The following is a 115,343-nucleotide window of genomic DNA, read 5'->3' as shown; positions in this document are numbered from 1 at the left end:
GACTGGTAAGTTGGGCATTATTTGATCGGTGACATTGCGTTTGAACCAGTCTTTGGCGGCTTTTTCCGCTTCGCTCATCAAGGCATCAATAAGATTGTCAGGAAGGCTTCTTATTGAGTTTCTTATGTTGTCAGGATTGATTTTTTTTAGGGTTTCACCGAGCTCTTCTAAGTGGTTGATTGTATAGTCAGTGTAGAGGCGTACCTGTTCTTTTAAGCCGCTCTTGATTCCATTGTTATTGTCTATCACGTTTAAAAAATAACTGGCTGCGAAAACAAATGCCACGCCGATAGCGACAGGTATTATTGCTGATCCTATGAAAACACCGGCGATACCTGCGGCTGCATAGCCGACAGCCGTTGCGATACCCGCTTTGACCAACTCAACGCCGACGCCGACGAAAAGGTCAGACATGACACTTTCGTCAGAGAGAAAGTGCTCAAATAATTCTATTCCTACCGCGACATAGGCGGAAAGTTTAAAACCCTTTATGGCCTCGCCATTGAGGCTGTATTTACCTATACCTACCTCAATAAGCTTCGCATTTTGAGCTAAATATCGTGTTCCCTTGAGCACCGATCTTAGTCCTGGCCTGCCCGTGATGATAACGTACTCCTTACCATTGACTATTGTATATTTAAGTCGGGTCTTATAGCCTCCGATGCGCTTCCACAGTTGCCCTAACTTAAATGTATCACGGGCTGCCATTCCGGTAGGCACTACCCAGTTGGTATTAACCCACTGATGCGCAGTGCTCTGGTAAAGCGACTTGGTACAGCCCCACCCCCCATCCAGTAGTTCTTTATCAGTCCGTGGGCACAGCCAATGCGTTTGTGTGGATCCTTCGTGCGGGGAACTGATGCCTGCCGCCAGGCGATTGGCGTCCTGAAGGGTCAGCACAATCATTTCAGTATGATTTGTGTCTAGGTCATGCTCGAGCTTTTGAGCCTGTTCGTTGGTCAGTCCCATCGTGTCCTCCCTGAATTTCGCAAATGTAAACTCGGACAGCATCCTGGTCAAACTGTGCCTTTGTTAAAAATGTTACAAAAATAATTTCCTGCCGTCATCTGGCTCAAGTCACATCCTCTCTCTGCGCAGCTTGACAGATAAGAGCTCAGGCGGTCTCATTATTCACTTCCAGACTTTATTGCAGGATGCACAGATGATTTTTAATGCACTGGAACAGTTGACTCAGCAGAACAGTCGACTAATCACCTTTGACTCGCCACTGCCTCCCGAGCAAGAGCTGCGTCTGGAAAATTTTTCAGGACGTGAAGCGATTTCTGAACTTTTTGCGTTTGAGGCCACGCTGATATCAAGTGACGCTCGAATTGAGTTGAAAAAGCTTGTGGGCAAGAAGGTTTCCCTCGGTCTCACCCTTGCTGATGGAAATGTACGTCATCTTAGTGCTCACGTATCGGACTTCGTGCATTTGGGGGCCGATGGAGGCGTCGCCAGCTATCATGCGCGGCTGGTGCCGTGGGTCTGGCTGCTTAGCAGGCGCAGTGATTCGCGCGTTTTTCAGGACAAAACAGTAGAAGAGGTTGTAAGGGAAATTTTTTCCTATTATCAGAGCCTCGCAGTATTTGAGTTTCGTCTGACTCGTCCTCTAAAGAAAATGAGTTACTGTACTCAGTATATGGAGTCAGACTTAAATTTTATTCTTCGTCTCCTCGAAGCTGAAGGTTTATTTTTTACGTTTCAACATTCCCAAGATGAACACTGCATGATGATCATGGATGACAGTCGCGATCTTCCTGCGCTGCCTGCTCAACCCGTCATTCGGTATCATCGCGCATCTGTCACCGAAGAGGCTGACTCGATCACCACGTGGTCATCCTCTCGTAACCTACAGCCTACTCAGTTGGCCATGAAGTCTTTCGACTATAAACAGCCCAGAGATCCGCAACTGGTACAGATGAAATCAATCGCCAAACAGGGCGAGGTGGGAGAGTTTGAAACCTTCGATTATGAGGGGGTATACGGTTACACTGATCTTGAAGATGGCCAACAAAAAGCCCGAAACCGGCTAGAGGCGATGGAGGTATTAGGCAAGCAGTTTTCGGGTTCCAGTAACTGCCGTGTCATGGAGCCTGGATATTTCTTTGAGCTGACGCAGCACTACGATCATGACCAAGATAGCCAGGAGGACAGGCAGTTTTTATTGCTGAGCGTAAATCACTCAGGCCAGAACAACTATCTCAGTCACGGTGAGCCCGGTTACCAGAATTCATTTGAGTGCATCCGTCGTAAGATCCCTTACAGGCATAGACTGTCTACACCGCGGGCTGCAATCCGCGGCCCGCAAACCGCCATCATCGTCGGCCCCCCCGGCGAAGAAATCTACACTGATGAAATGGGCCGTGTAAAAGTGCAGTTCCACTGGGACCGCTATGGCCAGTTCGACGACAAAAGCTCCTGCTGGGTCCGCGTTGCCCAATCCGGTGCCAGCGGCGGTTTCGGCAGCATTCAGATCCCTCGTGTCGGCGACGAAGTCGTAGTGGTATTCCTCGACGGTAACCCTGACCGCCCGCTGATCATGGGCAGTCTCTACAACAGCCAGAACACGCCGCCATGGTCTCTCCCGGCCAACAAGACTCAAAGTGGCTTCCTGACCCGGTCGATGAAAGGCCATGGCGGCACAGCGAACTTCTTTCGCTTTGAAGACAAGGCCGGTGCTGAGCAAGTCATCATGCACGCCGAGCGCAACATGGACACCGAGATTGAATTCGACGAGACGCACAAAGTCGGTAACAACCGCTTGATGACAATTGATGGCATGCAAACCGAGATCATCAAGAAAGACGCTGTGATGAATGTTCAGGAAGGCTCACTGACGATTCAGGTTGATAACCAGTTCATCCAGGTCAATGCCAAGCAGCACATCATTCTTCAGGTAGGCGAAAGCAGCATCACCCTTACGCCGGACGGAATCGAGATCAAAGGCAACGCCATTACCACAGTGAGCAAGGGCACAACTCAAATCACCGGCGCGCCGGTCAGAGTCAATGACTGAGGTAGCGAGCCGATGACCAGCACCAGTATTTATGATCGTATTTAAGAAAGGCTTTTGGCTCAGGGGGCACTAGGCTCTGTACGTAAAGTGGCTGCGCTCGGTGATGTTGCGAAAAACAGGCTCGAGCGCGAGTCCGATCGGAATGCTCATTTACAACACGTAGAGTCGAGCGCGACCCCGGCCGTTCCTCGCCTGTTTTTGCCTTGCCTGACCTTCGCTCGCCGACTTTTCGTACAGAACCTAGGCTGCATGGTTCTGGCTACTCATGCCCGCCTTGTTACCACCAACTCCACCGCTGCAATACGGTCCACGTCTTCGTAACCCTCTTCAAGCAGCTCTTCGCCAAACACATCCGGGTCCAGTTCGCGGTAGGTCCATGCCAGGGCCGCATGATCGATATCGTCGCGCACGGCCTCGAAGAACGGGTCGTGCTCGCCCACCATGGCCACACCGGTATAGAGCACCAACGAGCCGCCCGGGGTAAGGCGATCCAGCGATTCGCGCAGGATGCGCACTGACAGGTCCGCGCCTAATGCGTCACCACCGTGGCGGTAGGCGCGGCGCTTGGCGTCTTTCATGTACGGCGGGTTGGCAACGATGAGGTCGAAGTTGCCTGTCAGGCCCGAGAGGATATCGCTGTGGCAGCATTGCATGTTTTCCAGCCCGGCCACCCTGGCGTTGGTCTGAGCGAAATGCAGGGCCTTGGGGTTAATGTCGACGGCGCAGACCTGCGCCTGCGGGCGCGCAACCGCGATCAGCAGGGCACCAGCGCCGGTGCCACAGCCGATGTCGACGGCGCGGTTGATGGAGTGCGAAGTGCCTTGCAGATGGCGATTGATGGAGTGCGCAAAGCGATAGGTATCCGGACCGAAAAACACCGAGTCTTCATCGCCGGTAGGAAATGCGGAATGCACCAGTAACAAGTCATCCAGGCTTGAAAATCTCACCCGGCTCTTCACGCCGTCTTCGCTGCGTTGAAGAATACCGGCTTCCAACAGCCCCTGAGCCTCTGCAACCGGAAGCATGGATTCCGGTATCGTACGGCTCCATCCGAAGACATCCCGCAGCGATACCGCAGTGCGGTTCTCCGGGCGTTGATTGACGTGTTGATGAGTCAACGGCGTGGGCGTGATGAAACGATAGCCACTGGTTTTGAGGCGCTGGGCGAGCGCAATCAGCGCGGCGCTGTCGGGCAATGAATGACTCATGGGCGGGCTCCTGTCACTCGCTCGGCCATGCTGCTGACAAACAGGCGAGTGGCATGTAGCCCGGCGGCCGACGCGTGCCTTGCCGGGGACATGCTCTCGATCAACGTGGACATCTTCTCGGACGCCGCTGCCGACTCGAGTTTCATGTGCAGCTCGCGCACATCCGGGTCAGCATCCGCCGACGCAGGCCCCGCAAGAACCGGCGACGGCTGAGCGCCGCCTTGCAGATTGCGGAAACGGGAACGAAATGCTTCCGGCAGACGCTTGCCGACAGGCGGCTGAGCGCTCCCATCCGACAGCCAGTCGCCAGCGATCCAGTCGTGCACCAATTGCTTCTCGTAGCCATTGAACACGCCGAACATCGGTGCACCGACCCCTTCGAACAGTTTCCAGAAGCGGCTATTAAGAGGGTCTTCGTGACGCTTGATCCAGCCCCTGTTTTGCAGCACGGCAAGAAATTCCGGGATCTGGTCAGGCTCGGCAAGCCACTCGTTGACCGTCTTGCCGTCCAGACGGCAATAGTCGGAATGCATGTGCTGACCAAAGGTCCGCTTGCGCTCCAGCATGGCGATCACTTCCTGCTCCAGATCGAACGACTGGATGACCTGGGTAGAGCCCATGCCCAACTCGTTCAGTCGGTAGCCATTGGCGACACGGCGATAAAACTCGTCACGCTCCTGGCCCACAGGCAACAGCTCAAGAACGCTCTGCGCAGCCTTGCGTGCGTGGCCGGTGCTGGCGTTATCGATCGTCACATGCAACGTGAAGTAATAAGGGTCGATGCCCAGTTCATTCAGTTCGAACGATGTGATGAGCAAATGCAGCGGCAGCTGTTCATAGCCCAGGTTGTAACCAATCACCTCGGGAAGGTACTGCTCGCTCAATTGCCCGAGCGACAGCTGAATGGCACCTTGCAGGTAGGCGTCATCTGCCAGTGGGGCGCTGGTATCGCAGTCCAGATCGGCCAGCAATTTGCGGTACAGGGAGACATGATTCTGCGCCTGTTCGCCGTCACCCAGTTCTTCCAGGTAAGTACGAATCAGCCCGTGAAAACGGTAGTCTGCCCAATGCGGCAGCAAGCCATACAGCCATGCGCCGTCAACCAGCTTGGTCGGCGCGACCTGCTGAATGAAATACATCGCTTGAGCCTTGGTCTTGAAAAATCGCCTGGGTTGTCCGGCGCGACGTTGTTCAAGATAGAGCGCATAGTGATCGGCTACGACCCCTACGTTCTGCTCCATCCAGTGTTCCAGCGTTTCAGGCTGAGCCGGAAGGTCGCAGTTTTCCCGCTCGGCCAGGGCCAGGCAGTGATTCAGAAACATGACCGCATCGTGTTGATATTCTGGAGCACGTTCACTCATCCATGATTGATAGACGGTTTTTGAACAGGCTTCTTCAACGACGGTTTTGACGACGGCATTGCCGTTCATCACTTGAAGAGACGTCATGAAAATCGTACCTCGGCAGTTGAAAATCACGATTGACGCGGTCACGCGGGACTTTCTGTTTTTCTATGCAGCGTAGATAAGTGAGTACCGTGATACGGGGAAATTCAGCGTATTTTGCCGAGGGCCGATAGGTGGCGAATGTGGTTATTCCATGAGCACGAATGCCTCACGGAAAAAATGTATTCTGGTTCTGTGTGCACATCAGGAACAGGCGATCATGGACAACTCACATGGCGTACAGAACCTTGTCTGGCAAACCAGCCAAGTGTCCTCGACAGACCGTGAGCAGCATTTGAAGCAAACCCCGAAAACAGTCTGGCTGACCGGATTCAGCGGCTCCGGAAAATCCACCATAGCGTTTGCGCTGGAGCGAGCGTTGATGGACCGTGGCAGGCTTGCGTACACTCTGGATGGCGACAACATACGTCAGGGTTTGTGCCGGGATCTGGGTTTTGCTGCGGCAGACCGTTCGGAGAACATCAGGCGCATCGCTGAAGTCGCCCGATTGATGAATGACGCAGGCCTGATCGTTGTCTCGTCGTTCATTTCGCCCTATGAGACCGACCGGGAAACCGCTCGCTCGATCATTGGCCACGAGCGCTTCATCGAAGTGTTTGTCAGCACACCGCTTGAAACCTGCATTCAGCGTGACCCCAAAGGGCTCTATCGCCGGGCGTTGGCAGGCGAGTTGAAAGACTTTACCGGCATCAGCGCCCCCTACGAACCGCCTGCTGGCGCCGCCCTGTGTCTTGATACCAGTCGATTAGCAATTGACGACTGTCTTAAGCAAGTTTTACGGCTGCTCAGCCTGAATACATAAGCTGGCTGCCTCACCTGCAGGGTTCAGTATCATCGATACATCGGCGTTTTGCTGCAAGCGGTCGGAAAGGCTGAACACAGGTTTTGGGCGTGGGTCAAAACGTTTATATCGTCGATAACGATGATGTATTCAGCCCACACAAGGATGATCGAAAATGAACAATTATTTTCGCATGAGCGCCATTGCCATCGTGCTTTCGCTAGGCTCTCAAGTGGTTACTGCTGCGCAGGACGCTGACGACTTTGTAAAAGATGCTTCTGCAGCAGGGATCGCAGAAGTTCTGGTCGGCAAGCTTGTACAGGATGAGCAGGGTGTGTCTGCCGACGTGAAGAAGTTTGCTCAGCAAATGGTCACAGACCACACGGCTGCTAACAATCAGCTGGCAACGATTGCCAAAAGCAAGAACCTTGAACTGTCCGAAGACCCCATACTCAGGGATAAAGCCGAGGCCGCCATTCTGGAAATGCACAAGACGTCGTTTGATCAAGCGTATGCCAATAATCAGGTCATTGCGCATGAGCAGGCGACCAAGCTGTACAAGGAAGAGGCCGATAACGGTGATGACCCCGAGCTCAAGGCGTTTGCCAAAGCCACGTTGCCAACACTTGAGCAGCATCTTGAACAGGCGAAAAAACTTGCAGCTGCGCATGGCGACGACGCTGCCAAAAAGTGATGTAACTGTAAAAACGTGATGGGATATTGCGCATGATGACATCTTCCTGGCGAGAGGTAACGTCATGCGGCTATTGATACGTTACTGAATGATATGACTTTCGGCGCTGTAAATATCTGAGCGTTCGTGAATGAATAGATCTTCTATAGTCATACGAGTCATGGTTATACCCTTTTCAGTAACCGAGTGACTTATCCACAGGCAAGGCTGGTGTCCAGCCTGCCCGGGGACTCGTCTTATAGACGGTGTGCCATTGATGTGATCAGCGTTCTGGCAGGCTGTTATCAAGCAAGGTTCCAACCCCGAAGACCTTTATAGCCATCACCACCTGAAGACCCCGACGTGCAAGCAGCGCCTGAGCCTCGAAAGCACGAAGCCCTTTTACAAACACCGCGTCGGTCAACGCAGTATCCAACTCGCCCTGAGACGGGAGAGGTTTACGGGAGCGAAGTTTTTTCATGATTCCGTTCTCCTGAACAAGACAGGCTTAAACCCGTTTCAAACATTTTTGCCCTGTACAAAACCAGAACCCAGATCCGCACCGGTAATAGGGTTGGCAGTCGGATCGGACTGGGTCCGCTCCTTCATCATTTCCAGCACGTCTGCATCCTTGGCATCCAGCTTGACGGAAGCCGTGCCATCGCCGCCATCGACAGCCGGTTGTGGCGATTCCACATACTCCCAGTTACCGCCCTGGTTCCACGGGCCGCGTACGTTGGGTTCACCGGACATGTTGAAGTACTTGTTGGTAAATTCCGGCATGCCCGGCAGTTTGCCCTGCGGAAAGTTGGGCTGGATGGCGTGCAGGGCTTTTTCGAAAGACAACTGATGCGCGATTTCACGTGTCATCAGAAAGCCCAGCGCCTCTTTCACCCCCGGGTCATCTGTCACGTTCATCAAACGCTCGTAAACAATCTTCGCTCTGGATTCCGCAGCGATGTTGGAGCGGAAGTCAGCTGTTGGCTCGCCAATGGTATCGATGTAAGCCGCCGTAAAAGGCACACCGGCAGAGTTGGTCAACGGCGCACCGGCCCCGTACAGCAGGCTGGTGATATGGGAGTCGTTGCCATTGCCGTTGATGGAGCGGTAAAGCTCGCCTTCTTCTTCGATGCCTTCAGCCAATTGACCTTTGGCGCCTTTATTGAGCATGACAATAATGGAGCCGACTATTTCCAGGTGGCTCAACTCTTCGGTGGCGATGTCCATCAGCAGGTCTTTACGGCCTGGGTCTTCCTCGCTCAACCCTTGAGTGAAATAACGTCCGGCTGCTGCCAGCTCGCCTTGGGCACCGCCGAACTGTTCCAGCAGAAGATTGGCCAGTCCAGGGTTTGGTCTAGCTACCCGCACGGTATATTGAAGCCGCTTGTTATGAATAAACATGTCGTATCCTCAGGCGTGATCCTTTGGGAAGCGTCAACCCACCTGGATGGGTTTGATTCAACGCAGTCACTGGATATGAGAAGGCGGGCATGTATACGTTGCGTATAACTTTAGCGAACGGGATGAACGGCCTGAAAATCCGGGTTCAATAGAATTTTCTTATTCGCTGAATGTTTGAAAAACAACACACTCTTAGTTCAGAGGCCCCGCAGGCAATGCTCAGAGCGTAAGCCATCTGTGCTGGCGAAAAATTCAAAAAATAGGGGTTATAAACAAAGTCTATTAGTTGTCATAGCCTTGCGGCCATCCCTATCGGCACAAGCGAGGGTGGCTATATGATATCGCTTACATTATGGCATTAATATTTTGAATTTTTCGAAAACCCTGCGATCTGTTTTGCGAGTCGACAAAGCAGGAGCAACACAATGGCTGATGAAAAACACTACCGTATCGATTACCTGCTGCATGGCAGTTACAAGACGTTCTATATAAGAGCGGTTGTCATGGACAATAAAGAAGCCTGGCACTGGGCGTCGGTTGATGCAGGATTCGGTGCGATCCCCAAGTACCGTTCCGACCCGGTACCAAAGCTGAGCAAGCCTCAGGCTGAAAAGCTGGGGTTGTCGAACGTGGAGTGGACGAGGGCTTGAAAGGTCCTCGTTCAAAACGCTATGAAGCTCACCGTCGTGCGTCACGATGCCGCACGACGGTGTACGCGCTGAAAAATCTGTGGTCGGCAGATCTGCCGGATGGACACCCGTTTCCCGCCATACTGAGCTGAATTCACCTCGTTTGGATCAGCGTTTATCGCAAGCTCCGCACCTCACACCCCGCTTCCGCTCCCCGCCGCAAATCCCCGCAACCTCACGTTCTACGTGGCCCTGCCGATAGCCCGATATCAGATTATGGCCCTCATTGAACTTCCCCGATAGGGCACAGCTCTGAGGTGATGTCACTATGCCTCTATCTGAATGGATGATTCCCTTCAAAGCGGCACCACTGACCTTGCACCTGCCGTGATGCAAAGAAATAAAGGAGCTTTTTCAGCCGGATCGGGCACCCTAATTAAAATAGAGACCACTATGAACATCCTTTCGCCTGGTATTTACCTTACCAATCGCCTGCGGTTCCCTGCCAAGTTTGCCGTTTTAGCCATCATTATCGTCATCCCGCTGATCGTTCTCGGTCTTCGGGTTTTCAACAGTCTGAATGCGAGCATCGACACCGTTGCCCAGGAACGCATCGGTCGTGAATATTTGCATGTCGTGACGCCCGTTCTCCGACTCTCCATGCTGCAGCGTGCAGCAACCAACCGTTTGCTCGCCGGTGATGCCTCCGCTGCTCAGGATCTGGCCAGCAACCGCACTCAGCTTGAAACAGCATTTAATAACCTCGCCGACATGGATGCCCGCCAGGGAAGTCTGCTGGAGACCGAGAGTCGTGTGCAGCGTCTTCGTGAAAGTGCGCGTTCCCTGATGGAAAGTATCAAGCCCGGTCTTTCGCAGGACGAGGTGTTTGCACAGTGGAATGAGCAGCTGGCCCAGACACTCAACTTTATCTATTACGTCTCGGCTACCTCGGGCATGGTACTGGACGAAGATTATGCCTCGCTGTTTCTGATCGACCTGAGCACCATTCGCATGCCCAGAGAAATCAACGTGGCCGGTCAGATCCGGGGTATCACCGCCGGTTTGAGTACTGGTCAGGGGCTAAGCGTACCGATGCGCGGCTCGCTTGAGAGCCTGTTGAAGATCGAGCTGCAATTTCGCGCGGAGCTGGAGCAAAGCATTCGACTGCTCAAGCGTCGTGCGCCAGAGCTTGCTGCCCGCATTGGCGACCCTATCGCTTCGGCTACCTCGACGATGGACGGCTTTCGCAATGACCTGCAAGCGTACGTCAAAGGTACGGAATTCTCGGTGCCGCAGGGGCAGGCGCTGAGCGCGCGCGGTAACGCTGTGGTCGCCGGGCTTTATAAGGCCCAGGACGAAATTCAGAGTGCGCTTCAAGGTGAACTGGATACGCGTTACAGCGCGCTGCTGCTGCAACGCGAAGTCGTGATTGCCATGTGCGTAATCATGGGCTTGCTGCTGCTCTATGCGTTCTTCAGCATCTACCGTGCCCTGCGTCTGACCATCGACGGCCTGCTGGGCGTCACCCGTCGTCTGGCCAACGGTGATCTGAGTGCCCGTGTACAGGTGAGCAGCAAGGACGAAGTGGCTGACATCGCCAACGGTCTGAACCTGATGGCCGAAGCATTCGCCAGCTCCATTTCGCACATGGACCGCACGTCATACGAACTGTCTGATGTGGCTGCCCGACTGGGCACCTCCATCGGTCTGGCCAAGCAGTCGATGAACGCGCAACAAGCTGAAACCGAGCAAGTGGCGACGGCCATCAACGAAATGACCACAAGCGTGGCCGACGTAGCGCAGAACACCGAAGGTGCTGCGCTGGCTGCCGATGAAGCGAACACCGCCTCGCGTAACGGGCTGCGCATCATGCATCAGGCCCACTCGACCATTCAGGCTCTGGCTGAAGAAGTGGAAGTCAGCGCCCAGAAAGTCCAGGCGCTGGCCCTGCACAGTCAGTCGATTGGTGGGGTTATTCAGGTCATCAGTACGATTGCCGATCAGACCAACTTGCTGGCCCTGAATGCTGCCATCGAAGCGGCTCGGGCTGGCGAGCAGGGCCGCGGGTTTGCTGTGGTGGCTGATGAAGTCCGCACGCTGGCTTCGCGCACTCAGGCGTCGACCGAAGAAATCCGCAACATCATCCAGCAACTGCAAAGTGCCACCGATGCTGCCGTGCAGCAGATGCAGGCCGGCCAGCAAAAGGCCCAAGCGTGCATCAGTGCCGCCAGCGATGCTTCTGGCAGCCTGTCGAGCATCAGCCAGGGCGTCGAGCGTATCGTCGAGATGAACACTCAGATCGCCAGCGCCGCGGTGCAGCAGCATGCGGTTTCCGAAGACATCAACCGTAATGTCATGGAGATTCGCAACAGCTCCGGCACCTTGATGCTGGGTATCGACAACAATGCAGTCACTGCCGAAGAACTGGCGCGAGTTGCTAGCGACATGCGCAATGTCGTGGCGCGTTTCAAGCTGGTTGCCTGACCGGATCGGGGGCTTGCAGCCCCCGATTCTCCTCTCGAATCGGCGTTCGAACGCTGATTGCCTTTTTTCGATCAAGTTTTGCTCTTCTGCGGCCGATAGCTCTGGCGCGCGGGTTTGCTGTCCATAAAAACAAATCTTCAGCTCTTTCGTCGCGCACAAAAAGCATTTTCAGGAGATTTTATGAACAGCAGCTTTGCGAATATCAGCGTCAACATGAAGTTGGCATTGGGCTTTGGGACGGTTCTTTTTTTCACTGCCATTCTCGCCCTGGTCGGCTGGACCAGCCTCGATAAACTCATCAATCGTACCGACAGAATCGGCGATATCACTGAGTTGAGTGACAACCTGACCAATCTGCGCGTCGCGCGCCTGCAATATATGCTGGCTGACGGCGATGAAACCGCCGCACAAAACATGCAGAGCAAGCTGGATGTCTTCAAGGCGCAGCAGCAATCACTGCTCATCAGCTTCAACAACCCGCTCAACCTCAAGCCTCTGCGCGAACTGGCCGATGTAACACGTGACTATGAAGCCTCGTTGAACAGCATGCGCGCTGCGTTTCAGGCTGGCGCCAAAGTGCGTAATGACATGACCGCCAACGCCATGGTTGCCATGCGCGCTGTCGACTCGTTGAACGATGCCGTCATGCAGATCGATCCTGCGGACCCGGCGCGTTTCGATCAGGTCCAACTGGCGACTACCGCCAGGCAAGACCTGATTCTGGTTCGCTATGAAGTACGTGGTTATACCGGCAACCCCAATGACAAGACCGAGAAAGCAGCTTTTCAGCAACTGGATACGGCGATCAGTCATCTGGACAGGCTCAAAACCGCTTTTGGCGCTGCCAACCGCGAACAGATTGCCCAGTTTGAAAGCGCTCTTCGCAGCTATCGCAGCTCGGTCGACGCTTTCAAGGCCACCACTCAGACTGCTGCGAGCGTGCGCAAGGACCTGACTTCCCAAGGAGCTGCCATCGTCAAACTGGGCGAAGAGCTGTATGGCATTCAGATGCAGATGGGCAAGGATGACACCGCTCAGGCGCGTAACCTGCAGATCGGTTGCGTTCTATTGGTCATGTTGCTGGGCATTCTTGCGGCCATCGTCATCACCCGTCAGATCACCCGGCCGCTGCGCGAAACGCTGGCGATTGTCGAGCGCATCGCTGCTGGCGACCTGACTCATACCGAAGCCGTCACCCGACGTGACGAACTGGGCGTATTGCAGCAGGGCATCCAGCGCATGGGCACAACCCTGCGCGAGCTGATTTCCGGTATTCGCGACGGCGTCACGCAGATTGCCAGCGCTGCCGAAGAGCTGTCGGCGGTTACCGAGCAGACCAGCGCCGGGGTCAACAGCCAGAAGGTCGAGACCGATCAGGTGGCGACCGCCATGCATGAAATGTCGGCCACCGTGCACGAAGTGGCACGCAATGCCGAGCAGGCGTCCGTTGCTGCCTCCGATGCCGACAAGCAGGCTCGTGACGGTGACAAGGTCGTCGGCGAAGCCATCCAGCAGATCGAGCGACTGGCCGCCGAGGTGGTGCGCTCATCCGATGCAATGAATGTGCTGGAGCAGGAAAGCGACAAGATCGGCAAGGTTATGGATGTAATCAAGGCGGTTGCCGAGCAGACCAACCTGCTGGCACTCAACGCAGCCATCGAAGCCGCGCGTGCCGGGGAAGCCGGTCGCGGTTTTGCTGTGGTGGCCGACGAAGTTCGCGGCTTGGCGCAACGGACCCAGCAGTCCACCGAGGAGATCGAAGGCCTGGTGGCGGCATTGCAGAATGGCACGCGTCAGGTGTCGGGCATCATGCTCGGCAGCCGCACGCTGACAGACAGCAGTGTCGAGTTGACGCGCAGGGCCGGTACGTCACTGGAAAGCATCACCCGGACCGTGTCGAACATCCAGGCGATGAACCAGCAGATCGCAGCCGCCGCCGAGCAACAAAGCTCGGTGGCCGACGAGATCAGCCGCAGCATCGTCAACGTTCGCGACGTGTCCGAGCAGACCGCTGAAGCCAGCGAAGAAACCGCAGCCTCCAGCGTCGAACTGGCGCGTCTGGGAGGCCAGTTGCAAACGATGGTCAGCCACTTCCGCGTCTGAGCCAGCGGACTTTTATGCCCTTGCGGTGCGGGGCGCGGGAGGTGTTCTTTCGGACACCTGTCGTTCCCTGCGCTCCAGCGCAGAAGTGATAAAGAGGACGCGGAGCGTCCAGAACGGCATGCGACGCAGAGCGTCGCACGATAGCTTAGATTATCGTTCCTCACGCTCCAGCGTAGGAATGCCGTGGGTGACGCTCCGCGTCACAAATCTACGCCGCGCCGCTGAATCGAGACCGGACGCAGTGCGTCGCACGATAGTTGAGCTTATCGTTCCTCACGCTCCAGCGTGGGAATGCCGTGGGTGACGCTCTGCGTCACAAATCTGCGCTGCGCCGCTGAATCGAGATCGGACGCAGAGCGTCGCACGATAGTTGAGCTTATCGTTCCTCACGCTCCAGCGTGGGAATGCCGTGGGTGACGCTCTGCGTCACAAATCTACGTCGCGCCGATTGTTCAAGATCGGGCGCAGAACATTCAAACGGAATACCCGTTAGTCCTATAACTATACGTTGGTATATATCGCTCATACTCACAGATAAACATGACCTACTTTTGCAGGTTTTAACAGTTGTTCAAAACTCGATAAGCTTTACTCACTGTCCGGCAACTATTAATTCACGGCCTTTCTCTGTTATCGCCGACCGCCTGTTTGCTTATAACGCTGGCGGGTACGCGCCTGCACAGCCGATTCGAGGTGAACAATGCATTCGATATTTGAATTCGGTAAAAGCCTGCGCACGCCCCGTTTTGTAAAACCCGGTGCGCGCACTCCTTATTGGGCCGATGGTATTTGCCTGGTCGTTATTGCCGTGTTTATTGCGCTGGTGCTGTATGGCGTGGGCCAGATGATGCAGCCACTTGCCGCGCTGAACTCAAGCCCGATGAGCCTCGACCCTGCGCGCCTGCCCGAATATGCATTGCGCACCACGCTGCGCATGTTCATCGCGCTGGCGGCTTCGCTGGTCTTCACGTTTGTCGTGGCCACGCTGGCGGCCAAAAGCCGTAAGGCCGAGCAAGTGATTATCCCGGCGCTGGATATTCTTCAGTCGGTTCCGGTACTGGGGTTTCTGACGTTCACAGTGACCTTCTTCATGGGCCTGTTCCCCGGTCGGCAAATGGGTGTCGAATGCGCAGCGATTTTTGCCATCTTCACCAGCCAGGCATGGAATCTCGCGTTCAGTTTCTATCAGTCACTGCGTACCGTGCCGAGCGACCTGAATGAAGTCACCCGGCAGTTCGGACTGTCTCCACTGCTGCGTTTCACCCGCCTGGAGTTGCCGTTCGCCGTACCGGGGCTGGTGTGGAACATGATGATGTCGATGTCCGGTGGCTGGTTTTTTGTGGTCGCCTGCGAGGCCATTTCGGTTGGTGACACCACGGTCAATCTGCCCGGCATCGGTTCGTGGCTGGCGCTGGCCATCGAGCAGAAAAACCTCGCTGCGATTGCCTGGGCGGTGGGCGCAATGGCGCTGGTGATCCTGGCCTATGACCAATTGTTGTTCAGGCCGATCGTGGCATGGGCGGACAAGTTTCGCTTCGAACAAACCGCGTCGTCAAAGCGTCCGCGTTCCTGGATGTACAGCCTGCTGGGCCGCTCGCGGGTGGCACCGATGCTGGGCTCGATCCTCGCTGCGCCGTGCAAATGCCTGATGCTGATCGACTGGCGTGTGGTATCTCGGCTGTGGAGCGTAAAGCTCACGCCTGGCGTTGTTCGGCTGCTCGACTATCTGTGGCTGGCCCTGGTGATGGCCGCTTGCCTGACCGGCAGTGTTTACCTGTTCAGGTTCATCGAGACATCGCTGGGCATGAGCGACCTGGTCACCGCGTTGGGATTGGGGCTGGCAACAATGGTGCGGGTGATTGTCCTGATCGTCATCGCCAGCCTGATCTGGGTGCCTGTCGGTGTATGGATCGGCTTGCGCCCCGTGTGGGCTGAACGCTTGCAGCCGATAGCGCAGTTCATGGCGGCCTTTCCAGCCAACGTACTGTTTCCTTTTGCAGTGATTGCGATTGTCGGCCTGCACCTGAACCCGGACATCTGGCTTTCGCCGCTGATGGTGCTCGGCACCCAGTGGTACATCCTGTTCAACGTGATCGCAGGGGCCAGCGCCTTGCCGACTGACCTGCGCGAAGCGGCCACGATATTCAACATGCGCGGCTGGCAGTGGTGGCGGCGTGTGGCCTTGCCGGGGGTGTTCCCCTACTACGTCACCGGGGCGCTGACCGCATCGGGTGGGTCGTGGAACGCCAGTATCGTCGCTGAAGCGGTGTCCTGGGGTGATCAGCATCTGGAAGCGGCAGGGCTGGGTTCTTACATCGCCAACGCGACTCAGGCGGGAGACTTTCCGCGCGTTGCGTTGGGCATTGTTGTCATGTCGATCTTCGTCATCGCGTTCAACCGGTTGCTGTGGCGTCCGCTGTACGGGTTTGCCGAGCGGCGTCTGAGTCTTGTGTGATTTTGATTGAGGAGGGCGCCATCATGATGGCTGTCGAAACGCGTTGCCTGGTAGATGTTCAGAAAGTCCGACATGTGTACGGCAAAGGCAGCAAAGAGCGCCTGGTGCTGGATGACGTGACACTGACGCTCAATGAGAACGAAATAGTCGGCCTGCTGGGTCGCTCCGGCTCGGGCAAGTCCACCCTGCTGCGCTCCATCGCGGGGTTGGTGGTGCCCACCGAAGGCGAAGTGAATTTTCCTCGTCGCGTGCAGGGGCGGGCGATGTCGGTAGGCATGGTTTTTCAGAGCTTTGCCCTGTTCCCGTGGCTGACCGTGCTGGAAAATGTCGAAGTCGGGCTTGAAGCGCAACGTGTGCCACCCGCCGTGCGTCGCAAGCGCGCGTTGGCAGCCATCGACCTGATCGGTCTGGACGGCTTTGAAAGCGCTTATCCCAAAGAGCTCTCCGGCGGCATGCGCCAGCGCGTGGGCATGGCACGTGCGCTGGTGATCGACCCTGATGTGCTGCTGATGGACGAGCCGTTTTCCGCGCTCGATGTGCTGACGGCCGAAACCCTGCGCACCGACTTGCTGGATATGTGGAGCGAAGGGCGCATGCCCATCAAATCGATCCTGATGGTGACGCACAACATTGCCGAAGCCGTGCTGATGTGCGATCGCATTCTACTGTTCTCCTCCAATCCTGGCCGGGTGATCAGCGAGATAAAAGTCGATCTGCCTCAGCCGCGCAACCGCCAGGACCCGATCTTCCGGGCGCTGGTGGAAGAAATCTACGTGCTGATGACCCAGGACAACGATGCAGGCGAAATACGTCAGGGCGTGTTTCCGGGCACCGGGCTGGGCATGGTTTTGCCGCAGGTGTCCACCAATGCGCTGGCAGGGCTGATCGAAGCCATTCATGCGCCGCCCTACAGCCTCAAAGCGGACCTGCCGGAACTGGCCAGCGCGCTGCACTACAACGCCGACGAGCTGTTCCCGATTGCCGAGGTCCTGCAACTGCTGCGTTTTGCAGAGCTCAAGGGCGGTGATATTCGCTTGCTGCCTGCCGCCAATCGCTATGCGCTGGCGGATGTCGACGAGCGCAAGCAACTGTTTGCCCAGCACCTGCTGAGCTTCGTACCGCTGGTCGCGCACATTCGGCGGGTGCTGGATGATCGCCCCACGCACACGGCACCGGCACGGCGTTTTCGCGATCAACTGGAAGACTTCATGTCGGAAAGCGATGCCATGCAGACCCTGAATGTCGTTACGCAATGGGGGCGCTACGCCGAACTGTTCGCTTATGATGAGCTGGCCGATCAGTTCAGTCTGGATAACCCGTCCTGAGGTTTGTACGACATACTCGGCAGGCCTTTTGAAGAGCGAGAGGGTGCAGATGCACGAGCCAGAATCCTGTAGCAGGACCGCGATGGCCGTCAGGTGGGTCGCCTTGCTGGCGCTGGCGCTGGTCATCGCGATTGCCGATACCCTGACCGATCTGGAGATCGCCGTGGGGGTGTTCCAGATCGCGGTGGTGTTGCTGGCGGTCAGGCTTTTACCGGTCAGGGGCGTGATCGTCGTGGCGGCGGTGTGCATGCTGCTGACGGTGGTCAGTTACGAAATGACCACCTCCAGAGGCAGCGAGGCGTCCGGGTTGATCAACTGCGTCATCAGCCTGGCCGCCATCGCCATGACCACCTGGCTGGCGCTGCGTATGGCGCGGGCCATCCGCACGGTTCATGAAGCGCGCTCGCAGCTGGCGCACATCGCACGGGTCAATCAGTTGGGTGAGCTTGCTGCGTCCATTGCCCATGAGGTGAATCAGCCGCTGTCGGCGATTGTCATCAGCGGTAACGCCTGTCAGCGCTGGCTGGCCACCGAGCCGGTCAATCTGGAAAAGGCCCGTCAGGCAGTCGAGCGCATGATCGGTGATGCCAATCGCGCCGGAGATATCATCGTGCGAGTGCGGGCCCTGGCGAAGCGCTCGTCGACGCACAAAGAGTGGATAAGTGTGGCGGACACGGTGGCCGAGATCGTTGCGCTGGCGCACAGCGAGATAGACGGGCAGGGCGTCACACTGTCGGTTGACGTGCCGGAGGGAATGCCACCGCTGCTGGCTGACCGTGTGCAGATCCAGCAAGTGCTGCTGAACCTGATGCTCAACGGCATGGACGCGATGAGGAAAGTCGAACCGGAGCAGGCGCAACTGGACGTGCGGGCCGAGTGGCGCGGAGGCGGGGAAATCGAGTTCACTGTCAGCGACAGCGGTGTAGGTATTCAGCCGGAAGCAGCCGATCGGCTTTTCGACGCTTTCTACACCACCAAAGAGGAAGGCATGGGAATTGGGCTGGCGATCAGTCGGTCTATCATCGAAGCGCATGGCGGACGAATCTGGGTGACGCCCAACCCGTCAGCCGGGGCCACGTTTCATTTCACTCTGCCCACTGGAAAAATGGAAACCTGATGAACACAGCCGCTACTGCACCGCAGGCCGAAGAGCCGGTCATCTTTGTCATCGATGACGACCTCTCGGTGCGTTCTTCGCTGGAAGACCTGCTGGCTTCAGTTGGCTTGCGCAGCATGTTGTTCGGCTCGACCCGCGAGTTTCTGGACACCCCTCGTCCTGATGCGCCGGGCTGTCTGATTCTGGACATTCGCATGCCCGGCATGAGTGGCCTGGATTTTCAGGAGCACATGGCCAGGTCGGGGATTTTTCTGCCGGTCATTTTCATCACCGGGCATGGCGACATTCCCATGTCCGTGCGGGCGATGAAGGCCGGTGCGGTGGAGTTTCTGACCAAACCCTTCCGTGACCAGGACTTGCTGGACGCGCTTCAGCAGGGGCTTGAGCGAGACCGCAGCCGTCGCCGCAACTCAGCCGTCGAAGCCGAACTGCAGCGCCGTCACGCCAGCCTGAATCATGGCGAACAGCAGGTGATGGAACTGGTCGTCAGTGGCTTGCTCAACAAACAGATTGCAGCCCGCCTGAACGTGAGTGAAATCACCGTCAAGGTCCGGCGTGGCTCGGTCATGCGCAAGATGGAAGCCGACTCGCTCGCTGACCTGGTCAAGTTTGCCGAGCGGCTCAAAGAGCTCCGTTGATTAACCCACGCCCGCACACCTGTCGTTCCTTGCGCTTCCGCGTTTGACTGCCTTGCGTGAGGCTCCGCGTCACAACTCTGCGCCGCGCTGCGTGCTCGATTAATTCACCAGTTGTGGCAATACGTAGTTGCGCACCACGTACAACGAACCCTCTGCGCTCAAGTGTCCCGAGTCGATCTGCAGCAATGAGCGGCTGTTTTCCAGGCGTACCCGGCAGGCATCGGCGATGCACAGCTTGTCGATCAGCGACACAAACTGGATGCCTGCCGATACAGCCAGCGCGCGGGTTGCCTGATCCACCCGCATGACGCTTTGATCCAGCGCCGGATCGCGGATATACGACTCGCTCAGCCCCCAATGACGGTTGACGATGACACTGGGCAGCGATGGGCTCCACGACGGCATCGGACCGATCAGCACTATATGTTTCACGCCAAAGCCCTTGAGTCGGGTCGCAATCCGCTTCCAGTCGGTCTTGTTGTGGCCATCCTTCTGCGCGATGACCACGATGTCCGGACGCAGCCTGTCGATGCTCTGCAGGGCAGTCCTGTTGGAGTAGTCGCAGGCCTTGCTGGTCGCTGACGTGCGTCCCTCGTGGTCATTCAGGTCGGGAACGCAACTGGCCGAGGCCACCTGATAGAAGGGGGTCGTGCGTGTCAGCAAGGTACGCAGCCCGAGTGACAACGCCTGGGCGTGAGAGTCGCCCCACAAGAACACTCCGCCCGGCCCCTGTTTGCGCGTGCAGGCCTCGTCGATGCCCGACTGGCCACGCTGGGTCAGGGCGGAAAAGGCGTCACATTTCAGCCAGTAGGGCTCGTACAGGTTGTGCTGTCGATCGACGTATTCCTGGATGAAATGCGCCTTGTCCGAAACACTGATCGGGCGAAGTGGCGATACCACGCCCCGCGTCGCACCCACTAGCGCCCCGGCCGCGAACACCAGAACGACCAGTGCGGCGGGCATGGCAAATTTTCGGCGCTGCCCAGGTTGATGTGTGCTGGCGGGCTGCTCGATCAGTCGCCATGAAATCAGCCCCAGTGTCAGGGCCACGCCGATGCCCAATAGCACCGTGCGGGTCTCGCCCAGCAAACCGGTGTAGTTCATCCACACCACCACCGGCCAGTGCCACAGGTACAACGAGTACGACAGTTTGCCTGTCCATTGAAACAGCGGGTTGCAGGTCAGCAGCGAATCATTGCGGGCCGCCGCGATCACCGCGAAAGTCCCCAGCACCGGCATCAGCACCAGATACCCGGGCCATGTGTCCTGCACGGACAGCAGACAGAAACCGGCGACGATCAGCGCCAGTCCGACCTGTTCCAGAACTCGCTGCTGCAGGGGCCTGAGTTGCAGCGGGAACAGGCAGGCCACGCCACCCGCGAGCAACTCCCAGGCACGGGTCGGCAGCAGGTAAAACGCAGCTTCCGGCCATCGGGACGAGGCAAATACACAAAGCACAAAGCCCGCCAGACTTGCGCCCAGCACCCACCAGCGCAGGTTGTGCAGCGCGACAAAGCGACTGAGGAGCAACAGTGCAATCGGGTACAGCAGGTAAAACTGCCACTCCACCGACAGCGACCAGCTGTGCAGCAGCCATTTCTCATGAGCGCTGGCGGTGAAATAACCGGCCTCGCGCCAATAGACAAAATTGGAAACAAACCCCAGGCTGTTTGCCACATGGGTGCCCAACGCGCTGTAGTCCAGCGGCAGCAAAGAGAACCAGCCCAGCAGCAGCAAGGCAAGACACAGCACCGCGAGGGCCGGGACGATGCGTCTGGCCCGCGACGTGTAGAACGTTGCCAGCCTGAATTTGCCGCTCCTCAAGCCGCGCAGGATGATTCCGGTAATCAGATACCCCGAGATCACGAAAAACACGTCCACCCCAGCGAAACCGCCAGGCATCCAGGCGGGCTGAAAGTGAAAGAGCAGCACCGCAGCCACCGCGATGGCGCGCAGCCCATTGATGTCTTTTCTGAAGTCCATTTGAGAAAGCCATCCGGTGGATGATCGTGAGGGAGAGTGGCACTGTGCAGCGCAGCGGCCGGTAAATGATCTGGCGGTCCGTCAGCGGTCAGTGGAGGGCAGCCTGAGCGCATGGCTTGCAGCGGATTGTCTGCTGGCAATCACATGACCAATGGCCACGCCTATAAACAGATTGGCGACAGCGACCTCGAACATGTCGGTGGTCCAGCTGATCAGGCACCAGCAGAAGCTGATCGCCAGCAGCATGTGGCCGATGCGGGTCTGATCATCGATCAGTCGGAGCAACAGCGGAATCTGTAGCGCATACAGCAGCAGGCCGAGCACGCCCAGCATCGCCCACAGATACAGCGCCGAGCTGTCCATGCCGAGAAATACGCCGGCACCTTCGACTGGAAACAGCCCCATTGTGCTGCCGACCATGCCGAAGCCCGCGCCGCTGATCATCCAGCCTTCGCGGCTCATGGCATTGATCAGGTTGGGCCAGGTATTGATCATCCGGTCATACAGCGAGGCCAGAGAGCCGCCGCTACTCACCGCATAGGCATCGGGGCTCACAATCAGCCCCAGAGTCGGTAGCAGCAGGCCGATGCCTACCACCACGATGCAAAGCGTCCGGCAGGTCCAGCTCATTCGCCGCAGCAACAGCAGAATGAGGGTCAGGGCGAATGCCGCGGCTGGCGCTTTGCTGGTGGTCAGCACGATGGCGTAAAGCGCCACGGCACTGAGCAACATCATCATCAGGCGTGAGCGCACGAAAATGATCAGGTACAGCGTGTAGAAGGCGATCATGATCGACAGCACGTTGGACACTCTGGCGAAACCGGCAATGCGGTCTACCTCGTCCGCGCTCCATGTGGTGTTGGCGCTCAGTTCGGTTTCACCGACGCTGTAGCTGTAGCCCTTCCAGGGCACCGAGGTGTACTTGTCCAGAGCAATACCCAGCAGTGAGGCCAGCAGGCAAAAGCCGGTGGCGCGGTACAACAGCGTGCGGCGGTAGAGCAGGTGCTTGCTGCACACCAGGCCGAACACCAGCGGGCTCAGGGCGAACAGACTGAACGCCAGGTTGTGGACGCTGGCGCGATGCAGCATGGCCAGCAGCCCGGAAATCAGCCACACCATCATGAATGCCCAGAACAACCGTCCCGCCTTGAAGGTGCATAGCTCAAGCACAAACAACAGGATGCAGGCAGCTTTGGGCAGATAGAGCAGCGGGCTGATGCCTGCCTGATCGAAGTAGAAGCGCAAGGCTCCAGAGAAGGTCTCGACCAGAATCAGGCTGATGGCGACCCACACTACCACCGTGGATTTATCAAAGGACATCACCGACGACCTGGCGTCGGCGCTGTTCGCAGTAGTCAACGCCATGCTGGCTGCCTTCTGGATATGCGTCAGGGGAATTGCGCAGACAAAGCTACCGCCCGACGATCACGGGCACGTGTCGACACAGGAAGGCTTTGGGAGATGAAAGGTCTGGAGCGAACGCTCGCAACGGCGTGACAACACGTATATCAGTCGCAGTTCGGGCAACTGTCAATTAATTAGTCAGGATTAAGGGGTATGCGCTGCACTTTGTGCCCGGGATTGGACGCGGAGCGTCCAGAACGGCGTGCCCACGCTGGAGCGTGGGCACGATAGTGTTTTGGCGGGCGATCCCCCAGACACCGATCGTTCCTCACGCTCCGCGTGGGAATGCCTTTCGTGACGCTCTGCGTCATCCAGCTGCGGATTACGGGTACTTGCGTCTGTCCGGTGCTGGCGGGAAGTACTGGTACATCCACGTTTCGCTCAGCGTCCGGTCGGCGGTGCGGATGAACATGCGCATTTCAACCGGCTCGACCGAGTCGCTGTCCGGTACCCAGTCGAAGGTAACTCGGTAGCCCTTGATGTCCGGCAGCACGAGGATGTTGAAGTCCTGCACCTTGCCATGTGTGACCGTGACGATAGGCTCGATCCCGGTGCCTTCCGGCAAGCGATCCAGGCCGCCGCCGTTGAAGTCCACGGCAAAACGGCGCGCCCAGGTTTTCGGGTAATGCTCGCCCGGTGCCCAGCCTTCGAGGAAGCCGCCCATGCCTGAACGAGTGGCGTGGACCTGCGCCAGTGGCGTGCTCACAGGTGGCAGCGGACTCCAGAACAACTTGTAGCCATAGTTCATCGAATCCCCGGCCTTGACCGGCGTCTTCGGTGTCCAGAACACCACGATGTTGTCCATCGTTTCACCCGTGGTCGGCAGCTCCAGCAGGCTGACCTCGCCTTCGCCCCACGCGGTGATCGGCTCGACCCACAGGCTCGGACGGCGGCTGTACCAGACTACGGTGTCCTGATAGCTGGAAAACTCGTGATCGCTCTGCACCAGCCCGAAACCTTTCGGGTCGGTGTCGGCGAACGCGCTGAACTGCGGTTTGGCCGGGTTGTTCAGCGGACGGCAGATCCACTCACCGTTGCCGCGCCACATGGACAGGCGATCCGAATCGTGAATTTGCGGGTGGATGGTGTCGCACATGCGGCGCTCGTGAGTGCCGCAACTGAACATGCTGGTCATCGGCGAAATGCCCAGTTGCTGGATATCGGTACGGGCATTGATGTGCGCGTCGATTTCCATGACCACCTGGCCAGCCTGACAGTCGATGTCGAAGCGGTAGGCGCCGGTTGCACTGGGCGAGTCGAGCAGTGCGTAAACCACAAAGCGTGTGGCGTTCTTGTCTGGCGTTTCAAACCAGAACTTGGTGAAGTCGGGGAATTCTTCCTGGCGCTTGGCGTAACTGTCGATGGCCAGGCCGCGGGCCGACAAACCGTATTGCTTGTTGCTGTCCACGGCCCGGAAATAGCTGGCACCGAGGAACGAAACAACGTCGTTGATGGCGATTTCGGGTGCCTTGAACAACTTGAAGCCGGCAAAGCCCAGATCGCCCTTGACCAGATTCTTGTCGATGCCGCTGCTTTCGTAATTGAACAGGTCATGGCGGAAATGCACTTCACGCGCCTGCTTGTTCTGCGGGTCGACGCTGTACATGCGCACCGGCGTCTTGAAACCCATGCCGACGTGGAAGAAATGCACGTCGAGCTGACCGTGGACGTCTTTCCACAGTGAGTGGTTCGGGTCGTAGCGAATGGCATTGAATTGCAGCGGCGTCATATTTGCCAGGACGGGTGGCAGCACTTGCTTGTTGCTCACATAGCCTTTGCCTGCGAGCTTCTTGGCATGGGCTTGCAGCTCTGCAAAATCGAAGTGTTCGATCTCGCCATCGGCTGCGGCGGCCAGTGCTCGCGCAGCATAAAGCCCTGAGGCCGACACGCTGCCGTAAGCGGCCAACGCCATGGACGCTTTCAGGAGATTTCTGCGATTCATAAGGGTGAAGCCTCTGAGTAATTCTGTGCGTCCTGCACAAAAAATGGCGCGCCAACGACTCCTTGCCGAACGCAAACTACCCACAACAGATAACAAAGACGAGATCCCGTTCGGAAATCAGTCAAAAAAAATCACCGATCGTGCTCAATGGAAGCGGCATCCAGATGGCAGGAATGGGCGTTTTTCAGGCCTGTTGTGGTGGGTTGAATGTGCTCGGCACCGCTTGGCGCAAGGCTTGCGAGCAAGGTGAGTACGCAGCGCCGGTCAGGGCGATAGGGCGCGTTGGCGCAGAGCGCCCGAATATGCGCGCAATATTCAGCAACCATTTTGCCGGGTCGCAGACTGAGCAAATGTCAGTCTGACGCAGGCTGAGCGTCCAGTACCGCATGCCGACGCGGAGCATAGGCACGATATCCAGCCCGATTATTTACCGCTATATCGCATTCGTTCAGGCAATAGTCCTGACGAAAGTTTCACTCTGCGTGTTATATCGTAACGCTATGATGCAGCTGCATTAATGGATGCCGATACACGGCTCTCCACAGGGCAATAATCAGCGGGTGCCGGGGTAGTGATGCGGGTTGATTTGGGTGAGCACGATGGCCTCGAAGGCCTGCCGCGTTTTCAAATGGCGGTGCAGCAGGTTCGGCGTCTCGGGCGACTGATGTATGTGAGTGGTGGGGTGGGCGCGTTCGGGCTGCTGCTGGCCCTGTCCATCGATCTGTTTTCCCCAGGTTCATTGTGGATGGCCGTGCTGGGCAATGCGTCGGCGGCGCTGATACTGCTCGCCGCGGGCTTGCAGTCGGCCAGGCATGTCGCGGTGTGGCGTGCCCGCGCGTTGGCTGCACCTGTTGCCGCAGACTCTCCCGCAACGGCGCAAGCACTCGATGAAACCGGCTGGTATGAGCGCCTGCTTACCCGGCTGAGCGATTCGGGCGAGTCGCTGATTCGGCACATCGGCAGCTCGACCCTGTGGCTTGCCGGGTGGGCAGTGCTGGCGTTGATCGTCATCCGCGCCTTCTGGAACCTGGCGTTGTCCGGTTCCGACCTTTCCACTTCAGGCAGTCTGGCGGGCAGCATCCTGTTGCTGTTGGCGTTCGGGCTCTTGGTCATCGAACGGCAATTGAGCAGCGAGCCCGAAGGCCAGTCGCCAGAGGCCGGGGCGCTGGCGCAGCTGGTGCGCATGACGCTTATCGTTCTGTTGGTCGGCGCGTTGTGCCTGTTCTTCTCCAGTGCTGATCGCGTCTGGCCTGCACGGCTGGCTGTGTTGATCGGCCTGCTGCCATTGGGTGTGGCGCTTGAATTTCTGTTGCGGGCTGTGTTGTCGGTGTTCAGCCCGCGCACTCCGCGTCTCGAACCGCGCCTGCTGGCCGCCAGTTTCATCGCTGACCTGTTGCGTTGGCCGCCGCGGCCTTTGCTCGCCTTGCAGCATGAGCTGCACAACCGCTTTGGCATTGACCTGCGCCAGATCTGGGCCTTTACCTACATGCGCCGCGCCTTTTTGCCGGTGCTGGCGGTGGTTGCAGCGCTGGGCTGGGCGCTGAGCGGCGTGCATGAAATTCCGATGCAGGGGCGAGGTATTTATGAGCGGTTCGGCAAGCCGGTCGAAGTCTTCGGACCGGGTCTGCATGTCGGTTTGCCTTGGCCGTTCGGCCGGGTCCTGGCGGTTGAAAACGGCGTGGTACATGAGCTGGCGACCAGTGTTTCTGCGGCCGACGCGGCCGAGCAGACGCTGGACCCGGCCGAAGGGCCGCCGCCGGGCAGCGCTAACCGACTGTGGGATGCCAGCCATATCAACGAAAAATCCCAGGTCATTGCCAGCAGTGCCGGCGATAAGCAGAGCTTTCAGATCGTCAATATGGATGTGCGGTTCGTCTACCGCATCGGCCTGACAGATGCCGCGGCGATGGCCTCGACCTATAACAGCGCCGATATTCCTTCTCTGATCCGCAGCACGGCCAGCCGCGTGCTGGTGCATGACTTTGCCTCGCGCACGCTGGACGAGCTGCTCGGCGAACAGCGCAGCGGGCTGGCCGATGACATCGGCAAAGCCGTGCAGGCTGACTTGCAGCGACTGGACAGCGGCGTTGAACTGCTCGCCACGGTAGTCGAAGCCATCCACCCGCCAGCGGGTGCTGCCAATGCCTATCATGCTGTGCAGGCTGCGCAGATCGGCGCACAGGCGCTGATCTCCCGCGAACGCGGCGCGGCCAGTGACAAGGCCAACCAGGCGCAGCTCAATGCCAGCGTTGCCCGAGATCAGGCCAGCGCTGCAGCCCGTGAAGTTCTGGCCACAGCGCAAGGCGCGGACCTGCGCTTCAGTGCCGAGCGCCAGGCCTACGCCAAGGCAGGGCAGGCGTTTTTGCTGGAACAGTACCTGGCGCAACTGACCGAAGGCCTGGGCAATGCCAAGCTGCTGATACTCGACCACCGTCTGGGCGGCGACAACGCGCCGACCATCGACCTGCGTACCTTCACCCCACCGGCAGACCCAGCGGCGCCGCGTAAAGCCGTTCAGTAAGGAGTCGTCCCTTGAGTCTGTTTCATCATCATCACGATCACGCCGACCACGATAGCCATGACAGTCACGGTCATGGCGGCCACGGCCATCATCACCATCATCATGGCGCGACCGGTCCGGCAGCGTTCCCCTGGCGACGGGCAAGCCTGGCGGCGGTGCTGATCGCCTTCGCGATTGCGGCGGCGAGCCTGGTGCAGGTGCGCTCGGGTGAAGCGACCGTCGTCACCCGCTTCGGCAATCCTTCCCGCGTTCTGCTCGACCCGGGCCTTAACTGGCGCTGGCCCGCACCGTTCGAAGCGACCATTCCGGTGGATCTGCGCCTGCGTACCACGTCCAGCGGTTTGCAGGATGTCGGCACCCGTGACGGCTTGCGCATCATCGTTCAGGCCTATGTGGCGTGGCAGGTACAGGGCGATGCCGACAACGTGCAGCGCTTCATGCGCGCGGTACAAAACCAGCCCGACGAAGCAGCGCGGCAGATCCGCACCTTTGTCGGCTCGGCGCTGGAAACCACCGCGAGCAGTTTCGACCTGTCCAGCCTGGTGAACACCGACGCCAACAAGGTGAATATCACCGCGTTCGAAAATCAGCTGCGCCAGCAGATCGATCAGCAACTGCTGGCGACCTATGGCGTTCGTGTTCTGCAGGTAGGCGTCGAACGACTGACCCTGCCGTCGGTGACGCTCAACGCCACCGTGGATCGCATGCGCGCCGAACGCGAGACCATCGCCACCGAGCGGACCGCCGTGGGCAAGCGTGAAGCGGCGCAGATTCGCTCGGCAGCCGAACGCGACGCGCGCATTGTCGAGGCCGATGCCACGGTCAAGGCGGCCGATATCGAAGCGCAGTCCCGTGTTGAAGCCGCGCAGATCTATGGCCGCGCCTATGCAGGGTCGCCGCAGCTCTACAACCTGCTGCGCTCGCTGGACACTCTGGGCACCATCGTGACGCCGGGTACTCGCCTTATACTGCGCACCGACGCCGCGCCATTCCGCGTGCTGGTCGATGGCCCGCCAACGCTGGACGGCAAGAGCGGAACGCAGCCATGAGCCAACCGGTCGACGAGCCCGTAACGCAACGACCGCCTGCCAACAGCCCCTGGTTGCAGGCGAGCCGACTGGCGTTCATCGGGCTGTATGGCGTGACCCTGCTGGCGGCGCTTGCCTGGGCGACGTCCAACGTGCGCCAGATCGATCCGCAGAACCGTGCCGTGGTCATGCGCTTCGGCGCGCTCGAGCGGGTGCAGAACGCAGGATTGCTGACCGCCTGGCCGCAGCCGTTCGAGCAGGTGGTGTTGCTGCCGTCGGCTGATCGGGTGATCGAGCGACGGGTGGAAACCCTGCTGCGTTCGCCTGCGGCACTCAAAGCCGATGAAATCGCGACCCTGTCGGCGCCGATGAGCGATGCTCTGGCAGGTTCTGGTTTTCTGCTGACCGGTGATGCCGGTGTGGTGCAGCTGGACGTCACCGTGTTCTACAAAGTGACTGACCCCAACGCCTTCGTATTGCAGGGCGATCATGTATTGCCCGCGCTGGACCGACTGGTCAATCGCAGCGCCGTGGCGCTGACTGCCGCGCGAGACCTGGACACCATTCTGGTTGCCCGCCCCGAGCTGATCGGCGCTGACAGTCAGGCGGCAGAGCGTCGTGAGCGGCTGCGCGGCGATCTGGTGCGCGGCATCAATCAACGCCTGGCTGAGCTCAACGCGACCGGGATGGGCATCGGCGTCGAAGTCGCTCGGGTGGATGTGCAGTCGAGCCTGCCGACGTCGGCGGTCAATGCTTTCAATGCCGTGCTGACGGCCAGTCAGCAGGCTGACCAGGCCGTGGCCAACGCACGTACGGATGCAGAAAAACTGACCCAGACCGCCAATCAACACGCTGATCGGACCCTGCAAGTGGCGCACGCACAAGCTTCCGAGCGCCTGGCCAAGGCACAAGCAGCCACCGCGACCGTCGTCAGCCTGACGCAATCTGCCGAGAACCGCAGCGATCCCGGCCTCATGCAGCGCCTTTACCGTGAACGTGTGCCGGGCATTCTGCATCAGGCAGGTTCGGTCACCACCGTCGATCCCAAAGACGATTCCCGCCTGATCATTCAGGGAGCACCGCAATGAGTGGCGAAGCCGTTCACACCCATCACGCCATCAAACCGCAAGCGGATGGCAGCCTGCTGAGCAACGCAGAGCAGCGTAGCGCAGCCCGGCAGTTGACCCTCGCGATGCTGGCGCTGGGTCTGCTGGCATTGGGTCTGGTCTGGCGTTTTGTCGCTCCGGAACAGGCAGGTGTCAGCCAGTTGCTGTTGGGCGCTGCCTCGCTGCTGGTGGCGATACCTGTGATCAGCGCCGGTTGGCACAGCCTGCGGCATCCAAGCCTGCACGGCATCACCGACCAGTTGATCGCGCTGGCGATGCTTGGTGCCTGGGCCACCGGCGATCTGATGACTGCCGCCTTGCTGCCGATCATCATGATCTTCGGCCATGTGCTGGAAGAGCGCAGCGTGATCGGCTCGCAGGAGGCCATCGAAGCGCTGGGTCGTCTGACCCGCAGCCAGGCACGTTTGCTGGGGCCTGATGGCAATATTCGCGAGGTCGACAACGCAACGCTCAAGGCTGGCGATCAGGTTGAAGTGCGTGCGGGTGACCGCGTCCCGGCCGATGGTCGGGTTCTTTCCGGGCAGGCCAGTCTGGACACTTCATCGATTACCGGCGAGTCGGTGCCGCTGGAAGCCAGTATCGGCGTCGAAGTGTTTGGTGGGGCGATCAACCTGGACGGGCTGCTGCGTATCGAAGTGACCCGCATCGGCGATGAGTCCACGCTGGGCAAGGTCATCGCGCTGATGCAGAGCGCGGAGCGCTCCAAGCCGCCGATCACACGACTGCTGGAGCGCTACGCAGGCAGTTACATGGTGCTGGTCTTGCTGATCGCGGCGCTGACCTGGTTTATCACTCAGGATGCCCAGGCGATGCTGGCGGTGCTGGTGGCTGCCTGTCCCTGCGCACTGGTGCTTTCGGCTCCGGCCACGGCCATCGCCGGTATCGCAGTCGCCGCGCGGCACGGTATTTTGATCCGCAGTTCGGCGTTTCTCGAAGAACTGGCGGACCTGAACTCACTGGTTGTGGATAAAACCGGCACCCTGACCTATGGCCGACTGCGCTTGCAGTCGGTGCAGGCTGAAGGGCCGCAGCATCCGCAATTGCTGGAGCTGGCGGCCAGCCTGGGGTCGGCCAGCAGTCACCCGGTCAGCCGTGCATTGGCCGGGCTTGTGGATAACACTCGGCTGCTGCCGTTGCTGGACACCCGTGAGCGGCAGGGACTGGGTGTGGTGGCGTCGACCGGGCAGGGCGAGGCAGCGCTGGGTCGTCCGGAATTGTTCGAACAGCTGGGCATTGTCACGCCCGGCGTACCTGCACATGACGGCCCGCTGGCCGGGTTGTCGCTGGATGGTGTTTTCCTGGCCTGGCTGCTACTGGCCGACAGCGTCAAGCCTGAAGCCCAGGCTGCGCTGTTTGAATTACGTGAACTGGGCATGGGACGGCAGTTGCTGTTGACCGGCGACCGACAAAGCGTGGCCGACAACCTGGCACACGATATCGGCATAGCAGACGTTCAGGCGCAGGCATTGCCGGAGGACAAACTGAACCGTGTCATGGGCGAGATCGCCAGTGGCTTCCGGCCGATGGTGGTCGGTGACGGGGTCAACGATTCGCTGGCTCTCAAGGCAGGCGTTGTCGGCGTCGCGATGGGGGCGGGCGGGGCAGACATTGCGCTGGCTTCCGCCGATATCGTGCTGATCGGCAGCGATCTGCGTCGTCTGGGCACCTGTGTGCGGCTCAGCCGTCAGTGCCGTCAGACCTTACAGGTCAACGTGATCATCGGTCTGGGCTGGACGCTGGCCATCGTTGCGCTGGCCGCGTTTGGTCTGCTCGGCGCGATGGTCGCGGCTATCCTGCACAATCTAAGCACCTTGTTGGTGTTGGGCAATGCCGGACGTCTGCTGCGCTTTCAGGAGCCATTGCTGAAGCTATAGGCATTTGGTGAACGACAAGGCTCAGGCCAGCGGCGCTGATCAGCGCTTTAAAACGGCTTGAGCTTTGACGAATTCTGTTACAAATTAAGCGCTGTGTTTCAGTGCGTGATCCAAATTCAGGCTGTCTTTCGGCTCGAATCAGTGGGCACAGGGCTGTTCCCCGAAGTTGATTCATCGCAATTTGCCGTCGCCAATAGCCTTTGCGGGCCCTTTTGCGGGGCCCTTGCTGGATTACTCTTTTTGAGTTTCTGGATAAGGGGGTGATTTTGAATGCTTACACAACTTCCAACGACCTTGCAGAACCTTCATCTGCCGTTACGGCTCAAGCTCTGGGACGGCCATCAGATGGACCTGGGGCCTGCGCCCAGCGTCACCATAGTGGTCAAGGACCCGCAACTGGTCTCCGATTTCAACCACCCCAGCCTGGGCTTGCTTGGCAGTGCCTTCGTAGAGGGGCGGCTGGAGCTGGAAGGTTCGATCAGCGAAGTTGTCCGGGTTTGCGATGAACTGACTCATGCCCTTGTGGACGATGATGACAGCGCCGACAACCCGATCCGCGTCCAGCACGACAAGGACACTGACGCCGCGTCGATTGCCTACCATTACGACGTATCCAACGACTTCTACCAGCTCTGGCTCGACAGAGAGATGGTTTACTCCTGCGCGTACTTCAAGACGGGTGATGAATCCCTCGAGCAGGCGCAGCAGGACAAATTCCACCACCTGTGCCGCAAGTTACGGCTCAAGCCAGGTGAGTATCTGCTGGATGTGGGGTGCGGCTGGGGCGGACTGGCGCGGTTTGCTGCCCGTGAATATGGCGCGAAGGTGTTCGGCATCACGCTCAGCGAGCAACAACTGACGCTGGCCCGTCAACGAGTGCAGGCCGAGGGCTTGCAGGACAAGGTCGACCTGCAACTGCTCGACTACCGCGACCTGCCGCAGGATGCGCGCTTCGACAAGGTGGTCAGCGTCGGTATGTTCGAGCACGTAGGGCACGCTAACTTGCCGTTGTACGCGCAATGCCTGTTCGGTGCGGTGAAGGAGGGCGGCCTGGTCATGAATCACGGGATCACCGCCCGGCATACGGACGGACGTCCTGTAGGACGTGGTGCCGGGGAGTTCATCGACCGCTATGTATTCCCCAACGGCGAGCTGCCGCACCTGGCCATGATCAGCGCCCATATCAGCGAAGCCGGTCTGGAAGTAGTCGACGTGGAAAGCCTGCGCCCGCACTACGCCAGAACGCTGGAACACTGGAGCGCGCGGCTTGAAGCCAGGCTCGGTGAAGCCGCCCGTATCGTGCCCGAACATACCCTGCGCATCTGGCGTCTGTACCTGGCGGGCTGCGCCTATGGATTCGCCAAGGGCTGGATCAACCTGCACCAGATACTCGCCGTGAAACCCTTTGCCGACGGCAAGACCGGGTTGCCGCTGACGCGGGAGGATATTTATGGATGAGCTTTAGTTACGAACGCCGAGGCCGGGATACTCTGAGAGTCTTAAGGGTCTTGAGCACCCAAGGCGGCTTTCGTGCTCGGCAGGCCGATTAGCAGAGGGTTACGATGCGCTCGAATATGTCTTTCATGGGGCCATAGTTCACGTTGACGCCATCAATATTGGCCCTGACCCATTCCTCCTGACTGACGGTTGCCCAATCGAGCTCTCGTATCTGTCCATTGATCATCTTCTGTGTTTGGCCAGTATCATTTCCAAAGACGTTTTCTCGTCGGTGGAGGGTATGTGGATTCCTTCCAGTTTCGAACTGCTAATGAAATTTCTGTGTTTGTTCTCTTCAAAACGCTCATGCGGGTCGACCGTACGACCGAGAACATACAGTGAGCATGTTTGTATCAGCCGGTCGAGCTCTGCTTGATTGTGTGCCGTTATTTGAAAACCCAGGCTTTTTGAGAGTTTGCGTTTGGCTTCTCTGAAGGTGTTTTCATGGGCGGCCATGTGGACGGAGGTCTTACTCGCCAAGAGCGCGGTTTTCAGAACATTCAGTTTCGAGAATAACGCTACCCAGCCATTGACCCCGAGCTTCAACATCAGCTGAGTTTCGATGCCTCTCTTCACTTCAATAAATGTTCCTAGCTTTTGCAGGTCGTCTATTCGATCAGCCTGTAACACCTGCTGCAGTGACGCTTTCATCTTGAGCCTCGTAAAATCCATCAATGCGCGTGGTTATCAAAATTCTAGTGAAAACTCATGGGTTATCCAATCCTTGAGGTGCAACAATGTAGTACACCTTAATCTTCACAGAATCGGCGAAATCAGTCGCGCCACGCGCATACCCAGTTGATGCAGGCGCCGCGTTTCGTGGCTTTCCTGCAAGGATATTTCGCGGGCGAGGTTGAAGTCGGCAGTGAGCATGGATTCCACCTGGCTGGAGAAGTCGCTGTCGACCGTCAGTAGCATCAGTTCGAAGTTGAGGCGGAACGAGCGGTTGTCGAGGTTTGCGCTGCCTATGGCTGTAATGTCGTTGTCGACCAGCACGACCTTCTGGTGCAGGAAGCCCGGTTCGTAACGGAATACCCGCACGCCGGCACGCACGGCATCGAAGGCATACAGGCTGGAGGCGGCATAGACCACATAATGATCAGGCCGTGAGGGCAGCAGCAGGCGCACATCCACCCCGCGCAGTACCGCCAGGGTCAGCGCAGCGGTCACGGCTTCGTCAGGTATGAAGTAAGGGCTGGTGATCCATACGCGCTCTTCGGCAGCGTGGATGGCTTCGACGAAGAACAGCGAGCAGGTTTCCTGCGCATCGGCCGGGCCACTGGTCAGCAACTGGCAGAGCACACCATCCTCGGGAAATTCATCAGGCAGGCTCAGTGGTGGCAGCTCGCGGGTGGCCCAGAACCAGTCTTCGGCGAACGACTCTTGCAGGCAGGCGACCACCGGGCCGATGACTTCTACATGGGTATCGCGCCAGGGAGCCAGGGGCGGCTTCAGTCCCATGTATTCATCACCGACGTTATGCCCGCCCATATAGCCTTTCAGGCCATCGACGACGACGATCTTGCGGTGGTTGCGGAAGTTGATCTGAAAGCGATTCAGCCAGCCGCCACGTGTGGCAAAGGCTTTTATCTGTACGCCACCGTCGCGCAATTTGTCGATGTAAGCCCCCGGCAATGCGTGGCTACCGATCCGGTCATAAAGGACAAAGATGCCTACGCCCTCGGCGGCTTTTTCCAGCAGCAGTGTTTGCAACTGGCGACCGAGGTTGTCGTCATGAATGATGAAGAACTGAATCAGGATTGTCTTTTTCGCCTCACGGATGGCTTTGAAGATCGCTCCGAAGGTTTCCTCACCATTGATCAAGAGCCTGACCTTGTTGTTGGCCAGTGCGGGCATGTTTCCCAACTTGGGCATGGCGCGCAGCGCTGCATAGGCATCCGAGCGACGTGCTGCTACGGCTTCCTCGATCCACGGCCGCCAGTTGAGGCTGCCAATCGCAATGCGCATTTCCTGGTTGGCCTGGCGACGGGCCTTGATGTACGCGTCGAACGAGCTTCTGCCGAACACCAGATAAGGCAGCAGGGTGAAATAAGGAATGAATACCAGCGGCATCGCCCAGGCAATAGCACCTTGAGAGGTGCGCACCGTCAGCAGCGCGTGAATGGCGGCGCCTGTGCCCAGCAAATGAATGAAGCCGAGGACATAACCGAAAAAGTACGGGTCGTGATAATCCATGTGGAACAATGCTCCTCGTCTTTGCTGCCTAACAGACCACAGCTGAACGGGAATGTCGCTATTTTATTACCCATGCAACTGGGCGATGTCTGTGCCGTCTAAGGCTTATCTTCCGGCTGGATGATTCCGGCCCCGTTTACATCTGCAATCGTCCATCAGGAATCTTGAAATGAACAAACGCATATTGGCCTGGATGTTTTGCCTGGCTACCCCTCTGGCTCAAGCGCAGATGCTGCAACCAGGTTTGTGGGAACTGACTTCTAGCAATATGAAGGTGGACGGACAGCAATTGCCGGACATGCAATTGATGCTGGGCCAATTGCAGAATCTGCCGCCTGAGCAGCGCGCCATGATGGAACAGATGATGAAGAAGCAGGGCGTGTCGCTCGGCGGCAAGGGCGTTAGGGCCTGCCTGACACAGGCTCAGGTACAGTCGGACAACATCCCGCTGACTGATCCGGCTTCCGGATGCACGCAAAAAATTACCGCGCGAAACGGCAAGACCTGGAATTTTCAGTTTAGCTGCCCGAAAGCTCAGGGCACCGGGCAGGCTCAGTTTCTAAGTGATCGTGAGTTCACCACGAACGTGGTGGGTACTTTCAACGCCACCGGTCAGCAACAGAATGGCAGCATGGACACTCGCGCTGTTTGGCTGGGGCCGCAATGCGGCAATGTCGCGCCGCGTACCTGATCAAATTCAGATAGTTATGTTCCACGTGGAACACTCTGTTTGAAGGCGGTGATTTTTTGTCGCGTTGGCGGCGCGCCAGATGACGGAATCTTCATGAAGGGCTTCATCTTTCGTTCGTAACTGCATGTTATATTGTTACTAATGATCTGGATGAACCCTTCGTGAGCCGGGATGCTCAATTTGCTCTTTGAGACGTTCCATGCACCGACGCCAAGTGTTGCTCAACATGCTGCTGGCCAGCGCGGCCCTGACGTTGCCGTTGGGTGCGTATGCCACACAGATTCGTAACGCCCGCCTGTGGCGTACCAACGACAAGCTGCGCCTGGTGCTCGACCTTAGCGGCCCGGTGCAGTACAAAACCTTCACGCTTACCGCCCCCGACCGCCTGATCATCGATGTCAGCGGGTCGCGGCTGACCGGCGACTTCAGTCAGTTGGCGCTGGACCGTACCGTTATCAAATCCATTCGCTCCGGGCACTACGGCCAGGGTGACGACACGCGCATCGTGCTGGACCTGACCGCGCCAGTGCAGCTCAATAGTTTTCTGCTCGGCCCGGAAGGCGGGCAGGGGCACCGGCTGGTGCTGGACATGAGTTCCACGGCCCATGCGCCCGTGCAGATGGCTGAACTGCCGCCACCGGTGCCCGTCCCGATCCAGACCAACAAGGCGCACACCGGGCGCGACATCATGGTGGTGGTCGATGCCGGTCATGGCGGCAAGGACCCGGGCGCTGTAGGTTCTCGGGGCGAACGCGAAAAAGATGTGGTGCTTTCCATCGCGCAGTTGCTGGCCAAACGGCTGAAGCGCGAGAAGGGTTTCGACGTGCGTCTGGTGCGCAACGATGACTTCTTCGTGCCGCTGCGCAAGCGCGTCGAGTTCGCGCACAAGTCCAACGCCGACATGTTCATCTCCGTACATGCTGACGCAGCGCCTCGTCTGACAGCCTCTGGTGCTTCGGTGTTTGCCCTTTCCGAAGGCGGTGCAACCTCGGCGACGGCGCGTTTCATGGCGCAGCGGGAAAACGGTGCCGACCTGTTGGGGGCCTCGTCGCTGCTCAACCTCAAGGACAAGGACCCGATGCTCGCCGGGGTGATTCTCGACATGTCGATGAACGCTACCATTGCAGCCAGTCTGCAACTGGGCCACACCGTTCTGGGCAGTCTGGAAGGCATTACCACGCTGCATCAGAAGCGCGTGGAGCAGGCCGGGTTCGCCGTTCTCAAATCACCGGACGTACCGTCGATTCTGGTCGAAACCGGGTTTATCTCCAATAGCCGTGACAGTCAGCGTCTGGTCACTGCGCGCCACCAACAGGCCGTTGCAGACGGTTTGTTCGATGGCCTGCAGCGCTATTTCCAGCGCAACCCGCCAGTGGATTCGCACATGGCCTGGCTGCAAGCGCAGAAGCAGGAACAGCAGGTCTGATCAGGTCAACGGCAGCCGTTCAGCCGGCTGCAGGTGATCTTGCTACGCGTGCCGCTTGAGCTGGACACCCGCGTGATTGTTGTCCAGCCCACGCGCTGGACAGTGCCTACCCAGGCTTCGCCATTGGAAGCCAGCCCGGTAAAAAACGTCAGCTGGCCATAGCGACTGTTGGTCTGCGCCCAGCGACGCTTGTCGAGTACCTCGTAACCCTTCAACCAGGTCGTCGATCCGGCTGTGGTCACGCTGTAGCTATTGCCTTGGGCATCGCTGCACGCCAGCACCGTCGCGCTACGCGTACAAGTGGCGAGGTCGGCAGAAGGCCTGGGTGGTGCTGCCATCAAGTGTGCGCTGATCAACATCGCCACCAAACCTGTTGAAACCCGTCTCATGAAGATCCCTTCACCAACGCCGTAGCTATTATGTGTTGTTATACTATAACATCTCAGTGTGATTAGAGCCGGCTGCCTGAGGGATTCGTTGCAGCCGACATGAACAAGGTTCAAGCCTTGCAGCTGCCTGGAGAATCCTGATGGCAAATCTTCTACCCGTTACCGTTCTGTCCGGTTTTCTAGGGGCCGGTAAAAGCACTTTACTCAACTATGTGCTGCGCAATCGTGAAAACCTGCGGGTTGCCGTAATAGTCAACGATATGAGTGAGATCAATATCGATGGCAGCGAAGTTCAGCGCGATGTCAGCCTGAACCGTGCCGAAGAAAAGCTGATCGAGATGAGCAATGGTTGCATCTGCTGCACCTTGCGCGAGGACTTGCTTGAAGAGGTCAGTCGCCTCGCTCAGGACGGTCGTTTTGACTATTTATTGATCGAATCCACTGGAATCTCCGAACCACTGCCAGTGGCCGAGACCTTCACTTTTCGTGACGAAGCTGGCAAAAGCCTGATGGATCTGGCGCGTCTGGACACCATGGTCACCGTCGTCGATGGCGTGAATTTTCTGCTCGATTACGAAGCGGCTGACGGCTTGTCCACACGCGGTGAAACCCTGGGTGAAGACGATGACCGCTCGATTACCGACCTGCTGATCGAGCAGATCGAATTTGCCGACGTCATCCTGCTCAGCAAGATCGACCTGATCAGCTCCAGTGAGCGTGAAGAGCTGATGGCGATCCTGAAGCGCCTCAACCCCGAAGCCGAGATTGTGCCGATGGTGATGGGCCAGGTGCCGTTGGCGACGATTCTCAACACCGGGCGTTTTGACTTCCAGCGTGCTTCTCAGGCACCGGGCTGGCTAAAGGAAATGCGCGGCGAACACATGCCGGAAACCGAAGAGTACGGCATAGCATCAACTGCCTATCGTGCCCGGCGCCCGTTCCATCCGGAGCGTTTTTTCAATTTCATCAATCGCCCGTGGACCAATGGCAAGCTGCTGCGCTCCAAAGGCTTCTTCTGGCTGGCCAGCAAATACAAGGATGCAGGCAGCTGGTCGCAGGCGGGCGGCTTGATGCGCCATGGTTTTGCCGGACGCTGGTGGCGTTTCGTGACCCGCGACAGCTGGCCCGAGGACAAGGAGAGCGTCAAATCCATTCTGGAGAACTGGTCGACTGAAACCGGTGACTGCCGTCAGGAACTGGTGTTCATCGGTCAGAACATTGATTTTGCCCTGCTGACAGCCGAACTGGACAAATGCCTGCTCACTGATACCGAGATGGCGGCGGGTGTCGAGCGCTGGCGCACGCTGGCCGATCCTTTTGGCGACTGGTACGAAGAAGAGGTGGCTGCCTGATGCTGGCCTATCGTTTGAATGACAAGACAGCCGTTCGTCAAGCACACGGCGGCACGCCTGAGGTATTGAGCGAGATCCTCCAGGATGACGTCAACCTTGCGGTCTGGCAGCGTCAACTGCCTGCGCACATCGAGGATTTCGGTGCCTTGCTGCTGTCGATGGGCGAGCCCCTTGCCGAGTCCATGCCCCTGCAAGTAAGGGGCGGTGAAGTCGAGCCTGACCTGACCACGCTGGCTCGGGGATATTCCGATCTGCAGGGGTATCAGGGCTTCATTGCCGACGTTTCATGGCTGGTCGGCGCCTATGCCTGCCTGCTGGGTGCCGAGTGCGTTGGCCTGCGTCTGCGCGTGCTCGACAAGGCCATGTGCCCGCGCTTCCATGTTGATCATGTGCCGGTACGTCTTATCACCACTTATGGCGGAGTTGGCAGTCAATGGCTGCATGAAGGGGTGATGGACCGTAAACAATTGGGGCATTTGGACGCCGAGCCGACGGATGCTGCCCGTATCCAGCAGATCAACAGCGGGGAAGTGGCGTTGCTCAAGGGGGAACGCTGGCACGGTAACGAAGGCTTCGGTTTGATCCATCGCTCGCCGCAACTGCTGCGTAACGAGCGCAGGTTGATTCTGACGCTGGACTGGCTGGACTGAAACTTTATTCAGGGGTTGCCCATTGCCCCTTGCTCTGGCCCTCACAAAAGGGCTTGAGGTACAGCGCGTCACGGGCGACCCCGTAATAGTGAATGTGCTCACGATACGGCAGATTGGCGACTTGCGCGTTGCGGCAGACACCGAAGGCACCTGCCGGGCACTGTTGCGAGTAGGTCGTTTCGGTCTTCTGCCCGGCCAGTTGTGGCTTGCAGAAGCTGTCGTGGAACAGGTCTGCCGGGATATTGATATTTTCCTGGCAGACTTTCACATCAAGCCTTTCGGCCTGGCTGTGGACCAGACACGCCTCGGCCCACGCCGTACCCGAACTCGCCATCAGCAGCATCAGTGCCAGGCGGGCGGGCAGCCACATCACTTGCATCATTACCCTTCCTTGCTCTTCAATGACCCACGCATTCGTCAAAAGTGATCCCATGCTGCAAAACATACCGACGCATGTCATCGGTGGCCCGCTGGGCGCCGGCAAGACCAGCCTGATCAGACGCCTGCTGGCGCAGAAACCCGCCCATGAACGCTGGGCCGTGTTGATAAACGAGTTCGGACAGATCGGTCTGGATGCCGCGTTGCTGACCACGGATGCCGATGGTATCGCACTTGGCGAGGTGGCTGGCGGCTGTCTGTGCTGCGTCAATGGCGTGCCGTTCCAGATCGGTCTGGGGCGTTTGTTGCGCAAGGCCCGGCCTGATCGTCTGCTGATCGAGCCTTCGGGGTTGGGTCATCCTGCGCAACTCATGGCGCAATTGCGCGAGGTGCCCTGGCGCGGCGTCCTGAATGTTCAGCCCGGCGTGGTGGTGCTGGACGCGCAAGCAATGCTCGCCGGACAACCGTTGCCGAGCACTCAGCAGGAAGCACTGGCGGATGCAGGGCTTGTGGTTATGAACAAGTCCGAGCAACTGGATGAAGTCTCTCGCCGGGCGTTGGCCGAACAGTTGCTGCCGCACGCCTTGATCTGGACCCGATACGGGGAGCTGCACCCGAGCCAGATACCGGGGTTCAACGCCGCTGCCGTTGTGGATAAACAGGCTGTGGATAAGTTGATGCTGCCCAACAGCGTTGGCCAGTTGCCTGCGCTATGGGTCGACCCGAAGGTACCGATCTGCCTGAGTCAGGCCAGTGCTGAAGGCTGGAGCATCGGCTGGCGCTGGCATCCCTCGCAATGCTTCGACCTGCAGCGCATTCTGTACTGGCTGGAAAGCCTTGATTGGCGGCGGGCGAAGATGGTTATCCACAGCGAGGGTGGCTGGTATTCCGGGAATGTGGTCGATGGCGCACCGATAGCCTGGCAAGTCAGCGAGTGGCGTCAGGATTCACGTCTGGAATTGATCTTTTCCACCGATCAGGATGTGGATAAGTTGCAGGCGCAGATGGCGGAGTGTCTGGCGTGACGCGCCGCTTGCTCGCGACGGCGACCCTTCAAACGCCCTGTTTTCGGGGGCTTTGACGCCCTCTTCGCGAGCAAGCTCGCTCCCACAACGATTTGCATTTACCCAGCCGCTACTGCTTCCATTTCTGATGCGATTGACGCCACTCGCTCATTTGAATAATTTCAGCGCTGGGTGGTGGCGTCTTGATTTCAAACGGGTAGGGTGCCAGTTCGATTTGCGCAGTGTGCGCGCCGAACATGGTGATCGTGCCAGGGTGACGCTGCTCGCCCGTCACCGTGAACTCGAAGCCATACACGCGGGCCAGGCGCTTGCGACCCTGAGCGTCGTGGGCAAAGGTCAGGCGGCGCAGCGCAACGGCGTCGTCCAGCAGTTGCAGTTCAAGGCGTGCACAATGCTGCTTGACGCGCGCCAGCGCTTTTTCTCGCAGACCATGGGCGTGCCACCACCAGGCCGCAGCACTTGCGAACAGCATCAGCACGAAGATATTTCCCAGGGTCAGCATGACGGAGTGCTCCAGCGTAGGTGTTACCAGCTTAACTGCCCTGAGTGATTTACAGCCATACTGCGCAACTTATATTTCTCATTATTGCATTTGCATCGTGTTCAGGATTCCGCCCCCAATGAAACGTACGCCTCACTTGCTCGCTATCCAGTCCCATGTGGTATTCGGCCACGCCGGCAACAGCGCGGCGGTGTTCCCGATGCAGCGTATCGGGGTCAATGTCTGGCCGCTCAATACGGTTCAGTTCTCCAACCACACGCAATACAAGCAGTGGACAGGCGAAGTGCTGGCCCCGCAGCAGATTCCCGCACTGATCGACGGGATAGCCGCCATCGGCGAGCTGGGTAACTGTGATGCCGTGCTGTCCGGGTATCTGGGCAGTGCGGCGCAGGGCAGGGCGATTCTGACCGGCGTGGCGCGCATCAAGGCTGCCAATCCCAAGGCGCTTTACCTGTGCGACCCGGTAATGGGCCACCCAGAAAAAGGCTGCATCGTTGCGCCTGAAGTCAGCGACTTCCTGCTGCAAGAGGCTGCGGCCATGGCTGACTTCATGTGCCCCAACCAGCTGGAGCTGGACAGCTTCTCTGGCCGCAAGCCCGAATCGCTGGCCGACTGCCTGGCGATGGCGCGGGCCTTGCTGGCGCGGGGTCCCAAAGCGGTTGTCGTCAAACACCTTGATTACCCCGGCAAGGCTGCCGACGGCTTTGAAATGCTGTTGGTGACCGCCGAGGAAAGCTGGCACCTGCGTCGCCCGCTATTGGCGTTTCCACGCCAGCCGGTCGGTGTGGGGGATCTGACCTCCGGGTTGTTTCTGTCACGCATTTTACTGGGCGACGATCTGGTTGCAGCGTTCGAATTCGCCGCAGCAGCAGTCCACGAAGTGCTGCTGGAAACGCAGGCTTGCGGCAGTTACGAGCTGGAACTGGTGCGCGCCCAGGATCGCATCGCGCATCCACGGGTGAAGTTCGACGCTGTGCGTCTGTAACCTTCAGATGCAACCGAGGGCTCAGGCATCCATGTCTGAGCCTGTCCCTTACAAGGCTTCTTCCTTGATGTCCTGATAACGCTTTTCCAGTTCCTGACGAATCTGGCGACGTTGTTGCGCCTGAATGAAACGACGCTTGCCTTCCGGTGTTTCCGGTTCCAGAGGCGGTACGCTGGCGGGTTTGCGATTGTCGTCCACGGCAACCATGGTGAAGAAGCAGCTGTTGGAATGGCGTACCGAGCGCTCGCGGATGTTTTCGGTGACCACCTTGATGCCCACCTCCATGGACGTGTTGCCGGTGTAATTGACCGACGCAAGGAAGGTCACCAGTTCGCCGACATGCACTGGCTCGCGAAAAATCACCTGGTCCACCGACAGCGTTACCACATAGCGTCCGGCGTAGCGGCTGGCACACGCGTAGGCCACTTCGTCCAGGTACTTGAGCAGCGTGCCGCCGTGTACGTTGCCAGAGAAGTTGGCCATGTCCGGGGTCATCAATACAGTCATCGACAGCTGGGCGTTTCCGGGTTCCATAGCGTACTCACACGGTCAAGGTGTTCAAGGGGCGCCTATCCTGGCGCTCAAGGGGCTTGTGACAGTTATCGGGACGCTGGCCAGCAGGCGGCCGTCACGCGTCATAACTATCTGTTTCCATATATTGCACCGGCTTTATGTCGAAGGGGGCGGTGTTAACCTGCAAAAACCCGTGGATCGGGAATTTTCCTACGCTTTCATCCGATTTTGATGGCGCAACTACCAGCCGACGCCGTTGCAAGAACAGCGCCAGCGGTTTTAGGAGTCATCACCCACAAGGAGCCGTATCCCCATGCATGCCATCAATTTCATTCAGGACCTGGCAGTGATCATGCTGGTGGCCGGCGTGGTGACCATCCTTTTTCATCGCCTCAGGCAGCCAGTGGTGCTCGGTTATATCGTTGCCGGGTTCATCATCGGTCCGCACACTCCGCCGTTCAGTCTGATCCATGACGAAGAAACCATCAAAATTCTGGCCGAGCTGGGAGTGATCTTCCTGATGTTCTGCCTGGGGCTGGAATTCAGCCTGCGCAAATTGTTCAAGGTCGGCGCGACGGCGTTCATCGCGGCTTTTCTGGAAATTGCCCTGATGATCTGGATCGGTTACGAGATCGGGCAGTTCTTTGGCTGGAAAACCATGGACTCGCTGTTTCTCGGCGCGATTCTGGCGATCTCTTCCACCACCATCATCGTCAAGGCGCTCAACGACCTGAAGATGAAGAACCAGCATTTTGCCCAGTTGATCTTCGGTGTGCTGATCGTCGAAGACATTCTCGGCATCGGCATTATTGCGCTGTTGTCCGGCATCGCAGTCAGCGGCTCCGTCAGTTCGGGGGAAGTGTTTTCCACGGTCGGCAAACTGTCGCTGTTCATGATCGTAGCGCTGGTGATCGGGATTCTGCTGGTGCCCCGTTTGCTGGCCTATGTCGCCAGGTTCGAAAGCAATGAAATGCTGTTGATTACCGTGCTGGGCCTGTGTTTCGGCTTCTGTCTGCTGGTGGTCAAGCTGGAATACAGCATGGTGCTGGGCGCGTTCCTGATCGGTGCGATCATGGCTGAGTCGCGTGAGCTGCTGAAAATCGAGCGATTGATCGAGCCGGTTCGTGACATGTTCAGCGCAATCTTTTTCGTCGCCATCGGTTTGATGATCGACCCGAAAATCCTGCTGGAATATGCCTGGCCGATTGCAGTCATCACTGTCGCTGTGGTGCTGGGCAAGATGCTGTCTTGCGGCCTTGGGGCGTTTATCGCCGGCAATGACGGTCGCACCTCATTGCGCGTGGGGATGGGGCTGTCACAGATTGGCGAGTTTTCCTTCATCATCGCGGCGCTCGGCATGACCCTGCAGGTCACCAGCGACTTTCTCTACCCGGTGGCAGTGGCGGTATCAGCCATTACTACTTTGCTGACGCCCTACCTGATTCGCGGTGCAGATCCGCTGTCACTCAAGCTGGCGTCGATCATGCCCCGGCGCGTTGCACGGGTGTTCGGCATGTACGGTGAGTGGCTGCGCAGCATTCAGCCGCAAGGGCAGGGTGCAGTGCTTGCCGGGATGATCCGGCGGATTCTGCTACAGGTCGGGGTCAATCTGGCGCTGGTAATGGCGATTTTCTTCAGCGGCGGCTATTTTGCCGAGCATCTTGGCGGGTACATGGACGAATGGGTGGCCGATGTCAGTCACCAGAAAGCCTGGATCTGCGGCGCGGCGTTGCTGCTGTCGCTGCCGTTTCTGATTGCCGCGTATCGCAAGCTCAAGGCGCTGTCGATGCTGCTGGTGGAGATGGGCGTCAAACCCGAGATGGCGGGCCGACATACCGTGCGGGTGCGCAAGGTCGTGGCGGAAGTGATTCCGCTTTTGTCGCTGGTGGTGATTTTCGTGATGCTGGCAGCATTGTCGGCAAGTATTCTGCCTGCCAACGAATTGCTTCTGGTCATCGCCCTGATTGCCGCTCTGGTCGCGGCATTGCTCTGGCGCTGGCTGATCCGCGTGCATACGCGGATGCAGATCGCGCTGCTGGAGACCCTGGGCAATAATCAGGAATCATCCGGGCATTGAGCCCGGAGATTACCTTACAGTCTTTGCCGCGCAGGGGTGTCTCAGCTTTCCAGCCAGACATCCCGAGCCCAGTGCCAGACCGACTCCCAGCTTTCCTCGGTGACCAGTTCCTCTTCGGCAGACCACAGCACTACCGTGCCGTCTTCTTCGACGCAGTAGTAGTCGTCGCCGTCCTGGCAGATCGGAATCAGCTCGCGCGGCACGCCCAGATCCCAGGCCGTGGCGGCCACGTCCGGCAAATAGGTGTGCGACTGCGGATCGGTCACGGTGACGGGCTCAAGGCTGCCGTACACCACATCGCTGACCGTCAGGAGAAACTCTTTGAAGACGAACGGAATATTGATGAACAGCTGTTCTTCAATTTCGACCAGTTGGTCTTCGTCTGGCAGCTCAAGCGGAACCGGGACCGGCTCGTTTGCTTCACGCAGTTGTTCGATGACTTCTTCCACGACACAGATCCTCTCACTTGATGGCGCGGGTTATACAGTAGCGTAAAGCCTTTCTCAAAATAACTATCCGAACGGATAAGCAAAAACCCCGGACATGTCCGGGGTTCTGAACGCGAGAAAGGATTCTGGTTCAACCGTTCTGGCGAATTCCTGCCACCAGCCACGGTTGGTTATCACCCTGTGGGCGCTCCATGTTCCAGCTTTCGCTGAACACTTCGCCCTGGTCGAAACGCGAGGTCTTGGACACGCCCGAGAAGGTCAGGGTAGCGATGGTCTTGTCGGCGCGATCATCCACACCGTCCAGTTGAACCTGAAGGTTGTCGATGTAGGTCGACTGGAAGCCATCACCCAGGTCCGCACGTTCCTTTTTCAGGAACTGCAGCATTTGCGGGGTAACGAACTCGGCGATCTTGTCCATTTCGTTGGCGTCCCAGTGCTGCTGCAGCGACTGGAAGTGGCCACGAGCGGCTTCCAGAAAGCGCTCTTCGTTGAACCAGGCCGGGGCGTTGATCACTGGCGCAGCGGAGGCCGGTGAGGAACTGCCGAAGATCGGGTTCTGCGCAGGCTGGCTGCTTTCACGCTGGTACGGTGCACCGGCAGCAGCCATTTTCGGCTGTTGCTGCTGACGACGACGTGCAATGAAGCGGAAGATCAGGAAGGCGATGAGGCCCATGATCAGGATGTCGAACAGTTGCAGGCCGTTGAAGCCGTCACCCATGAACATCGACGCGAGCAGGCCACCGGCAGCGATACCGGCCAATGGGCCCAGCCAGCGCGAAGCACCGCTTGCCGCAGGGGCAGGACGGCCCGCAGCGTTAGGCGCTGCCGCAGGCGTGGAGGGTGCGGCCTGACGTGTCTGGTGCGTAGGCGCCGAGCCCATGCTCTTGCCGCCACCGAAACGCGCGGCGTTCACATCCAGGCTCATGGTGAGCCCGATGCACAGCGCCATCGCGATGCTTAGAAAACGTTGCATAAGGGTATTCCCGTTTTGTGATTGCACGCGCGCCATGTTGCACAGCAGATGACTACATGACCAGCGCGTTAGTGTTTCGGACTTTTACATAAATAGCGTAGGACTTTTCAGCGCGCTTCGTAAGATGCGCCCTTGGCTATCGTTCCTCACGCTCGAGCGTGGGCGCAATAGCCAAGGCGTATGGACGATGGTTGACCGGCCTACAAAGGCACCAGTTTCGCATAGCCCATCATCAGCCACTTGCTGCCTTCGGCGAAGTTGACCTGCACCCGTGCCTGCGCACCAGCGCCCTCGAAGTTGAGGATCACGCCTTCGCCGAACACCGCATGCTGGACGCGCTGGCCCATGGTGAACTCGGTTTCCGGAATGCCGGTGCCGTTGAACAGGCTGCTGCTGTTGAACTTCGGAGTGCCGCCGAACGGGCGACTCACGCTGTTGGACAGGCGTACTTCCTGGATCAGCGCCGGCGGGATCTCGCGTACGAATCGCGAGACCTTGTTGTAGGTTTCGCTGCCGTACAGACGACGCGTTTCGGCGTAGGTCATCACCAGCTGTTTCATGGCGCGGGTGATGCCGACATAAGCCAGACGTCGCTCTTCTTCCAGACGCCCCGGCTCTTCCAGACTCATCTTGTGCGGGAACAGCCCTTCCTCCATGCCCACCAGGAACACATGCGGAAACTCCAGGCCCTTGGCGCTGTGCAGGGTCATCAGCTGAATGCTGTCTTCATGCTCCTGCGCCTGGGTGTCGCCTGCTTCCAGCGAGGCATGCCCCAAAAACGCTGCCAGTGGCGTCAGGTCTTCTTCGCTTTCGTGATTCTCGAAAGCACGAGCCGCGCTGACCAGCTCCTCAAGGTTTTCTACCCGCGCCTGGCCTTTCTCGCCTTTTTCCTGCTCGTGATAGGTGATCAGCCCGGACTGCTCGATAACCGTCTGGGTCATCAGGTGCAGCGGCATCTCCATGACCTTGGCCGACAGGTTCTCGATCAGCTCGATGAACCCGCCCAGGGCCGTGGCGGCGCGGCCGGTCAGGCCCTTGTTGGCGACCAGCAGGCGCATGGCTTCCCACATGGAGACGTCGGCATGACGGGCATGCTCGCGAATCGCTTCGACGGTTTTTTCGCCGATGCCACGAGCCGGAACGTTGATCACCCGCTCCAGCGCTGCATCGTTGCCACGGCCTTCCAGCAAGCGCATATAGGCCATCGCGTTCTTGATTTCAGCCCGTTCGAAGAAGCGCTGTCCGCCATAGATGCGGTATGGAATACGCTCACGCAGCAGGGCTTCTTCAAGCACTCGTGACTGGGCGTTGGAGCGGTACAGAATGGCGATGTCGTTGCGCGAGATTCCGGTTTTCAGCGCGCTTTCGATGGTCTCGACCACATAGCGCGCCTCATCGTGTTCGTTGAAAGCTGCATACAGGTTGATCAGCTCGCCATCGCCGACGTCAGTCCACAACTCCTTGCCGAGGCGGCCGCTGTTATTGACGATCAAGCCGTTGGCGGCCTTGAGGATGCTCGCTGTGGAGCGGTAATTCTGCTCCAGACGGATGACTTCGGTGTCCGGGAAGTCAGACGAATACTGGTGGATGTTCTCGATCTTCGCGCCACGCCAGCCGTAAATGGACTGATCGTCATCGCCGACCACCATCAGGCTGTCGCCACCCTGAGCGAGCAGACGTAGCCACGCGTATTGCACGGCGTTGGTGTCCTGGAATTCATCCACCAATACATGGCGGAAACGACGCTGATAATGCTCGAGCAAACCCGGATTATCGCGCCACAGGTCGAGTGCGCGCAGCAGCAGTTCGGAGAAGTCGATGACGCCAGCCCGCTGACAGGCGACTTCGTAGGCTTCGTAGACGCTTTTCATGGTGGTCAGGAACAGATCGCCGCTGGCCTGAATATGTTTCGGGCGCAGGCCTTCATCTTTCTGGCCGTTGATGAACCACTGGGCCTGACGCGCAGGCCAGCGTTGCTCATCCAGGCCCAGCTCGCGCATCACGCGTTTTACCAAGCGCTGCTGGTCATCGCTGTCGAGAATCTGGAAGGTTTGCACCAGCCCGGCTTCCTGCCAGTGCGCTCGCAGCAGGCGGTGGGCCAGACCGTGGAAGGTGCCCACCCACATACCGGCAGGGCTGATACCCATCAGCTGCTCGATGCGGTGGCGCATTTCGGCGGCAGCCTTGTTGGTGAACGTCACCGACAGGACCGAATGCGGGGAGGCTTGCTCGACCTGCATCAGCCATGCGATGCGATGCACCAGCACACGGGTTTTGCCGGAGCCAGCACCGGCCAGGACCAACTGACGACCCAATGAGGCGGCTACGGCCTGACGTTGGGCATCGTTGAGGGAATTCAGAAGAAGAGAGAGATCATCGCGCATCCGCGCATTCTAGGGTGCTGCGTCATGACGGGCAAACCATGCTTTGCGTCAGGCAATAAAAATGACCGGGTGCTGACGACCGGTCATCGTGCGGTGCAGGGTCGAACGCGGTCAGTCGACTTTGAAGACTGGCCATTCGCAGGCCTGGCGCAGGATTCAGCTTAATGTAGGATTATTCCCACAATTTTTTTCGATTCACCCATTCAGGGCTCGTGTAACAGGTTTAAGCGTCGTTTAACTGGGCGGTTTGCAGGTCATGTAGTATAACTACAAGAAAGCTACAACCCAGCCCATCTTCCCTTTGCCGAGTCTGCCCCTTGAATCTGCTGCAACACATCGCCCAGTCACGTAATTTGCTGCGCAAATCGGAGCTCAAGGTAGCTGACCATGTGCTGCTCGACCCTGCGGCCGTGATGCACAGTTCCATGGCGGATCTGGCGCATAGCGTCGGCATCAGTGAGCCAACCATCGTGCGCTTCTGCCGCGCCATTGGGTGCACCGGGTTTCAGGACCTCAAGCTCAAGCTGGCGCAGAGTCTGGCAGCGGGTGCGAGTTTCGGCCAGTTCGCGATTCATGAAGACGATTCGGTCGCCGACTACAGCCTGAAGATTTTCGACACTACCCTGCACACGCTCATGGAAGTGCGCGAAAACCTCGACCCCCATGCCTTACAGATGGCAGTCACGGCCATGGCCGGGGCCAATCGGGTCGAATTTTATGGGTTTGGCGCTTCCGGTGCAGTGGCTGCCGACGCGCAGCACAAGTTCTTTCGTTTGCTGCTGACCGCGGCAGCGTATTCCGATCCGCACATGCAGGCGATGTCGGCGGTCACGCTCAAGCCGACAGACGTCGCGGTATGCATTTCCCAGTCGGGGCGCTCCAAGGATTTGCTGATCACCGCCAATCTGGTCCGCGAGAGCGGCGCAACGCTGATTACCCTGTGCCCGAGCCAGACGCCGCTGGCCGAGCTGTCTTCGGTCAATCTGGCTATCGATGTACATGAAGACACCGAAATCTACACGCCGCTGACGTCCCGTATCGCGCACCTGGTGGTGATCGATGTGCTGGCGATGGGCGTGGCAATGGCCCGCGGCCCGAGCCTGGTCAACCACCTCAAGAGCGTCAAGCGCAGCCTGCGTGGCTTGCGTCTGTCGCCGAAGTCAATAAAGACTCACGAAGACTGATCGCTCAACCGAGCGGAATTCATCGATCTGTCATCTGCATGCCGCCTGATTGTCACCGCAGCGCTCCATTCTGGTGCTCCCACAAAACGTATTGGGAGACAGGATATGGCTCGGCATTACGATGATTTACCCACCAGCACCGTGAAAACCCGCCGTCAGCAGGAAGACCAGCGCCGCATGGAGTTTCGTCGGGCTATCGAGAGCTATAGTGAAGCGCGTCAGCTTAATCAGGAGCTGTGTGACTACATGGACGGCATGGACAACGCTGTATGGCAGACTATCAAGTTGCCCGCGGTCGACCGTCGAAACGCTCGACAAGCTGGCTGATCTGCGCACGTTCGGTGCGGATGAACGCAAGAAAGGCATGTGCCACGGGTGAAAGGCGTTTGTCTCTGGCCTGAGCCACGCACCAGCTTCGATACAGCGGCAGCTCCGCCACGGGTAGCTCCACGAGAGCACCGGTGGCGAGTTCCTGGCAGACCGCATGCCGTGTCAGCATCGCCAGGCCCAGTCCGGCGACCACGCATTCACGTTGCGCCTCGCTGGAAGACACCTCCAGCGTCTGCGTGAAATGCACGCGTTTCTCTTTGAAGTACTCCTCGCAGGCCCGGCGTGTGCCTGAACCCGTCTCTCGGGTCAGCAGCGGCCAAGGCTCCAGGTCTTTCAAGTTCAGCGTCGCAAGGCTGCTCAGCGGGTGGTCAGGCGGTGCTACGGCGACAATCGGGTTGTTGAGAAAGGGTAGAAACTGCAGCCCCATATCCAGCGGAACCGCTGACATCACTACAAGATCATCGCGGTTGTCCGATAATCGCCTGATTATCTGTGCACGATTGACAACCATCAGGCTCAGGCTGACTTCCGGGTGCTGGCGTTTGAATGCAGCGAAAAGGTGAGGGATGAAATACTTGCAGCTGGATTCAATCGCCAGCTTCAGCTGGCCTTGCAGCGAGCCCTGCATGTCCGAAAGCTGCATGTCCAGACTTTCCAGGCGTCCGAAAATATCCCGACTGGCCAGTTGCAGTGCCTGCGCCGCCTCAGTGAGGTAGAGCTTTTTGCTGACGTATTCGAACAGCGGCTGGCCGATCAGCTCTTCAAGCTGGCGAATCTGCAGGCTGACGGCAGGCTGCGTCAGAGACATCTCTTCGGCTGCACGGCTGTATGAGCGCAGATCGCATACTTCATTGAAAATACGCAGCTGACGCAATGTCATACGCATCAATGACTTACGCATTTATAAAAGCTTCCTGAGACGACAAGAAGCTTCAACTATAAGCTTTTACTTATGCATCACCCAACTTTTACTCATTTTTGTTAATCCTCGATTCGGCATAGGGTGTCCCTGCGGCATTCAGTCACATGCCCTGTTACAAAAACGGGTCGAGGAAAACGCCAGTGATAACAAAAATTCTGATCGCCAACCGCGGGGAGATTGCCGTCCGGATCGTGCGCGCCTGCGCCGAGATGGGCATTCGCTCGGTCGCGATCTTTTCCGACGCTGACCGGCATGCCCTGCATGTCAAACGTGCTGACGAAGCCTATAGCATTGGTGCCGAACCGTTGGCCGGTTACCTGAACCCGCGCAAGCTGGTGAATCTGGCGGTAGAGACTGGCTGCGATGCGCTGCATCCCGGTTATGGCTTTCTGTCGGAGAACGCCGAACTGGCCGACATCTGTGCTGAACGTGGCATTAAGTTTATCGGTCCGTCCGCAGAAGTGATTCGTCGCATGGGCGACAAGACCGAAGCGCGGCGCAGCATGATCAAGGCCGGTGTGCCGGTTACGCCCGGCACCGAAGGCAACGTCGCGGACATCGACGAGGCGCTGGTCGAAGGCGAGCGTATTGGTTACCCGGTAATGCTCAAGGCCACCTCCGGCGGCGGCGGGCGCGGCATACGCCGTTGCAACAGCCGCGAAGAACTCGAGCAGGCCTTCCCCCGGGTGATTTCCGAAGCAACCAAGGCCTTTGGCTCGGCGGAAGTGTTTCTCGAGAAGTGCATCGTCAATCCCAAGCACATCGAAGCGCAGATTCTGGGTGACAGCTTCGGCAATGTAGTGCATCTGTTCGAACGCGACTGCTCGATTCAGCGCCGTAACCAGAAGCTCATCGAAATCGCCCCCAGCCCGCAACTGACTCCCGAGCAGCGTGCTTATATCGGTGATCTGTCGGTGCGTGCGGCCAAGGCTGTCGGTTACGAGAACGCAGGGACCGTGGAGTTTTTGCTCGCCGAGGGCGAGGTGTACTTCATGGAAATGAATACCCGGGTTCAGGTCGAGCACACCATCACCGAAGAAATCACCGGCATCGATATTGTTCGCGAGCAGATCCGTATTGCGTCCGGCCTGCCGCTGTCGATCAAGCAGGAAGACATCATTCACCGCGGTTTTGCCCTGCAATTCCGGATCAACGCCGAAGACCCGAAGAACAATTTCCTGCCCAGTTTCGGCAAGATCACCCGCTATTACGCGCCCGGAGGACCAGGCGTGCGCACCGATACGGCGATTTACACCGGCTACACCATTCCGCCGTTTTACGACTCGATGTGCCTGAAGCTGATTGTCTGGGCGCTGACCTGGGAGGAGGCGATGGACCGTGGCCTGCGTGCGCTGGATGACATGCGCCTGCAAGGAGTGAAGACCACGGCTGCCTATTACCAGGAAATTCTGCGTAACCCGGAATTTCGCAGCGGTGAATTCAACACCAGCTTTGTCGAGAGCCACCCCGAGCTGACCAATTATTCGATCAAGCGCAAACCCGAAGAGCTGGCTCTGGCCATCGCCGCCGCCATTGCCGCACACGCCGGTCTGTAAGGAATAGTGAAATGTCCAAGAAGATTTTCGTAACCGACACCATCCTGCGTGACGCTCACCAATCATTGCTGGCGACCCGCATGCGTACCGAGGACATGCTGCCGATCTGCGACAAGCTCGACAAGGTCGGTTACTGGTCGCTGGAAGTCTGGGGCGGCGCGACCTTCGATGCCTGCGTGCGTTTTCTCAAGGAAGATCCATGGGAGCGCCTGCGTCAACTGCGCGCTGCCTTGCCCAATACCCGGTTGCAAATGCTCCTGCGCGGCCAGAACCTGCTGGGCTATCGGCATTACAGCGATGACGTGGTCAAGGCGTTCGTCGCCAAGGCGGCGGTGAATGGTGTCGATGTGTTCCGTATTTTCGATGCCATGAACGATGTGCGTAACCTGCGGGTTGCCATCGAGGCGGTGAAAGCGGCGGGCAAACATGCACAGGGCACCATCGCCTACACCACCAGCCCGGTGCATACCATCGAGGCCTTCGTGGCGCAGGCCCGGCAGATGGAAGCCATGGGCTGTGACTCGGTGGCGATCAAGGACATGGCCGGCCTGTTGACGCCTTATGCCACGGGTGAGCTGGTCAAGGCGCTGAAGGCCGAGCAGTCGTTGCCGGTGTTCATCCACTCCCACGACACCGCAGGCCTGGCTGCCATGTGCCAGCTCAAAGCCATTGAAAGCGGCGCGGACCATATTGATACGGCGATCTCCAGCTTTGCCTGGGGCACCAGTCATCCGGGCACAGAGTCGATGGTTGCCGCGCTCAAGGGCAGCGAATTCGACACCGGGCTGGACCTGGAGCTGTTGCAGGAAATCGGCCTGTATTTCTACGCGGTGCGTAAGAAATATCACCAGTTCGAAAGCGAATTCACCGCGGTCGATACCCGCGTACAGGTCAATCAGGTGCCCGGCGGGATGATTTCCAACCTGGCCAATCAGCTCAAGGAGCAGGGCGCGCTCAATCGCATGGGCGAAGTGCTGGCGGAAATTCCGCGCGTGCGTAAAGACCTCGGTTATCCACCGCTGGTAACGCCGACCTCACAGATCGTCGGTACTCAGGCGTTCTTCAATGTGCTGGCCGGCGAGCGTTACAAGACCATCACCAATGAAGTGAAGCTTTATCTACAAGGCGGTTACGGCAAGGCGCCGGGGCAGGTGGATGAAAAACTGCGTCGTCAGGCCATTGGTAATGAAGAACTGATCGATGTTCGTCCGGCCGATCTGCTCAGGCCGGAGATGACCAAATTGCGTGCCGATATCGGCGCATTGGCCAAATCCGAAGAGGACGTGCTGACCTTTGCCATGTTCCCGGACATCGGCCGCAAGTTTCTTGAAGAGCGTGCAGCCGGAACGCTGACGCCGGAAGTGCTGCTGCCGATTCCCGAAGCAGGAAGCGTGGCCAGAGCGGGCGGCGAGGGCGTGCCGACCGAGTTCGTTATTGATGTGCACGGCGAAACCTATCGGGTCGACATCACCGGCGTGGGCGTCAAGGCCGAGGGCAAGCGCCACTTCTACCTGTCCATCGATGGCATGCCGGAAGAGGTGGTGTTCGAACCGCTCAACGAGTTTGTCGGCGGCGGTGCCAGCAAACGCAAGCAGGTCCATGCACCGGGCGACGTCAGCACCACCATGCCGGGCAATATCGTCGATGTACTGGTCAAGGAGGGCGATATGGTCAAAGCCGGGCAGGCGGTATTGATCACCGAAGCCATGAAGATGGAAACCGAGGTCCAGGCGTCGGTCGCGGGCAAGGTTGTGGCGATTCACGTTGCCAAGGGCGACCGCGTCAATCCGGGTGAGGTTCTGGTCGAGATCGAAGGCTGACCGGGCACATACAGATAATTCAACGATTTACCTCAGGGAAGCACTCGTGGCTTCCCTTTTTTTATTCTGTGCAGGCGGGCCCGGTTGTCACCGCTATCGTTGCGCACGCTCCAGCGTGGGAATGCCGTTCTTGACGCTCTGCGTCCTCAGAATCAGCGAAACGCCTCAAGCCCTTTGATCTGCTGCCCGTCCGCGAAGTTATCCACAGCCAGCCAGCTTTCAAAGGCTTTTTGCAGTTCAGGCCATTCGCTGTCAAGGATCGAGTACCACGCGGTATCCCTGCTCTGACCTTTGACTACCATGTGCTGGCGGAAGGCGCCTTCGTAGCTGAAGCCAAAGCGTTGGGCTGCGCGTTTGGAACGGGCGTTGTTGGCATTGCACTTCCATTCCAGGCGGCGATAGCCCAATGCGAAGGCTTCTCTGGCCAGCAGGTAGATGGCTTCGGTGCCTTTTGGGGTGCGTTGCATGGCCGCGCTGAAGGTGACATGACCTATTTCGATACGCCCGTGGGCGGCGACGATCGACATCAGGCTGATGACACCTTCGGCTTTACCGGTCTGCTGATCGACGACCGTATAAAACCACGGGTCGGACGCGACCTGATGCCCGGCCAGCCATGCATCGAACGCACTGCGTTCGATAAAAGGACCGTAAGGCAGGTAATCCCACAGTTTCGGGTCGGCATTCGGCCCCTGAAGTGCGGCCCACAAATTATCGGCGTGACGTGTGGCGTCGAGTTTCTCCAAGCGAATGAAACGGCCTGTCAGAGTCTTGGTTGTGGGCAATGCAGCGGCTTGCCAGTCCAGCAGAGTGTCGGACATTAATCACTTCCTGTTTCAGAGCGCTTTGCGAAATTGTATGAGGCCAGGCCGTTCGGCAATCCTTTCATACAACTGAATGGCTGTGGCGTTGGTTTCGTGGGTCAGCCAGTGCACCTTGTCGCAACCGTCTCCCTTGGCCGTTGCGTAGACAAACTCGATCAGTTGCCTGCCAATGCCTGTTCCGCGTTGTTCGGGGGCGACGATCAGATCTTGCAGGTAACAGGCGTTGTTGATGCTCCAGTTAGAGCGATGGTAGATGAAGTTCACCATGCCCACCGCTTCGCCATCCAGCCAGGCCAGCGCCGAGTGGGTCGGTTCGTTCGGGTCCACAAGGCGTTGCCAGGTGACATCGCTGACACTTTCGGCCAGCTCGGTATTGTAGAAGCGCAGATAGGCCTGCCATAGAGGCAGCCAGGCCTTATGGTCGTCGACAGTAACGGCGCGAATCCGGACATCGGTCATGACGTTCTCCCTGCGCTCATCAAACGAGCGATTTGCTGATCGTTTGCATCCTCGCTTGCAGCGAGGCCGTCGCGTACACCGGCCATGTCCGAAGCGCTGCGGTTCTGGCTGAGTTTGCGTTTGCCTTGCAGCCGTTGCACGGGAATTGCAAACCCTGCAATCGCCCCCAGCATTTTTGCAATGTAGTCCGCAGGTGCATCCTCGATTGACCAGGGTTGCGGGCGGCTGGACTCATGGCGATGGGTCAGGTCAGCCAGCAATTGGTGCAGTTGCGCTGCATCGGTAAAAACCGTGGCCTGCCCGTAGGCATGTACGGCTAGATAGTTCCAGGTAGGTACAACCTTGCCGTGTTCTGCCTTGCTCGGGTAGAAAGACGGGCTCACATAGGCATCGCCGCCGGGAAAAATCACCAGCGCTTCGACACCTGAGTCCAACTGCTGCCACTGTGGGTTGGCTCTGGCCAGATGCCCGTAAAGCGTGCCGTGCGGACCTTCATCGCGGCGCAACAGCAGCGGCAAGTGGGTCGCGTGCAATCCTTCTTCACCCTGTGTGACAAGAATAGCCAGGCGAGTCTGATCCATCTGCTCGTGCAGGCTGAGCGTATCGTTTTCCTTGAAGGCGGCAGGTATGTACATGGTCATGTTCCTTGGCTGATGGAGCGATCCTAGGCAAGGCATTGGTCTGATGTAAGATCCATTTTTTATAAATTTCATGGGACCAATTAATGCCCATCGCCCCTGTCGCGTTTCCACCCACGCTTACCGGCATTGAGCTGGACCCTAATCACGGCTTGAGCAAGCAGCTCTACGAGATTTTGCGCCAGCAAGTGCTGGATGGGCGCTTGAGTGGCGGCATGCGTCTGCCAGCCAGCCGCGATTTGGCACATTTACTGGGCATCTCCCGTAACAGCGTCATGCGGGCCTATGACCAGCTGTATGCCGAGGGTTTCATCGAAGGGCGTGTTGGCGACGGTACGTATGTTGCGCAGCTGTCTGAACGAAGCGCCGCGCCTCGACGGCCTGGCCGTAAAAAACTATCCACCAACTTACCCACAGGTGTATCCACAGGGTTACACACAGGTTTGTCCACAATTGCGGCGGAAATGCCGTCGAATTGTTCCGATGAAGTTATCCACAACCCGACACGCGTGCTGCTCGAAAAGCATCATTTGCACGAGCCGCCGACGGGTAGGCCGCGGGCTTTTCGAGTAGGCGTTCCAGCCTTCGATCTTTTTCCGTTTGCCTTGTGGGGCAAGCTGTATGCGGCCTTTTGGCGCAAGCCGGACCTTGCTCAGCTGGGTTACGGCACCGCTGCGGGAGATTCGCGGCTGCGTGAGTTGATTGCCGTTTATCTTCGTTCATCGCGTGGGCTGCACTGCACGGCTGAGCAAATTGTGATCACCAGCGGCGCACAACATGCAATCAGCCTTTGTGCACAGTTGCTTTTGACGCCGGGCGATAGCGTTGCTGTGGAAAATCCAGGCTATCGGGCGGCGGGTCATGCGTTTGCACTGGCAGGTGCGCGATTGCACGGCGTGCCTGTGGATAACGAGGGCATGCGTTGCGCCGATCTTGAGCAGGCCAATTGCAGATTGGCGTACGTGACCCCTTCGCATCAGTACCCGACCGGCGTAGTCATGAGCCTGGCACGGCGCCTGGAATTACTGGCCTGGGCCGAGAGGCACCAGAGCTGGATTGTCGAGGACGATTACGATGGTGAGTATCGGTACAGCGGTTCGCCATTGGCCCCGTTGGCTGCGCTCGACCAGAGCGGTCGAGTGCTCTACGTCGGTACGTTCGGCAAAATCGCCTTTCCGGCGCTGCGCCTCGGGTATCTGGTTCTGCCTGAGCAACTTGTCCTCCCGTTCAGCCAGCGCAAGGCGGTAGACATGCGCCATACCGAGATTGGCGTGCAGGCGGTCATGGCGCAATTCATTGCGTCGGGGCACTTTCAACGACACATCCGTCGTATGCGTCGCGCGGCGCTGAGCCGTCGTAATGCGCTGCTGGATAACTGGCCTGCCGATATAGCAGGGTGCGCTGCAATGCCCAAGGTGGTTGCAGGGCTGCATGTGATGGTCAAGGTAGACAGTATCGCGCGTGAGCAGGCACTGATTGCCAAGGCTGGCAGCGTCGGCGTCGAGATGAATGCCTTGAGTGATTACTGGCTGCCCGAGTCCAGCGAGCCTGTGGATAACCGCGCCGGGCTGGTGCTGGGTTTTGCCGCAGTGCCCGAGGTCGAGATTGCCGAAGCATTGAACAGGCTGCGCAAGGCCTGGTCCGAGTAGTCCCGCTGGCAGGCGTATAATCTGCACTTTCTGTTACTTGTCCTGAGATACCCATGAACAACTCTCTTACTGCAACACCCGGACGCAAGTTCGGCGCGCCGCTGGCCGCGCTGTTCCTGCTGCTGATGGGCGCCCAGTTTCTGCTGCTCAGTGTCGGCACCCGTCAGGTAATGCTGTGGATCGTCGGCGCAGCGCTGGGCGTGACGCTGTATCACGCGGCATTCGGCTTCACCTCGGCGTGGCGGGTGTTTATCCGTGAGCGGCGCGGTGCGGGTTTGCGGGCGCAAATGGTCATGCTGGCGGTGGCGGTGGTGCTGTTTTTCCCTGCGCTGGGGGCTGGCACGCTGTTCGGTCAGCCCGTTACCGGACTGGTCGCGCCGGTCGGAATTTCGGTCGTCGTCGGTGCGTTCATCTTCGGTATCGGCATGCAACTGGGCGGTGGCTGTGCGTCCGGTACGTTGTTCACTGCAGGTGGCGGCAATGCACGCATGCTGGTGACGCTGCTGTTTTTCATCCTCGGTTCGTTGATTGCGACCCATCACGTTGACTGGTGGTTTGCGCTGCCTGCGTTCCCGGCAGTTTCAGTGGTCAAGACCTTCGGCGTGATGCCTGCGCTGATCGTGAATCTTGCTCTGTTCGCCTTGATCGCCTTCATAACCGTGAAGCTCGAAAAGCGGCGTCATGGACAGCTTGAAGCACCGGTCAGCACTGATCACCGTGGGCTGAGCCGGGTGCTTCGCGGACCGTGGGTTCTGGTCTGGGGCGCTGTCGCGCTGGCGCTGCTCAATTACGCAACACTGGCGCTGGCAGGGCGTCCTTGGGGCATCACCTCGGCGTTCGCGCTGTGGGGCGCGAAGGTGGCCAGTGGTCTGGGTGTGGACGTCGGCAGCTGGGTGTTCTGGCAGAGCGCGGCGAATGCCAAGGCGTTGGCGGCTCCGGTGTGGGAAGACGTCACCAGTGTGATGGACATCGGCATCATGCTCGGTGCCTTGCTGGCGGCAGGGCTGGCTGGCCGTTTTGCGCCGAGCCTGGACATTCCCACGCGCTCGCTGGTTGCTGCGGTCATCGGCGGGTTGCTGCTGGGTTATGGCTCGCGTCTGGCCTACGGCTGCAACATCGGCGCGTACTTCAGCGGTATTGCTTCGGGCAGCCTGCACGGCTGGCTGTGGCTCGTTGCAGCCTACGCCGGTAACGTGATCGGCGTGCGTTTGAGGCCGATTTTCTTCGCTGGCGAACGCCCGCAAGTGGCGCTGACTGGCTGCTGAGGAAGTCTGTAACGCCGAGATAAAGCGGGTCGTTTGCGAACCATCTGCCGGTTTGGCATTCAAAGCCATGCAGCAGATGTCAGCCTGCGATTCGCTTCTTTTTCGGTGGGGTAGTTCTTTTGCAGCAAACGATCATTTCGAAAATCCGTTTTCTCGGCAAGACCATCGGTTACGTGGGTTGGTCGCTTTTCTGGTTGTTGATCTGGGATGTGATCGTCACGGTCGACTTCATGCTGTATCTGGAGCGCAAGATTACATTGCCTTCCATGCCGTTGACCCTGCTGGGCTCGGCACTCGTGGTCCTCACCAGCTTTCGTAATTCCAGCGCCTACAACCGCTGGTGGGAAGCACGAACGTTGTGGGGCGCGCTGGTCAATAGTTCGCGCAGCTTCGCTCGGCAGGTGTTGACTCTGGTCGAGGATGATGACGGGATCAACCCGGTCAAGGCCACGCTGTTGCGTCGCCATGTTGCCTACGTGAAGTGCCTGTCCGCGCACCTGAAAGGCGCCAAGTGTGGCGACGAGATTCAGATGCTGATTCCCCGCGAGGAATTCGAGCGCCGTCACGACACCAACAATTTCCCCAACGATCTGCTCAACACCTCCGCAGCGCTGTTGGCCAAGGAGTATCAGGCGGGGCGGCTGGACAGCATTCGTCTGGCGCGTCTGGAGTCGACCATGGTGGACATCTCCAATTGCCAGGGCGGTATGGAGCGTATTGCCAACACACCATTGCCTTATCCGTACGTGGCCTTTCCGCGCCTGTTCATCACGCTGTTCTGCCTGATCGTACCGATTGGCCTGGTGGAGACTCTGGGCTGGTTCACGCCGCTGGCATCAACCGTGGTGGGCTTCATGCTGTTGGCCATCGAAAAGATCGGCACCGACCTGCAGAGCCCGTTCCGTGCCAGCGAACATGAGATTCAGATGACGGCGTTGTGCGAAAACATCGAGCGCAATCTGGATTCGATGCTCAGGGGCGCGCAGGAAGAAAGCAAGGCTTCGTAAAGAGGGTGAGGCGTTGCGCGTGTGCAGAACGCCTCGCTTAACGCAGAGGTTGCGGCTGCTTAACGCAGCTCGCCACACAGGTCCAGTTCGACCAGCCGCCTGACTTCCTCGGTCGTCAGGCTTGCACCCAGCAGTGCATGCAGTTTGCCAAGCGCTGCCTCGCGGGTCATGCCACCACCGGAAAGCACGCCTGCACCACGCAGGCGGCTGCCCGCTTCGTAGACATCCAGCTCGACACCGCCTTCGTGGCATTGGGTAATCGCGACAACGCAGATACCCAGTGCTCGTGCATTTTCCAGGCTGGCCAGAAACTGCGGATCATCACTTGGCCCGGTGCCGCTGCCGAAGCACTCAAGCACCAGACCCCGAATACCGCTGTTGATCAGACCGTCCAGCTGAGCTGCGCCGACGCCGGGAAACAGTGGCAATACGGCGACCTCTGCCAGCGTCTTCGCCTGCCGGTAGTTCAGTGCATCGGGCAGCGAAACCACCGCATGACCGCCACGCGAACGTTGCAGCGGTGCGAACGGTTGACGACCGAAGCTGCGAATTTTCGCGCAGCGCACAGGCGTCATCAGTTGCCCGTGGAAATACAGCTGAACGCCTGACACCAGACCCGAACCCAGTGCCAGCAGTGCACCGTTGACGTTTTCCCAGGCATCGCTGTCCTGCACGCCAGCGGGCAGCATCGAGCCGGTGAACACGACGGGGGCATGGAAACCCAGCAGCTGGAAGCACATGGCCGCCGCGCTGTATGCCAGGGTGTCGGTGCCATGCAGCACCAGAACGGCGTCGCAGCCATCGACCTCCACCGCCTCGATCACCGCCTCACGCAGGCGCAGCCAGTAGGAAGGGGTCATGTTGGCGCTGTCGATCAGCGGCGACATCTCGCGAAAGCGCCACTGCGGCACCCGCAGTTCCGGGTGCTCGGCCAGTTGCCCGGCCATCCGCGCCTCGAAACCCGAGGCGGGTGCCAGGCCGTTGGCGCTGGCCTGCATGCCAATGGTGCCGCCGGTGTAAAGAACCATGACGCTCTGAGCGGGTTTATGTGCATGATCAGTCATGGTTGTTCTCCGGCGTAAGGTCGCGTTGGTTATCGTGCTTCGGGTACAGGCTTGGCGGCCGCTTCGGCGTCCTGTGTCGACTGACGGGTCGGATTGGCTGGCCATGCGTTGCGGTCCAGGTCCAGATCAGGGAACTGGCTGGAATCGAACACCGGCGTCTTGATGCCAGCCCGACGCTGCGAATCGTAGTCGTTCAGAATGCGCTTGACGACTTTGAACAGCATGGCGAGCGCGATCAGGTTGACGAACGCCAGCATGGTCATGGTGATGTCGGCGAATGCCAATACATCTTTCAGGTCGACGACGGCACCCCACATGATCAACACCAGCACCGCGATACGGTAGATGATGATGGTCTGGATCTTCTCGCCAAACAGGAACCGCAGGCTGTTTTCACCCAGGTAGTAGTTGTAGAGAATCGAGGTGAAGACGAACAGTGCCAGCGCCACGCTGATGAAGATTCGGCCCCAGTCACCGACCACTGCGGCCAGCGAGTTCTGCGCCAGAACGATGCCGTTGCCGTCGTAACCGATGTCGTAGATACCGGACAGCAGGATCAGCAAGGCGGTGCAGGTGCAGATCACGAAGGTGTCGAGGAACACGCTGAACGCTTGAACCACGCCTTGTGCAACCGGGTGCTCTACATGCGCCACAGCGGCCACGTTGGGCGCGCTGCCCAGACCGGCTTCGTTGGCGAACACGCCACGCTTGACGCCCATCACGATAGCGCTGCCGATCAGGCCGCCGAATACCGGGTCAAGACCGAAGGCGCTTCTGACGATGGTCATCAGCATGCCGGGAACGTGGTCGATCTGCAGAACGATGACGTAGATGGTGACCGCGATGTAGATCAGGGTCTTGACCGGAACCAGCAGGTCGGAAATTGCCGCGATACGCTTGATGCCGCCGACGAAGGCCAGACCCAGCAGCACGACCAGACAGATGCCTGTGGTACGGGTGTCGATGTTGAACGCGCTTTTCAGCGAGTCGGTCACGGCGTGCGATTGCAGGCCGTTGAAGGCAAAACCGAAGGTCACCAGCAACAGTACGGCCATGACCATGCCTAGCCAGCGCTTGCCCAGACCGTGCTGGATGTAAAACGCGGGACCGCCGCGGAACTGTCCTTCGGAATCCTTGCGTTTATAGAGCTGAGCGAGTGAACACTCGATGAAGCTGCTGGACATGCCGACCAGTGCGGTGACCCACATCCAGAATACGGCGCCCGGACCGCCCAGCGTTACGGCAATGCCGACGCCTGCGATGTTGCCTGCTCCGACGCGGCCCGCAAGGCTGAGCATCAGGGCCTGGAACGAACTCAACTGACCTGCGCTGCTGCGCAGACTGTCGCGAAAAACCGAGAACATGTGGAAAAAGTGTCGAAACTGAACGAAACGCGAGCGGATCGTGAAGTAACTACCCAGGCCAACGATAAGTACGATCAGTACCTTACCGGAGAGAAAGTCGTTAATCATTTCCAGCATTTTTGTTATTCCTCGCTACTTTTGAGGGGGCGCACTATACCGGTGCAAAGTTTTTACGTCTGTAGTCGCTTTCTTGGACGTCTGATTCTTCATTCGCGACGATGAATGAATACTTCCACGGATTACTCCGCCAAAGTGGGGTGCCGAAGGCTCTGGGTCCAGTGTCGGAGCCCTTTGCTGCGGGCAAAAAAAAGGGTCTGGAGAATCACTCCCAGACCCTCAAAAAATTGAGGGGTGTCTAGGCCCTCAATCTGGTGAGCTTGGTGCGCAGGTCATTTCCTGTCAGGCCTTCAAGGGGGCCAGACGCGGAGCGATCATGTTTTCCGGGCGCAGGATGTCGTCGAGCATTGCATCGTCGAGCAGACCTTCCTCACGCACCAGTTCCAGCACGCCGCGGCCGGTTTCCAGCGCGATGCGGGCGATACGGGTGGAGTTTTCGTAACCGATGTAGGGGTTCAGTGCGGTCACCAGGCCGATCGAATGCTCGACCAGCTCGCGGCAGCGCTGTTCGTTGGCCGTGATGCCCACAATGCAGTGCTCGCGCAGCATGTCCATGGCGCGCTGCAACAGGCGGATAGAGTCGAAGATCTTGTAAGCGATCAGTGGCTCCATCACGTTGAGCTGCAATTGTCCGCCTTCAGCGGCCATGGTCAGCGACAGGTCGTTGCCGATGATTTCGAAAGCAACCTGATTGACCGCTTCCGGGATTACCGGGTTGACCTTGCCGGGCATGATCGAGCTGCCTGGCTGGCGTGCCGGCAGGTTGATTTCGTTGATCCCGGTGCGCGGTCCGCTGGATAGCAGGCGCAGGTCGTTGCAGATCTTCGACAGCTTGACCGCAGTACGCTTGAGCATGCCCGAGAACAGCACGAACGCGCCCATGTCGGAGGTCGCTTCGATCAGATCGGCTGCCGGCACCAGCGGCTGGCCGCTGATCAGCGCCAGGCGGTCGACGGCAAGCTTTTGATAGCCAGGGTCGGCGTTGATGCCGGTGCCGATGGCGGTGCCGCCCAGGTTCACTTCGGTCAACAGCTCGGGTGCCAGGCTGCGCAGGCGGTTGAGGTCTTCAGTCAGGGTGGTGGCAAAGGCGCGGAATTCCTGACCCAGGGTCATTGGCACGGCGTCCTGCAACTGGGTGCGACCCATCTTCAGCACATGATTGAATTCTTCGCCCTTGGCGGCGAACGACTGGATCAGGCTGGAGAGACTGGCGAGCAGGGCGTCATGGCCCAGCAGCAGACCCAGGCGGATCGCGGTCGGGTAGGCGTCGTTGGTCGACTGCGCCATGTTTACATCGTTGTTGGGGTGCAGGTGCTTGTATTCGCCTTTCTCGAAGCCCATGGTTTCCAGGGCGATGTTGGCGATGACTTCGTTGGCATTCATGTTGGTGGACGTGCCGGCGCCGCCCTGAATCATGTCGACCACGAACTGATCGTGGAAGTCGCCACGGATCAGACGGGCGCAGGCCTCGCTGATGGCCGCATGCTTGGTATCGTTGAGGTGTCCGAGCTGGTGGTTTGCATCAGCTGCCGCCTGTTTGACCATGGCCAGGGCCACAACCAGTTTAGGGTAGTGCGAAAGCGGCACGCCGGAGAGGTGAAAGTTGTTCACCGCTCGCAGGGTCTGGATGCCGTAATACGCGTTGGCAGGTACTTCGAGAACACCAAGCAGGTCTTTTTCGATGCGCGATGATGCAGGCGAGGACATGATAAAAGAAGTCTCAAAAAGGCACGGACAATGCCGGAACGCCGCGAATATTGGGCTTGCCGCCCCGTCTTGACCAATGCTGTTAAACGCTGGCCTATGCAATAACGGCATAATCAGGCTGTGACCCGGATTCCGTTCAGTGCGTAAAGGGGGCAAAATGTCGCACCCGGACGCTGCTCCGGCCGCCTTGTCAGAGCCGTCTGGTCATGTATCCGCAGCGCGTTGCCGGGCGTCCCACCGGGGTCGCTTCAAACCGGTTGCGTGCAGGGCATGCGCAGTTGCCTGTCGAAGCAGTCATCCATTGTCCGGGAGGACCTGATGAATCTGGAAAGCAAATGGCTGGAGGATTTCAGCGCCCTGGCGGCCACCCGCAGCTTTTCCCAGGCGGCCGAGCGTCGTTTCGTGACTCAGCCAGCGTTCAGTCGGCGTATCCGCAGTCTTGAGTCGGCCTTGGGGCTGACGCTGGTCAATCGCTCGCGCACGCCCATCGAACTGACCGCTGCCGGGCAACTGTTTCTGGTTACCGCGCGTACGGTGGTCGAACAACTGGGCGAAGTCGTGCGCCATCTGCATCATCTGGAAGGTGGGCAGGGCGAGGTGATGCAGGTTGCCGCGGCACACTCCCTGGCGTTGGGGTTCTTTCCGCGCTGGATCGCCCAGTTACGTAATGAAGGGCTGAACATTGCCACCCGGCTGGTGGCCACAAACGTTGGCGATGCCGTACATGCGTTGCGTGAAGGGGGCTGTGACCTGATGCTGGCGTTCTACGATCCTGACGCCGCGCTGCAAATGGACGCTGAAATCTTCCCCTCGCTGCATCTGGGCCATACCGAGATGTTGCCGGTCTGCGCCGCCGATGCCGATGGGCAGCCGTTATTCGATATGGAAGGCGAGGGCAGTGTGCCGTTACTTGCCTACAGCGCCGGGGCCTTTCTCGGGCGCTCGGTGAATTTGCTGCTGCGTCAGCGTAACCTGCGGTTCACGACTGTTTACGAGACGGCGATGGCCGATAGCCTGAAAAGCATGGCGCTGGAGGGGTTGGGCATCGCCTGGGTGCCGCAACTGAGTGTGCGCGCCGAGCTGGCGCGCGGTGAACTGGTGGTGTGCGGCGGGCCGCAGTGGCATGTGCCGCTGGAGATCCGCCTGTACCGCTGCGCCCTGGTACGCAAGGCCAATGTGCGTCTGTTATGGCGCAAGCTTGAGAGTGCGGCTGCACCAGAGTGATCGTGAGACGAGCCGCTCGTGGCAAGCGGCCCGTACTTGTTCAGGGAAACTCGCTGAGGTTTGCCGCGATTTTTTGCTTGTTTTTGTCGCTGTAGACGTAGCAGTTGGCGCGTATGGATTGGCGGGTTGCTACCAGATTGGTCTCGCACCACCAGCCACCTTTGTAAATGACCTCTGCCAGTTCGTGAGTGCCGCCGAGCATATGACCCAGCTCATGGGCAGGTGCTGTGAACGTTGCCAGGGAGGCGATACCCGTATGCCCATTGAGGGTAGCAAAGCCAAGCGTGCCTGAGTTCAGTTTGCTTTGCGTCAGCAACAGGTACTTGGTCGTGCCATTTTTCGGCAGGTTTTGCTCGCTCAAATACTGATTGAGTCTGCCCTTCCAGATGGCGTACGTCTGGTCCAGATTGTCGTTCTTGTACTCAACGTCGGTCACGTCAGTAACGTTGCGAACGAACTGCAGATGCACCCGGCGACCGGTAAAGCTTTCGAGGTCCTTGATGAGCCACGTAAAGTAGTCCTCGGTAAGGCGCTCGTTGCTGGTTTCCTTTACGTCGTCATGTATGAACAGGAAGAGGAACAGCGGGCGCTGCGAATCGCCTTCAGCCAAGGCGGCCTGAGAGAGTGCGAATGCAGCGATCAGCAACAGAGATTTTGCGATTGTCTTGAACATGTTTTTACTCGTCCATGAGTAGTGAATGGGGTCATGACCCGAAGCAGGCCATGGCCATAATTAATAACAATCGCAGCGTCGGGTAAATCAGGATTGGCAGCTGCTGGTGTAGTCCTGACCTGTACCAAAGTGCAGGAAGAATGAGGGGCTTTTCCGAGGTCGTCTGTCTCGGTGGCCCATGCCTGTAAAAACCTCATGCGGTTGGTCGTCCAGGGGGCTGTCATCCTGGCGCTTTGCGGTATACTGCGCGGCCTTTGGCCGGCTAAATCGGTCACTATTCGTACAACAAGCCACGCCGGTTCCCCCGCGTGGCTTGTTGTTTTCAGACGCGCCTGCGGGCGCCCGATGAGAGGCACGACGATGAGCGCACTGGTTGGCGTGATCATGGGCTCCAAGTCCGATTGGTCCACCCTTAGCCACACTGCCGACATGCTGGAAAAGCTCGGCATCCCTTATGAAGTCAAGGTGGTGTCAGCTCACCGCACGCCGGACCTGCTGTTCCAGTACGCCGACGAAGCAGAGGGCCGTGGCATTGAAGTGATCATCGCCGGTGCTGGCGGTGCCGCTCACTTGCCTGGCATGTGTGCCGCCAAGACCCACCTGCCTGTGCTGGGCGTTCCGGTACAGTCGTCGATGCTGTCGGGTGTCGACTCCTTGCTGTCGATCGTGCAGATGCCTGCCGGTATTCCGGTAGCGACCCTGGCCATCGGCAAAGCGGGGGCGATCAACGCTGCGCTGCTTTCGGCCAGTATCCTTGGCGCCAAACACCCTCAATTTCACGCAGCGCTGAAGAAATTCCGCGCTGAGCAGACAGACAGCGTCCTGGACAATCCAGACCCACGCCACGCCTGAGGTTTTTCCATGAAGATCGGTGTAATCGGTGGCGGCCAGCTCGGCCGCATGTTGGCATTGGCAGGTACGCCGCTGGGCATGAACTTCGCCTTTCTCGATCCCGCGCCGGATGCCTGTGCTGCTGCACTTGGCGAGCATCTGCGTGCCGATTACGGCGACCTGGACCATCTGCGTCAGTTGGCGGATGAAGTCGATCTGGTGACTTTCGAGTTCGAAAGCGTGCCGGCCGAGACCGTGGCGTTTCTGTCGCAGTTCGTACCGGTCTATCCGAGCGCCGAGGCGTTGCGCATTGCGCGTGACCGCTGGTTTGAAAAAAGCATGTTCAAGGATCTGGGCATTCCGACGCCCGCATTCGCCGATATTCAGTCGCAGGCCGATCTGGATGCTGCGGTGGCCAGCATTGGCCTGCCTGCGGTGCTCAAGACCCGCACGCTGGGTTATGACGGCAAGGGCCAGAAAGTCCTGCGCTCGGCAGCAGATGTGACCGATACATTCGCCGAGCTGGGCAGCGTGCCTTGCCTGCTGGAAGGCTTCGTGCCTTTCACTGGCGAAGTGTCGCTGATCGCCGTTCGCGCGCGTGATGGCGAGACCCGGTTCTACCCGCTGGTTCACAACACCCACGACAGCGGCATCCTGCGCCTGTCCATCGCCAGCACCGATCACCCTTTGCAGGCACTGGCCGAAGACTACGCCGGTCGCGTCCTGAAGCAGCTGGATTACGTAGGCGTGCTGGCATTCGAGTTCTTTGAGGTCGACGGTGGCCTGAAAGCCAACGAGATTGCACCGCGGGTACACAACTCCGGTCACTGGACCACCGAAGGCGCCGAGTGCAGCCAGTTCGAAAACCACCTGCGGGCGGTTGCCGGTCTGCCGCTGGGCTCCACAGCCAAGGTCGGCGAGAGCGCCATGCTCAACTTCATCGGTGAAGTGCCAGCAGTGGACAAGGTCATCGCCGTCGAAGATTGCCACCTGCACCACTACGGCAAGGCGTTCAAGGCTGGCCGCAAAGTAGGGCACGCTACGGTCCGCAGCGCTGATCGCGCCATGCTGGATCGTCAGGTGAAGCTGGTTGAAGCGCTGATCAAGGGCTGATCAGGCCTGCGGCTGTCGTGCCAATACTTTGCGCTCGGCGTAATACACAAATCCAACTGACTATCGTGCCAATGCTCCGCGTTGGCATGCATTGTGTGACGCTCCGCGTCACAAATCTGCAGCTTGGCGCGGTATCAAGAGCAAAGGAGTCTCAGGCTTCGGTGCTGCCTGTATGTCAGGCTGGATTGAGTGATGCGCTATGGCTGCAATGTGACGCAGAGCGTCACGAAATGCATTACCACGCGGAGCGTGGGAACGAGAATTATCGGAGTGCCAGCCCTGTTTAGCCGTTCTGCGCTATCGCCAGGCTCCGTCATTCATGAAGAATTCTCCACCTCGAAGCAAACTGTCCATTGCGCCGGAACCATTCCCTGCCGCTGTTCTCAGATAGCAGTAGGCCGGGGCTGCTCATTAGCCCAGGCATATTCACTTAATACAGAGGGAAATGGCATGGGTATCATTGGAACCATCTTTATCGGCCTGATCGTTGGTCTGCTGGCTCGCTTCCTGAAGCCGGGCGACGACAGCATGGGCTGGATCATGACCATCGTGCTGGGTATCGCCGGCTCGCTTGCAGCCACTTATGGTGGTCAGGCGCTGGGTATCTATCAAGCGGGCGAGGGTGCAGGTTTCCTCGGCGCGCTGGTAGGTGCAATCATCCTGCTGGTTATCTACGGCATGATCAAAAAGAAATAACGTTTAATGTTCAGCCCTCTGTTCTGCGCAGCACAGAGGGCTAGAATGCGCGGCAACTCTTCCTCCTTTGCCGAGCTTTATCATGCGCCGCTTCTTGTTGATGACTCTTCTGCTGCTATCCGGGCTTGCACACGCCCAGTTGCCGGAAACCGACTGGCTTGAGCTGATGCCCAAGTCCGATCAAAAAGCCCTCGAAGTCATGCCCGAGATTGACCACAATTCTCCGGAAGCCATGGGCACGTTCGACAGCAAGGGTGGCTTGAAGCAGAGCAAGGGTTTGCCAGCGGTCATGTATTCGACCAAGACCGTCCCGGCAATGAACGGCAAGACCATTCGTCTTGGCGGTTACCCTGTACCCCTCGAAACCGATGCCAAGGGCCACAGCACGCTGTTCTTCATCGTGCCTTATCCAGGCGCCTGCATCCATGTTCCGCCACCACCGCCTAACCAGTTGGTGCTGGTGCGTTACCCCAAAGGCTTGAAACTGGATGATATCTACACACCACTGTGGGTAGAAGGCACCCTGAAAATCGAGAAGGTCAGTAACGATCTGGCTGATGCAGCGTATGCGATGGATGCGTCAAAGGTCCGCGTGGTGGTTGAATCGGACCTTTGATGGTATATCTCTGATCAAATTTCGATCAGAGCGCCTCGCTCCAGATACTCACACCCAGAACATGCATCTGGTCGGGGGCCAGCGTCACCACGTCGTCCAGTACGTTGGCCGTTTCGACACAGACCATGCGCTGCCAGCCATCTGCTGCCATGTCGGTGAATTTGCCGGTTTTCTCGATCCACGGGTTCCACAGGATGGCTGATGTCGAGCCGGTGCTGCGAATGTGGATGCGGCGCTGCCATTGGGGGTCAACGATGCTGAGTACACCCGGCGTGTCCTTGTAGATACGGTCGGTTTCGCCAGTGAACGTCAGGTCGCCGGTCTGCTCGCGTTCTTCCCAGTTTGCCAGGGTTTCGATGTAGCGCAGGCCGTTGAGCCCTTCGACGCTGACCTGACGAACATCGCTGACGGCGAAATAGGTATGCAGCGCCTGGCTGATCACCACAGGCTCAGTGCCACAGTTGTAGCTGACCAGACTGACATTCAGTGCGTGGTCCAGACGAATGCTTAGTTTCAGGGCGACGTTGTGCGGCCAGCCTGGCAGGTGGCCTTCGGCCTCCGGCAGGACGAACTCTACCAGCAGTGCATCGCCATCTGCTCCGATCCCCAGCAGCTGCCAATCCAGCGCTCGCACTTCACCATGCGCCTTGGCGGGTTCGCTGCTGTCGCGCATTGCCTGCACGCTTTGCGGGTTGCGTTCCAGATTACCGAACCACGGCCAGCAGATGGGCATGCCCGCGCGAATGGGTTTGCCTTGCTTGAAAACGGCTTCTTCATTCAGCCACACCAGCGGCTGCTGTCCGGCCACTTGATAGCTGAGGATATGTGCGCCCTGCTGGGCAACCAGCAGCTCTGCTTCGCCGTGGCGAATGCGCCAGCAGTTCAGTTCGTCGTACTGGACAGATTCAACGTTGGGTTCAACCGGGGATGTTGGCATGCAAAGTTCTCACTCAATGACCGTGACGAAAATAGACCGCTTCATGCAGGGCGAGTTTAACCGGACAGCCAGCCATGGGTTGAGCAACCATTTACCGTCGTGCGGGAACCGAGCGTGTCCGCCCGCTGGAATCTATGGCCACGAACACGAATGCGGCCTCAGTGACCTTGCGCCATTCGCTGGTGACCGGGTCATCGCTCCACACTTCGACCATCATCTTGATCGAGGTGCGTCCGACTTCCAGGGTGCGGGTATAAAAGGAAAGCTGTTCGCCAACCGCGACCGGAACCAGAAACGCCATGCGATCAATCGCAACGGTCGCTACACGGCCGCCAGCCACTTTACTGGCCATGGCTGTACCCGCCAGGTCCATCTGGGAGACCAGCCAGCCGCCGAAGATGTCGCCAAAGCCATTGGTTTCGCGGGGAAGGGCGGTAATTTGCAGTGCAAGGTCGCCTTGCGGAGTTGGATCTTCTTGTTCGAGCTCGATCATGCCTAGGGTGCCTCTGACCCATGACTCTCATTATTGTATGCCGCGGTTAACAGGCGCCATTCAAAACCATGCGCATGAACATTGTGTGTCCAGCGCTGGTGTGGCCCATAGAGAAACTCTGCGAAACCCGCTGATTCAGACGTTTTCGCACAACTTCCCACTGCTGCTGACGGCTTGCGAGTATATCGGGCGTTGCGTCATAGAACGACCGTCGGGTTTCCATTTTGTAATGATGCAGTTCTTGACATGTGTTTTTGAGAGCAATTTGCTATCTTGCTGGACCTCTACAGGTGACAAGACTGCCTGTACACGCAATTTTGGTGCCTATCTGCGCCTTTGCCCTCGACAATCGCTTCTGCACGGCACCCCGCAGCAGCCAGCGTTGCTGTCGCTTGCCCCTTTTCAAAGAACACGTAAAGAGAAGCCTTGTCATGTCATCTGTTCCTTCAAGTTCCACGCAGCCTGCGCGGCCTTTGACCCGCAGCGATTACAAAACCCTTTCGCTGTCTGCTCTGGGTGGCGCGCTGGAGTTCTACGACTTCATCATTTTCGTGTTTTTCGCGGCGGTTCGCGGCGGTGGTCGGCAAGCAAGCTGTTTTTCCCGGTGGACATGCCTGACTGGCTGCGCATGATGCAGACGTTCGGCATTTTCGCCGCCGGTTATCTGGCGAGGCCACTGGGCGGCATTATCATGGCGCACTTCGGCGATCTGCTGGGGCGCAAGAAAATGTTCACGCTGAGCATTTTCATGATGGCGGTGCCGACCCTGATCATGGGCTTGCTGCCGACCTACGCGCAGATCGGCATGTGGGCGCCGATTCTGCTGCTGTTGATGCGCGTCATTCAAGGCGCCGCCATCGGCGGTGAAGTGCCTGGCGCCTGGGTATTCGTCTCCGAGCATGTACCCGCCCGTCGTGTCGGGTATGCCTGCGGCACCCTGACCGCGGGCCTGACAGCGGGCATCCTGCTGGGCTCGCTGGTCGCCACGGCGATCAACAGTATTTATACCCCGGTCGAAGTGTCGGATTACGCCTGGCGGATCCCTTTCCTGCTGGGTGGCGTGTTTGGCCTGATGTCGGTTTATCTGCGTCGTCTGTTGCACGAAACGCCGGTGTTCGCCGAACTGCAGCTGCGCAAGGCGCTGGCTGAAGAAGTGCCGCTCAAGGCGGTGCTGCGTGATCATCGTGGTGCCGTTGCACTATCGATGCTGATGACCTGGTTGCTGTCGGCCGGCATCATCGTCGTGATCCTGATGACGCCGACCATTCTGCAAACCATCTATGGCTTTCCGGCGGCTACGGCGCTGAAGGCCAACAGCCTGGCTATCGTGTTTCTCAGCCTGGGTTGCATCGCAGCGGGTGCCCTGGCGGATCGCTTTGGCGCCGGCTGGGTGTTTCTGTTGGGCAGCGCAGGGTTACTGGCCAGTTCCTGGACGTTCTATCACGTCCTCGGCAGCCATCCGGAAGTGCTGTTCCCGCTGTATGCCGTGACCGGTCTGTTCGTCGGTACGATCGGCGCGGTTCCTTACGTCATGGTCAAGGCTTTCCCGCCTGTGGTGCGCTTCTCGGGGTTGTCGTTTTCCTACAACCTGGCGTACGCCATTTTCGGGGGGCTGACGCCGATGGTTGTGACGTTCATGCTCAAGAGCAGCCCGATGGGCCCGGCCTGGTATGTCGCGATTCTCTGCGGCCTGGGTATGGCAATTGGCGTGTTTTTGCTGACCAGAAAGCGTTGATCAGCACCCGCTGGTAAATGCTCAAGGCATCCGCTACAGCGAAAGGCTATCTCCCTGCGAAGGGCGATAGCCTTTTCATCTTATTGTCATAATCAATTCATAGAGTAGTCACAAGACTGGCCCAAAAAGGCTTGTGGACACCTACATACCCTGCCAGGAGCGCAAGGATGACACTCAAGCGTTTGATGGCTGCACTGACATGGGTTGCCGCCAGCGTGATGGCAGCCAATACGCTGGCTGCCGTCGACCCTGCCATCAAGGCCTATACCAGGACCTCCGGTGTGTCGGGCAATCTCTCCAGTGTCGGCTCCGATACCCTGGCCAATCTCATGACCCTGTGGGCCGAGGCCTACAAGAAAGAATACCCGAGCGTTAACATCCAGATTCAAGCGGCTGGCTCTTCCACAGCGCCACCTGCGCTGACCGAAGGCACGGCCAATCTGGGGCCTATGAGCCGCAGGATGAAAGACGGCGAACTATCGGCTTTTGAGCAGAAGCACGGCTATAAACCGACCGCTATTCCGGTGGCCGTGGATGCATTGGCCGTATTCGTGCACAAGGACAATCCGATCAAGGGCCTGACCCTGCAGCAAGTGGACGCAATCTTTTCTGCGACCCGCCTGTGTGGTGCCAGGGCGGATGCGAAAACCTGGGGTGATGTCGGTGTGAGCGGCAACCTGGCAGGCAAGCCGATTCAGTTGTTCGGTCGTAATTCGGTGTCGGGCACTTACGGTTACTTCAAGGAAGAAGCCCTGTGCAAAGGCGATTTCAAAGCCAACGTCAACGAACAGCCCGGTTCCGCCTCGGTGGTCAGCGCCATCAGCAATTCGCTTAACGGCATTGGCTACTCGGGCATCGGCTACAAGACATCCAATGTCAGGACCGTTCCGCTGGCGAAGAAGGAGGGGGGCGAGTTTGTCGAAGACAGCGAAGCCAACACTTTGAATGGCAGTTACCCCTTGTCGCGCTTTCTCTATGTCTATGTGAACAAGGCGCCCAATCAGCCTCTGGCACCGCTGGAGGCCGAGTTCGTTAAACTGGTGCTGTCCAGACAGGGCCAGGAAGTGGTGATGAAAGACGGTTATATTCCGCTGCCTGCTCGTGTGGTGGAAAAGACACTTGCCGATCTCGGCCTGCAAGATACGAGCGGCCTGGCAGTAAAAAAGTAGTCACGTACAGCTTGCAAGCGAGGCTCAATGGACTGGCCTGCACACAAATTGATCAGTCCGCCGCCGGACTCATGGGCAGCGGGCTTTTCTGCGTCACCTTGCTGTAATGTTTTTGTCATACAAGGCGTCTACGGTGTGTGCGCATGAATGAGCTGTTCAAATCTTCGATGGACCAGAGTTCGCCGCCAGCGCGTATTGATTTCAATACGCCCGCTATGGTGAGGAAGCGCCGTGTCCGTGCGTTCAAGGATCGCCTCACTCACTGGTACGTTGCCATTGGTGGCCTTGCCGTTCTGGCAGCCATCACACTGATCTTCTTCTATCTGGCCTATGTCGTCGCGCCGCTCTTCAAAGGCGCAAGCCTTACTTCCGAACCCGTGCTGAATACTGCCTGGATGCAGGATGCGGGCACGCCGTTGATGATCGCAATCGAAGAGCAGAACCAGATCGGGATGCGCATTTCCGACAAGGGCGAAGTCATCTTTTTCAACGTCAAGGATGGCGCAGAACTGCATAGGGTTGCCTTGCCGCTACCCGCTGGCGTGTCTGTCGCTTCCATCGGCAAGGATCAGCCCGGCGCGCCATTGATAGCCTTGGGCCTGTCCAATGGCCAAGTGCTGGTGTTCAGGCACTCGTACCTGACGACCTACCCGAACAATCAGAAAACCATCACCCCGAGCGTGGCCTGGCCCTACGGCGAAGCGCCTTTGGTGCTGGATGAGGCCGGTCGCGCAGTCGAGCATGTGACCGTCAGTGCTGATGGCGACAGCCTCAAACTGGCAGGGTCTACCGGCACTCAGTTGCACGTTATCTCGCTCGAGCAGAAAGAAAACATGATGACCGGCGAGATGACGCGTGAGCAGACGCGCATCGAGCTACCGCAGATGTCGGCCGCCGTTAAAGCGATTTACATCGACCCGCGCCAGCAATGGTTGTATGTCATCAATGGTCGCGCGCAGGCGGATGTGTTCAGCCTGCGCGACCGAACCCTCAATGGCCGCTATAAATTGCTGGAAGACGGTAACGCCGAGATCACGGCGAGCGCCCAGCTGGTCGGCGGCATTTCGCTGATCATCGGCAACTCGAAGGGCAGCATGTCCCAGTGGTTCATGGCCCGTGACACTGACGGCGAGCAGCGCCTGATGCGCATCCGCGACTTCAAAATGGGCAGCGCACCTATCGAGCAGATCAAGGCTGAGCAGCGGCGCAAGGGCTTCATTGCTCTGGACGCCTCGGGCAGGCTGGGCGTGTTCCACAGCACCGCGCACCGAACCTTGCTGATCGACAAGGTAACTGACGGTTCCGGCATTCTGGCGTTATCACCGCGCGCCAACCGGGTTCTGATCGAAAGCGCTGGCAAGCTGTTGCCGCTGGCGCTGGACAACCCGCACCCGGAAGTCTCCTGGAGTTCGCTGTGGGGCAAGGTCTGGTATGAGAATTACGACGAGCCCAAGTACGTTTGGCAATCCACGGCGTCCAACTCCGACTTCGAGCCCAAGCTGAGCCTGGCACCCTTGACCTACGGCACCCTGAAAGCGGCGTTCTACGCCATGTTGCTGGCCGCGCCGCTGGCCGTGGCGGCCGCGATCTACACCGCCTACTTCATGGCGCCGGGCATGCGCCGCAAGGTCAAGCCGGTGATTGAATTGATGGAAGCGATGCCGACGGTGATTCTCGGTTTCTTTGCCGGATTGTTTCTGGCGCCTTATCTGGAAGGTCATTTGCCGGGCATCTTCAGTTTGCTGCTGCTCACGCCGATCGGCATTTTGCTGGCGGGCTTTTTCTGGACCCGTCTGCCTGATTCGCTTCGCCTGCGCGTGCCCGATGGCTGGGAAGGCGCGATCCTGATTCCCGTTGTGCTATTGGTGGGCTGGTTTTCACTGAGCATGAGCCCGCACCTGGAGAGCTGGTTCTTCGGCGGCGACATGAGCACATGGATCCGCGACCAACTGGGCATCACCTACGATCAGCGCAACGCGTTGGTGGTCGGCATTGCAATGGGTTTCGCGGTGATCCCCAACATCTATTCAATTGCCGAAGACGCCGTGTTCAGCGTGCCGCGCAGCCTGACACTGGGCTCTCTGGCGCTGGGCGCGACGCCGTGGCAGACCCTGACGCGGGTAGTCATTCTGACCGCCAGCCCGGGTATTTTTTCGGCCTTGATGATCGGCATGGGTCGGGCGGTGGGGGAAACCATGATTGTGCTGATGGCGACCGGCAACACGCCGATCATGGACATGAATCTGTTTGAAGGCATGCGCACGCTGGCGGCCAATGTCGCGGTGGAGATGCCAGAGTCGGAAGTAGGCGGTAGCCATTATCGGGTGTTGTTTCTGGCGGCGTTGGTGCTGTTGATGTTCACCTTTGTGATGAACACCCTCGCGGAGTTGATTCGTCAGCGTCTGCGCAAGCAATACTCGGCGTTGTAAGGAAGGTAGGCGTTGGTGAAGCGGAACTCCCTCAAGAGCTGGTTCAAAAGCGGCGCCCCCGGCGTCTGGATGAGTGCGGGTGCCGTATCCATCGCTGTCATCATGACCATCGGCCTGCTGGCGGTGATCGCCGTGCGGGGGCTTGGGCACTTTTGGCCCGCTGATCTGGTGGTCGCACGTTATGCGGTGCCCAATCAGGAGTCGAGTGTGCTGGTCGGTGAGCGGGTCGAGCAGGAACAGGTCCCCCGCGCGCGTCTGAAAAGTGCAGGCCTGCCGGTGCCTGACCAAGGGCCGGAGTTCATGACCCGTGAGCTGTTCAAGGTCGGCAACCGTGACCTCAACCCGAGCGATTTCACCTGGGTTGTGGGCGACTGGCTGACCGACCAGAGCCGTCCTGCCGAACTGATGACGCTGGAGCGCCGGGAGTGGGGCAATTTCTACGGGTATCTGGTCAACGTCAAAGAGGGCGGCCGGATCGTGGCGCAAGGCGAAGCTGCCTGGCCGATTCTGCAAGAGCGCATCAAGCGCGTCGAGAAGCTGGCTGACGAACTCTACATTCTGGAAAAGAAAGACATCGGGGCCATCAATCACGGTATTGAGCGCCTGCGTCTGCAGGCCCGCGAGCTGGAACTCAATGGCCGGCTCGATGCCGCTGCGCAAGCTGACATGGCTGCAGAACGTGCCGAGCTGGACGCGCGTTACAAGGTCATCGAGGGGCGTCTGGACGGTCTGCATGAGGCTTTTGATCGCGACAGCCTGACGGCACGCGATGGCAATGGCAAAGAAATCGAACTCAGCCTGGGCAAAGTGGTGCGTGCTTACCAGCCCAACGCGATGGGCACCGTTGCCAAGCTGGGTTTCTACTTCCAGAAACTGTGGGAATTTCTCAGTGACGACCCTCGCGAAGCCAACACCGAAGGGGGTATTTTCCCGGCTATCTTCGGCACGGTGATGATGACCCTGATCATGGCGGTGATCGTGACGCCGTTCGGTGTGCTGGCCGCAGTTTACCTGCGCGAGTACGCGCGTCAGGGGCCGGTTACCCGGCTGATTCGCATTGCCGTGAATAACCTGGCCGGTGTACCGGCGATTGTCTACGGCGTGTTCGGCCTCGGGTTTTTCGTTTATGTGCTCGGTGGCTCGGTAGACCGGCTGTTCTTTCCTGAAGCGCTGCCAGCCCCGACGTTCGGTACGCCAGGCCTGTTATGGGCCTCGCTGACCCTGGCGCTGCTGGCCGTGCCGGTGGTGATCGTGGCCACCGAAGAAGGGTTGGCGCGTATTCCGCTGACCCTGCGTGAAGGTTCGCTGGCGCTGGGCGCGACCAAGGCCGAGACGTTGTGGAAGATTGTATTGCCAATGGCCAGCCCGGCAATGATGACCGGCCTGATTCTGGCGGTGGCGCGTGCTGCCGGGGAAGTTGCGCCCTTGATGCTGGTGGGCGTGGTCAAACTGGCCCCGTCGCTGCCGCTGGATGGCAACTATCCTTATCTGCATCTCGATCAGAAGATCATGCACCTGGGTTTCCACATTTACGACGTCGGCTTCCAGAGCCCGAACGTCGAGGCGGCACGCCCGCTGGTCTACGCCACCGCGCTGTTGCTGGTGCTGGTCATCGCCTTGCTCAATCTCTCGGCTGTGAGTATCCGTAACCATTTGCGGGAAAAATATAAGGCGCTCGACAATTGAACCCGAATTCGCCCTTTGGCAAACGCAGCCGTTCGATGAAGCGAATCGTTCGCACAGGAGCAATCCATGCAGCATGAAAGCCCGACTCACGGCATGAACATGTCGGCCCTGAGGCGTCACAAGCAACGCCTGGATCTGGCCGATGAGACCGTGGCCATCGAAGTGCCGGGTCTGAATCTGTTCTATGGCGACAAGCAGGCGCTGTTTGATATTGCCCTGAATATCCCCAAGCAGAAGGTGACCTCGTTCATCGGTCCGTCCGGTTGTGGCAAGTCGACCCTGTTGCGCAGTTTCAATCGCATGAACGATCTGGTCGATGGTTGCCGGGTCGAGGGCGCGATCAACCTGTACGGTCACAACATCTACACCAAGGGCGAGGAAGTGGCTGAATTGCGTCGGCGCGTCGGCATGGTGTTCCAGAAGCCGAACCCGTTCCCCAAGACGATTTATGAAAACGTGGTCTACGGCCTGCGCATTCAGGGTATCAACAAGAAGCGCGTACTCGATGAAGCTGTCGAGTGGGCGCTGAAAGCCTCTGCGCTCTGGGATGAGGTCAAGGATCGACTGCATGAGTCGGCGTTGGGGTTGTCCGGAGGGCAGCAACAGCGTCTGGTTATTGCCCGAACGATCGCCGTGGAGCCGGAAGTCCTGCTGCTCGACGAACCCTGTTCGGCACTTGACCCGATTTCGACCCTTAAAGTCGAAGAACTGATCTACGAACTGAAATCGAAATACACCATTGTGATCGTTACGCACAACATGCAGCAGGCGGCTCGGGTGTCGGATTACACCGCGTTTATGTACATGGGCAAACTCGTCGAGTTCGGTGATACAGACACCTTGTTCACCAACCCGGCAAAAAAACAGACAGAAGACTACATCACCGGTCGTTACGGCTAGGACGTGCTTCGTCAGACCTGAACCACCGCTGCGTTTTCGCTATTAACCGGACGTTCCAAGGACACCCAGCATGATCCACAAAGACAGCCATACGCATCACATTTCCCAACAGTTCAACGCTGAACTCGAAGACGTTCGCAGCCATTTGCTCGAAATGGGTGGCCTGGTCGAGAAGCAGGTGAACGATTCTGTCACGGCACTGATCGAGGCCGACTCCGGTCTTGCCCAGCGCGTTCGCGAGGTCGACGACCGGATCAATCAGATGGAGCGCAGCATTGACGAGGAATGCCTGCGCATTCTGGCTCGTCGCCAGCCTGCGGCGTCCGATCTGCGCCTGATCATCAGCATTTCCAAGTCGGTGATCGACCTGGAGCGCATCGGTGATGAAGCCACCAAGATCGCCCGCCGCGCCATCAAACTCTGCGAAGAGGGCGAAGCACCGCGCGGTTACGTCGAGGTTCGTCATATCGGTGATCAGGTGCGCAACATGGTGCGCGATGCCCTGGACTCATTCGCGCGCTTCGACGCCGAGCTGGCCCTGTCGGTCGCGCAGTACGACAAGACCATCGACCGTGAGTACAAAACCGCCCTGCGCGAGCTGGCGACCTACATGATGGAAGATCCACGCTCGATCTCCCGCGTGCTGGACGTCATCTGGGTGCTGCGCTCTCTGGAGCGTATCGGCGACCATGCACGCAACATTTCCGAGCTGGTGATTTATCTGGTGCGTGGCACCGACGTGCGGCACATGGGTCTCAAGCGCATGAAGGAAGAAGTGCAGGGTATATCGAGCGAAACCGCTAATGTTCCGGGCGACGCTGACGATAAGTAAGATTGCCTGCGAGAAAAACGCCCAGCATGCGCTGGGCGTTTTTCGTTGTGCAGATGAGTATTCCCGTCGCCTGCGGATTAAATGTCGCGGCGCAGTCAATCAATATGGCAGTTGGCCACCGGTCAACGCTATGCTTGCCGAAACAAAGGGCGTGTTGGCATACCGCAGTTCGCCTCCAGGTGAACACGCCCGCAGGAGCGTCGATGAGTAAGGTCAGTGTATTGGTGGTGGATGACGCGACTTTCATTCGCGACTTGGTCAAGAAAGGGCTGCGCAATTATTTTCCCGGGATTCATACCGAGGACGCAGTCAACGGTCGCAAGGCTCAGGCTTTGCTGGGCAAAGAGCCGTTCGATCTGATTCTGTGCGACTGGGAAATGCCCGAGATGTCCGGCCTGGAGCTGTTGGCATGGTGCCGCGAGCAGGACAATTACCTGAGAACCGTGCCGTTCATCATGGTGACCAGCCGTGGTGACAAGGAAAACGTTGTGCAGGCTATTCAGGCTGGCGTGACCGATTTTGTCGGCAAACCGTTCACCAACGAGCAGTTGCTGACCAAGGTCAAGAAGGCGCTGGCGAAGGTCGGCAAGCTTGATGCGGTCATGTCCACAGCACCGGCACGCATGAACTCGCCGCTCAATGACTCGCTCAGTGCATTGACCGGCGGCAAGGCCGAAGTGGTTCGCGCAGCACCAGCACAGGCAGCAGCGCCTGCCGGTATCGCCAAAGCACCGCCGGTTGCAGCCAAATCGGCGGAGCCTGCCGGTCGTGGACAGGGCCAGTTGCGCCTGCCCAACGGCATTCAGCCGTGCGTGATCAAGGCATTGACGCTGAAAGACGCCACACTGGTCATACGCGTCAGCGAAAACCTGCCGCAGGTGCTCGACAGCGCGGTACTGGACCTTGAGCAAGGCGAGAGCAACGAGGTCGCACGCCTGAATGGCTACCTGCACTCCGTCGCCGCGTTCGAGCAGAAGCCTGACAGTGAATGGCTGCAAGTGACTTTCCGCTTTGTCGATCAGGATGCGCAGAAGCTTGACTACCTGTCGCGCCTGATCGCACGCGGCACGGCTCAGAAGCACTTTGTCCCCGGCGCCTGATACACGCCTTCCTGCTGACTGGCATGCCGACGTTCGCGTTGGCATGCGCCTGACAGCTACCCAATAACTTCACCCCGCTGCAATCCCCCCGCTGATCATGCTATGTCCGTGGCTTGTCTGGCGCGTTATTCATGTCCGATTGATACCGACGAGTCCTCTTCTGTCTGCAAGGCTGCTAGGCTTGGCACCCAGTGCCCTTGAACCCGAACGTCTCTGATGCTTGCACGCCTGCTTATCCTGTTTGCCCTGACGTTGACTGTGCAGTCGGCCGGGGCAGTCACGATCTATAAATTCACCGATGCCGATGGCGTGGTGTCGTTCTCGGACCGGCCAACGCCTGGCGCATCGGTCATGGTGTTTCGGGACCGGATGGTCGAGCGTATCGACGGCCAGGTGCATTTGAGCGTCAGGCGTGAAAAGGGCGTGCACAGCCTGTACGTGCGCAACGATCTGTACGCCCCGGTCGAGGTCGAACTCAAGCTTTCCAGTGTGACCAACGTGCTGGGCGTCTCTGGCTCGTCAGCAACGCTACGCCGCACGATCCCTGCGCGCAGTAACGAACGTGTGGTGGTGCTGAGCCCCAAAGTGGGGAGCAAGCCGATGAACTACGCCTCGGTGCTGACTTCAACCCTGGGCGATCCCAAAGGTTCGGTGCAGGCCTATAAATACCCATTGCCGTGGATTGGCGGTCCGTTTCGCCTGACTCAGGGGCCGAATGGCAAATACAGTCATTACGGCGCCAAGGGCCGCTATGCGATGGACATTGCCATGCCCGAAGGCACACCGATCATCGCCGCACGCGGCGGGACGGTGATAAAGATTGAAAACAGCCAGTCAGGGAGGGGTTCGAATGCGTCAGGCAACTTCGTACGTATTCTGCACGAAGACGGCACGATGGGCGTCTACCTGCACCTGATGCGCGGTTCGGTGAGTGTCAGGGAAGGTCAGCGGGTCAGCGTCGGAACCGCGCTGGCGCGGTCGGGTAATACCGGCAACAGCACCGGCCCGCATCTGCACTTTGTCGTGCAACGCAACTCGGGCCATGAACTGGTATCGATCCCCTACGAGTTCGCCAGGCCGGTGCAGAGCCTGCCCAACTTCGCCGTCGGCGGAAATTGACTGCTGGAGCGGACCTTGTATTTCCTGACTATTTATCGCTCCCACGCTCCGCGTGGTAGCGCCGTTCTGGACGCTCTGCGTCCGCTTTTGAGTATGCGGCGCGGCGCAGATTTGTGACGCGGAGCGTCACCCCACGGCATTCCCACGCTGGAGCGTGAGGAACGATAGGCGTTCGGGAGAGCACCTATCGTGCCCATGCTCCGCGTGGGTATGCAGTTCTGGACGCTCTGCGTCCGCTTTTGAGTATGCGGCGCGGCGCAGATCTGTGACGCGGAGCGTCACCCACGGCATTCCCACGCTGGAGCGTGAGGAACGATAGGCGTTCGGGAGAGCACCTATCGTGCCCATGCTCCGCGTGGGTATGCAGTTCTGGACGCTCTGCGTCCGCTTTTGAGTATGCGGCGTGGCGCAGATTTGTGACGCGGAGCGTCGCCCACGGCATTCCCACGCTGGAGCGTGAGGAACGATAGGCGTTCGGGAGAGCACCTATCGTGCCCATGCTCCGCGTGGGTATGCAGTTCTGGACGCTCTGCGTCCGCTTTGAGTATGCGGCGTGGCGCAGATTTGTGACGCGGAGCGTCGCCCACGGCATTCCCACGCTGGAGCTTGAGGAGCGATAGGCGTTCGGGAGAGCACCTATCGTGCCCATGCTCCGCGTGGGTATGCAGTTCTGGACGCTCTGCGTCCGCTTTTGAGTATGTGGCGTGGCGCAGATTTGTGACGCGGAGCGTCACAAACGGCATCCCCGCGCTGGAGCGTGAGGAACGATAGGCGTTCGGGAGAGCACCTATCGTGCCCATGCTCCGCGTGGGTATGCAGTTCTGGACGCTCTGCGTCCGCTTTTGAGTATGCGGCGCGGCGCAGATTTGTGACGCGGAGCGTCGCCCACGGCATTCCCACGCTGGAGCTTGAGGAACGATAGGCGTCCGGTAGAACACCTTGCGTCCGCTCTTGAGCGGGTGGACCTGATCGGGTCAGTCCAGCTTCAGCACCTTGGCGAGTACGATTTTCGGGCCTTTCATCTTCTTGATGATGATGCGCAGGCCTTCGACTTCCATTTGCTCTTCTTCTTCCGGCACGCGCTTGAGTGTGTCGTAGATCAGACCGGCCAGTGTCTCGGCTTCGATGTGGTCCAGATCGATGCCCAGCAGACGCTCGATCTTGAACAAAGGCGTATCGCCCCGTACCAGCAGTTTGCCCGGCTGATACGCGAGAATGCCGCGCTCCACCTTGCGATGTTCGTCCTGGATGTCGCCCACCAGCACTTCAAGCACGTCCTCCATGGTCAGGTAGCCGACGATCTTGCCGTCGGCTTCCTCGACCACGGCGAAGTGCGCGCCGCCCTTGCGGAACTGCTCCAGCAGCTGCGAAAGCGGCATGTGTCGCGAAACACGCTCCAGCGGGCGAGTCAGTTCAGCCAGGTTGAAAGACTCCGGGATGTGGTCCAGTGCCGCCAGTTCCAGCAGCAGGTCCTTGATGTGCAGCAGGCCGACAAACTCGCCACGTTCAGCGTCATACAGCGGATAACGGCTGAATTTGTGGCGGCGGAACAAGGCGAGGATTTCCTTGAGCGGCGCGTTGAAGTCCAGCGACACCATGTCTTCGCGGGAGTTGGCCCAGTCGACCACTTCCAGCTCGCCCATTTCGACAGCAGACGCCAGCACGCGCATGCCCTGATCGCTGGGGTCCTGGCCACGGCTGGAGTGCAGAATCAGCTTCAGCTCATCGCGGCTGTAGCTGTGTTCGTGATGCGGACCGGGTTCACCCTGGCCTGCGATACGCAAAATGGCGTTGGCGCTGGCATTGAGCAGGTAGATCGCCGGGTACATCAACCAATAGAAGAAGTACAACGGGGCCGCTGTCCACAGCGACAGCAGTTCCGGTTTGCGGATCGCCCAGGATTTGGGGGCCAGCTCGCCGATGACAATGTGCAGATAGGAAATGATGAAGAACGCAGTGAAAAACGACACGCCCTTGATCAGCTCCGGAGTGTCCACGCCCAACGCTGCGAGCAACGGCTCCAGCAGATGCGCGAACGCCGGCTCGCCGACCCAGCCCAGGCCCAGGGAGGCGAGGGTGATACCCAGCTGGCAGGCTGAAAGGTAGGCATCCAGCTGGCCGTGTACCTTGCGCAGAATGTGCCCGCGCCAGCCGTTCTTGTCGGCAATGGCTTCAACCTTGGTCGAGCGCAGTTTGACCATGGCGAACTCTGCCGCAACGAAAAAGCCGTTGAGCAGGACCAGGAACAAAGCAAAAAGAATCATGCCGAAATCGGCGAAGAGTGAAGACAGGTTGAAACTAGGGGAAGGGTCCATGATGGGGTTTTGCAGGGTCCGTATTAACAGAAGAGGGTAATGTCACGCCAGAGAAGACGCTATGAGCCCGGCAATGTAGCGGCTCAAGGCGCGATTGCCTAGTAGTCTGAATCGTCGTTCAAGGGTTTGGACAATTGGCCGCTGGCAAAGTGACAGGTAAAAACACTGCCCTTGCCGAGAACGCTGTTGATTTCAAGGTTGCCGCGATGGCGCAGTAGCACATGTTTGACAATGGCCAGACCAAGCCCTGTACCGCCGGTATTCGACGCGCGGCTGGTATCGACCCGGTAGAAACGTTCAGTCAGGCGCGGCAGGTGTTTGGTCTCGATGCCGATCCCCGAATCCTGCACGCTCAGGTGCGCGCCCCGCTCGTCGGCCCACCAGCGGATACGGATGACGCCTTCTGCCGGGGTGTACTTGACGGCATTGAAGATCAGGTTGGAAAACGCGCTGCGCAGTTCGCTTTCGCTGCCCTTGAGGCGCATATCGCTTTCCAGGCTCAGGTGGATCTGCTGGTTCTTGCTGCCCGACAACGCGTTGGCATCGGCGGTGATGGTCTTGAGCAAGGTATTGACCACCACCGGATGATTGTCCGATGGGTAATCGGTGGCTTCGAGCTTGGCCAGCAACAGCAGGTCGTTGAGCAGCGTCTGCATGCGCCCGCCTTGCTGATGCATCTGTTGCAGCGCTCGCACCCAGCGCGGATTGACCTCGTCCACGTTATCGAGCAGGGTTTCCAGATAACCGAAGATCACCGTCAGTGGCGTGCGCAACTCATGAGACACGTTGGCGACGAAGTCTTTGCGCATCTGCTCCAGCTGATGGATGCGCGTCACATCGCGCACCAGCATCAGGTGCTCATTGTTGCCGTAACGGGTAATCAACAACTGAATACGCAAGCGATCATTGGTCGGTGAGGGAATCTCCAGCGGCTCGCTGTAGTCGCCCAGCGCAAAGTACTCCTTGAAGCGCGGATGCCGGACCAGATTGGTCACGGGCTGGCCACTGTCCTGCGGCGTCTTTAAACCCAGCAGGGTTTCAGCGGCACGGTTCCACCACTCCAGATTGCCGTCGCTGTCGAGCATGATCACGGCATCGCGCAGGGCGGCGGTAGATTCCTGTACCCGGTCGATGACCGCCTGGAGGCGTCCGCGGACACGCTGATCACGGCGTTGCAGGTGGTAGATGCTGTCGAACACTTCACCCCACAGACCATAACCGTCCGGAGGAGGCTCATCAGCCTTGTGACTGCTCAGCCAGTCATGCAGGCGCAGCAGTTGTTTGAGGGTCCAGGCCAGATACAGGCCCAGGCCGGTGGCCAGGCTCCAGCCATACTGTCCACTGATCAGGCCGACCAACAGGCAGGCGGTGACCAGCAACAACATGTGGCGTATCAGGGTGCCGTGCCAATTTTGATTCAATTAGGGGTAAATCCTTGTCTGGTCTGCACTGGCCATTGCCTTGCATCGACGCAGCGGTTGTCAGCTCTTGGTCGAGAAGCGATAGCCAGTGCCGCGCACGGTTTGTACCAGATTTTCATACGCATCGCCCAAGGCCTTGCGCAGGCGGCGGATGTGCACATCGACCGTGCGCTCTTCGACGTAGACGTTGCCGCCCCAGACCTGATCCAGCAACTGGCCGCGTGTATAGGCGCGCTCCTGGTGGGTCATGAAGAACTGCAGCAGACGGTATTCGGTGGGGCCCATTTCGGCGGGTTTGCCGTCGATGGTGACACGGTGGCTGATCGGGTCGAGCAGCAGGCCGCCGACTTCGATGGGCGCTTCGCCGTCAGTCGGCCCGGCACGACGCAGCACGGCCTTGAGGCGTGCCACCAGCTCGCGTGGCGAGAAGGGCTTGGTGATGTAATCGTCAGCGCCGACTTCCAGGCCCTGAATCTTGTTGTCCTCTTCACCCTTGGCAGTGAGCATGATGATCGGGATATCCCCGGTCAGTTCATCACGTTTGAGGCGACGGGCCAGTTCGATGCCGGATGTGCCAGGCAGCATCCAGTCGAGCAGAATCAGGTCAGGTTTGCGGTCGACGATAATCGCATGGGCCTGCTGAGAGTTTTCGGCTTCAATACAGTCGTATCCAGCCATTTCCAACGCAACGGCGATCATTTCACGAATAGGCGCTTCGTCGTCAACGATCAGGATGCTCCTGCCAGCCATGCTCGAACCTCTTGTCATTTAACTGTCTTGGGGCGCATTAGATAACGGAATTATTGCAGTCGTGTGACAGGTGTGGGTGAGGCTAGCACGCCGACAGGTTTCGGGTAGTCGGCGGACCTAGTGATCCTGGATTTATTTCAGTAGGAAGGAGTCTGGCGGTGGCTGTTTTCAGCGCACCGCATAGTCGGCGACGATACCCACAAATATTGCCAGCCCTGCCCAGTGGTTGTGCAAAAAGGCCTTGAAGCAGGCGTCCCGCTCGCGCTGCCGGGTGCTCCAGAATTCCCAGGCAAAGCATCCTGCTGCCGCCAGCAGGCCTATGTAGAAGCACGCACCCAATTCAAAACGCGCACCGGCCAGCATCAGGCAACCGAGCGCCAGACCTTGCAGGGTCAGGATGATCACCCGGTCGGCATCGCCGAACAGTACGGCAGTGGATTTCACACCGATTTTCAGGTCATCGTCACGATCGACCATCGCGTAATAGGTGTCGTAGCCCACGGTCCATAGCAGGTTGGCGATGTACAGCAGCCAGGCCGCAGCGGGCAACTCGCCGGTTTCTGCGGTAAATGCCATCGGCATACCCCACGAAAACGCGGCACCCAGCACCACCTGTGGGTAATAGGTGTAGCGCTTCATGAATGGATAGCAGGCAGCCAGGGCGAGACCGCCGAACGACAGCCAGATCGTCGTCGCATTGGTAAACAGCACCAGCACAAAGCTCAGGCCGACCAGCACCGCAAACAGCACCAGCGCTTCCCGTGAGCTGACTTTGCCGCTCACCAGAGGACGCTGCTCGGTGCGTTTGACGTGGCCATCCACCTTGCGGTCGGCGAAGTCATTGATCACGCAGCCTGCCGCGCGCATCAGAAATACGCCGACCACGAAGATGAACACTGTCTTCAGCGACGGCGAGCCCTTGCCCGCAATCCAGACCGCCCAAAGGGTTGGCCACAACAGCAGGTAAATGCCTATGGGCTTGTCGATACGTGTCAGCTGGATAAAGTCCCAGGCGCGGGGGCTCAGACGATTGAGGGATTTGAGAAGGGACAGGTACATCAGACAGGGTCCTTGTCATGGATCGTATTGCACAGAGCGGGCAGGAATACTTCGGCGACCAGCACGCTCAACGCACCACGACTGAATCGCGAGCGGCGTGCCCATAGTCCGCAAGCTGCAACAGCTTCAGGCAGCCAGGCTTCCGGGTAATGACACACTTCGAGGGTGCCGCGCGCGAACGCAGGGTCGCTGAACAGCAACTCACCCAGCGAGCGAGTGCCCAGCTCATCCATATTCAGGCCACCGTCCTGCAAAGCGCTGCGGGCGGCTACACTGCGAGCGAATACCCAGTTGTTGTAATTACCGCGCAAGTACACTTCGCGCACCCAGCCTTCGCTGGCAAGTGGCAGGCCCAGCGCCAGACACTCATCACGGCGCAAAGCCTGCCAGCCTTCGAATTGCGGAAATACGCTGAAGCCACCGTCAGACAAACGGTCCAGCCGGCGTGTGAGGGAGTCCTGATTGAACAACCAGTCGAGCATTATTGGTTCGGGCGCATCGATCAATTGCTCGCGCTTGAGCCAGATCGGGCTAATGAATGCGGGGGATTGCTGGGTCACGGTAAGCCAGTTCCGGCAGCCAACGAGGCCGCGAGCTTAGCATGATTGCAGGCCCCGACCGACCGCCGGTAGTACGTCAGGTTATAGAATCAGACTTGCATCCGGGCCTGCCGATCAGTACAACGCCCGTTCAGACGGCAATCGACCGTCGTACGCTATTCAGCCTGATAAACGAGAGAACCGAACATGAAGAAGTGGCAGTGCATCGTCTGTGGCCTGATCTATAACGAAGCCGACGGCTGGCCGGATGACGGGATTGCGCCTGGTACGCTCTGGCAGGATGTGCCCGAAGACTGGCTGTGCCCGGATTGCGGTGTGGGCAAAATGGACTTCGAGATGATCGAAATCGGCTGATCACAGCCAGCAGAAAAGTAATGAATAGGGGAGAACAATGAGCGCACCTGTGGTCATCATCGGCACCGGCCTTGCGGGTTACAACCTCGCCCGAGAGTTTCGCAAACTGGACGCAGACACGCCGCTGCTATTGATCACGGCCGATGATGGCCGGTCCTATTCCAAACCGATGCTTTCCACCGGCTTTGGCAAAAACAAGGAAGCCGACGGGTTGAGCATGGCCGAGCCCGGTGCAATGGCCGATCAGCTCAAGGCTGAAATTCGCACGCATACGCGGATCAGCGGGATCGACCCTGGCCACAAGCGTCTGTGGATCGGTGAAGAAGCGGTTCACTACCGCGATCTGGTGCTGGCCTGGGGGGCTGAAACCATCCGCGTACCGGTGGAAGGTGACGCAGGCGATGCGATTTTCCCGATCAACGACCTTCAGGACTACGCCCGTTTTCGAGCGGCTGCGGCGGGGAAGCGTCGGGTTCTGATTCTGGGGGCCGGGCTTATTGGCTGCGAGTTTGCCAACGACCTGATTCTGGGTGGTTATGAAGTGGATCTGGTGGCGCCGTGCGAGCAGGTCATGCCAACCCTGTTGCCACCTGCCGCTGCGGCTGCGGTAAAGACCGGCCTTGAAAGCCTGGGTGCACGTTTCCACCTCGGCCCGGTGCTGACCCGCCTGAATCGCAGTGCTGAGGGCCTGCAAGCGCACTTGTCGGACGGGCAGGTGATTGACTGCGACCTGGTGGTTTCGGCCATTGGACTGCGCCCACGCATCGATCTGGCCGCTGCCGCGGGCTTGCAGACGGGGCGCGGTATTCTGGTGGATCGCCAGCTGCAAACCTCCCACGCCAATATCCATGCGTTGGGCGACTGCGCTGAAGTCGATGGCCTCAACCTGCTCTACGTCATGCCGTTGATGAGTTGCGCTCGGGCGTTGGCCCAGACGCTGGCCGGAACACCAACTGCCGTAAAATATGGCCCCATGCCGATCACGGTAAAGACGCCAGCCTGCCCGCTGGTGGTTTCGCCACCACCGCGTGGTACTGATGGCCGCTGGAGTGTCGAGGGGCAGGGGGCTGATATCAAGGCGCTGTGTCATGACGCGGACGGTAATCTGCTCGGCTATGCGCTGACCGGTGCGGCTGTTATGGAAAAACTCGCACTGAACAAGGTTTTACCTGCGTTATTGGCATGATTTCGCGTCATTTTGTCGGATAGGCCACGTATTTTTGCCAATAAACCCCGCCTGCGCACTGGCGCGGGCTGGTTCGGCATGCCATCCTCGGTCTTGTCTGCCGCTACGTAGAGCCGTCGCGGCGCCTTGTTGCCGTTTTTTACAAAGCGGCGCGGGACATAAAAACAAAAAACCGTAAAAGAGGCTTCATATGCGTAAACCAGAAGTTGCAGCCGCCATTGCTGAAAAGGCGGATCTCACCAAAGAACAATCCAATCGTGTTCTCAATGCCATCCTTGAAGAAATTACTGGCGCACTGCACCGCAAGGACAGTGTCACGCTGGTAGGCTTCGGTACTTTTCTGCAACGCCATCGCGGTGCCCGGACTGGCAAGAACCCACAGACCGGGGAGCCGGTTAAAATCAAGGCAAGCAACACAGTTGCCTTCAAACCGGGGAAAGCCCTGAAAGACAGCGTCAACCCTTGACACCCTGTTGTGCGCCTCGGCGGGAGGCGGGCAACTCACAGGCGGGCATACCAATCAGACTGGGTGCCCGCTTTTTGTTTGTGTCGTTTGTACCGCCGATGATTCGTAGAAACGCTCAGTGAGAATTGTCCTACTCAATTTCGTATGAATGCCTTCTCAAACCCCGGCTTTGCCTGACTTTTTCTTATTGCTGATTCCCTTAGAGTCCCGCCCTTGCTGCACCCCTTCAATTACTCTTGGGAAATCTCGAATGAAAAAGCTATGGAAGTTTGCTGCTGTTGCAACTCTGATCGCCGCTACCAGCGGCTGCGTGAGCTACAACGTCAGCCAGCCAAGCGCACCGCTGGAAGGCACGGTCAAAACCGACCTCAAGGCGGACGTCAAGGTAGGCGGTACCATCAGCGGCGAGTCGTCCACCAATGTGTTGTTCAATTTCCTGAGTTTCGGCGGCGATAACGAGTTCGCCGATGGCGTGACCTACGGTGGTGCAAGTGGCGGTGGCGGCCTGGGTCTGGCGCTGCCTGATCCTGTCTCGACGACCAAAGCGGCAGCCGCCTTCAAGGCGGTTAAATCCTCCGGTGCCGATCTGATCGTCGCGCCGCGTTACGAAGTCAGCATCAAGGACTACTTCATCTTCAAGAAGGTCGATGTGAAGGTCACCGGCAGCAAAGGCAACATCAACAGCATTCGTTAATGCTGTCGTGATGCTGCTTCCCACGCGAAGCAGCATCCTCGCGTTCAACAAGTGTTTTGTTCCGATCTCCCTCGAAATTCATCTTGTCCTACAGGTTTTGGGCCGATAAACCGCTACACTGCCACGCCGATCCCGATCACCGGATTCAGTGCGTACAGAGGCCGAGCATGAAGTTTCGTTTTCTATTGTGGATGCTGGGCCTGCTGATGGCCCGCGCCAGCCGTAACAACCCCGCCTTCCAGCAGCAGTTGGCTGGCAAGGACCTGACATTCCAGTTACAGACCGCAGATGGCAAAATCGCACGTCACTTCGTGGTGCACGATCAGCGCATTCGCAGTGCCAGCGGTGTGGTTGCAGCGCCAGCCTTTGCCATCTCGTTTCGTGATGCCGCGTTTGGTTTTGCCACCCTGCAGGCGAAGAACAAGCAGCTGGCTTTCATGAAGGGTATTCAGGACAAGGACATTCAGATCAAGGGCAACCCGGCCCTGGTGATCTGGTTCCAGGGCCTGGTCAAATACCTCAAGCCGAAAAAGAAGGCCGCCTGATCACTGCAGTTGCAGCCCGCCTGCTGCCTTGTGCAGCGCCCGAAGGTGCTCGGACACCTGTTTGAGGTTGGCTTCGTTGGCGGCAATTTCCTTGGCGCGTTCAGGCTCCAGTAGGGCGCGCACTTCCTTGTCGAGATCGCCGGTCAGACGCTTGAGCTGCTTCTGGCGTTGACTGCTTTCTGCTTCAAGCCGCTGCCATTCTCCCGCCTGTGGCAAACCGTACCCGCTGCTGCCGAGCAGCTCGGCTGGCCGGCTGAGGAAGCCGCTGCTGGCGAGGATCTCCTGTAGCGTTTTGGTGGCATTGGAGACCTTGCCGTCTTTCACTTCGCGTGCACCGAGATAGCTCTGTTTCACTTCGTCCTGGGCCAGCAGCAGTTGCCTGCGCAGGCTGGCCTGCTCCAGCAGCAGAATCGCAGCACTGGTACGCAGATCGGCTTTGTCGAACCACTGACTGCGCTCACTGGCTGGCAGGGCCATCCATTCTTCCACGGTGTTCTGCTTGATCGGCAGGTGCTTCTTCAAAACCTCGAACATGGCTTGATAGCGGTCACGGTAGGAATCGAACCGGTAGCCCAGTCGCAATGCTTCCTTCGGGTCATCCAGCACACTGGTATCGGCCAGCCCTCGGCCTTTGAGGACTTCAAGCAGTCCGTTGGGCAAAATGCTGTCCAGGCCGACAAGCTTGGGATTGTGCGTACCGGCGCGCAGCAGTTTGAGGTTTTCAACGGCGCAGTTGTTCGAGAGGAAGTAGTAATTGCCGTCGTAGCTCCAGTGCATCTCGGCAGCGTGCTGAACCAGCCCTTCGATTTCCGGGCGCGACAGCTTGATTGGCACAGAGGCCAGGCTGCGCAGTTCGGTCTTGGTGTATTCATCGATGACCTGCGCCAGCGGCAAGACGAACAGCCGTGACGGGTAGGCACCCATCAGGCCGTCCCAGCTCGATAGCTGTACATCGCCGACGAATGCCCGATAAGACAGGACCAGATGCTGGTCAAGGTCCAGGCGGCAGTCCGGCCCGCGAGGACGACCGGGTTTACAGATCACCAGGCGCAACATGCTGTGGCCCCAGCGGCTCGCCCAGTTCTGATTCGCCTCGGCGAGCAGATAATCCACCGCGTAGACCCGCTCAGGGTCCAGCTTGCCCAGCGGCTCCCGGCCAAAGTCGCTACCGGCATTCAGATAAGGGTAGTACGTGGGGCACTCATCCCGTGCTGCGGGTGCCCAGCCAAAGCGCTCTTTGTAATACGCATACAGCGCCGGGCGACGACAGGCGTAGGCCGGGTCGAGGAGGAAATACTCCATGTTCACGGCCACGAATTCCAGCGGGCTGGTGGTTTCGTAGATATCCGGGCTGCGGGCGACCTGGCCGTTATGTTCTTCGCGTTCGCCGCGACGTCCGACGTATTGCTGCCAGCCCGCCAGGTCCAGCAGGCGAGGGTCGTCACTGAGGGTAAAGCGTCGCTCGGTCTGACCTCGGCAATTGTCGGGCAGGCCGATCTTGCCCAGTGAGCTGTTGCGCGACCCGCAGCGGAAGATAGCCGAGCGCTCGGCAGGCGACCACAGGCGAGCGCGATCGTATACGTGGGTCAGCTCATGCAGGACGGTGGCGAGCAACTCCTGGCGCACCGTTCCGTGTGGACGGCCTGTCTGGGCGGTGGCTGCCGAACCGTCGGTCAACGAGGCCAGCAAGTGGCTGTTGAGATATAACTGATAAGGGCCGGCTGCCTGACCGTAGGCGTTTTGCGGCATGTCACTGGACCAGCTTACTTCGACGGTTCGGTCCAGTGCTTCGACGAAGCTGGGCGGCAGCGCGTGCATGGCTTCGTCGAGCAGCGTCTGGCTGGCTTGTTGTTGCGGCGCATCGAGGCCGTCAGTGTGCAGTTCCAGCTTCAGGCTGGCAAAGGCATGCGTCCCGACCAGCGACAGCGCGCCAGCAAGCAGCCAGGCGCGAAATCGCCTCACAATGCGAGGATTGCTTCAGCCAGGGTCTGATCGCTTGCGCCGCGTGCTTCCGGTACGCGGATGCGCAGCGTATCGAAGGCAGCATCCAGCTGGGCACCGTGGATGTCACCGCCGCTGGCAACGTAACTGGCGGCGTCGTCCTTGGCCTGGAGCACGACTTTGGAGTCGCGAATCGATGTGGTGGTGTCCGAGGTGAAATCAATGGTACGGCCAAACGCGCGAACGATGATGTTGCTCGTGGCTACAACGGTCTGAGCCTGGGCAAAGTCGGCCAGCAATAACAGGCCAAAGGAAGCAGCAATCAGCGGGGTACGCATGTAGTGACGTCTCCAGTTACGCAAAGAGGGGAAAGTGGCTATTGGACGAGGATTGCCTGCGCCAGTTCAAGGTCGCTGACACGAAGTTTTGCATCTGCCTGACGCAGGGCGTGCAGCGCGGCCTCAAGCCGGGCACAGCGTATCTCTCCGTCGCTGGCGATGAACGCAGCAGCGTCGTCTCGGGCAGCCACGATGAGCTTGTTATCAAAAGGTGCTGTTGTGACCTGACTGGTGACATAGCCGGTCTTGACCAAACCTTGCGTGGTCGTATCGAACGCTTGAACCTGACTGATACACATCAGGCTGGCAATGGGTGCGATAAACAGAAGGTGCAGTAAACGCATGACTTTCACGAACCGGCAAAACAGGTAGCAAGGCTAGCGCAATGCTCTGGCCAGAGCTACCCCGGCACGCGGCCGGGGCGCGACAGTCAGATGGCCAGAATGGCCTGGGCCAGTTGGCTGTCGGTCGCTTGCAGTTCAGGCAGAACCTGACGGATGTGCTGCAGCGCGCCTTCGAGGCGGGCGCTGCGGATGTCGCCAGAGCTGGCCACGAAGCTGGCGGCATCGTCACGGGCGGCCAGAACGATCTTGTCGTCTTTCAGGGAAGAGGAAACGTTGGACGTGGCACGTGTCGATGCATTGACCGCATCCACCACTGCGTCAGTGGTCACGATAAAGCTGGAGGCGTTGGCACCTGCAGCAGCAGTCAACAGGAAGGCAGCGCCGAGGGTACGTAGCAGAGACATGATCGAGTTCCATTGAGGGCAAAGGGGCACAGGCTGCCTGCGAAGCCGAAGGGCCGAGGTAGAGCGCTAGACTATCCCACCGATAGCGCGCTTGTCATGGCAGTCGATGGTTGCAGCTTGCACAGTTTGCATTATTTGGTAACTGTACTTGCAGCTTTTGAATTATTTGAAACTGTACTGTTACTGGCAATCCGTTGAATCCCTGCCCGAAAAAGACAAAACCCGTCTCGGTTGCCTGAGGCGGGTCTTGTATGAAGCAATTCGGGTTGCTGGCGAGAGACTTGAAAGTCTGGGACCAGCGAGCGCTAACTTAGCGCCAGAACGGCTTGCTCAGCTCTTCGTAACGCTGGGATTCGCTGATACCGGCATCAGCCAGCAGGCGTGCATCCAGACGAGCCAGTTGATGGCGGCTGGACAGGCGACGCTGCCAGAGCATCAGATTGGCGAATACGCGCAGAGGCAAAGAAGCTTTTGCAGTGGTAACGGTGCTTTCGCTGAACAGATCGGAACTGATTGTACGTTCCATGGTGTGACTTCCTTCCGCTTGTGGCGGGATAAGTGAGTTGCTTGACTGGTGCCCATTTTCCTCGCACACGTCCAGCTTCGATAGACACAGTTCACTTGTATTGTGAGGGTTCAGTTAACTGTGATCGGGCACTGTTTTGTTCATAAATGGGGCAACTGTACCGGTCAGCACCATATAAGTGCATTTTGTGATCGATTATGGTGATTTTTGCGATTTGAGGCAGTTTTATGACCGGTACAGCAGTACAGTTTTTCAAGAAGCCGTTGAGTGCGAGCAGGAAGTGAGTCGGGAAAGGTCTCGTTCACTTCCAACTGTCCTGTTCAGCCCGGCAGCATGCGCCCGGTTTCTTCCAGGTTGATGTGCCAACTCAGTGCTTCACGCAGGATGTGCGGGGTATGGCCGCCCAGCACGCAAGCGGCATTGAAATAGGCGTTCAGCGCGTCGCGGTAATCCGGGTGTACGCAGTTGTCGATGATGACCCGCGCGCGTTCGCGAGGGGCCAGGCCGCGCAGATCTGCCAGGCCCTGCTCGGTGACCAGAATGTCGACGTCATGCTCGGTGTGGTCGACATGACTGACCATCGGCACAACGCTGGAAATCGCGCCGGCCTTGGCAATCGATTTGGTGACGAATATCGCCAGGTGCGCATTGCGCGAGAAATCTCCCGAGCCGCCAATGCCGTTCATCATGCGCGTCCCGCACACGTGGGTAGAGTTCACGTTGCCATACAGGTCGAATTCCAGCGCAGTGTTGATGCCGATGATACCCAGGCGGCGGATCACCTCGGGGTGATTGGAGATCTCCTGGGGTCGCAATACCAGCCTGGACTTGTAGCGGTTGAAGTCGGCAAAGACTTCCGCGTGTTTGGCCGCCGACAACGTCATGGAGCTGCCTGAAGCAAAGGTTAGTTTGCCCGCGTCGAACAGGTCGAATGTCGAGTCCTGCAGCACCTCGGAGTACATGGTCAGGTCAGTGAAGGGGGATGCCAGCAGGCCGTGCATCACGGCGTTGGCGATGTTGCCGATACCCGCTTGCAGTGGCATCAGCTTGTCGGTAAGCCGGTCTTCGCGCACTTCCTTCTTGAAGAACTCCACCAGATGGTTGGCGATGGCCTGCGTATCCGCGTCAGGTGGGGTGACGGTGGACGGTGAATCTGGTTGATTACTGATGACAATGCCGACGATCTTCGCCGGGTCGATCTTCACTGCATGGCTACCGATGCGCGAGTCTGCTTCCAGCACCGGAATCGGCAGGCGCGTCGGCCGGTAGCTGGGTATATAGATGTCGTGCAGGCCTTCCAGCTCCAGCGGCTGCGACAGGTTGATTTCCACGATGACCTGCTTGGCCAGAATCGCGAAGCTGGCCGAGTTGCCGACGGAGGTACTGAGCACCAGATGGCCTTCCTCGGTGATCGCAACACATTCGATCACCGCCAGGTCCACCGCCTTGATCTGCCGGTTGCGCAGCATCTCGACGGTATCGGACAAGTGCTGATCGATGAACATCACCGTGCCGTTGTTGATCGCCTTGCGCAGTGTGCTGTCGACCTGAAAGGGCATGCGCCGGGACAGCACGCCGGACTCGGTCAATTGCTTGTCCAGGTCATTGCCCAGGCTGGCACCGGTCATCAGGCTGATTTTCAGCGGTGTCACTTTGGCGCGCTCGGCCAGCGCATGGGGCACGGCCTTGGCTTCGCCTGCGCGGGTGAAGCCACTCATGCCGACGGTCATGCCGTCTTCAATCAAGGCGGCAGCGTCGGCTGCGCTCATAACCTTGCTCATCAGGGAGGGCAGGCGGATACGGTCACGGTACATGAATTCTGTCTCGTAGATAGAAGCGAGCGACAAGTCTAGAGCGTTGAACGGGGTTCGTCCTGCTACCAAGGTCGCATTTGAGGGCTCTAATTGGCGGCTTTCAGCGCAAAACACTGTTACGCGAAATGTAAAAAGCCCCGGTCGCCAAGCGAGCCGGGGCTTTAATGAGGCAGGGTCAGGCTAGGCGTTTTCGACGGCCTTCACCATGTCCTCGATCACCTTTTTGGCATCTCCGAACACCATCATGGTTTTATCCAGATAGAACAGCTCGTTATCCAGACCTGCGTAACCGCTGGCCATCGAGCGTTTGTTGACGATGATGGTCTTGGCCTTGAATGCCTCCAGAATCGGCATCCCGGCAATGGGCGATTTCGGATCGTTCTTGGCGGCCGGGTTGACCACGTCGTTGGCACCGAGCACCAGCACCACATCGGCCTGGCCGAACTCGGAGTTGATGTCGTCCATCTCGAACACCTGATCGTAAGGCACTTCGGCTTCGGCCAGCAGTACGTTCATGTGCCCCGGCATGCGCCCGGCCACCGGGTGAATCGCATACTTCACCGTGACGCCACGGTGCACCAGCTTCTCCGTCAGTTCCTTGAGTGCATGCTGCGCGCGCGCGACTGCCAGCCCGTAACCCGGCACGATGATCACGGTGTCGGCATTGGTCAGCAGGAACGTGGCATCGTCTGCCGAGCCGGATTTCACCGGGCGGGCTTCCTTGCTGCCAGCCGGTCCTGCCGAATCCGTTGCGCCGCCGAAGCCACCGCCAATTACATTGAAGAACGAGCGGTTCATCGCCTTGCACATGATGTAAGACAGAATCGCGCCCGAGGAGCCGACCAGCGATCCCGCGATAATCAGCATCGAGTTGTTCAGCGAAAAGCCGATGCCGGCCGCTGCCCAGCCTGAATAGCTGTTGAGCATCGAGACCACTACAGGCATGTCGGCACCGCCAATCGGGATGATCAGCAGCACACCGATCACGAACGCCAGCGCGAGCATGATCGCAAAGGCAGTAAGGCTGCCAGTGAACATGAAGGTCAGACCAAAGAACAGTGTGGCCAGACCGAGCGCCAGGTTGAGCTTGTGCTGCCCGGCAAACTGTACCGGTGCGCCTTGAAACAAACGGAATTTGTATTTGCCCGACAGTTTGCCAAAAGCGATTACCGAACCGGAAAAGGTGATCGCGCCGATGGCTGCTCCGAGGAACAGCTCCAGACGATTGCCCGCGGGGATGGCATCGCCGAGATGACCAACGATGCCCAGTGACTGAGGCTCGACTACAGCGGCGATGGCGATGAATACCGCTGCCAGGCCGATCATGCTGTGCATGAATGCGACCAGCTCAGGCATTTTGGTCATTTCAACGCGCTTGGCCATGATCGAGCCAGCGGTCCCGCCCACCAACAGGCCGACCACAATGTAGCCAATGCCGGCACTGGTACCTTCAGCGGTAGACAATGCAGCCAGTTTGGACACCAGCCCGATTGTGGTGATGACCGCCAGACCCATGCCAAGCATGCCGAACAGATTGCCGCGGCGTGAGGTGGTGGGGTGTGACAAGCCTTTGAGTGCCTGGATAAAGCAGATCGACGCGATCAGATACAGCAGAGTGACCAGATTCATGCTCATGACTTCGGCGCCTCATCCTTTGCCTTGGGGGCCTTTTTCCTGAACATCTCCAGCATCCGCCGAGTGACCAGAAAGCCGCCAAACACATTCACTGCGGCCAGCGCGACAGCCAGCGTGCCCATGGTTTTGCCCAGCGGCGTCACCGTCAGGGCGGCGGCGAGCATCGCACCAACGATGACAATGGCGGAGATAGCGTTGGTAACGGCCATGAGCGGCGTGTGCAGCGCGGGCGTGACGTTCCAGACCACGTGGTAGCCGACATAGATTGCCAGTACGAAAATGATCAGGTTGTAGACGCCGGGGGAAATCAGCTCTTCCATTGGTGTGTCCTCAGCCGTTCTTGCGCACGACTTGCCCGTCGCGGCACATCAGGCATGCGGCGACGATGTCGTCTTCGAGGTTGATCGAGAATGTGCCGTCCTTGTCGAACAGCAGCTTCATGAAGTCCAGCAGGTTGCGGGCATAGAGTGCAGAAGCATCGGCTGCGACCAGCGCTGGCAGGTTGGTGTGGCCGACGATGGTCACACCGTGCTCGACGACGACTTGATCCGCCACAGTCAGTGGGCAATTGCCACCTTGTGCGGCGGCCAGGTCGATGACCACCGAGCCGGGCTTCATCTGCGCCACGGTTTCGGCGCTGAGCAGCACCGGTGCCTTGCGGCCGGGGATCAGGGCGGTAGTAATAACGATGTCCGCCAGTCTGGCCCGCTCGTGAACCGCTGCGGCCTGGCGTTGCATCCAGCTGGCAGGCATCGGGCGGGCGTAACCGCCAACGCCTTCGGCGCATTCACGCTCTTCTTCGGTCTCGTAGGGCACATCAATGAACTTGGCACCCAGCGACTCGATCTGCTCCTTCACTGCCGGACGCACATCCGAGGCCTCAACCACGGCACCCAGCCGTTTGGCGGTGGCGATGGCCTGCAGGCCCGCGACGCCTGCGCCCAGGATCAGCACCCGTGCGGCTTTTACGGTGCCGGCAGCGGTCATCAGCATGGGCATGAAGCGCGGGTAGTGATGTGCGGCAAGCAGCACGGCCTTATAGCCTGCGATATTGGCCTGCGAAGACAGCACATCAAGGCTCTGCGCGCGGGAAGTGCGCGGCGCGGCTTCCAGGGCGAACGCGGTGATGCCCTGTGCGGCCATCTTGCCGATGAGTTCATTGTTGAAGGGGTTGAGCATGCCGATGACCACCGAGCCGCTTTTGATCAGGCTCAGCGCCTCTTCGTCAGGTGCGACGACCTTGAGAATCAGTTCGGCCGCATAGGTCTGGTGCGTGTCACCGATCACCGCGCCAGCAGCCTCGTAAGCGCTGTCTGGAACGCTGGCATGAAGGCCTGCGCCGCTTTGCACCGTAACCCGGTGACCCTGGCTGATCAGCTTTTTGATGGTTTCCGGGGTAGCAGCTACCCGGGTTTCGCCCGCTTGCGTTTCGAGAGGAACACCAATGTGCACGACAAATCTCCTGCGCGATTTTTTATCGTTCGTGTGTAGGCCAGTGCACTACGGCTGGTGCATCTGGCATGGCCAGGCAGCACGCCCCTTTCCAGCAGGGGCGGGGCATTTTGCAGGTGAAGTTTGCGGGCTTCAATATATTCTGTAACGAAACTATAGATGAACTACAAGTCACACTGTGACCTATTGTCGCAGCAATTGAATGCAGGCCATTGCCTGTATGGGGTTTGGCGCTATTCCGCACAAAAAATGGTGATTAATATTTTTTGCTCGAAAATCTCGCATTTTTGCCAAATAAGGCAAAAGACCCTGTAATTATTAGGCGTTAAGTCGTTTTTTGCGCTGAGCGAAAAGTTGTTGCGAGGCGACATAAGCTTATATCTGTAGGTGTCGAGTACCACTTACTACCTGAAGTGCTGCTCAGGCCTGGTCCTGAGGGAGCTGGTAATTCCGGGCCTGAGCGACCAGCCAGTCGCGAAATGCGCTGAGTGACGCCGACTCCACTTTGCGCTCGGGAATCATCAGGTGGTAGGCCTTACTGCCAGGCAGCGAACAGGCGTTGGCGATCACCAGGCGCTTTTCATGCAGTTCGTGCTGAATAAGGAAGGGCGGGATCAGTGCCACACCCATGTCGTGCATGGCCGCCTGCGCGAGCATCGAAAACAGCTCATAGCGAGGGCCGGTCATGTCGCGGGCCACATCCATGCCCTGCGCGTTGAACCATTGCCGCCACGCATAGGGGCGGGTGGTTTGTTGGAGCAGTGGCAGCTCGGCGAGCTCGCTTGCTTGCAGACGGTCTCGCCCGTTCAGGAAAGAGGGGCTGCAGACCGGCATGGAGTTTTCACCCATCAGCCGATGCGAGTGGGTGCCGGACCAGTCGGCGTCGCCGAAATAGATAGCAGCATCGAAGTCGGTGTCAGCAAACAGAAAGGGGCGCGTGCGGTTGGTCAGGTGAACCGTGACATCGGGGTGCTTGTGCTGGAAGTCTTTCAAGCGCGGCAGCAGCCATTGAGTGCCGAACGTCGGCACCACGGCGAGTTCGATGGCGTTGGCGCCTTGTTGGCCCATGACAGACAGGGTGTCGCGCTCGACTGCGTCCAGTTGTTGGGCCACGCGACGACTATAGGAAAGCCCGGCTTCCGTGAGCTTCACCCCCCTTCGAGAGCGCCGGAACAGCTCAACCCCGAGAAACTCCTCAAGCCCGCCAATCTGTCGGCACACCGCGCCTTGTGTCAGGGACAGTTCATGAGCGGCCTTGGTAAAGCTTTCGTGTCGGGCGGCAGCTTCGAAACTTACCAGTGCAGTGGTGCTGGGTATTTTGCGTCTCATATCCTTTCTTCTCACTGGTCTTTTTGTTATGCGGGCCTGAAGCGGCTCTTGGAGTGAGAAATTAGCACAACAGGTTGATAAAACCTCGTTTGTCGCCGGGGGACGCCAGGACTAGGATCATTACAGGATTTTTCAGCTGAACGTGAGGAACAGGCATGAGCGGTAAAGCAAGTTTTAACTGGATCGACCCATTGCTGCTGGATCAACAGCTCACTGAAGAAGAGCGCATGGTTCGCGACACTGCCGAGCAGTTCGCCCAGAGCAAGCTGGCCCCGCGCGTGCTGGAAGCGTTCCGTCACGAGAAAACCGACCCGGCCATCTTTCGCGAGATGGGCGAAGTGGGGTTGCTGGGCGCAACGATTCCGGAAGCGTTTGGCGGCAGCGGCCTGAATTACGTCTGTTATGGGCTGATCGCCCGTGAAGTCGAGCGTATCGATTCAGGCTATCGATCAATGATGAGTGTGCAGTCCTCACTGGTCATGGTGCCAATCAATGAATTCGGTACGCAGGCCCAGAAAGAGAAATACCTGCCCAAGCTCGCCTCGGGTGAATGGATTGGCTGCTTTGGCCTGACCGAGCCCAACCATGGTTCAGACCCAGGGGCGATGATCACTCGTGCCCGGAGTGTCGAGGGGGGTTATCGCTTGAGCGGTAGCAAGATGTGGATCACCAACAGCCCGATCGCGGATGTGTTTGTGGTGTGGGCCAAGGACGATGCCGGCGATATCCGCGGCTTCGTTCTCGAAAAAGGCTGGGCAGGTCTGAGCGCCCCGGCTATTCATGGCAAGGTCGGTTTGCGTGCGTCGATCACTGGCGAGATCGTCATGGATAACGTGTTCGTGCCTGAAGAAAACATCTTCCCGGACGTACGCGGTTTGAAAGGTCCGTTCACCTGTCTCAATTCTGCGCGCTACGGTATCTCTTGGGGCGCGCTGGGTGCGGCGGAGTTCTGCTGGCACACCGCGCGGCAATACACCCTCGACCGCCAACAGTTTGGGCGTCCGCTGGCGGCCAATCAGCTGATCCAGAAAAAGCTGGCGGACATGCAGACTGAAATCACTCTGGCGCTGCAAGGCTGCCTGCGTTTGGGGCGCATGAAGGACGAAGGTACGGCGGCGGTAGAGATAACCTCGATCATGAAGCGCAATTCCTGCGGCAAGTCGCTGGATATAGCGCGCATGGCTCGCGACATGCTGGGCGGTAATAACGGTATCTCGGACGAGTTCGGCATTGCCAGGCACCTGGTCAATCTGGAAGTGGTGAATACCTACGAAGGTACGCACGATGTGCATGCGTTGATTCTGGGGCGTGCGCAGACCGGCATTCAGGCCTTCTATTAAGGAGGGCTGATCATGGGGGCGCTTTCACATATCCGGGTGCTCGACTTGTCGAGGGTCCTGGCCGGGCCTTGGGCCGGGCAGATCCTCGCTGACCTGGGGGGCTGACGTCATCAAGGTCGAGCGACCAGGATGTGGCGATGACACTCGTTCGTGGGGGCCGCCGTTTCTTCAGGATGCGGCCGGTCAGAACACCACCGAGGCGGCTTACTACCTGTCGGCCAATCGCAACAAGCAGTCAATCACCATCGACTTCACGCGGCCGGAAGGGCAGAAGCTGGTACGGGAGCTGGCGGCGAAGTCGGATATTGTCATCGAGAACTTCAAGGTCGGTGGGTTGGCGTCTTATGGGCTGGATTACGAATCGCTCAAGGCTGTTAATCCTCGCCTGATCTATTGCTCCATTACCGGTTTCGGTCAGAGCGGGCCGTATGCGACGCGCCCGGGTTACGATTTCATGATCCAGGCACTTGGCGGCCTGATGAGCCTTACCGGTCTGCCGGAGGGTGAGGAGGGCGCGGGCCCGGTGAAGGTTGGCGTTGCGCTGACCGACATTCTTACAGGTCTGTATTCGACAACGGCCATTCTCGCCGCCCTGGCTCATCGCGATCAAAGCAATACAGGGCAATACATTGATATGGCGCTGCTCGACGTGCAGGTGGCATGTCTGGCCAATCAGGCCATGAACTACCTGACCACGGGCGTGGCGCCCAGGCGCTTGGGTAATGCTCATCCCAATATAGTGCCGTATCAGGCTTTTCCTACAGCAGATGGCGACCTGATCCTTACTGTGGGGAATGACAGCCAGTTCAGAAGGTTTGCCGAAGTGGCGGGGCAGCCACAGTGGGCTGATGATTCGCGCTTCCTGACCAACAAACTGCGCGTGGCTCATCGCGCTGAGCTGATTCCGCTGATTCGTCAGGCTACGGTGTTCAAGACCACTGCTCAGGTGGGTTGACGAGCTTGAGGCGGCTGGCGTGCCGTGCGGCCCGGTCAATGACCTTGCTCAAGTGTTTGCGGATCCACAGGTTATAGCGCGCGGGCTCGCTATAGAGATGCCGCACGCGCTGGGCGGGCGCGTTCCGCAGGTCGCCAGCCCGATAAGGCTATCGGAAACGCCAGTCGAATATCGAAGGGCGCCTCCTTTGTTGGGCGAGCACACGGCGCAAGTCCTTCAAGAGCTATTGGGGCTTGAGGGTGAGGCGGTTGCCTTGCTGCGCAAGTCAGGGGTCGTGTAGCTATATAGAAGAAAGCGTTTGTGAAGGGCTTTTCTATATAGCTACAGGACCTTAACGGTTAATTTCGGTGTTTTTGAAATTAACGGTTGACGCCCTCTGTGATCTGTCTATAATTCGCCCCACTTCCGGCGCAGACGGGAACGAAAAAGCCTTGTAGATCAATAGTTTACAAGGGTTTGGAGTGAAGAGTCAGCGAGGAAGGAGGTCGAGTCAGCAGTGATCGACAGCGGTGAGAAAAAAGAGTTTGACACGCGGTTGTAACGCTGTAGAATTCGCCTCCCGCTGATGAGCAACTGCAGAGTTGGTCGAAGCGCAAGTGGTTGAAGTTGCAAAGGAAACTTTGAAAACTTCTTAAAATAACCGCTTGACAGATACAAGAGACGCTGTAGAATGCGCGCCTCGGTTGAGACGAAAGATCTTAACCCGCTCTTTAACAACTGAATCAAGCAATTCGTGTGGGTGCTTGTGGTGTCAGACTGAAGTCAACAGATTATCAGCAACCCAAGTTACTCCGCGAGAAATCAAAGATGTAACCAACGATTGCTGAGCCAAGTTTAGGGTTTTCTCAAAACCCAGTTAGATGTTTGAACTGAAGAGTTTGATCATGGCTCAGATTGAACGCTGGCGGCAGGCCTAACACATGCAAGTCGAGCGGCAGCACGGGTACTTGTACCTGTGGCGAGCGGCGGACGGGTGAGTAATGCCTAGGAATCTGCCTGGTAGTGGGGGATAACGCTCGGAAACGGACGCTAATACCGCATACGTCCTACGGGAGAAAGCAGGGGACCTTCGGGCCTTGCGCTATCAGATGAGCCTAGGTCGGATTAGCTAGTTGGTGAGGTAATGGCTCACCAAGGCGACGATCCGTAACTGGTCTGAGAGGATGATCAGTCACACTGGAACTGAGACACGGTCCAGACTCCTACGGGAGGCAGCAGTGGGGAATATTGGACAATGGGCGAAAGCCTGATCCAGCCATGCCGCGTGTGTGAAGAAGGTCTTCGGATTGTAAAGCACTTTAAGTTGGGAGGAAGGGCAGTTACCTAATACGTGATTGTTTTGACGTTACCGACAGAATAAGCACCGGCTAACTCTGTGCCAGCAGCCGCGGTAATACAGAGGGTGCAAGCGTTAATCGGAATTACTGGGCGTAAAGCGCGCGTAGGTGGTTTGTTAAGTTGAATGTGAAATCCCCGGGCTCAACCTGGGAACTGCATCCAAAACTGGCAAGCTAGAGTATGGTAGAGGGTGGTGGAATTTCCTGTGTAGCGGTGAAATGCGTAGATATAGGAAGGAACACCAGTGGCGAAGGCGACCACCTGGACTGATACTGACACTGAGGTGCGAAAGCGTGGGGAGCAAACAGGATTAGATACCCTGGTAGTCCACGCCGTAAACGATGTCAACTAGCCGTTGGGAGCCTTGAGCTCTTAGTGGCGCAGCTAACGCATTAAGTTGACCGCCTGGGGAGTACGGCCGCAAGGTTAAAACTCAAATGAATTGACGGGGGCCCGCACAAGCGGTGGAGCATGTGGTTTAATTCGAAGCAACGCGAAGAACCTTACCAGGCCTTGACATCCAATGAACTTTCCAGAGATGGATTGGTGCCTTCGGGAGCATTGAGACAGGTGCTGCATGGCTGTCGTCAGCTCGTGTCGTGAGATGTTGGGTTAAGTCCCGTAACGAGCGCAACCCTTGTCCTTAGTTACCAGCACGTTATGGTGGGCACTCTAAGGAGACTGCCGGTGACAAACCGGAGGAAGGTGGGGATGACGTCAAGTCATCATGGCCCTTACGGCCTGGGCTACACACGTGCTACAATGGTCGGTACAGAGGGTTGCCAAGCCGCGAGGTGGAGCTAATCTCACAAAACCGATCGTAGTCCGGATCGCAGTCTGCAACTCGACTGCGTGAAGTCGGAATCGCTAGTAATCGCGAATCAGAATGTCGCGGTGAATACGTTCCCGGGCCTTGTACACACCGCCCGTCACACCATGGGAGTGGGTTGCACCAGAAGTAGCTAGTCTAACCTTCGGGAGGACGGTTACCACGGTGTGATTCATGACTGGGGTGAAGTCGTAACAAGGTAGCCGTAGGGGAACCTGCGGCTGGATCACCTCCTTAATCGACGACTCAGCTGCACCATAAGCACCCACACGAATTGCTTGATTCATTGAAGAAGACGATTAGAAGCAGCGCCCGAGTTCGGGTCTGTAGCTCAGTTGGTTAGAGCGCACCCCTGATAAGGGTGAGGTCGGCAGTTCGAATCTGCCCAGACCCACCAGTTTACTGGTGAGATAGCTGGTCAGAGTAGACGCCTCCACGGTATGTAGAAATACGGGGCCATAGCTCAGCTGGGAGAGCGCCTGCCTTGCACGCAGGAGGTCAGCGGTTCGATCCCGCTTGGCTCCACCACTTACTGCTTCTGTTTGAAAGCTTAGAAATGAGCATTCCATTGATCCTGATGATCAATGCATGAATGTTGATTTCTAGTCTTTGATTAGATCGTTCTTTAAAAATTTGGGTATGTGATAGAAAGAAATAGACCGGGCACCTCTTTCACTGGTGTGTGTCCGGGCTAAGGTAAAGTTTGTGAAATGCAAACTTTCGGCGAATGTCGTCTTCACAGTATAACCAGATTGCTTGGGGTTATATGGTCAAGTGAAGAAGCGCATACGGTGGATGCCTTGGCAGTCAGAGGCGATGAAAGACGTGGTAGCCTGCGAAAAGCTTCGGGGAGTCGGCAAACAGACTGTGATCCGGAGATGTCTGAATGGGGGAACCCAGCCATCATAAGATGGTTATCTTGTACTGAATACATAGGTGCAAGAGGCGAACCAGGGGAACTGAAACATCTAAGTACCCTGAGGAAAAGAAATCAACCGAGATTCCCTTAGTAGTGGCGAGCGAACGGGGACCAGCCCTTAAGTTGTATTGGGATTAGCGGAACGTTCTGGAAAGGACGGCCATAGTGGGTGATAGCCCTGTACGCGAAAATCCCTTTGCAATGAAATCGAGTAGGACGGGGCACGAGAAACCTTGTCTGAATATGGGGGGACCATCCTCCAAGGCTAAATACTACTGACTGACCGATAGTGAACCAGTACCGTGAGGGAAAGGCGAAAAGAACCGCGGAGAGCGGAGTGAAATAGATCCTGAAACCGTATGCGTACAAGCAGTGGGAGCCCACTTTGTTGGGTGACTGCGTACCTTTTGTATAATGGGTCAGCGACTTATTTTCAGTGGCGAGCTTAACCGAATAGGGGAGGCGTAGCGAAAGCGAGTCTTAATAGGGCGTCTAGTCGCTGGGAATAGACCCGAAACCGGGCGATCTATCCATGGGCAGGTTGAAGGTTGGGTAACACTAACTGGAGGACCGAACCGACTACCGTTGAAAAGTTAGCGGATGACCTGTGGATCGGAGTGAAAGGCTAATCAAGCTCGGAGATAGCTGGTTCTCCTCGAAAGCTATTTAGGTAGCGCCTCATGTATCACTGTAGGGGGTAGAGCACTGTTTCGGCTAGGGGGTCATCCCGACTTACCAAACCGATGCAAACTCCGAATACCTACAAGTGCCGAGCATGGGAGACACACGGCGGGTGCTAACGTCCGTCGTGAAAAGGGAAACAACCCAGACCGTCAGCTAAGGTCCCAAAGTCATGGTTAAGTGGGAAACGATGTGGGAAGGCTTAGACAGCTAGGAGGTTGGCTTAGAAGCAGCCACCCTTTAAAGAAAGCGTAATAGCTCACTAGTCGAGTCGGCCTGCGCGGAAGATGTAACGGGGCTCAAACCATGCACCGAAGCTACGGGTATCATCTTTTGATGATGCGGTAGAGGAGCGTTCTGTAAGCCTGTGAAGGTGAGTTGAGAAGCTTGCTGGAGTATCAGAAGTGCGAATGCTGACATGAGTAACGACAATGGGTGTGAAAAACACCCACGCCGAAAGACCAAGGTTTCCTGCGCAACGTTAATCGACGCAGGGTTAGTCGGTCCCTAAGGCGAGGCTGAAAAGCGTAGTCGATGGAAAACAGGTTAATATTCCTGTACTTCTGGTTATTGCGATGGAGGGACGGAGAAGGCTAGGCCAGCCTGGCGTTGGTTGTCCAGGTTTAAGGTGGTAGGCTGAGATCTTAGGTAAATCCGGGATCTCAAGGCCGAGAGCTGATGACGAGTGTTCTTTAGAACACGAAGTGGTTGATGCCATGCTTCCAAGAAAAGCTTCTAAGCTTCAGGTAACCAGGAACCGTACCCCAAACCGACACAGGTGGTTGGGTAGAGAATACCAAGGCGCTTGAGAGAACTCGGGTGAAGGAACTAGGCAAAATGGCACCGTAACTTCGGGAGAAGGTGCGCCGGTGAGGGTGAAGCATTTACTGCGTAAGCCCACGCCGGTCGAAGATACCAGGCCGCTGCGACTGTTTATTAAAAACACAGCACTCTGCAAACACGAAAGTGGACGTATAGGGTGTGACGCCTGCCCGGTGCCGGAAGGTTAATTGATGGGGTTAGCGCAAGCGAAGCTCTTGATCGAAGCCCCGGTAAACGGCGGCCGTAACTATAACGGTCCTAAGGTAGCGAAATTCCTTGTCGGGTAAGTTCCGACCTGCACGAATGGCGTAACGATGGCGGCGCTGTCTCCACCCGAGACTCAGTGAAATTGAAATCGCTGTGAAGATGCAGTGTATCCGCGGCTAGACGGAAAGACCCCGTGAACCTTTACTATAGCTTTGCACTGGACTTTGAATTTGCTTGTGTAGGATAGGTGGGAGGCTTTGAAGCGTGGACGCCAGTCTGCGTGGAGCCAACCTTGAAATACCACCCTGGCAACTTTGAGGTTCTAACTCAGGTCCGTTATCCGGATCGAGGACAGTGTATGGTGGGTAGTTTGACTGGGGCGGTCTCCTCCTAAAGAGTAACGGAGGAGTACGAAGGTGCGCTCAGACCGGTCGGAAATCGGTCGTAGAGTATAAAGGCAAAAGCGCGCTTGACTGCGAGACAGACACGTCGAGCAGGTACGAAAGTAGGTCTTAGTGATCCGGTGGTTCTGTATGGAAGGGCCATCGCTCAACGGATAAAAGGTACTCCGGGGATAACAGGCTGATACCGCCCAAGAGTTCATATCGACGGCGGTGTTTGGCACCTCGATGTCGGCTCATCACATCCTGGGGCTGAAGCCGGTCCCAAGGGTATGGCTGTTCGCCATTTAAAGTGGTACGCGAGCTGGGTTTAGAACGTCGTGAGACAGTTCGGTCCCTATCTGCCGTGGACGTTTGAGATTTGAGAGGGGCTGCTCCTAGTACGAGAGGACCGGAGTGGACGAACCTCTGGTGTTCCGGTTGTCACGCCAGTGGCATTGCCGGGTAGCTATGTTCGGAAAAGATAACCGCTGAAAGCATCTAAGCGGGAAACTTGCCTCAAGATGAGATCTCACTGGAACCTTGAGTTCCCTAAAGGGCCGTCGAAGACTACGACGTTGATAGGTTGGGTGTGTAAGCGCTGTGAGGCGTTGAGCTAACCAATACTAATTGCCCGTGAGGCTTGACCATATAACACCCAAGCAATTTGAGTCGAACGACCAGATTGCGGTGACTGTGAAGACGACACGAACCGAAAGTTTGCGTCACAACCGCACCGAGCTATCACATACCCGATTTGCTGAAGCGCGCCGCACGGCACGATTCGGTACCCGAATTTCTTGACGACCATAGAACATTGGAACCACCTGATCCCATCCCGAACTCAGTAGTGAAACGATGTATCGCCGATGGTAGTGTGGGGTTTCCCCATGTGAGAGTAGGTCATCGTCAAGATTAAATTCCAGAAACCCTCATCGCTTACGCGTTGAGGGTTTTTGTTTAAGTAGAAGCATCAAAATTCGCTGGGACGTTACCTGTTAACGGACTGGCAACAGAATTTCTTGACGACCATAGAGCATTGGAACCACCTGATCCCATCCCGAACTCAGTAGTGAAACGATGTATCGCCGATGGTAGTGTGGGGTTTCCCCATGTGAGAGTAGGTCATCGTCAAGATTGAATTCCGAAACCCCTCATCGCTCTTGCGATGAGGGGTTTTGTCGTTATGGAGCCTGAAAAAAGCCTGCGCAGGCTTTCGCGCTGAGCGGGCTTCAGTGATGGTGCGTGAATCAGCCAAAAAGGCTGCGTACGTTACTCATCGCGCCGTCAGCAAACCCCTGAAGAAAAGCTTCAAATGCCTCCCCTTCAGGACCTCCCTGAACAGGGTCGGCAACAATCGTCCAACGGGCCAAACACGCACCTTCCCCGGTAGCTTCAACAGTCATTGCCGCCCATAGGTTACTCACCGGTAAGCTGGTGTGGATCAGTGACCAGGTCATGTACAGCGCCTGATCATCCCGTGAGTTCAGTTGTTCGATGGCCACGTTGCCGTCCTTGAACAGTTTCCTTCGAACCGAGCCTGGCCCTTCCCCAGTGACTTCAATGCTGTCCAGCGCGGGTATGAAGGCTTGGAAACCACCAAAATTCCCCACCACGGCCCATACGCTGGCTACGTTACCGGGTACTTCCACGGCTGAGGCCACTCGGCACGACACCGGATTCTGGATAAGGGTGTCGGGCTTCAGATTACTGTGAAGTGTGCTCATGTCTTTCTCCATTTACGTCAGTGGGTATCAATTCAGATGAAGCCGATTTCTTTCAGGTAATCGCAGCCCTTGCGCAACAGCACAGGGGTTTTCTGCGGGTATTGCTCGCCCATACGGTGAATACCGCTGAGGGTGTTGCGGTACTCGATCATCGAGATGTCGCCGATGTCTTCTTCAAACCCGTCGAGATAGAAACCCAGCACACCAAACAAAGCGTTCTGGCTGTCAACACGGCCGAGTTGGGCCTGCCATTGCTCGACGCTGACCAGCTCGAACTGACGGCCTGCCTCGCGGAAGGCGTCCACATAGTTATTCCAGCTCAAGGGCTCAGGGTTATGCAGGTTGAACACGGCGTGTTCCGGTTGATAACGACTGGCATGGAAGCCGATGAAGCGTGCCAGGAAGTCCACCGGCATCAGGTCGAAGTTGATGGCGAACGCCGGAACCTGACCCAGTTGCAGCGAGCCTTTGAGCATCAGCATCAGGCGGTTTTTTTGCGGCTGGCACACGCCGGTGACGCTGTTGAACGCGATATTGCCGGGCCGATAGATGTTCACCCAGGCACCTTGCTCTCGCGCGCGCTGCAGAACACGCTCAGCTACCCATTTGGACAGGTTGTAACCGTTCTTGATGTAGATCGGCGGGGTAGCGGCAGCGGGCTGTTCAAGCACGTTACCGGCTGCATCGACTGCACTGCAGGCGGAAAGGGTCGAGACGAAGTTGAAGATCTTTTTGCTGCGCCCCTCACACAGCTTCAGGCATTCAAAGACCGGCGCAACATTGTCTTTGACGAGGGTTTCATAGTCCTGCACATGGTTCACATTGGCAGCGTTATGCACCAGCGCACCGAACTCGCTATCCAGTCGTTCATATACCGCTTCAGTGAGACCCAGCCTGGGCCTGGTCACGTCAGCGGCGTAGACCTTCACGCGACTCAGGTCCAGATGATCCAGACGGTTTTCCCGCAGTGAATGCTCGAAACGCTGTTGTGCGCTTTGCCCCGCAGTTTCACGAACCAGGCAGGCGATCTCTGTCGCCCCCCAGTTCAACAGCGCTTCAACGATATGCACACCGAGAAAACCGTTGGCACCGGTAACAATCACTTTATGAACATCACCCAGCTGGCTGATGGGCAAAGTCGTCAGCGGGGTATTCGCGTCGGCATCCAATAGAGCCTGCGCACTGATGGTGTAAGCCGAAGCACCATCGCTGTCGATCAGGCTGGCCAGTGTCAGGACGGTAGGTGCTTCGATAAAACGGTTGATCGGAATGCTGCGCCCAAACCGCTCACGAACCCCCAGCAGCAGGCGTGACAGCAGAATCGAATGACCGCCCAGATTGAAAAAGCTTTCGTCCGTAGAGATATCTTCTGACGGCAGTTCCAGCAGTTCGGCCCATAACGCCAGCAGCGCTTGCTCCTGCTCGGTCTGTGGCAGACGCCCCGTGCGTTGTCCGCTGAAGCTCAGCGGTATTTCCAGAAGTGCCTTGCGATCGACCTTGCCGTTGCTGGCAAACGGCAGACCGGGCAGCGTCGTGTACACAGCAGGATGCATGTAGTCAGGCAGCAGACGTTGCACATGCGCTCTCAACGCCTGTTCGTCATGTTCCCGATACGGTTGAGCGAGAAACGCCAGAATGCGTCGCTGCCCGTCGATCACCACAGCCACCTGTCGATACAGCCCGCTGTCGCGCAAACAATGCTCGATCTCTTCCGGCTCGACCCGAAAGCCGCGAATCTTTACCTGATTATCGCGGCGTCCGCTCAGTACGATGCCATCAGCCGTCCACTTGGCGATATCGCCGGTGCGATAGGCCCGCAGTTGCTGCCCGTCCGGCTTGGTCAGCCACACATAGCGCTCGGCGGTAAGCGGGGGATTGTTTACGTAGCCCAGGCAAACACCAGGACCGACGATATACAGCTCACCCGGCGTTTGCTCCGCTACGGGTTGCAATTGCTCGTCGAGAATCCAAGCCTGGCTGTTGGCAATCGGTTGTCCCAGATGCCGATTGCTGCTGGACGGCCCGAACTCAACGGCCGTGACCAACACGGTGGCTTCGGTAGGGCCATACAGGTTGTGGAAACGACACTGCCTGGTGAGTTGCGCAATCACATGCGGCTCACAGACGTCGCCGCCGGTCATGACATGCTCCAGCCCCAAAGGCTGATCCAGCGGCAGAATGCTCAACAGTGCCGGTGGCAGAAACGCGTGAGTGATGCCTTGTTGCAGCACGCTGACCAGTTGCAATGGATCACGCCGCTGGTCTTCATCAGGCACCACCAGTTCAGCGCCACTGAACCAGGTGGGAAAAATGTCGATGATCGACGAATCAAAGCTCAACGTAGAAAACTGCAGTACCCGGCTCTGCTCGCGCAGGCTCACATACTCGGCGTACCAGGCGGTGAAGTGGCTGAGGTTGCGCTGGCTGAGCAATACGCCTTTCGGCTGCCCGGTGGTGCCTGACGTGTATAGCGCCATGCAAGGTGCGTCCTGCGCGGCATGAACGCGCATGCCGGCTGAAACGGCATCCCCCATCGGCACCGCAGCAATATCCAGTGCCGGAAACTCCGCAGCGGCCAGTGGGTGCGAGCCGTCGTGAAGCAACAGTATCGCTCCCGAGTTTTCCAGAATGTACTGCTGACGCTGCAAAGGCTGGCCAGGATCAAGCGGAAGATAAACCGCACCGCAGCCCAGAATCGCCAGAATGCCCGCATACAACTCGGGTGACTTGGGCAGGCAGATGCCGATCACCGGAGGCGTGTCAGCTTTCGCAGACGCCAGCAAAGGCAGCAACAGGCGCTGAATGTCGATGCTGTGCGCGTGCAGTTCTCGATAGCTGAGCGTCTGATTGCGAACGGACAGTGCCGGACGTTCGGCAAACATCAGCAGCGCCTGTTCCAGCCGCTCGGTGATCGAGGTTTCAGCCCGCTTCAGCAGGTGGGATTGTTCTGTCTGATTCAGGCGATGCTCGAAGAGCAAATCATCCATCGCCTGCAAGCCATCCTGCCGGTCACTCTGAGCGGGTGTTGCAGTAGGCAGACTGTTGAAATAATCATCGTCCCTGGACAGTCGGCTGACCTGCAACGCCACCAGCTCCACCATGCCTGCGACAGCCGCATCACGCAGTACACGGCCGTTGCCTGACTCCTCGGCCGGCAGCCACTCATGAGCTATCAGGCGTCGAGCATTGGCCGGCCCATGCCAGCAGAGCAGCTCCAGGCGAGGCAGACCGTGCGCGAGCGCCGCGCTGAAGCCGACCCGCAGGCCCAGATGAGTACCATGGCCTCGTACCCCGCGAAGGTTCAGACTGCCGTCTTCGATCAGGACGCAACCATCAGGCACCGTCAACGCGTCCAGCGCCTGCTGATCAGACAAATGCCGCACCCCATGCCCGTGGTCCAGCAGCTCGGCATTCAGCTCGCTCAGCGTCAGGCTGTGACCGATGAGCACAATCTCCAGGCGCTTCATTGCAGCGTCCCCTGAACCGGCAGGTAGTCCGCCAGCGCACGCTGCACGCAGGGATCGTCAAGCATCGAGCTGCTCTTGAAGAAGCGCACAATATTGGCGACCAGCGGGTGGTGGCGGTTGACAGGAAAACTCACGGCCCTGGTTTCGTCCTTGAGCGCCTGCTTGATGGTATCCGGCACCTGCAAGTGCTCGATCAGGGTGAAATCGAAGCCATTCTGTATGTCATTGGTCAAATACTGAGCGATAAACACCGGCAGGATGCGCGCGATGGATTCCCGATCCTGCTCGTCTGCGGTGTGCCAGTAGATTCGTACCAGCCGTGCCCAGAATCCTGAATGACGTCCCTCGTCCAGCAGATGGTCAGCCATCAGTCCCTTGACCGATTGCTTGACCGAGTCGTCCTTGGCGAACGCCGCTACGTCATTGGTCACGGTGTTTTCCGCGATAGCCACGCAGATCAGTTCAACTGCACTGCGCAGATGCTCCGGAGCCAGAGCCAGCGCGGCGGGTATGGCCAGGCTGAGTTCGATTTCGTCAGGCAACTGAATCGGCTCGATGCCCGTCAGCGCGATGGTCTGTTGCATGAAGTCCATCGCCACCAGCGCGTGATAGTCCTCGTCGACCACCACCGTCATCGCGTCATAGCGGCAGGCAAACGGGAAGCGAATCGTGAAGTTGTCCTTGGCGATACTGCGTGCGGTCTTGTCGACGATCTCGGTTTCAAAGATCACCACATCGTTGATGAACTTATAGAGGCTCTGCACCAGTGCGTAGTCGCGCAAATGCGCGCACTCGCGGGTAAACGTGTCACTGAGCACCAGCGGCTGACGGCTGAGGGGGTAGATCAGTTTTTCATCGTTCTCGACCATTCTGCGCGGACGAGTACGAATGGTGGCGCGGCCTTCCCACGCATCGATAAACGACGTGTAGTCTTCTGCTTTCATGATGTCTTCCTTGTAAAGGCTTCAGGGTGTTGCGAGCGGGTGTTACGCACTGGCCTGCATCAATGGCGCGCGCATGCTCATGCGCAGCGTGTCCCATAGCCGGACCCTGCTTTCCACCGCTGCGATGGCCGCCTGATACACCTCTCGTTCACGCTGCGCGTCGCCGCCAATCAGACGGGCCAGCAACTGTTCCGCTGCCGGGCCGTGGTCCTCGGAGTCCACTTCGATGTGGCGCTCCAGGTAGTAACGGAAGGTGGGTGCCTGTTCGACGGTGATGCCCCAGTCGTCGAGGATGCTCTGGAACATCTGTGGGATGACGCTTTCGCGCCCGTGCAGAAACGCCGCAGCAACGCTGTGTGCGGGGGCATGAAGGGCGGTGTCGAGGGTGTGCGTCACGAATGCTGATGCGGCCTGGCCTGCGTTGACCCGTTGCAGGGCCGTTGTGTAATGCAGACCCTGCTGCTGCAGCTGGATGAAACG

At 58.3% G+C, this 115,343-nt stretch carries 93 protein-coding genes, 2 tRNA genes, 4 rRNA genes and 4 pseudogenes (2 of these 103 cut by a window edge); 57 read left to right on the top strand and 46 right to left on the bottom strand.

Going from position 1 to position 115,343, the window contains the following annotated elements; translation table 11 throughout:
• Window positions 1–969, bottom strand: the 5' portion of a protein-coding gene (locus KP808_RS25675; protein WP_063611893.1) for a hypothetical protein. It extends 45 nt beyond the left edge of the window; only the first 969 of its 1,014 coding nucleotides appear in the window; the start codon lies at window positions 967–969; its stop codon lies off the left edge, out of view.
• 193 nt (window positions 970–1,162) lie between these two features.
• Here KP808_RS25675 and KP808_RS25670 point away from each other — a divergent pair, with 193 nt between their 5' ends.
• Window positions 1,163–3,016, top strand: coding sequence for a type VI secretion system Vgr family protein (locus KP808_RS25670; protein WP_058407661.1), 1,854 nt, complete (start codon window positions 1,163–1,165; stop codon window positions 3,014–3,016).
• 263 nt (window positions 3,017–3,279) lie between these two features.
• Here KP808_RS25670 and KP808_RS25665 read toward each other — a convergent pair whose 3' ends face one another.
• Entirely contained in the window at window positions 3,280–4,224 is a 945-nt protein-coding gene (locus KP808_RS25665; protein WP_230017189.1) for a N5-glutamine methyltransferase family protein, read from the bottom strand.
• On the bottom strand, window positions 4,221–5,672 hold the full coding sequence (locus tag KP808_RS25660) for an iron-containing redox enzyme family protein (protein ID WP_230017188.1): 1,452 nt from the start codon (window positions 5,670–5,672) through the stop codon (window positions 4,221–4,223). The genes KP808_RS25665 and KP808_RS25660 overlap by 4 nt, the downstream gene beginning before the upstream one ends.
• Before the next feature lie 217 nt (window positions 5,673–5,889).
• On the opposite strand from KP808_RS25660, the gene cysC reads away from it, so the two are divergent.
• Together cysC and KP808_RS25650 are read left to right on the top strand one after the other, a co-directional pair.
• A complete protein-coding gene (gene cysC / locus KP808_RS25655; RefSeq protein WP_058407659.1) occupies window positions 5,890–6,492 on the top strand; it encodes an adenylyl-sulfate kinase in 603 nt (200 codons plus the stop codon).
• A 154-nt stretch (window positions 6,493–6,646) separates the two neighbouring features.
• Window positions 6,647–7,165: a DUF4142 domain-containing protein gene (locus KP808_RS25650; protein ID WP_058407658.1), complete on the top strand. Its 519-nt coding sequence runs from the start codon at window positions 6,647–6,649 to the stop codon at window positions 7,163–7,165.
• A 262-nt stretch (window positions 7,166–7,427) separates the two neighbouring features.
• Here the strand turns inward: KP808_RS25650 and KP808_RS25645 are convergent, their stop codons facing one another.
• Together KP808_RS25645 and KP808_RS25640 are read right to left on the bottom strand one after the other, a co-directional pair.
• Window positions 7,428–7,625, bottom strand: a complete 198-nt coding sequence (locus tag KP808_RS25645; RefSeq protein ID WP_058407657.1) for a hypothetical protein — start codon at window positions 7,623–7,625, stop codon at window positions 7,428–7,430.
• A gap of 38 nt (window positions 7,626–7,663) precedes the next feature.
• Window positions 7,664–8,545 (bottom strand): manganese catalase family protein, encoded by an 882-nt coding sequence (locus KP808_RS25640; RefSeq protein WP_058407656.1) that lies wholly within the window; start codon window positions 8,543–8,545, stop codon window positions 7,664–7,666.
• 425 nt (window positions 8,546–8,970) lie between these two features.
• Between KP808_RS25640 and KP808_RS25635 the strand changes: the two genes are divergently transcribed.
• From KP808_RS25635 to KP808_RS25605, 9 genes and pseudogenes are all read left to right on the top strand, one after another.
• A complete protein-coding gene (locus tag KP808_RS25635; protein ID WP_002555969.1) occupies window positions 8,971–9,195 on the top strand; it encodes a DUF6555 family protein in 225 nt (74 codons plus the stop codon).
• A 321-nt stretch (window positions 9,196–9,516) separates the two neighbouring features.
• A pseudogene (locus KP808_RS26300) lies at window positions 9,517–10,746 on the top strand (methyl-accepting chemotaxis protein); the annotation flags it as partial.
• A gap of 42 nt (window positions 10,747–10,788) precedes the next feature.
• Complete coding sequence (locus KP808_RS26295; protein ID WP_371875247.1) at window positions 10,789–11,658, top strand: methyl-accepting chemotaxis protein; 870 nt, start codon at window positions 10,789–10,791, stop codon at window positions 11,656–11,658.
• Between the two features lie 180 nt (window positions 11,659–11,838).
• A pseudogene (locus KP808_RS26290) lies at window positions 11,839–12,858 on the top strand (methyl-accepting chemotaxis protein); the annotation flags it as partial.
• 39 nt (window positions 12,859–12,897) lie between these two features.
• The gene (locus tag KP808_RS26285) at window positions 12,898–13,761 is read left to right on the top strand and encodes a methyl-accepting chemotaxis protein (protein WP_371875246.1); all 864 of its coding nucleotides are present in this window, start codon (window positions 12,898–12,900) and stop codon (window positions 13,759–13,761) included.
• Window positions 13,762–14,461: 700 nt separating this feature from the next.
• The gene (locus tag KP808_RS25620) at window positions 14,462–16,216 is read left to right on the top strand and encodes an ABC transporter permease (protein WP_230017185.1); all 1,755 of its coding nucleotides are present in this window, start codon (window positions 14,462–14,464) and stop codon (window positions 16,214–16,216) included.
• 20 nt (window positions 16,217–16,236) lie between these two features.
• Window positions 16,237–17,541, top strand: a complete 1,305-nt coding sequence (locus tag KP808_RS25615) for an ABC transporter ATP-binding protein (RefSeq protein ID WP_029241027.1) — start codon at window positions 16,237–16,239, stop codon at window positions 17,539–17,541.
• A gap of 49 nt (window positions 17,542–17,590) precedes the next feature.
• Window positions 17,591–18,658 carry a sensor histidine kinase gene (locus KP808_RS25610; protein ID WP_058402546.1) on the top strand — a complete coding sequence of 356 codons (1,068 nt, stop codon included), beginning with the start codon at window positions 17,591–17,593 and terminating at the stop codon, window positions 18,656–18,658.
• A complete protein-coding gene (locus KP808_RS25605) occupies window positions 18,658–19,296 on the top strand; it encodes a response regulator transcription factor (RefSeq protein ID WP_005744911.1) in 639 nt (212 codons plus the stop codon). Before KP808_RS25610 ends, KP808_RS25605 begins: the two co-directional genes overlap by 1 nt.
• Window positions 19,297–19,395: 99 nt before the next feature.
• On the opposite strand, the gene KP808_RS25600 is transcribed toward KP808_RS25605, so the two are convergent.
• The 3 genes from KP808_RS25600 to KP808_RS25590 form a co-directional block, all read right to left on the bottom strand.
• A complete protein-coding gene (locus tag KP808_RS25600) occupies window positions 19,396–21,279 on the bottom strand; it encodes an acyltransferase family protein (protein ID WP_230017184.1) in 1,884 nt (627 codons plus the stop codon).
• An 81-nt stretch (window positions 21,280–21,360) separates the two neighbouring features.
• Entirely contained in the window at window positions 21,361–22,644 is a 1,284-nt protein-coding gene (locus KP808_RS25595) for a hypothetical protein (protein WP_230017183.1), read from the bottom strand.
• A 361-nt stretch (window positions 22,645–23,005) separates the two neighbouring features.
• The gene (locus KP808_RS25590) at window positions 23,006–24,625 is read right to left on the bottom strand and encodes a glucan biosynthesis protein D (protein WP_230017182.1); all 1,620 of its coding nucleotides are present in this window, start codon (window positions 24,623–24,625) and stop codon (window positions 23,006–23,008) included.
• 574 nt (window positions 24,626–25,199) lie between these two features.
• Here KP808_RS25590 and hflK (KP808_RS25585) point away from each other — a divergent pair.
• The 5 genes from hflK (KP808_RS25585) (at window position 25,200) to cfaB (ending at window position 32,633) form a co-directional block, all read left to right on the top strand.
• A complete protein-coding gene (hflK, locus tag KP808_RS25585) occupies window positions 25,200–27,146 on the top strand; it encodes a protease modulator HflK (RefSeq protein ID WP_230017181.1) in 1,947 nt (648 codons plus the stop codon).
• Window positions 27,147–27,157: 11 nt separating this feature from the next.
• Window positions 27,158–28,195, top strand: a complete 1,038-nt coding sequence (hflC, locus tag KP808_RS25580; RefSeq protein WP_002555935.1) for a protease modulator HflC — start codon at window positions 27,158–27,160, stop codon at window positions 28,193–28,195.
• Window positions 28,192–29,262: a protease modulator HflK gene (gene hflK / locus KP808_RS25575; RefSeq protein WP_044320970.1), complete on the top strand. Its 1,071-nt coding sequence runs from the start codon at window positions 28,192–28,194 to the stop codon at window positions 29,260–29,262. Before hflC ends, hflK (KP808_RS25575) begins: the two co-directional genes overlap by 4 nt.
• On the top strand, window positions 29,259–31,175 hold the full coding sequence (locus KP808_RS25570) for a cation-translocating P-type ATPase (RefSeq protein WP_230017180.1): 1,917 nt from the start codon (window positions 29,259–29,261) through the stop codon (window positions 31,173–31,175). The genes hflK (KP808_RS25575) and KP808_RS25570 overlap by 4 nt, the downstream gene beginning before the upstream one ends.
• 270 nt (window positions 31,176–31,445) lie before the next feature.
• A complete protein-coding gene (cfaB, locus tag KP808_RS25565; protein ID WP_058402518.1) occupies window positions 31,446–32,633 on the top strand; it encodes a C17 cyclopropane fatty acid synthase CfaB in 1,188 nt (395 codons plus the stop codon).
• Between the two features lie 222 nt (window positions 32,634–32,855).
• On the opposite strand, the gene KP808_RS25560 is transcribed toward cfaB, so the two are convergent.
• Window positions 32,856–33,323: a YhfG family protein gene (locus KP808_RS25560; protein WP_223282449.1), complete on the bottom strand. Its 468-nt coding sequence runs from the start codon at window positions 33,321–33,323 to the stop codon at window positions 32,856–32,858.
• A 105-nt stretch (window positions 33,324–33,428) separates the two neighbouring features.
• The gene (gene cls / locus KP808_RS25555) at window positions 33,429–34,868 is read right to left on the bottom strand and encodes a cardiolipin synthase (protein ID WP_058407644.1); all 1,440 of its coding nucleotides are present in this window, start codon (window positions 34,866–34,868) and stop codon (window positions 33,429–33,431) included.
• 169 nt (window positions 34,869–35,037) lie between these two features.
• On the opposite strand from cls, the gene KP808_RS25550 reads away from it, so the two are divergent.
• The gene (locus tag KP808_RS25550; protein WP_002555930.1) at window positions 35,038–35,559 is read left to right on the top strand and encodes a DUF3617 domain-containing protein; all 522 of its coding nucleotides are present in this window, start codon (window positions 35,038–35,040) and stop codon (window positions 35,557–35,559) included.
• A 199-nt stretch (window positions 35,560–35,758) separates the two neighbouring features.
• The gene (locus KP808_RS25545) at window positions 35,759–36,985 is read left to right on the top strand and encodes an N-acetylmuramoyl-L-alanine amidase (RefSeq protein WP_004666611.1); all 1,227 of its coding nucleotides are present in this window, start codon (window positions 35,759–35,761) and stop codon (window positions 36,983–36,985) included.
• 5 nt (window positions 36,986–36,990) lie between these two features.
• On the opposite strand, the gene KP808_RS25540 is transcribed toward KP808_RS25545, so the two are convergent.
• Window positions 36,991–37,374, bottom strand: a complete 384-nt coding sequence (locus KP808_RS25540) for a hypothetical protein (RefSeq protein ID WP_057402014.1) — start codon at window positions 37,372–37,374, stop codon at window positions 36,991–36,993.
• 140 nt (window positions 37,375–37,514) lie between these two features.
• Between KP808_RS25540 and zigA the strand changes: the two genes are divergently transcribed.
• On the top strand, window positions 37,515–38,726 hold the full coding sequence (gene zigA / locus KP808_RS25535) for a zinc metallochaperone GTPase ZigA (protein ID WP_058402520.1): 1,212 nt from the start codon (window positions 37,515–37,517) through the stop codon (window positions 38,724–38,726).
• Complete coding sequence (locus KP808_RS25530; protein WP_058407642.1) at window positions 38,726–39,376, top strand: DUF1826 domain-containing protein; 651 nt, start codon at window positions 38,726–38,728, stop codon at window positions 39,374–39,376. The genes zigA and KP808_RS25530 overlap by 1 nt, the downstream gene beginning before the upstream one ends.
• A gap of 4 nt (window positions 39,377–39,380) precedes the next feature.
• On the opposite strand, the gene KP808_RS25525 is transcribed toward KP808_RS25530, so the two are convergent.
• The gene (locus KP808_RS25525; RefSeq protein WP_058402547.1) at window positions 39,381–39,755 is read right to left on the bottom strand and encodes a hypothetical protein; all 375 of its coding nucleotides are present in this window, start codon (window positions 39,753–39,755) and stop codon (window positions 39,381–39,383) included.
• A 52-nt stretch (window positions 39,756–39,807) separates the two neighbouring features.
• On the opposite strand from KP808_RS25525, the gene KP808_RS25520 reads away from it, so the two are divergent.
• Window positions 39,808–40,779, top strand: coding sequence for a CobW family GTP-binding protein (locus KP808_RS25520; RefSeq protein ID WP_230017179.1), 972 nt, complete (start codon window positions 39,808–39,810; stop codon window positions 40,777–40,779).
• Between the two features lie 109 nt (window positions 40,780–40,888).
• On the opposite strand, the gene KP808_RS25515 is transcribed toward KP808_RS25520, so the two are convergent.
• Entirely contained in the window at window positions 40,889–41,281 is a 393-nt protein-coding gene (locus tag KP808_RS25515; protein WP_057402017.1) for a DUF3301 domain-containing protein, read from the bottom strand.
• 118 nt (window positions 41,282–41,399) lie between these two features.
• Here KP808_RS25515 and pdxY point away from each other — a divergent pair, with 118 nt between their 5' ends.
• Complete coding sequence (pdxY, locus tag KP808_RS25510; protein ID WP_230017178.1) at window positions 41,400–42,266, top strand: pyridoxal kinase PdxY; 867 nt, start codon at window positions 41,400–41,402, stop codon at window positions 42,264–42,266.
• 48 nt (window positions 42,267–42,314) lie between these two features.
• On the opposite strand, the gene KP808_RS25505 is transcribed toward pdxY, so the two are convergent.
• Complete coding sequence (locus KP808_RS25505; protein WP_002555921.1) at window positions 42,315–42,800, bottom strand: acyl-CoA thioesterase; 486 nt, start codon at window positions 42,798–42,800, stop codon at window positions 42,315–42,317.
• Between the two features lie 292 nt (window positions 42,801–43,092).
• Here KP808_RS25505 and KP808_RS25500 point away from each other — a divergent pair, with 292 nt between their 5' ends.
• On the top strand, window positions 43,093–44,856 hold the full coding sequence (locus KP808_RS25500; protein WP_230017177.1) for a cation:proton antiporter: 1,764 nt from the start codon (window positions 43,093–43,095) through the stop codon (window positions 44,854–44,856).
• A gap of 41 nt (window positions 44,857–44,897) precedes the next feature.
• Here the strand turns inward: KP808_RS25500 and KP808_RS25495 are convergent, their stop codons facing one another.
• The 3 genes from KP808_RS25495 to uvrD form a co-directional block, all read right to left on the bottom strand.
• Window positions 44,898–45,305 (bottom strand): SMI1/KNR4 family protein, encoded by a 408-nt coding sequence (locus KP808_RS25495; RefSeq protein WP_004659120.1) that lies wholly within the window; start codon window positions 45,303–45,305, stop codon window positions 44,898–44,900.
• Between the two features lie 130 nt (window positions 45,306–45,435).
• Window positions 45,436–46,278 carry a Tim44 domain-containing protein gene (locus KP808_RS25490; RefSeq protein ID WP_044319152.1) on the bottom strand — a complete coding sequence of 281 codons (843 nt, stop codon included), beginning with the start codon at window positions 46,276–46,278 and terminating at the stop codon, window positions 45,436–45,438.
• Window positions 46,279–46,478: 200 nt separating this feature from the next.
• Window positions 46,479–48,662 carry a DNA helicase II gene (uvrD, locus tag KP808_RS25485; RefSeq protein WP_230017176.1) on the bottom strand — a complete coding sequence of 728 codons (2,184 nt, stop codon included), beginning with the start codon at window positions 48,660–48,662 and terminating at the stop codon, window positions 46,479–46,481.
• A 317-nt stretch (window positions 48,663–48,979) separates the two neighbouring features.
• Between uvrD and hexR the strand changes: the two genes are divergently transcribed.
• Both hexR and KP808_RS25475 read left to right on the top strand, forming a co-directional pair.
• Window positions 48,980–49,846, top strand: a complete 867-nt coding sequence (gene hexR, locus KP808_RS25480) for a transcriptional regulator HexR (protein WP_002555915.1) — start codon at window positions 48,980–48,982, stop codon at window positions 49,844–49,846.
• A 141-nt stretch (window positions 49,847–49,987) separates the two neighbouring features.
• Window positions 49,988–50,173: a PA3496 family putative envelope integrity protein gene (locus KP808_RS25475; protein ID WP_003316061.1), complete on the top strand. Its 186-nt coding sequence runs from the start codon at window positions 49,988–49,990 to the stop codon at window positions 50,171–50,173.
• Here KP808_RS25475 and KP808_RS25470 read toward each other — a convergent pair.
• Window positions 50,127–51,077, bottom strand: coding sequence for a LysR family transcriptional regulator (locus KP808_RS25470; RefSeq protein WP_230017175.1), 951 nt, complete (start codon window positions 51,075–51,077; stop codon window positions 50,127–50,129). The two genes, KP808_RS25475 and KP808_RS25470, sit on opposite strands and share 47 nt — an antisense overlap.
• Window positions 51,078–51,238: 161 nt before the next feature.
• On the opposite strand from KP808_RS25470, the gene KP808_RS25465 reads away from it, so the two are divergent.
• Window positions 51,239–52,654: an acetyl-CoA carboxylase biotin carboxylase subunit gene (locus KP808_RS25465; RefSeq protein WP_002555912.1), complete on the top strand. Its 1,416-nt coding sequence runs from the start codon at window positions 51,239–51,241 to the stop codon at window positions 52,652–52,654.
• 11 nt (window positions 52,655–52,665) lie between these two features.
• Window positions 52,666–54,474 (top strand): sodium-extruding oxaloacetate decarboxylase subunit alpha, encoded by a 1,809-nt coding sequence (gene oadA / locus KP808_RS25460; RefSeq protein WP_230017174.1) that lies wholly within the window; start codon window positions 52,666–52,668, stop codon window positions 54,472–54,474.
• 152 nt (window positions 54,475–54,626) lie between these two features.
• Here the strand turns inward: oadA and KP808_RS25455 are convergent, their stop codons facing one another.
• From KP808_RS25455 to KP808_RS25445, 3 genes are read right to left on the bottom strand one after another with little or no spacing between them, the layout of a single operon-like run.
• Complete coding sequence (locus KP808_RS25455) at window positions 54,627–55,295, bottom strand: GNAT family N-acetyltransferase (protein WP_058402528.1); 669 nt, start codon at window positions 55,293–55,295, stop codon at window positions 54,627–54,629.
• A 15-nt stretch (window positions 55,296–55,310) separates the two neighbouring features.
• Window positions 55,311–55,757, bottom strand: coding sequence for a GNAT family N-acetyltransferase (locus KP808_RS25450; RefSeq protein WP_058402529.1), 447 nt, complete (start codon window positions 55,755–55,757; stop codon window positions 55,311–55,313).
• Window positions 55,754–56,392, bottom strand: a complete 639-nt coding sequence (locus KP808_RS25445) for an FMN-binding negative transcriptional regulator (protein WP_044320979.1) — start codon at window positions 56,390–56,392, stop codon at window positions 55,754–55,756. The genes KP808_RS25450 and KP808_RS25445 overlap by 4 nt, the downstream gene beginning before the upstream one ends.
• A gap of 89 nt (window positions 56,393–56,481) precedes the next feature.
• Here KP808_RS25445 and pdxR point away from each other — a divergent pair, with 89 nt between their 5' ends.
• From pdxR to KP808_RS25430, 3 genes are all read left to right on the top strand, one after another.
• Entirely contained in the window at window positions 56,482–58,044 is a 1,563-nt protein-coding gene (pdxR, locus tag KP808_RS25440) for a MocR-like pyridoxine biosynthesis transcription factor PdxR (RefSeq protein WP_058402530.1), read from the top strand.
• A gap of 53 nt (window positions 58,045–58,097) precedes the next feature.
• Window positions 58,098–59,309 (top strand): YeeE/YedE family protein, encoded by a 1,212-nt coding sequence (locus tag KP808_RS25435; RefSeq protein ID WP_058402531.1) that lies wholly within the window; start codon window positions 58,098–58,100, stop codon window positions 59,307–59,309.
• 119 nt (window positions 59,310–59,428) lie between these two features.
• Window positions 59,429–60,316, top strand: coding sequence for a bestrophin family protein (locus KP808_RS25430; protein ID WP_002555905.1), 888 nt, complete (start codon window positions 59,429–59,431; stop codon window positions 60,314–60,316).
• 59 nt (window positions 60,317–60,375) lie between these two features.
• On the opposite strand, the gene KP808_RS25425 is transcribed toward KP808_RS25430, so the two are convergent.
• The 3 genes from KP808_RS25425 to aspA form a co-directional block, all read right to left on the bottom strand.
• Window positions 60,376–61,380 (bottom strand): asparaginase, encoded by a 1,005-nt coding sequence (locus tag KP808_RS25425; RefSeq protein WP_054077390.1) that lies wholly within the window; start codon window positions 61,378–61,380, stop codon window positions 60,376–60,378.
• 29 nt (window positions 61,381–61,409) lie between these two features.
• Window positions 61,410–62,861, bottom strand: coding sequence for an alanine/glycine:cation symporter family protein (locus KP808_RS25420; RefSeq protein ID WP_005744886.1), 1,452 nt, complete (start codon window positions 62,859–62,861; stop codon window positions 61,410–61,412).
• Between the two features lie 282 nt (window positions 62,862–63,143).
• Entirely contained in the window at window positions 63,144–64,568 is a 1,425-nt protein-coding gene (gene aspA / locus KP808_RS25415; RefSeq protein WP_055006646.1) for an aspartate ammonia-lyase, read from the bottom strand.
• Window positions 64,569–64,886: 318 nt separating this feature from the next.
• On the opposite strand from aspA, the gene KP808_RS25410 reads away from it, so the two are divergent.
• Window positions 64,887–65,792: a LysR substrate-binding domain-containing protein gene (locus KP808_RS25410; protein WP_058402533.1), complete on the top strand. Its 906-nt coding sequence runs from the start codon at window positions 64,887–64,889 to the stop codon at window positions 65,790–65,792.
• A gap of 40 nt (window positions 65,793–65,832) precedes the next feature.
• Here KP808_RS25410 and KP808_RS25405 read toward each other — a convergent pair whose 3' ends face one another.
• Window positions 65,833–66,465 (bottom strand): hypothetical protein, encoded by a 633-nt coding sequence (locus KP808_RS25405; RefSeq protein ID WP_219170646.1) that lies wholly within the window; start codon window positions 66,463–66,465, stop codon window positions 65,833–65,835.
• Between the two features lie 360 nt (window positions 66,466–66,825).
• Here KP808_RS25405 and purE point away from each other — a divergent pair, with 360 nt between their 5' ends.
• From purE to KP808_RS25385, 4 genes are all read left to right on the top strand, one after another.
• Window positions 66,826–67,317, top strand: coding sequence for a 5-(carboxyamino)imidazole ribonucleotide mutase (gene purE, locus KP808_RS25400; RefSeq protein WP_002555898.1), 492 nt, complete (start codon window positions 66,826–66,828; stop codon window positions 67,315–67,317).
• Between the two features lie 9 nt (window positions 67,318–67,326).
• Entirely contained in the window at window positions 67,327–68,409 is a 1,083-nt protein-coding gene (locus KP808_RS25395; RefSeq protein WP_219170645.1) for a 5-(carboxyamino)imidazole ribonucleotide synthase, read from the top strand.
• A gap of 450 nt (window positions 68,410–68,859) precedes the next feature.
• Complete coding sequence (locus KP808_RS25390; RefSeq protein ID WP_002555896.1) at window positions 68,860–69,105, top strand: GlsB/YeaQ/YmgE family stress response membrane protein; 246 nt, start codon at window positions 68,860–68,862, stop codon at window positions 69,103–69,105.
• Between the two features lie 82 nt (window positions 69,106–69,187).
• Complete coding sequence (locus tag KP808_RS25385; RefSeq protein WP_219170644.1) at window positions 69,188–69,721, top strand: DUF3299 domain-containing protein; 534 nt, start codon at window positions 69,188–69,190, stop codon at window positions 69,719–69,721.
• A gap of 25 nt (window positions 69,722–69,746) precedes the next feature.
• Here KP808_RS25385 and KP808_RS25380 read toward each other — a convergent pair whose 3' ends face one another.
• The gene (locus KP808_RS25380) at window positions 69,747–70,658 is read right to left on the bottom strand and encodes a D-hexose-6-phosphate mutarotase (protein WP_219170643.1); all 912 of its coding nucleotides are present in this window, start codon (window positions 70,656–70,658) and stop codon (window positions 69,747–69,749) included.
• Between the two features lie 91 nt (window positions 70,659–70,749).
• A complete protein-coding gene (locus KP808_RS25375; protein WP_003378389.1) occupies window positions 70,750–71,151 on the bottom strand; it encodes an acyl-CoA thioesterase in 402 nt (133 codons plus the stop codon).
• A gap of 431 nt (window positions 71,152–71,582) precedes the next feature.
• Here KP808_RS25375 and KP808_RS25370 point away from each other — a divergent pair.
• The 8 genes and pseudogenes from KP808_RS25370 (at window position 71,583) to KP808_RS25335 (ending at window position 82,121) form a co-directional block, all read left to right on the top strand.
• Window positions 71,583–72,886 (top strand): annotated as a pseudogene (locus KP808_RS25370) (MFS transporter).
• 167 nt (window positions 72,887–73,053) lie between these two features.
• A complete protein-coding gene (locus KP808_RS25365; RefSeq protein WP_044319654.1) occupies window positions 73,054–74,055 on the top strand; it encodes a phosphate ABC transporter substrate-binding protein PstS in 1,002 nt (333 codons plus the stop codon).
• A gap of 143 nt (window positions 74,056–74,198) precedes the next feature.
• Window positions 74,199–76,484, top strand: a complete 2,286-nt coding sequence (locus KP808_RS25360; RefSeq protein ID WP_230017173.1) for an ABC transporter permease subunit — start codon at window positions 74,199–74,201, stop codon at window positions 76,482–76,484.
• 69 nt (window positions 76,485–76,553) lie between these two features.
• Window positions 76,554–78,170 carry a phosphate ABC transporter permease PstA gene (pstA, locus tag KP808_RS25355; protein ID WP_230018987.1) on the top strand — a complete coding sequence of 539 codons (1,617 nt, stop codon included), beginning with the start codon at window positions 76,554–76,556 and terminating at the stop codon, window positions 78,168–78,170.
• 66 nt (window positions 78,171–78,236) lie between these two features.
• Window positions 78,237–79,070, top strand: coding sequence for a phosphate ABC transporter ATP-binding protein PstB (gene pstB / locus KP808_RS25350; RefSeq protein ID WP_005734982.1), 834 nt, complete (start codon window positions 78,237–78,239; stop codon window positions 79,068–79,070).
• A gap of 70 nt (window positions 79,071–79,140) precedes the next feature.
• Window positions 79,141–79,902 carry a phosphate signaling complex protein PhoU gene (phoU, locus tag KP808_RS25345; protein ID WP_002555887.1) on the top strand — a complete coding sequence of 254 codons (762 nt, stop codon included), beginning with the start codon at window positions 79,141–79,143 and terminating at the stop codon, window positions 79,900–79,902.
• Between the two features lie 203 nt (window positions 79,903–80,105).
• Window positions 80,106–81,002 (top strand): response regulator, encoded by an 897-nt coding sequence (locus KP808_RS25340; protein WP_058402540.1) that lies wholly within the window; start codon window positions 80,106–80,108, stop codon window positions 81,000–81,002.
• A gap of 216 nt (window positions 81,003–81,218) precedes the next feature.
• Window positions 81,219–82,121, top strand: a complete 903-nt coding sequence (locus KP808_RS25335) for a peptidoglycan DD-metalloendopeptidase family protein (RefSeq protein ID WP_054077386.1) — start codon at window positions 81,219–81,221, stop codon at window positions 82,119–82,121.
• Window positions 82,122–83,095: 974 nt separating this feature from the next.
• Here the strand turns inward: KP808_RS25335 and KP808_RS25330 are convergent.
• From KP808_RS25330 to KP808_RS25310, 5 genes are all read right to left on the bottom strand, one after another.
• Window positions 83,096–84,436, bottom strand: coding sequence for a hemolysin family protein (locus KP808_RS25330; RefSeq protein ID WP_002555884.1), 1,341 nt, complete (start codon window positions 84,434–84,436; stop codon window positions 83,096–83,098).
• Between the two features lie 98 nt (window positions 84,437–84,534).
• Window positions 84,535–85,821: a phosphate regulon sensor histidine kinase PhoR gene (phoR, locus tag KP808_RS25325; RefSeq protein ID WP_230018985.1), complete on the bottom strand. Its 1,287-nt coding sequence runs from the start codon at window positions 85,819–85,821 to the stop codon at window positions 84,535–84,537.
• Between the two features lie 96 nt (window positions 85,822–85,917).
• Entirely contained in the window at window positions 85,918–86,607 is a 690-nt protein-coding gene (gene phoB / locus KP808_RS25320) for a phosphate regulon transcriptional regulator PhoB (RefSeq protein WP_002555882.1), read from the bottom strand.
• A 168-nt stretch (window positions 86,608–86,775) separates the two neighbouring features.
• Window positions 86,776–87,666 carry a 4-hydroxybenzoate octaprenyltransferase gene (ubiA, locus tag KP808_RS25315; RefSeq protein ID WP_122259284.1) on the bottom strand — a complete coding sequence of 297 codons (891 nt, stop codon included), beginning with the start codon at window positions 87,664–87,666 and terminating at the stop codon, window positions 86,776–86,778.
• Window positions 87,666–88,226 carry a chorismate--pyruvate lyase family protein gene (locus KP808_RS25310; RefSeq protein WP_122259283.1) on the bottom strand — a complete coding sequence of 187 codons (561 nt, stop codon included), beginning with the start codon at window positions 88,224–88,226 and terminating at the stop codon, window positions 87,666–87,668. Before KP808_RS25310 ends, ubiA begins: the two co-directional genes overlap by 1 nt.
• 186 nt (window positions 88,227–88,412) lie before the next feature.
• On the opposite strand from KP808_RS25310, the gene KP808_RS25305 reads away from it, so the two are divergent.
• From KP808_RS25305 to KP808_RS25285, 5 genes are all read left to right on the top strand, one after another.
• Window positions 88,413–88,580: a rubredoxin gene (locus KP808_RS25305; RefSeq protein WP_002555879.1), complete on the top strand. Its 168-nt coding sequence runs from the start codon at window positions 88,413–88,415 to the stop codon at window positions 88,578–88,580.
• Between the two features lie 37 nt (window positions 88,581–88,617).
• Window positions 88,618–89,766, top strand: coding sequence for an NAD(P)/FAD-dependent oxidoreductase (locus KP808_RS25300; RefSeq protein ID WP_058402177.1), 1,149 nt, complete (start codon window positions 88,618–88,620; stop codon window positions 89,764–89,766).
• A 190-nt stretch (window positions 89,767–89,956) separates the two neighbouring features.
• Complete coding sequence (locus KP808_RS25295) at window positions 89,957–90,232, top strand: HU family DNA-binding protein (RefSeq protein ID WP_002555877.1); 276 nt, start codon at window positions 89,957–89,959, stop codon at window positions 90,230–90,232.
• A gap of 250 nt (window positions 90,233–90,482) precedes the next feature.
• On the top strand, window positions 90,483–90,926 hold the full coding sequence (locus KP808_RS25290) for a hypothetical protein (protein WP_005744874.1): 444 nt from the start codon (window positions 90,483–90,485) through the stop codon (window positions 90,924–90,926).
• 167 nt (window positions 90,927–91,093) lie between these two features.
• On the top strand, window positions 91,094–91,471 hold the full coding sequence (locus KP808_RS25285) for an SCP2 sterol-binding domain-containing protein (protein ID WP_058409443.1): 378 nt from the start codon (window positions 91,094–91,096) through the stop codon (window positions 91,469–91,471).
• Here KP808_RS25285 and KP808_RS25280 read toward each other — a convergent pair whose 3' ends face one another.
• From KP808_RS25280 to KP808_RS25235, 10 genes are all read right to left on the bottom strand, one after another.
• Window positions 91,472–93,433, bottom strand: a complete 1,962-nt coding sequence (locus tag KP808_RS25280) for a DUF7844 domain-containing protein (RefSeq protein ID WP_230017172.1) — start codon at window positions 93,431–93,433, stop codon at window positions 91,472–91,474. It lies immediately after the preceding gene.
• The gene (locus tag KP808_RS25275) at window positions 93,430–93,750 is read right to left on the bottom strand and encodes a DUF2388 domain-containing protein (protein WP_230017171.1); all 321 of its coding nucleotides are present in this window, start codon (window positions 93,748–93,750) and stop codon (window positions 93,430–93,432) included. The genes KP808_RS25280 and KP808_RS25275 overlap by 4 nt, the downstream gene beginning before the upstream one ends.
• Before the next feature lie 38 nt (window positions 93,751–93,788).
• Entirely contained in the window at window positions 93,789–94,094 is a 306-nt protein-coding gene (locus KP808_RS25270) for a DUF2388 domain-containing protein (protein WP_058428167.1), read from the bottom strand.
• An 86-nt stretch (window positions 94,095–94,180) separates the two neighbouring features.
• Window positions 94,181–94,498: a DUF2388 domain-containing protein gene (locus KP808_RS25265; RefSeq protein WP_054097022.1), complete on the bottom strand. Its 318-nt coding sequence runs from the start codon at window positions 94,496–94,498 to the stop codon at window positions 94,181–94,183.
• Window positions 94,499–94,808: 310 nt separating this feature from the next.
• Complete coding sequence (locus tag KP808_RS25260) at window positions 94,809–95,024, bottom strand: DUF1127 domain-containing protein (protein ID WP_002555870.1); 216 nt, start codon at window positions 95,022–95,024, stop codon at window positions 94,809–94,811.
• Between the two features lie 320 nt (window positions 95,025–95,344).
• On the bottom strand, window positions 95,345–96,838 hold the full coding sequence (locus tag KP808_RS25255; RefSeq protein ID WP_057402845.1) for an acetyl-CoA hydrolase/transferase family protein: 1,494 nt from the start codon (window positions 96,836–96,838) through the stop codon (window positions 95,345–95,347).
• A 180-nt stretch (window positions 96,839–97,018) separates the two neighbouring features.
• Entirely contained in the window at window positions 97,019–98,473 is a 1,455-nt protein-coding gene (locus KP808_RS25250; RefSeq protein WP_230017170.1) for an NAD(P)(+) transhydrogenase (Re/Si-specific) subunit beta, read from the bottom strand.
• Entirely contained in the window at window positions 98,470–98,793 is a 324-nt protein-coding gene (locus KP808_RS25245; RefSeq protein ID WP_002555867.1) for an NAD(P) transhydrogenase subunit alpha, read from the bottom strand. Before KP808_RS25245 ends, KP808_RS25250 begins: the two co-directional genes overlap by 4 nt.
• Before the next feature lie 10 nt (window positions 98,794–98,803).
• The gene (locus KP808_RS25240) at window positions 98,804–99,925 is read right to left on the bottom strand and encodes a Re/Si-specific NAD(P)(+) transhydrogenase subunit alpha (RefSeq protein ID WP_230017169.1); all 1,122 of its coding nucleotides are present in this window, start codon (window positions 99,923–99,925) and stop codon (window positions 98,804–98,806) included.
• A 420-nt stretch (window positions 99,926–100,345) separates the two neighbouring features.
• Complete coding sequence (locus KP808_RS25235) at window positions 100,346–101,254, bottom strand: LysR family transcriptional regulator (RefSeq protein ID WP_058402183.1); 909 nt, start codon at window positions 101,252–101,254, stop codon at window positions 100,346–100,348.
• Window positions 101,255–101,409: 155 nt separating this feature from the next.
• On the opposite strand from KP808_RS25235, the gene KP808_RS25230 reads away from it, so the two are divergent.
• The 8 genes and pseudogenes from KP808_RS25230 (at window position 101,410) to rrf (KP808_RS25195) (ending at window position 109,862) form a co-directional block, all read left to right on the top strand.
• Window positions 101,410–102,594 carry an acyl-CoA dehydrogenase gene (locus tag KP808_RS25230; RefSeq protein WP_230017168.1) on the top strand — a complete coding sequence of 395 codons (1,185 nt, stop codon included), beginning with the start codon at window positions 101,410–101,412 and terminating at the stop codon, window positions 102,592–102,594.
• Window positions 102,595–102,603: 9 nt separating this feature from the next.
• Window positions 102,604–103,829: pseudogene (locus tag KP808_RS25225) on the top strand (CaiB/BaiF CoA transferase family protein).
• Window positions 103,830–104,415: 586 nt separating this feature from the next.
• Window positions 104,416–105,953: ribosomal RNA gene (locus KP808_RS25220) — 16S ribosomal RNA — on the top strand.
• Window positions 105,954–106,036: 83 nt separating this feature from the next.
• Window positions 106,037–106,113: transfer RNA gene (locus KP808_RS25215), tRNA-Ile, on the top strand.
• A 55-nt stretch (window positions 106,114–106,168) separates the two neighbouring features.
• Window positions 106,169–106,244: transfer RNA gene (locus KP808_RS25210), tRNA-Ala, on the top strand.
• 240 nt (window positions 106,245–106,484) lie between these two features.
• Window positions 106,485–109,376 (top strand): 23S ribosomal RNA (locus KP808_RS25205).
• Between the two features lie 148 nt (window positions 109,377–109,524).
• Window positions 109,525–109,640, top strand: a 5S ribosomal RNA gene (rrf, locus tag KP808_RS25200).
• A gap of 106 nt (window positions 109,641–109,746) precedes the next feature.
• Window positions 109,747–109,862, top strand: a 5S ribosomal RNA gene (gene rrf / locus KP808_RS25195).
• Together the 16S, 23S and 5S rRNA genes with 2 tRNA genes alongside form the textbook arrangement of a ribosomal RNA operon.
• A 113-nt stretch (window positions 109,863–109,975) precedes the next feature.
• Here rrf (KP808_RS25195) and KP808_RS25190 read toward each other — a convergent pair.
• The 4 genes in view from KP808_RS25190 to KP808_RS25175 are tightly spaced (at most 42 nt apart) and all read right to left on the bottom strand, a layout consistent with a single transcriptional unit that may run on beyond the window.
• The gene (locus KP808_RS25190; protein WP_058409424.1) at window positions 109,976–110,452 is read right to left on the bottom strand and encodes an SRPBCC family protein; all 477 of its coding nucleotides are present in this window, start codon (window positions 110,450–110,452) and stop codon (window positions 109,976–109,978) included.
• 32 nt (window positions 110,453–110,484) lie between these two features.
• Window positions 110,485–113,919: a non-ribosomal peptide synthetase gene (locus tag KP808_RS25185; protein ID WP_230017167.1), complete on the bottom strand. Its 3,435-nt coding sequence runs from the start codon at window positions 113,917–113,919 to the stop codon at window positions 110,485–110,487.
• Window positions 113,916–114,863 carry a diiron oxygenase gene (locus KP808_RS25180; protein WP_058400002.1) on the bottom strand — a complete coding sequence of 316 codons (948 nt, stop codon included), beginning with the start codon at window positions 114,861–114,863 and terminating at the stop codon, window positions 113,916–113,918. The genes KP808_RS25185 and KP808_RS25180 overlap by 4 nt, the downstream gene beginning before the upstream one ends.
• Before the next feature lie 42 nt (window positions 114,864–114,905).
• A protein-coding gene (locus tag KP808_RS25175) for a DUF3050 domain-containing protein (protein WP_005734794.1) crosses the window boundary here: on the bottom strand, window positions 114,906–115,343 show its 3' portion. Its footprint extends 339 nt past the window's final position; only the last 438 of its 777 coding nucleotides appear in the window; the start codon falls outside the window, past its right edge; its stop codon occupies window positions 114,906–114,908.

The organism is Pseudomonas savastanoi (genome assembly GCF_020917325.1).
In the GTDB taxonomy this organism is placed as follows: domain Bacteria; phylum Pseudomonadota; class Gammaproteobacteria; order Pseudomonadales; family Pseudomonadaceae; genus Aquipseudomonas; species Aquipseudomonas amygdali.
This window is presented reverse-complemented; position numbering and strand designations above follow the sequence as displayed.

Coding starts and splice junctions, on each gene's coding strand:
- KP808_RS25670 (WP_058407661.1), top strand. CDS start 1,163: ATGATTTTTAATGCACTGGAACAGTTGACTCAGCAGAACAGTCGACTA.
- KP808_RS25665 (WP_230017189.1), bottom strand. CDS start 4,224: ATGAGTCATTCATTGCCCGACAGCGCCGCGCTGATTGCGCTCGCCCAG.
- KP808_RS25660 (WP_230017188.1), bottom strand. CDS start 5,672: ATGACGTCTCTTCAAGTGATGAACGGCAATGCCGTCGTCAAAACCGTC.
- cysC (WP_058407659.1), top strand. CDS start 5,890: ATGGACAACTCACATGGCGTACAGAACCTTGTCTGGCAAACCAGCCAA.
- KP808_RS25650 (WP_058407658.1), top strand. CDS start 6,647: ATGAACAATTATTTTCGCATGAGCGCCATTGCCATCGTGCTTTCGCTA.
- KP808_RS25645 (WP_058407657.1), bottom strand. CDS start 7,625: ATGAAAAAACTTCGCTCCCGTAAACCTCTCCCGTCTCAGGGCGAGTTG.
- KP808_RS25640 (WP_058407656.1), bottom strand. CDS start 8,545: ATGTTTATTCATAACAAGCGGCTTCAATATACCGTGCGGGTAGCTAGA.
- KP808_RS25635 (WP_002555969.1), top strand. CDS start 8,971: ATGGCTGATGAAAAACACTACCGTATCGATTACCTGCTGCATGGCAGT.
- KP808_RS26295 (WP_371875247.1), top strand. CDS start 10,789: ATGGCCGAAGCATTCGCCAGCTCCATTTCGCACATGGACCGCACGTCA.
- KP808_RS26285 (WP_371875246.1), top strand. CDS start 12,898: ATGGGCACAACCCTGCGCGAGCTGATTTCCGGTATTCGCGACGGCGTC.
- KP808_RS25620 (WP_230017185.1), top strand. CDS start 14,462: ATGCATTCGATATTTGAATTCGGTAAAAGCCTGCGCACGCCCCGTTTT.
- KP808_RS25610 (WP_058402546.1), top strand. CDS start 17,591: ATGCACGAGCCAGAATCCTGTAGCAGGACCGCGATGGCCGTCAGGTGG.
- KP808_RS25605 (WP_005744911.1), top strand. CDS start 18,658: ATGAACACAGCCGCTACTGCACCGCAGGCCGAAGAGCCGGTCATCTTT.
- KP808_RS25600 (WP_230017184.1), bottom strand. CDS start 21,279: ATGGACTTCAGAAAAGACATCAATGGGCTGCGCGCCATCGCGGTGGCT.
- KP808_RS25595 (WP_230017183.1), bottom strand. CDS start 22,644: ATGGCGTTGACTACTGCGAACAGCGCCGACGCCAGGTCGTCGGTGATG.
- KP808_RS25590 (WP_230017182.1), bottom strand. CDS start 24,625: ATGAATCGCAGAAATCTCCTGAAAGCGTCCATGGCGTTGGCCGCTTAC.
- hflK (WP_230017181.1), top strand. CDS start 25,200: ATGCGGGTTGATTTGGGTGAGCACGATGGCCTCGAAGGCCTGCCGCGT.
- hflK (WP_044320970.1), top strand. CDS start 28,192: ATGAGCCAACCGGTCGACGAGCCCGTAACGCAACGACCGCCTGCCAAC.
- KP808_RS25570 (WP_230017180.1), top strand. CDS start 29,259: ATGAGTGGCGAAGCCGTTCACACCCATCACGCCATCAAACCGCAAGCG.
- cfaB (WP_058402518.1), top strand. CDS start 31,446: ATGCTTACACAACTTCCAACGACCTTGCAGAACCTTCATCTGCCGTTA.
- KP808_RS25560 (WP_223282449.1), bottom strand. CDS start 33,323: ATGAAAGCGTCACTGCAGCAGGTGTTACAGGCTGATCGAATAGACGAC.
- cls (WP_058407644.1), bottom strand. CDS start 34,868: ATGGATTATCACGACCCGTACTTTTTCGGTTATGTCCTCGGCTTCATT.
- KP808_RS25550 (WP_002555930.1), top strand. CDS start 35,038: ATGAACAAACGCATATTGGCCTGGATGTTTTGCCTGGCTACCCCTCTG.
- KP808_RS25545 (WP_004666611.1), top strand. CDS start 35,759: ATGCACCGACGCCAAGTGTTGCTCAACATGCTGCTGGCCAGCGCGGCC.
- KP808_RS25540 (WP_057402014.1), bottom strand. CDS start 37,374: ATGAGACGGGTTTCAACAGGTTTGGTGGCGATGTTGATCAGCGCACAC.
- zigA (WP_058402520.1), top strand. CDS start 37,515: ATGGCAAATCTTCTACCCGTTACCGTTCTGTCCGGTTTTCTAGGGGCC.
- KP808_RS25530 (WP_058407642.1), top strand. CDS start 38,726: ATGCTGGCCTATCGTTTGAATGACAAGACAGCCGTTCGTCAAGCACAC.
- KP808_RS25525 (WP_058402547.1), bottom strand. CDS start 39,755: ATGCAAGTGATGTGGCTGCCCGCCCGCCTGGCACTGATGCTGCTGATG.
- KP808_RS25520 (WP_230017179.1), top strand. CDS start 39,808: ATGCTGCAAAACATACCGACGCATGTCATCGGTGGCCCGCTGGGCGCC.
- KP808_RS25515 (WP_057402017.1), bottom strand. CDS start 41,281: ATGCTGACCCTGGGAAATATCTTCGTGCTGATGCTGTTCGCAAGTGCT.
- pdxY (WP_230017178.1), top strand. CDS start 41,400: ATGAAACGTACGCCTCACTTGCTCGCTATCCAGTCCCATGTGGTATTC.
- KP808_RS25505 (WP_002555921.1), bottom strand. CDS start 42,800: ATGGAACCCGGAAACGCCCAGCTGTCGATGACTGTATTGATGACCCCG.
- KP808_RS25500 (WP_230017177.1), top strand. CDS start 43,093: ATGCATGCCATCAATTTCATTCAGGACCTGGCAGTGATCATGCTGGTG.
- KP808_RS25490 (WP_044319152.1), bottom strand. CDS start 46,278: ATGCAACGTTTTCTAAGCATCGCGATGGCGCTGTGCATCGGGCTCACC.
- uvrD (WP_230017176.1), bottom strand. CDS start 48,662: ATGCGCGATGATCTCTCTCTTCTTCTGAATTCCCTCAACGATGCCCAA.
- KP808_RS25470 (WP_230017175.1), bottom strand. CDS start 51,077: ATGCGTAAGTCATTGATGCGTATGACATTGCGTCAGCTGCGTATTTTC.
- oadA (WP_230017174.1), top strand. CDS start 52,666: ATGTCCAAGAAGATTTTCGTAACCGACACCATCCTGCGTGACGCTCAC.
- KP808_RS25455 (WP_058402528.1), bottom strand. CDS start 55,295: ATGTCCGACACTCTGCTGGACTGGCAAGCCGCTGCATTGCCCACAACC.
- KP808_RS25450 (WP_058402529.1), bottom strand. CDS start 55,757: ATGACCGATGTCCGGATTCGCGCCGTTACTGTCGACGACCATAAGGCC.
- KP808_RS25445 (WP_044320979.1), bottom strand. CDS start 56,392: ATGTACATACCTGCCGCCTTCAAGGAAAACGATACGCTCAGCCTGCAC.
- pdxR (WP_058402530.1), top strand. CDS start 56,482: ATGCCCATCGCCCCTGTCGCGTTTCCACCCACGCTTACCGGCATTGAG.
- KP808_RS25435 (WP_058402531.1), top strand. CDS start 58,098: ATGAACAACTCTCTTACTGCAACACCCGGACGCAAGTTCGGCGCGCCG.
- KP808_RS25425 (WP_054077390.1), bottom strand. CDS start 61,380: ATGACTGATCATGCACATAAACCCGCTCAGAGCGTCATGGTTCTTTAC.
- KP808_RS25420 (WP_005744886.1), bottom strand. CDS start 62,861: ATGCTGGAAATGATTAACGACTTTCTCTCCGGTAAGGTACTGATCGTA.
- aspA (WP_055006646.1), bottom strand. CDS start 64,568: ATGTCCTCGCCTGCATCATCGCGCATCGAAAAAGACCTGCTTGGTGTT.
- KP808_RS25410 (WP_058402533.1), top strand. CDS start 64,887: ATGAATCTGGAAAGCAAATGGCTGGAGGATTTCAGCGCCCTGGCGGCC.
- KP808_RS25405 (WP_219170646.1), bottom strand. CDS start 66,465: ATGTTCAAGACAATCGCAAAATCTCTGTTGCTGATCGCTGCATTCGCA.
- purE (WP_002555898.1), top strand. CDS start 66,826: ATGAGCGCACTGGTTGGCGTGATCATGGGCTCCAAGTCCGATTGGTCC.
- KP808_RS25395 (WP_219170645.1), top strand. CDS start 67,327: ATGAAGATCGGTGTAATCGGTGGCGGCCAGCTCGGCCGCATGTTGGCA.
- KP808_RS25390 (WP_002555896.1), top strand. CDS start 68,860: ATGGGTATCATTGGAACCATCTTTATCGGCCTGATCGTTGGTCTGCTG.
- KP808_RS25385 (WP_219170644.1), top strand. CDS start 69,188: ATGCGCCGCTTCTTGTTGATGACTCTTCTGCTGCTATCCGGGCTTGCA.
- KP808_RS25380 (WP_219170643.1), bottom strand. CDS start 70,658: ATGCCAACATCCCCGGTTGAACCCAACGTTGAATCTGTCCAGTACGAC.
- KP808_RS25375 (WP_003378389.1), bottom strand. CDS start 71,151: ATGATCGAGCTCGAACAAGAAGATCCAACTCCGCAAGGCGACCTTGCA.
- KP808_RS25365 (WP_044319654.1), top strand. CDS start 73,054: ATGACACTCAAGCGTTTGATGGCTGCACTGACATGGGTTGCCGCCAGC.
- KP808_RS25360 (WP_230017173.1), top strand. CDS start 74,199: ATGAATGAGCTGTTCAAATCTTCGATGGACCAGAGTTCGCCGCCAGCG.
- pstA (WP_230018987.1), top strand. CDS start 76,554: ATGAGTGCGGGTGCCGTATCCATCGCTGTCATCATGACCATCGGCCTG.
- pstB (WP_005734982.1), top strand. CDS start 78,237: ATGCAGCATGAAAGCCCGACTCACGGCATGAACATGTCGGCCCTGAGG.
- phoU (WP_002555887.1), top strand. CDS start 79,141: ATGATCCACAAAGACAGCCATACGCATCACATTTCCCAACAGTTCAAC.
- KP808_RS25340 (WP_058402540.1), top strand. CDS start 80,106: ATGAGTAAGGTCAGTGTATTGGTGGTGGATGACGCGACTTTCATTCGC.
- KP808_RS25335 (WP_054077386.1), top strand. CDS start 81,219: ATGCTTGCACGCCTGCTTATCCTGTTTGCCCTGACGTTGACTGTGCAG.
- KP808_RS25330 (WP_002555884.1), bottom strand. CDS start 84,436: ATGGACCCTTCCCCTAGTTTCAACCTGTCTTCACTCTTCGCCGATTTC.
- phoR (WP_230018985.1), bottom strand. CDS start 85,821: ATGTTGTTGCTGGTCACCGCCTGCCTGTTGGTCGGCCTGATCAGTGGA.
- phoB (WP_002555882.1), bottom strand. CDS start 86,607: ATGGCTGGCAGGAGCATCCTGATCGTTGACGACGAAGCGCCTATTCGT.
- ubiA (WP_122259284.1), bottom strand. CDS start 87,666: ATGTACCTGTCCCTTCTCAAATCCCTCAATCGTCTGAGCCCCCGCGCC.
- KP808_RS25305 (WP_002555879.1), top strand. CDS start 88,413: ATGAAGAAGTGGCAGTGCATCGTCTGTGGCCTGATCTATAACGAAGCC.
- KP808_RS25300 (WP_058402177.1), top strand. CDS start 88,618: ATGAGCGCACCTGTGGTCATCATCGGCACCGGCCTTGCGGGTTACAAC.
- KP808_RS25295 (WP_002555877.1), top strand. CDS start 89,957: ATGCGTAAACCAGAAGTTGCAGCCGCCATTGCTGAAAAGGCGGATCTC.
- KP808_RS25290 (WP_005744874.1), top strand. CDS start 90,483: ATGAAAAAGCTATGGAAGTTTGCTGCTGTTGCAACTCTGATCGCCGCT.
- KP808_RS25285 (WP_058409443.1), top strand. CDS start 91,094: ATGAAGTTTCGTTTTCTATTGTGGATGCTGGGCCTGCTGATGGCCCGC.
- KP808_RS25275 (WP_230017171.1), bottom strand. CDS start 93,750: ATGCGTACCCCGCTGATTGCTGCTTCCTTTGGCCTGTTATTGCTGGCC.
- KP808_RS25270 (WP_058428167.1), bottom strand. CDS start 94,094: ATGCGTTTACTGCACCTTCTGTTTATCGCACCCATTGCCAGCCTGATG.
- KP808_RS25265 (WP_054097022.1), bottom strand. CDS start 94,498: ATGTCTCTGCTACGTACCCTCGGCGCTGCCTTCCTGTTGACTGCTGCT.
- KP808_RS25260 (WP_002555870.1), bottom strand. CDS start 95,024: ATGGAACGTACAATCAGTTCCGATCTGTTCAGCGAAAGCACCGTTACC.
- KP808_RS25255 (WP_057402845.1), bottom strand. CDS start 96,838: ATGTACCGTGACCGTATCCGCCTGCCCTCCCTGATGAGCAAGGTTATG.
- KP808_RS25250 (WP_230017170.1), bottom strand. CDS start 98,473: ATGAGCATGAATCTGGTCACTCTGCTGTATCTGATCGCGTCGATCTGC.
- KP808_RS25245 (WP_002555867.1), bottom strand. CDS start 98,793: ATGGAAGAGCTGATTTCCCCCGGCGTCTACAACCTGATCATTTTCGTA.
- KP808_RS25235 (WP_058402183.1), bottom strand. CDS start 101,254: ATGAGACGCAAAATACCCAGCACCACTGCACTGGTAAGTTTCGAAGCT.
- KP808_RS25230 (WP_230017168.1), top strand. CDS start 101,410: ATGAGCGGTAAAGCAAGTTTTAACTGGATCGACCCATTGCTGCTGGAT.
- KP808_RS25190 (WP_058409424.1), bottom strand. CDS start 110,452: ATGAGCACACTTCACAGTAATCTGAAGCCCGACACCCTTATCCAGAAT.
- KP808_RS25185 (WP_230017167.1), bottom strand. CDS start 113,919: ATGAAGCGCCTGGAGATTGTGCTCATCGGTCACAGCCTGACGCTGAGC.
- KP808_RS25180 (WP_058400002.1), bottom strand. CDS start 114,863: ATGAAAGCAGAAGACTACACGTCGTTTATCGATGCGTGGGAAGGCCGC.